This window comes from Paenibacillus sp. FSL H7-0357, assembly GCF_000758525.1.
GTDB lineage: Bacteria > Bacillota > Bacilli > Paenibacillales > Paenibacillaceae > Paenibacillus_AQ.
Map to the genome: position 1 here is coordinate 1,902,355 of NZ_CP009241.1, position 115,343 is coordinate 2,017,697.

A 115,343-nucleotide genomic window follows, 5' to 3' on the forward strand; every position below is an offset into this window, starting at 1 on the left:
CTGAGCCTGCAGCCGATTGTCGAGAATGCTTTTTTTCATGGGCTGGAACAGCAGTCGGGCCCCTGGGTGCTTGAGGTCAAGGTAACTTGTGAAGGGGAGGACACGGTCATTACCATCTGCGACAACGGGATCGGGCTGCAGCCGGATAAGCTGGCGGAGCTGCGGGGAAGACTGGAGCGGCGCAGCGGCGATTTATGGACGCATGGGGAGCGGATTGGCCTAAGCAATGTTGCTTCACGGATTCAGATGCATTTTGGCGGGAAATATGGGATTGGTCTAGATAGCATTCAGGGGCAAGGCACAAAGGTGACTGTAACAATACCACTGGAAAGGGACGGTGCAAACCATGCTTAAAGTGCTGCTGGTGGATGATGAAAGCTGGAACCGTGACATTGTGCGGACGTTTGGCTTATGGGATGAACTGGGCATGGAGATTGCCGGAGAAGCAGAAGACGGGAGCGAGGCGCTGCGCCTGGCCGGTGAGCTGTCCCCGCAGATTGTTATCACCGATATGCGGATGCCTGGTGCGGACGGTGTCAAGCTGATGAATCAGCTTCATGAGTGTTATCCAGAGATTAAAGTGATTGTTGTGAGCGGCTACGACGATTTCAAATATGCCCAGAATGCCATCCGCTACGGTGCGGTGGATTATTTGCTGAAGCCGATTGATCCGGGGGAACTGAATGCCGTGCTGCGCAAATGCCGGAAGGAGCTGGAGGAGAGCTCCCGTGCCCGGGAACCGTATGCCCTCGATATTGAGGTATCCTTCTCGCTGTCCTCCTACAAGCAGCTGATGAGGGTGCATTTCAATGAGCTGAATCCCGAAGGGGTCAATGCTGTTCTTGAAGGCATAGAGAAGGAACTGGTGCAGGGAGACTCTGGCAGACCGGGAATGCTGCGGCAGGCGGCAAGTGAAATGCTGCTGCTGCTGAAGGAGCTTATGCGGAGTAACGCACTGGAGGAGGATGTCCTGAAGGCGGAGATCCCCCGTGAGGTTTTGATGTCCGGGAGCAGCACCGCAGCGTATCTGAAACAGCTCTACGGGACAAGTCTGGAACAGCTGATCGGACAGCGCAAGTTCAAGAATAAGCTGAATCTGGATGAGGTCCGGCAGTATATCAATGCCCACTTTGCCGAAGCGGTAACGCTGGAAGGGCTGGCCAGAGCTTTTTTCGTCAGCAAGGAATATTTGAGCAAGGTGTTCAAGCTGGAGTATGGCTGCAATGTTACGGATTATATCCTGCAGCTGCGGATGGAGAAGGCGAAGGAATGGCTGGCTGAGGAGAGCATTCCGATCAAGACGGTGGCAGAGCTGGCCGGATATGAGGATGTCGGCTATTTCTACAGAGTGTTCAAGAAGCATTACGGCGTTGCCCCCGGTGAAATGCGCAAGCAAGCAGCCGGTTTAAAAATGTCCAATCCGAAAGGGTAATTCCGTCCAATTAACCGCTTTCATAATAAAGATACAATGAAAGCGTAAACAAAACATAGACATTGGGAGGTCTTACAACATGAACAAGATGACCAAAGGTGTACTCTGTACATTCCTCACCGCCACACTGCTGGCCGGCTGCGGCAGCAATAACGGTACAAACAACAGCAATGCTGCGGAAGAAGGAAATACAGGCAGCGGTACAGCCAAAAGCGTTACCCTGAAGATGTTCATCGCGCAGCCGCGCTTTAAGGAACAATATGATAATTATATTGCCGAGTTCGTGAAGAAAGAGAAAGCGGACAAAAATATCGATGTTTCCGTACAGCTCGAAATGCCGACGGCGGACAATGCCTCGCAAATTCTGAAGACGCGCCTGGCCTCCAATGATGCACCGGATATATTCGCTATCCATGCTGTGAACGAAATTCCATCCTATTACAAGGCCGGGTACCTGGAAGACCTGACAGATCAGCCCTTCGTCGGCAAGCTGCTGGACAGCGTGAAGCCCTCTGTAACCACTACGGACGGCAAGGTTGTGGCGCTGCCGCTGGAAACCCTGTCCTGGGGCTACCTGTATAACAAGACCATATTTGCCGAGAATGGCCTGACCCCGCCGACAACGCTGACAGAGATGAAGGCCGTCACTGAGAAGCTGAAGGCGAAGAATGTGACGCCGTTCGTGCTCTCTTATAAAGAATCATGGATTCCGCAGCTGGTGCTTCCGCTGGCTGTAGGGGGGATGATGAAAACTGCGGACCCTGAATTCGTGAACAAGATGAATAAGGATGAGGGCTCCTTTACCGAGATGAAATCCGCGATCTTTGATGTGTTCGATCTCATCAACGCAAACGGCACGGCGAAGGCCACCGAAGTCGGCGGCGATGACGGTGCGGCGGCATTTGCCGCTGGCAAGGGAGCTATGTGGCTGATGGGACCGTGGTATGCGGAAACCATTCTGAAGTCGAACCCGGATCTGGATTTCGGTGTTGCTCCGCTGCCGATCAGCGACAATGCGGATGCGACCCTGATCAATCTCAGCGCCTCGACTTCGCTCGCGGTATCCCCGACCAGCAAGAACAAGGAGGTTGCGCTTGATTTCCTGAATTATGTGCTGGATGATCAAGCCTCCAACGGCCTATTCCAGGCAATGAAATTCAATCCGGTGTCCACGGTGCACACCTATGAGAGCTATCCTTGGATCACCGAAGCGACCACCTATGTCAAAGCTGGCAAGTCGGTGCAGGACCCGGCGATTCCGCAATCCGTCAAGGATGAGGTGGGCAAAGGACTGCAGGCTTATTATGCCGGACAAATGAGCCAGGATGATGTGCTCAAGGCGCTCGACAAAGCCTGGAAATCCTACAACAAGGTAAATAAATAAGCAACAGCTTTACAGTCCGGGATGGAAGAAACCGGGGGCGCTGGCCCTCCTTCCTCCATCCCGTTTGCTTTGCACACCACAGAGGGAGAGGGGCGGATACTATGCCGGTCAAGCGCTATAAAAGTGTTGTTTCGCTGCTTGCTTTCGTTGCACCCGCATTTATCATTTATTCATTGTTTCTGCTGATTCCGACCATCGGCGGCATGTACTACAGCTTCACGGACTGGAACGGGCTGAACCGCAATTATTCTTTTATCGGCCTCGGCAATTTCATTGAAGCGCTGCGCGAGGACCCGGATTTCGTACACGCCTTGCTCTTTACGTTGAAATACGTGCTGTTCATGATCGTATTGCAAAATGTATTCGCACTTGTGCTCGCCGTGTTCATTGAGACAAAAACAAGAACCAAAGGTTTTTTCCGGACGATCTTCTTCATGCCAAATATGATCAGCACCATCATCAGCGCTTTTATGTGGACCTTCGTGTTCTCCCAAGTGCTGCCGCAGCTTGCCGAGAAGACGGCAGCGTCCTTCCTGGACCAGCTGTGGATCGGAGATCCCAGCGTTTCCTTCTATTCGATCATTATCGTATCGCTGTGGAATGGCGTCGGCTATATGATGATTATATATTTGGCCGCCCTGCAGGGGGTGCCGCAAAGCCTGAAGGAAGCTGCCGTCATTGACGGGGCCAGCCCGTTCCAGACCTTCCGCAAGGTGACGATGCCGATGATTACGCATGCGGTTACGATCTGTTTTTTCCTTACGCTGAACGGGGCATTCAAGGTATTTGAGGTGGTATACGGGCTTACCGGCGGCGGTCCGGGACGCAGTACACAGGTCATTACGATGAATATCTACGAAGAGGCGTTCTCCAACAACTTCCGTTACGGGTATGCCAGCGCCAAATCGGTGATTCTGTTCGTAATTATCCTGCTCTTCACCTTTATCCAGATCGGTGTCATGAAGAGAAAAGAGGTGGAAGCATGAGACTGAGAAAGGGAGCCAACCTATTCATCACGCTGTTTCTCTGCATCGGTGCTGTCCTGTCCTTTTTCCCGATTTATCTGGCGATTATCAATTCCGTGAAAACCCAAGGCGAGATGTTCGCTTCCTTCACGGCGCTGCCAACCAAGCTTCACTTTGAGAACTACAGCCAGGCTTTTAGCAAAATCAACCTGCTGAGCAGCACCCTGAACTCGGTTATTGTCTCGGTCATCGGTATTGGAGGCATCATTTTCTGCGCTGCCCTGGCCGGTTACAAGCTGTCCCGGACCTCCGGCAGACTTAGCGCGGCGATCTTCTCGCTATTCATTGCTTCCATGCTGGTACCGTTTCATTCGATTATGATTCCGCTTACACGGATGGCTAAAGCACTGCATGTCAGCGGCAGCACCTACGGCCTTGCTGTGATCTACATTGGTCTTGGAGTGAACATGGCGATCTTCCTGTACCACGGCTTTGTGAAGTCGATCCCCCGCGAGCTGGAGGAAGCGGCACGGATTGACGGCTGCGGTGAGTTCCAGACCTTCTTCCGCATCATCTTTCCACTCTTGCTGCCGATTACGGTAACCATTGCGATTCTGGACTTCCTGTGGATCTGGAATGACTTCCTGCTGCCGCTGCTGATGCTCACCGACTCTACCAAATATACGCTGATTCTATCGACCAACACACTGTTCGGAGAGTACAATAAGGAGTGGTCGCTGATTCTGGCGGCGCTGGTGCTGACTGCACTTCCTGTGATCGTTATCTATGGATTTTTCCAAAAGTTTATTATGCAGGGCATTGCCGAAGGGGCAATAAAAGGCTAAAGCGAGAGGAGCAACAGAGTAATGAATCAACTACGTTACGGCGTCGCCTACTACGATGAATATATGCCTTATGAGAGGCTGAATGAGGATATTGCTATGATGCTGGAGGCCGGGATCAATACCGTCCGCATCGCCGAATCGACCTGGAGCACGCATGAGCCGCAGAACGGGATATTCGACTTCACTTCCGTCGACCGGGTGCTGGATGCGATGCATGCCGCTGGAATCTCCGTGATTGTCGGGACCCCAACCTATGCCGTTCCCACATGGCTGGTCAAAGAGCATCCCGGAGTGCTGGCTGTAACGGCGGACGGTCCCGGCCGGTATGGCGCACGGCAGATCATGGATATAACGAACCCGGTCTACCTGTTCCATGCGGAGCGGATCATCCGCAAGCTGATCGGCAGGGTCAGCAAGCATCCGGCGGTCATTGGCTACCAGACGGACAACGAGACGAAGCACTACGGGACAGCCGGAGAGAATGTGCAGCTGCTGTTTGTTAAGCATATGCGGCAGAAGTATGGAACACTGGATGAGATCAATGACCGGTTCGGGCTGGATTACTGGAGCAACCGGATTAACAGCTGGGAGGACTTTCCGTCCGCTGTCGGTACGATCAACGGCAGCCTGGGTGCGGAATTCGCCCGTTTCCAGCGCGGTCTGGTGACGGCGTTTCTTGCCTGGCAGGTGTCGCTGGTGAACGAATACAAGCAGCCGGGACAATTCGTCACACAGAATTTTGATTTTGAATGGCGTGGCTATTCGTATGGCGTACAGCCATCCGTGGATCATTTTGCTGCGGCTGAAGCCTTCGATATCGCCGGAGTGGATATTTACCATCCTTCGCAGCATGAGCTGACCGGAACGGAAATCTCCTTCGGAGGGGATATCGCCCGTTCCCTGAAGCGCAGCAATTATCTTGTATTGGAGACACAGGCCCAGGCGTTTCCCCACTGGACACCCTATCCGGGCCAGCTGCGGCTCCAGGCCTTCAGCCATCTCGCCTCCGGGGCAAATATGGTGGCTTACTGGCATTGGCATTCCATTCATAATTCGTTTGAGACCTACTGGAAGGGGCTGCTCAGCCACGACTTTAAGCCGAATCCGGTATACAACGAGGCCAAGACTATCGGCCGGGATTTTGCCCGCTTAAGTCAGGCGCTGGTGGACCTGCGCAAGGATAACAAGGTCGCGGTAATGGTCAGCAATGAAGCCCTGACTGCGATGGAATGGTTCAAGCTGCCGGATGGCAGGAACTACAATGATGTGGTTCGCTGGCTTTATGATGAGCTGTACCAGATGAATATCGAATGCGACTTCATTCAGCCCGGCTGTACCGGGCTTTCGGGATATAGTCTCATCATTGTTCCCGCACTTTATGCCGTTCCGGATGAAGCACTGCTGCGCTTAAATGAATATGTGCGCGAGGGAGGCCACGCCGTCTATTCCTTCAAATCCGGCTTTGCGGATGAAGATCTCAAAGTGCGCACGGCAGAGCAGCCGGGGATCATCAGCGAGGCCTGCGGAATCAGCTACAGCATGTTTGTGACTCCGCATGAGGTGACACTGCGCAGCGAAGCTCTGGATACCGGTGCGGCAGATCCTGCGGTGAATACATGGATGGAGCTGATTACACCGGATACGGCAGAAGTGCTGCTCCGCTATGACCATCCCCATTGGGGCGAATATGCGGCCGTCACCCGCAACAGGTTCGGAAACGGTACGGCAACCTATATCGGCTGCATGACAAGCAGCGGGCTGGCGGGCAGCATCCTGAAATCCGCTGCGCAGGAGGCCGGATTATGGGGGCCCGATCAGGAGCTGGCTTTTCCGCTGATTGTGAAGACTGGAGTGAACCGGCAGCAGCAGAGGGTACGCTATTATTTTAATTACAGCGATGAGCCGGTGTCTATGGTGTACCGGCATGGCGCGGCGGCAGAGCTGTTGTCCGGAAGAGAGGTTCAGCCTGAGGAAAAACTTGAGCTTGAGCCTTGGGGTGTGCGCATCCTGCTGGAGCATTCAAGCGGACAATGAGACCGGAAGCAGCGCCGGGAATAATAGAGGGTTGCTTTTATCGGCGGTATTTGCTAACATACAATGTAACTTAATCAGTTGTTCTGTTTTCTAGGGTTCCGCAGCTGCTACAGGCTGGTCTGGTCCGAGGGAAAACGCATGTACTACGATGTACATGTCTACACGGAGGGATAAAAGCCCGGGAGGTATCGTCAATTAGACGATGACCTTCCGGGCTTATTTTGTTTCCGCGGTTAAGAGGTTTGTACCATAACTTATTTAGGGGAAGAGGAGGGAATGGCAGTGAATAACAGTATGGCATGGGTTAAGATCGCAGGTGCTGCCTGCTTCGAAGTCGTGTGGGTCATCGGGCTGAAGCACGCTTCGGCTCCGTGGGAGTGGCTCGTTACGGTAGTGGCCATTATCATCAGTTTTTATACGATCATCTCGGCGAGCAGCAAGCTGCCCGTAGGTACGGTCTATTCTGTATTTGTCGGACTCGGCACAGCCGGGACCGTCCTGGCGGATATCCTCTGGTTCGGTGAGCCGTTCAAGCCGCTGAAGCTGGTGCTGGTCTTGGTTCTGCTGGCGGGTGTTATCGGGCTGAAGCTTGTGACCGGTGATTCTAAAGAAAAGGAGGTGTCCTAAAATGGCTTGGTTAATGCTGATTGCTGCCGGCTGCTGTGAAATGTTCGGGGTGGCGATGATAGGCAAGCTGCACCGGGACCGCAATTGGCAGGCGATTGCCCTGCTGGTCCTAGGATTCGGAGGCAGCTTTCTGCTGCTGTCGCTCGCCATGGAAAGTCTCCCGATGGGCACGGCCTATGCGGTATGGACAGGAATTGGTGCTTCCGGAGGTGCGATTCTGGGCATGCTCCTGTATGGTGAAGCCCGGGATCTGCGGCGGATCATCTGTATTGTGGTGATTCTCGGAGCTGCCGTCGGTTTGAAAATGGTAGGCTGACATCGCCGAGATGTTAAAGAAATAGACACCTGTACGATGTTTCGAATGATGTAACATGGTAAGTATAGTAAGTAGTACTTAATCCATCGTATAAGGAGACTTCCACTATGAATGAAAATATACCCGGGCGGATTAAACTTCCGGACGGAACAGACTTGCCGAGAATCGGACAGGGAACCTGGTGTATGGGTGATGATGCTTCCAGACGTTCTGAGGAGATAGCTGCCCTGAGGCATGGGGTAGAGTTGGGCCTTAGTGTGATAGATACGGCAGAAATGTATGGGGACGGCCGCTCGGAAGAGCTTGTCGGCGAAGCGATCCGGGGAATCCGCGACAGCGTATTCCTGGTTTCCAAGGTGTATCCGCATAATGCAGGCAAGAAACAGCTGGCCCGCAGCTGTGAGGACAGTCTGAAGCGGCTCCGTACGGATCATCTGGATCTATATCTGCTGCACTGGCGGGGGAAGATTCCGCTGGAGGAGACGGTGGAAGGCATGGAGGAACTGGTGGCCGCCGGAAAAATAGCCCGCTGGGGCGTGTCCAATCTGGACACGGACGATATGCGGGAATTGCTGCGCATCCCCGGAGGCAACCGCTGCGCTGTCAATCAGGTCCTCTACCACCTGGGCTCCAGAGGTATTGAGCATGAGCTGCTGTCCTGGCAGCGGAGCCACAAAATACCCGTAATGGCCTACTCTCCGCTGGCACAGGCAGGCACCTTGAGAAAAGGGCTGACGGAGAATGCTGCAGTGCAGGAGGTTGCCCTTAGACACGGAGCGACACCGCTGCAAATTCTGCTGGCCTGGAGCATCCGGGAAGGCGACGTAATCGCTATTCCCAAAGCATCGACCCCGCGGCATGTAGCCGAGAACGCGGCAGCAGGGGAAATCAAGCTCAGTACCGATGAGCTGTGGCAGCTGGATGAGGCTTTTCCGCAGCCCGCCTGGAGAGTTCCGCTGGATATGATCTAAAACTTTTAAAGGTTAAAAATAACGGAGTGGAAATTTAAATAAAGCACACCCTAAACGGGAGTCTTGCAGCCAATGCAGACTTCCGTTTTTTTGTAAATATAAGGATGTTTAGGCTTCACGCCATAAATTATTTTTGTTTTTGCTAAAGAAACGGACCTCATCCCATAGGGATGGCAGGGCCGTTTTTTCTTGTGTCCATAAGCCGGATGCATGTCCAAAAGCCTGTGGCAACAGCTCTTAAATGTTGTCAACAACGTTCATGACGAAACCGTGTTTTCAATTTAATGACAAAGAAAGCGCTTTGATTTACGCTGTGTGCATAAGGGATATCTTTTAAAGAAAGCTTAAATAAAGGCATCCCATTTAATTTATTAAGGGGGCATTTTAAATGGCCACAACTGCAACAACGCAAACTTCATCCGGGGGTACAAGGGTGAGAGTTCAACAATTCGGCCGCATGCTCAGCGGTATGGTTATGCCGAATATCGGCGCTTTTATCGCATGGGGTTTAATCACGGCTTTATTCATTCCAACAGGCTGGTTTCCAAATGAAAGCCTTGCAGCTCTAGTAGATCCAATGATCAAATTTCTGCTTCCGCTGCTCATCGGGTATACGGGCGGACAGATGGTACACGGCAAACGCGGCGGTGTTATCGGGGCAGTAGTCACGATGGGGGTTATCGTCGGTTCTTCTATTCCGATGTTCCTCGGCGCCATGATTGTCGGCCCGCTGGCCGGCTGGGTTCTGAAGCAATTCGACCGTGCGGTTGACGGCAAGATCAAAGCCGGGTTCGAAATGCTTGTCAACAACTTCTCGCTTGGCATCATCGGCGGCGGCTTGTCCATTGCTGCGCTGAAGGGAATCGGACCTCTGGTCGAAGGCTTGACCAACATCCTTTCGGGTGGTGTGGAATTTCTGGTCAATCATAACCTGCTGCCGCTTGTCAACATCATCATTGAGCCGGCAAAAGTATTGTTCCTGAACAATGCAATCAACCACGGCGTACTCGGACCGATTGCGCTGGAAGAATCACAGAGACTGGGACAGTCGGTACTGTTCATGCTGGAATCGAATCCGGGACCAGGGCTGGGTATCCTGCTTGCTTACTGGCTGGTAGGACGCGGTTCGGCGAAGGCCTCCGCACCGGGTGCGGTTATCATTCACTTCCTGGGGGGTATTCATGAAATTTACTTCCCGTACATTCTGATGAATCCACGTCTGATCCTGGCTGTTATCGGCGGCGGCGTGTCTGGAACGTTCACATTGCAATTGCTGGGCGCAGGTCTGGTAGCTTCTCCATCGCCAGGCAGTATCTTTGCTTACTTCGCCATGACACCTAAGGGCGGATATGTGCCAATGCTTGCCGGTGTCATTGTTGCCACAGCCGTATCCTTCGTGCTGGCTACACTGCTCCTTAAGACCGTGAAGAAGAACAACGAAGAAGAGATGGATCTGGAAGAAGCTGCGGCAAAAGTGAAAGACATGAAGTCGGCAGGGACTGCAGCGCAAACCGCTGCTGCTGCCGCAACTGTAACTACAGCGGCAAATGTCCGCGGCAAAGCTGATGTGAACAAAATCGTCTTCGCTTGTGATGCAGGCATGGGGTCCAGCGCGATGGGCGCATCCGTGCTAAGAAAAAAACTGCAGGCTGCCGGAGTCAATATTACGGTTGTCAATTCCGCAGTCAGCGAAATCCCTGCGGATGCTGATATCGTGGTTACCCAAAAAACGCTGACGGACCGGGCGATTGCCAGCAATCCGAAAGCAGAGCATATCTCCATCGACAATTTCCTGAAGAGCCCTAAATATGACGAGCTTGTGGAACGTTTAAAGTAAGTGGAACAAGCATAGAAATGATGCATAACGCTAACTCAGGAGACGCTGGCCCGCAAAGCCGGCGTTTGTCTCCATTTAGGGCGGGGGTACACGGTTATGAGAAAAGTTACCGCGAGGCAGCGTCAAATCATCTGGCTTCTCTTAGGGGTCAGTGAAGAGATTACTGCCGCCGAAATCGCCGAGAGTACCGGTGTGAGTGTAAGAACGGTTCACCGCGAGATGGAGGACATCGAGCTTACGCTGGCAGATTTCGGTCTGGATTTGATCCGTAAATCAGGAAAAGGGATTCAGCTGAGCGGCCCGGCGGCCGGTCTTGCCGAGCTGCGCCTGTTTTTGCGGGAAGAGAAGCCAGCGGAACATTCCAGCGAGGACCGCAAGGTGTATGAGCTCTGCTCCTTGCTGGAGGCAGAAGAGCCGGTGAAGCTGTTCACACTGGCCCACTGGCTCAAAGTTACGGTGGCTACTGTGAGCTATGACTTGGATGAACTGGAGCCCTGGGTCCGCAAGTTCGGCCTGCAGCTGGTCCGCAGGCGGGGCTACGGCGTTGAGATTACCGGCAGCGAGATTGACAAGCGTAGGGCGATTGGCCGGCTGGCCGCCGAGCATCTGGATCTTTCAGATCTGGTGGGGCATAATCCGCAGCCCGCGAGCAGTCCGGTCTTCCGGATTCTTCTGGATGCGGTAGGCAAAACCAATCTGATGGACGTGGAGAACACGCTGTGGGATATGGAATGGAAATGGACGGCGGAACTGCCGGAGATCGTTTATATGGAAATGCTGCTTGGCCTAGCTGTAACCACCAGACGGATTGAGATTGGCCGGAGTATCGACAACGGCGGGGAAGCAGGATATCCCCGAATGTCAGATCACCGCCATATTACTGCCGCCGAGCAATTTGGGCAGCGGCTGGGCCAGGCGCTGGGAGCTGAGATTCCGCGGGCAGAGATTCTATATATAGCCGGTCTGTTCGACAGGGTCCAGGAATCATTCTCCTCAGCCGGATTCGCCTCTGGTGACATTGAGCTGATGGAGATTGTATATAAGCTGACGGAGAGCGTGGTCAAACGGACCGGAGTACCGTTTCAAAGCGACCGCTCCCTGCGGGAAGGGTTGCTGGAGCATATGGATCCGGCCTTCAAGCGGCTCCGGGAGGGAACCCGTATCCGCAATCCGCTGCTGGGTCCCATCCGTAAGGATTATGAATATTTGTTCCAGATTGTGAGGGCCGCGGTGGAGGAGCTGGAGCTGGAACTGGACATCCCCGATGAGGAAATCGGATTTCTGGTCATGCATTTCGGCGCTTCTGTCGAACGTCTGAATCAGCTCAGACGGGGCGTCCGGGCAATTCTGGTTTGCGCCAGCGGTCTCAGTTCTTCCCGGCTGCTGGCTACCCGGCTGGCCAAAGAAATGCCGCAGATTGAAATTCTCGGCAATATTTCCTGGTACGAAGCGGCGCGGCTGCCTGAGGTTGACTACGATCTGATTATTTCAACGATTGATCTGCCGCTCGACAAAGACCGCTATATCAAAATCAGTCCTCTGTTGACAGGGGAAGAAATAGAAAAACTGCTGAGTTATATCCAGAACACCACGCTGAGAGAACGGGAGGGCGTTCCGCAAGGCGAGTACGACAGAACAGCGAATGAAGAGCATTCCCTGGAGCGGTTGAAAAGCTACCAGGGCATGCTGGATGAAACGGTCAGCCTGCTGGAGCGGTTCCGCTTCTATCCGCTTGATAACAGCGGGATAACGCTGCCCGCAACGATTTCGGCGATGCTCGATTTTCTGGATGGCAGCGGGGTGGTCGGCGATGCAGATATCCTGCTGGAGCGGCTGCTGGAACGGGAAAGGATGGCCAGTCAGGTCATTCCGGACACTGGTCTTGCGCTGTTTCATGCAAGAAGCAGCCACATCCTGATGTCTTCCCTGACGCTGTACCGTCTGCGCCAGCCGGTTGTTCTGGATGGGGGTACCGAGGTCAGAGTCATCCTGCTGATGCTTGCACCGCGCAAGCTGTCCAAGGAAAGCCTGGAAGTGCTGAGTGAAATCAGTGCAATGCTGCTTAATTCCGAGCTGGTGAAGCTGCTTGAGGAGCGTACGGAGTCCGAGATCAGGCGATATCTGTCGTCAGAGCTGCTGCGTTTTTTCGAAAATAAAATGTGAAAGCGAGAGAAACCATATGAGTATACTGTCAGAGAATAAAGTGATTATGAACGGTGCTGCCAAAGATAAATACGAGGCGATCACCATGGCCGGAAAGCTGCTTGTGGATGCCGGACATGTAACGGAAGAATATGTGCCGAAGATGCTTGAGCGCGAAGAGGTCGTTTCCACTTATATGGGCGAAGGACTGGCCATTCCCCACGGAACCAAAGAAGCCAGACCCTTCATTAAATCTACCGGATTATCCATTATCCGCTTTCCGGATGGTGTTGATTTTGGCGGAGATGAGCCGGCCTTTGTTGTGATCGGCATTGCAGCGGCAGGTGACGGGCACATGGAGATATTGACGAATGTGGCGATGATCTTCTCGGAAGAGGATGCCATTGAGCGGGTCATGAATGCGCCAACCCCGGCCGATGTGATCGCCATCTTTGAAGGAGGCCTGGAATGATGAAGGCTGTTCATTTCGGTGCCGGCAATATCGGCAGAGGTTTTATCGGTCTGCTTCTGTCGCAGGCAGGCTATGAGGTCACCTTCGTCGATGTGAATGAAACCTTCGTCACACAGCTTCAAGAACGCGGGGAATATCCGGTGACGCTGGCCAGCGAGGGTCAGGAGACGGTGATCGTGAAGAACGTGACTGCACTAAGCAGTGTAACCCATGCCGAAGAAGTTGCCGCGGCCATTACCGGAGCGGATCTTGTTACGACAGCGGTTGGAGTATCCATCCTGAAGCATATTGCAGGGGTGCTGGCTGAGGGGATCGGCAGACGGCTTGCGGGTTCCACCGCTCCGCTGCATGTCATTGCCTGCGAAAATGCGATCGGCGGGAGTGCGCAATTGAAAGAGCTCGTATACGCTAAGCTGGATACTGAGACACGGTCCAAAGCGGATAAATCCGTAGCTTTTCCGAACGCGGCTGTAGACCGGATTGTTCCCTTGCAGCAGCATGAGGATATCCTCAAGGTAGTGGTAGAGCCATTCTATGAGTGGGTGGTAGACGCTTCTCAGATGCTTTCGGGTTATCGTCCGGTGGAAGGTGTTCACTATGTAGATAATCTTGAACCTTATATTGAACGCAAATTGTTCACGGTGAATACCGGGCACTGTTCGGCAGCGTATCTCGGGTACCTGCGCGGTTACGGGACGATACAGCAGGCCATGGCAGATGAGGGTTTGACCGGTCTTGTGCGCGAAGTGCTGGAGGAGACAGGTGCGGTGCTGGTTCAGAAGCACGGGTTCGACGCGGAGCAGCACAGCAAGTATATCGATAAAATATTGGAGCGCTTCCGCAATCCGGCCCTGACGGATGAAGTTACCCGTGTAGGACGTTCACCGATCCGCAAGCTGTCGCCGAATGACCGGCTGGTATCGCCGGCGCTCCAGGCTTTTGACAGAGGGCTTGGATTCACGGCCCTGACCCGCTCCATGGCGGCAGCACTGCTGTTCAACGTGAGCGATGATCCGGAAGCGGTTGAGCTTCAGGCGGCTGTCGCAGAGCTTGGTGCTGCAGCGGCAGTTACGAAATATACCGGCCTGGCCGCAGATCATGCGGTGCACCGGTCGGTGATGGCAGAGTATGACAAACTGAAATAACGATGCAGGGCATCATAAAGAGCCGCAGGGAAGATTCTATCCCCTGCGGCTCTTCGAACAGCGTAGCTTAGCTGTTCTCAATAATGGTCTGCAGCGTCGTGCGGTCCAGTCCTTCTACGAGCTTGATCAGCAGCTCTTTGGCGGCATCATAATCATCGCTGTGAATAATGGAAGAGGATGTGTGGATGTAGCGCGAGCAGATTCCAATCACTGTGGACGGCACGCCAATTCCGCTGACATGCACCTGCCCGGCATCGGTTCCGCCTTGGGAGACAAAATACTGGTATTTGATCCGGTGGGTATCTGCCGTATCCTGAACGTATTCGAGCAGGCCGCGGTGGGTAATCATCGTCGGATCGTAAATGCGCAGCAGCGCTCCTTGGCCCAACTGGCCGAAGGCCTGGCGGTCGCCGGTCATGTCGGCGGCGGCACTGGCATCCAGGCCGAAGAAGATGTCCGGCGACAGCAGGTTAGCTGCTGTGCGGGCACCGCGCAGGCCGACCTCTTCTTGAACTGTAGCGCCGGCAAACACGGTGTTTGGCAGTTTTTTGCCGTGCAGCGCTTTGACCAGCTCAATGGCAAGGCCTAAGCCATAGCGGTTGTCCCACGCTTTGGCCATGATTTTCTTCGGATTGGCCAGCGGGGTGAACGGGCAGATCGGCAGAATCTGCTGTCCCGGAGCTACGCCGTAGCTCTGTGCTTCTTCCCGGCTGTCCGCACCGATATCTATGTACATTCTGCGGATATCACCGGTTTTGTTGCGTTCGTCATCACTCAGCAGATGGATCGGCGTACTGCCGACAACACCCGTCAATGTACCCTTCGGGGTAATGATCTGCAGCCGCTGTGAGGCAACCGCCGAAGCCAGCCAGCCGCCGAGCGGCTGAAAGCGGATCATTCCGTTGTCGGTGATGCCGGTGACCATAAAGCCCACCTCGTCAAAATGACCGGCCACCATAATCTTGGGGCCGTTCTCTTCGCCGCGCAGCACACCGAACAGGCTGCCTAGTCGATCCTGGACGAACTCTTCGGTATACGGTGTCATAGCATCCTTGACATAGGCACGCAACTCGCGCTCAAAGCCCGGAGCTGCGGGGAATTCAGTCAATGTTTTGAACAGATTAGTCGTTTCTTGATTCATATACATATCGCTCCTTTACTATTGTCTAGTATGAACATTGTCGCGCTACTTGTCCATGTCTGCAAAGGGGGAAATGAACACTGGGCGCCGCCTTTGCGAATATTATGCAGTAGTGGCTCTGCAGGCAGGAGCCGGGAAAGGAAGCGAGGAAGATGAGGGTGGCTGGGAGCAGGTCCGCAGACAACCCGCAGGGCTACTACGGTAAAGTGAATGCCCGTGGGGTGCCGAAAAGATACCTCCGCCGGTATGGGCCGGAGCGCGAAGCTGTGCTGATTTTGATTCTGTTTATACTGCTGATTGTAATACTGTTGTATTTTACCTGAGCTGGGGAGACATAACGAAGCCGCTTACGGCGAACAATAAGGAAAAACTTCTAAGCGAAGAAAAGTCCGAGGGGAAATGTCCGCACTCACTGGTCCAGCCCTCCCCTCGCATACATTCCAGGAGGTGTCCTCATTTGCCGGCCAAAACTAGAAAGTCCGGTGTCAAGCTTCGGCTTGACACCATGACCCCACAGGATTATGAGAAATTGTCCAAGCCGTATGTGCCCAGCCGCCCTGTGTTCAAAAACTGCATCCGGGCTTTTTTGTCCGGAGGGTTGATCTGCGTAATCGGACAAGGCATCCAGGAGGCTTTTATGGCGATATTCGATATGACCTCCAGGGAAGCTTCAAGCCCTACCGTTGCGGTTCTTATCCTTATCTCCGTCATCCTGACAAGCTTCGGTGTATATGACAAATTGGCCCAATGGTCAGGAGCAGGCACTGCTGTTCCCGTCACGGGTTTTGCCAACAGTATGTGCTCCGCAGCGCTTGAACACCGTGCCGAAGGTCTTGTGCTCGGAGTTGGCGGCAATATGTTCAAGCTGGCCGGCTCCGTCATTGTATTCGGTGTCGTCGCAGCCTTTATAGTCGGGGTAGTCTATGCCATTATGGGCTGGGGAGGTTCTCACTAAACTATGAAGCAGCTTGGCAGCCAGACCTGGCAATTCACAACCCGTCCTGTCATTCTCGGTTCTTCCGCAGTAGTAGGGCCGGAAGAAGGGGAAGGCCCTTTGGTTTCCGATTTTGATTTTATCTATGACTCGCTCAAAATGGGCGAACAGACATGGGAGAAGGCAGAGCGAGCCCTTTTCGAGAAATCATCCAAGCTGGCGCTGATGCATGCGGGACTCGAGCAGGAGAAGCTGGAGTTTTTCGTCGGCGGGGATTTAATGAATCAGATTATCAGCAGCTCGTTCGCGGCGAGAAAGCTTGGTGTGCCTTATCTTGGCGTCTTTGGCGCATGTTCCACTTCCATGGAGAGTCTCGCCATCGCTTCGATGATTGTGGATTCCGGCGGGGGCAAATACGCGCTTGCGGGAACCTCCAGCCATAACTGTACCGTGGAGAAGCAATTCCGCTATCCAGTCGAATACGGCTCCCAAAAGCCGCCGACCGCCCAGTATACCGTAACCGGTTCGGGCTGTGCCATTGTCGGCCGCAATGACGGCTCGGCTGCAGGCCCCTATGTTGTGTCGGCAACGCTCGGACGCATTATGGATATGGGACTGACGGACCCTTTTAATATGGGCACAGCCATGGCTCCGGCCGCCGCGGATACGATAACTGCACATTTCCGCGATACGGGCTTGTCCCCCGGCCATTACGATTTAATTGTAACCGGTGATCTGGCTTCCGTCGGCCTGCCCATTGCCAAAGATCTCCTGGCCAAAGAAGGCATTCCCATGGAGCAGACGACATTTGATGACTGCGGGATGCTCATTTATAATCTCGACAAGCAGAAATATGTCATCGCCGGAGGGAGCGGCTGCGGCTGCTCGGCTGTGGTCACCTATGGACATATTCTCAAACGGATGAAAAAAGGCGAGCTGAAGCGGGTGCTGATCGTGGCAACCGGAGCGCTGCTTTCACCGCTGTCATACCAGCAGGGAGAAAGCATACCGTGCGTGGCGCATGCTGTAGCTCTGGAGAGCGGAGGTGAAGGAGCATGATTTATGTATGGGCATTTTTGATTGGAGGCGCCATCTGTGTCATCGGGCAGCTCATGTTCGACGTACTGAAGCTGACGCCCGCTCACACGATGAGTACGCTTGTCGTTGCCGGAGCAATCGCTGACGCGTTTGGGCTGTATGACCCGCTGGTGAAATTTGCCGGGGCAGGGGCTAGCGTTCCAATTACCAGCTTTGGCAACTCATTGGTGCACGGAGCGCTTACGGAACTGGAACGGGACGGCTGGGTCGGCGTGGTGACGGGGATTTTCGATGTGACCAGTGCCGGGATTTCGTCAGCCATTGTATTCTCGTTTCTGGCAGCCCTGCTTGTACGGCCTAAGGGAACGCATTGATCAGCTGAAAACTATAGGTTTCATTTCCGGCCGCCACTTTGGCGGTCTTTTTTGTTTTGTCTACATTACCTTCCTTAATTCCTGCGTGCTCTGCTCAAGAAGTTTCTCCGCCGCAGCGGAAATTAGTGAGTACTCCTGATCAAGCCATTGCTTTATGCCGGGCTCGTAATCCTTCTTGAAGATTAGCGCCGATAAATTCCTGATGATGTGATAGGAAGCATACGGATGGGGCAGCTTGGGGGCATTTTTGGCCTGAAGCAAAAATTTGGTGAGCACGGAATGATCGCTGTAATAGATAAGCTCAACTAATTTAGCCCGGTATTCCAAATCCCTGGACTCAAGCCCGGGAAATTGGTTGAAGTCATACAAATGCTGTGCTTCGTGCTTCAGGTAAGAAATTCGAAACTCTGCGCCTTCGATATCTTCATAACGTTTAGCATTGCAATACAGGCTTTCCTTCACAGCCCAGCCCCCGACGGTTCTCTGTTCACACGTAGCGAAACTGATCCAGCTTTCCAGAATAAAGTCCTTCATCATATGTACGGTTACGGGCTGGCTGATGGAGGGGAGTTCCACAGTGAAATTTAACGTCTCCATCTTTCGCCATATATAAGGTCCTCTGTACGGAGGGGTGACTCCGCCCCAAAAATAATAGCCCTTTTGTGCAAATCCTTCCTTCAGATGATCTTCAATGCAATCAAGGGCGGCGGGCTGCTCAATCTCAATCAAATTGCGGAGTGCCTCCATGAGCTTAACCTCAGCATCATCCGCTGCATCAGGACGGGTCAGCACCATGCGGAAGTAAGCGTGGTAGGCTGAAATCACCCGTCTAACCCAAGGGTCTTCTTCCTTAAGTGTTACCTCGTCATGTTTGTTGAAAAATCTGTTGATGTACAATGCCTCAATCTTTTCGATTTGCTCGGTTTTGGGCTGGATTGAACGCAGATACACCATTGCCGGGTTAATGTCTCCTTGAAGACATAGGGCATAAAACTTGTCCATGGATGACCCTCTTTTCGCCTGCCAGAATAGAAAAACGGATTCGGTTTATAATCATTTCTATAGGAACAATAATTTTCCTTCTATATAATAGAGAGATTTCCTTGTCCATTGTTTGGTGTATCTTTAATTTCACGGGCTGCAATAATGTACTTTGGGACCCATAATCATGTAAAATATAAGTATTACGCTTATTCTGACATAGGAGGTTTACTATATATGCCCGTACGTCAAGAATCAATTCACATCATGAAGGCTGTTCGCCATAATTTGGAATCCTGTATACTCGGCAAAACATTTGAAATAGAGCTGCTGCTTACGGCGCTGCTGGCCGGTGGGCATGTCCTGATCGAGGATGTTCCGGGAACGGGCAAAACCCAGCTCATTCGGGCGCTCTCCAGATCAATGTCCGGGGAGTACCGCCGGATTCAGTGCAATCCCGATATTCTCCCAAGTGATATAACGGGGGTATCGGTCTATCATCCGCGCGATGAGATGTTCCATTTCCGTCCCGGTCCCGTGATGACGAATATTCTGCTCGCCGACGAGATCAACCGTGCGACAACCAAGACGCAATCTGCGCTTCTAGAAGTGATGGAAGAACGGAATGTAACCGTCGACGGAGAGACGTATCCGCTGCCGCATCCGTTTATGCTCTGTGCGACGCAGAACCCGATTGATTTCGAAGGCACCTACACGCTGCCTGAAGCACAGCTTGACCGTTTCATGCTGCGTATCAGCCTTGGCTATCCCGATGCGGTTACCGAGAAGAATCTTCTGATGAGCCATCAGGAGGGACAGCCGGTGGACAGGCTTACCCCGGTAACAGGGATGGAACAAATTGCGGCTATCCAGGAAGAAATCCGCGAGATTTATATCAGCGATCCTGTCCTGAACTATTTGCTGGATATTGTCCGCCAGACCAGAGAGCATCCGCTAGTCCTGCTTGGTGCCAGCCCCCGTGCTTCGCTTTCATTCATGATGGCCTGCAAAGCCTATGCTTTCCTGCAGGAGCGCGATTATGTTCTTCCGGATGATGTGAAGATTCTTGCCCCGTATGCGCTGGGACACCGCATTCTGCTGCGTCCGGAGTCGCGGCTGGATAATATCAGTGTAGATTCCTTGCTTCAGAAGCTGCTCCAGAGCATACATGTGCCTGTGACGATGAGGCAATAATGATGAAAAGGTATTTGTCCGGAGCGGCAGCTGTCATTCAGCCGGGGAAATTCGCCGGCATCCTTGCGATCTGGGGCATCACGCTGCTCTACGTACTGTTTCAGGGCGGCAAAACATCATTCATGCTGTTTATAATGGTATCGGTACTAATGATATATCTGATGATTGGAGGCTTAGGCGGAGTACGGCGGGCCAAAGGCACGCGCAGCCTGTATTCCGAATTGGACAAGCCTGATCTGCTCTATGCGGGCGGCTTTCTGCGGGTGAAGCTGGACGTTACGATTCCGGGCTTTTTGCCTCTGCCGTATGTGGTGGTGAGAGAAATTCTGAAGCGCCATAACGGCGAATCCTGGGTATTTGAGGAGAGCATGGTTCCCAGCCTGAGAGGGCAGGGGGAGCTGCTGTTTCAGACGCCGGCACTGGAGCGCGGCCGCTATACGTTCGAAGGAACGGATATCCTGAGTGAGGATATCTTTGGCCTGGTGGAGCATAAGGGCACCTTTATGGCCGAAGGGCAATTCCGCGTATTGCCCCGTGCGGTATTCGTGCCGCGCTGGCAGCTCTATGAGCGGAAGTCACGGCTGGCGGGGCAGCAAGCCTCGCTGCTTCATTCCCGGAGAGAGACAACGCAGATCAACGGGGTCCGCGATTACGTCTATGGCGACCGGTTAACGCGAATCCACTGGAATGCCACCGCCAAGACAGGCAACTGGAAATCCAAGGAATTTGAGCATGAATCTGTACCCAAGACGATGATTGTGCTGGACGGCAGCGCCATGGTATATGCCGGCTCGAACCAGTTTGAGCTGGCGGTGTCCATTGCCGCCTCCCTGCTAGGCTTTGGGATCCGCGACCGGATCGGCATCGGTTTATGCTGTCTGGACAAGAACACCAAGATATTCATGCCTGCCGAGGGCGCTGCGGAGCGGCAGAAGATGATCCAATATTTGATTGACATTAATGCGGAAGGCCGCGGGCCGCTGGTTCCCAGGCTGGAAAAAGGACACCGTATGTTTCCCAAAGGCTCCTATCTGGTGTTGATCAGTCCGCAGAGCGGACAGCCTGTACTGGATGTGATGCGCTGGGCGGAGAGCCGGGGAATGACGCCCTCCCATATTCATGTGCGCAATCCGGCAGCGGTCAACCGCGGCGGAGAATGGATAGATGTGCTGAAATCCCGCGGGGCAACCGGCTATAGCGTAAGTTCGCTTCATGAGCTGCCCTCAGTGCTCGGAGGTGATAAAGTATGATGAGACGCTGGTGGAGCGGGATGAAGTCCTCATGGCATTACTCCTTCAGTCTGCTATGGCTGATGGTTATCGCCCTGCAATGGCTCACGTATACAGAGCCCTTCTGGCTGAAGGCGACCACTGCCGCCGTACTGCTGACCTTGGCTGCGGCGGGGGTTATTGAAATTCTTTTACCTGTTAAACGGGGATACCGGCTGATTCTTGAAGTTTGCGCCATGCTATATTTCGTGTACAGAGTAATTCTGCGCTACGAACTCTATGTTCCTGATCCATTGCTGCCTTCACTGCGCGACCGTCTGCCTGACATCGCCATAAATATGGTTCCATATCTATGGTTTGCTGCGGGTGCGCTGGCCTTGCTGCTCCTGTCATCGTGGTGGGTCTCCTCCAAGGCGAGGATTCTGCTGTTTATCACCACGAATATTGTAGCCTTTGCGGCACTGGATTCCTTCACTTCGGCCATACTCTGGCAGGAGGTCGCCTGGACGGTGTTCGCGGGGATGGGCTGGCTTGTTACCCAGCATTTGAGAAGCTTTCAATTGCATTATCCCCGCGGCTGGACTTATCTGCTGAAATATCCTTTCAAGATCTTCATAAATATCGCCATTATTTTCTCCTTTGTCATTATTACAGGTGTGAACATGCCAGAGGTGCGGCCGACACTGACAGATCCTTATACCGCCTGGCATAAATGGAACGGCACCGGATTATCGGCAAGCTCCGGCACATCGGGAACAACAAATGCCGGAACCAGTGATGCTTCTGCAGGAAGGACTACTTCGGGTTATAGTATGAACGACGATAATCTGGGCGGGGGCTTTAACTATGATTATTCGCCAGTCATGACGGTGACCTCGGATATAAGGTCCTACATGCGTGGGGAAACCCGCAGCGTATATTCCGGAAAAGGATGGAGTGATGACGACCGGCTTACACGCGGTCCGCTGTCCGGGGCAGCGGTAGGCAAAGAGCTGGACAGGGAACCCGGCTCCAAGGTGGAGACGCAGACCCTGAAACAGACGGTAAAGCTGCTTGGGAACATTGATTATCCGGTATTGTTCGGAGCCTATTCCATTGCGAAGGTCGATTCCATAGACGGCAAGGAACAGAGCAGCCGCTTATTATGGAGAAGCGCAGACAGCGAAATGCTGTGGGATACGGATGGGAACAGCGGAAACTATCCCCAGACTTACGTGCTTACTTCGGAGGTCCCTGTCGTATCCGTGCAGGAGCTGAGCAAACAGACCTTCGATCAGCTGTACACCGGCCAGAATAATACGCAATACCTGCAACTGCCCGACAATTTTCCAGAGCGGGTCACAGAGCTGGCAGAGACAATAACCGCAAGCGCGAAGACCCCTTATGACAAAATTGTGCTGCTCCAGCAATATCTGCAGCAAACCTATCCATACTCGAATCAGCCGGATCTGTCACGCGGCAAAAGCAAGGATTTCGTGGAGAGCTTCCTGTTCGAGATTATGGAAGGCTACTGCGACTACTATTCCACCGCACTCGTGACCATGGCACGTTCGCTGGATATTCCGGCACGCTGGGTCAAGGGATATGCACCCGGTGAACAGGCACAGCTTCCTGACAGTCTGGCCCAGCAGGGATTATCCAATAATAATTATACGATTACGAATGCCGATGCCCATTCCTGGGCGGAAATCTATTACGGTGAATACGGCTGGATTCCGGTTGAAGCGACACCGGGGTATAATGTGCCTCTTCTGACACAGAGCGAAGAGCCTGAGAGTAAGGAAGATACACAGCCGGAAGAGGATAAACCTGAGCCTGAACAAGAGGTGGCAGATCCCGGCAAAACCGGTGAAAGCCTTCATGTAGGCGTCTGGGCCGTATCGGCCGCTGCGGCAGTGCTGCTGCTGTGGGGAGGTTATCTGCTCTGGCATTACCGGTTCAGTCTCCGGTTCCTGCTTGGGCGGCTGCGCAACGGCAAACCATTGTCTCCGGTGCAAAAAGTTGTGGCTGAAACCGAGCGGTGGGTAAAGTATGCCCGCAGAAAGGGCATGCTTAAAGAAGAGCACGAAACGCTTCGTGAATCGGTGGCCCGCTGGAGCCGTGAACGTCCGGCGGCTGCAGAAAGTCTGGCGTTGCTGCTGCAAATGTTCGAGAAGGCGAAGTACAGCCCGGATGTTATAGAAGACAAAGATTGGCGCAGCGTGTATACTGAAGCTTTGCGGCTGCACAGTCTTTTGAAATCAGATAAATAAACGCGGCAGTCCTAACATCGTCGCAGATTCATTTGCGAAGCGCAAAGAGTATGATATAGTTTTTCGTATGAAATCGAGGTGAACGTATTGTTTGAAAGGTTGGTTCCAAAACTCCGGGTGAATACGGTATTTGATATTGGGCTGGAAGAGCTGTACAGCCGGGGATACCGTGGTATCATTACGGATCTGGATAACACGCTAGTCGGCGCCAAAGCGCCTCTGGCCACTCCGGAGCTGCTGTTATGGTTCGAGAAGGTGAAAGAGCTGGGCTTCAAGCTGATCATTGTGTCGAACAATAACATGGACCGGGTGTCACGCTTTGCAACGCCGCTTAATATTGAATTTGTACATCAGGCCCGCAAGCCGATCAATACGCCTTTCGTGAAGGCGATGAAGCTGATGGATCTGAAGCCGGAACAGACGATCGTAGTTGGCGATCAGATGCTTACGGATGTATTCGGCGGCAACCGGCTCGGCCTGTATACGGTATTGGTGCTGCCCATCTCCGTGAAGGATGAAGGCATTGGAACAAGAATTAACCGCCGGATCGAGCAGATTGCCCTGACACGGCTTCGCAAGCAAGGATTGTGGCATGAGGAGGATAAACCCCAATGAATCAACAGAATGAAACACAGCGCCCTGTAAAATGCAGCGGCTGCGGTATTAAGCTGCAGACCGAAAAGAAGGATCTCCCGGGTTATATTCCGGAGGTTGCATTTGAACGGGAACCGGTTATCTGCCAGCGCTGTTTCCGCATCAAAAACTATAATGAAGCTTCTTCGGTATCCGTCGACCAGGATGAATTTCTTCACCTGCTCAGCGGAGTGGGCGAGAAGAACGCGCTTGTTGTGCATATTGTCGATCTCTTCGATTTCGAAGGCAGCCTGATTTCCGGCCTGCAGCGTTTTGTCGGCAATAATCCGGTTATACTTGCAGTGAACAAATGTGATTTGCTGCCCAAGGTAACGAACTGGAACAAGCTGCGCAACTGGATGCAGCAGCGCTGCAAGGAGCATGGACTGCGGACTGCGGAGATTATACTCTGCAGCGCGAAGCGCAATCAGGGGTTCGAACGTCTGCTGGAAGCGGTGAATGAGCTTCGCGGACAGCGTGATGTCTATGTCGTAGGGGCAACCAACGTAGGTAAGTCTACGCTGATTAACCGGCTTATTTCCGATTACAGTGATCTCGAGCAGGAACTGACGACCTCGCGATATCCGGGAACGACTCTCGATACGGTCAAAATCCCGCTGGATGACGGTCACTATATCATTGATACTCCGGGAATTGTATATCCTTGGCGGTATAGTGAACTGGTGGAGCGCAAGGACCTCGGTGCCGTTATGCCGGAGAATCCGCTCAAACCTGCGGTATATCAGCTGAATGAAGGCCAGACGCTGTTCTTCGGCGGTCTGGGGCGTTTTGATTTCATTCAGGGTGCCCGGCAATCCTTCACCTGCTTCATCAGCACTACGCTCAAGATTCACCGTACGAAGCTGGAACGTGCGGATTCCCTGTATCAGGATCACCGCGGTGTAATGCTGGCTCCGCCGGTAACTGCCGACATGGACAAGCTGCCGCAGTGGCAGCGTCATGAATTCCGGATCAGCCGGGGCAGCCAGACCGATCTGTTCATCTCCGGCTTGGGCTGGATCAAGGTGAACGGAACCGAAGGTGCCGTTGTGGCAGTTCACGTTCCGCGCGGCGTGAAGGTGGTTACCCGCCCTTCGCTGATCTGACGAAGGGAGGGGCATTGCCTGTGACAAGTGTAAACGGAAATGACAGAAATACGGATCTGCTGCTGGGGGTTATGGGTGATCCGATTGCCCAGTCCAAATCCCCGATCATGCACGGGGCCGCGCTGAAAGCGCTGGGCATACAAGGGGCTTATGTCCCGCTGCATATTACCGGAGATCAGCTTGGCGATGCGGTGCAGGCCATCAAGACCCTCGGCTTTCGCGGAGTCAACGTTACCATACCGCATAAGGTTGCGGTGATGGAGTATCTGGACAAGCTGGATGAAAGTGCGGTTGCTGTCGGTGCAGTGAATACGATTGTCAATGACAACGGGGTACTTACCGGATTCAATACGGACGGCATCGGTTATGTCCGTTCGCTGAAGGCGGAAGCGGTCCCTGATCTGTCCGGAACCCGTATTCTGGTAATCGGTGCCGGGGGCGCGGCGAGAGGAATTGTCAGCGCTTTGCTGGCCGAGAAGCCATATTCGGTTAAGATCGCTAACCGTACTGCCGGGAAGGCCGGGGAACTGGCGGCATTATTCCAGGGCCGGGGCAAGGTTGCCGGAGTGGGCATGGATGAAATCGCGGAAGCGGCTAAGGATGCGGATATTGTAATCAATACCACATCTGTCGGAATGTTTCCCCATCCGGATGACCTGCCGATGGATCCCGGACTGCTGCGTGAAGGAATGGTCGTAAGCGATCTTATCTACAATCCGCTGCGTACCCGGCTGCTGCTCGAGGGCTTGAAGCGGGGCTGCACAATCCATGGGGGTCTGGGAATGTTCGTATATCAGGGCGCCTATGCGCTGGAGTATTGGACAGGGCAGGCTGCACCCGTGGATATTATGCGGCAGACGATTATCGATTGCCTCGGCGGCAGTGCCAGTGAAATGGATCCGCAAGTTTAGGGTAATAATATATGTTAATTAAGGGGTTTGTTCATTTATGTTAACTGGAAAACAAAAACGCTATCTCCGCTCTTTGGCCCATCATCTTGACGCTGTCTTTCAGGTCGGCAAAGGCGGTGTGAACGACCACCTGGTCCGTCACATTGAAGAAGCTATTGAAAAACGCGAGCTGATGAAGATCAGCGTGCTTAACAATAATGCGGATGACCCGAAGGAAATCGGTGCAGCTCTGGCTGAGCAGTCCGGCTCCGAGCTGGTGCAGGTTATCGGCAAAACTATCGTTCTTTACAAAGAGTCACGCGACAACAAAACGATTGAGCTTCCACGCTAGGAAAGCTGCGCCTTGCGGCTGCCTTGCAGTCACATGGAGTCATTTCGCAGGAAGATAAGAGGAGGTAGGCCTCTCTTGAAAATTGGAATAATGGGAGGAACCTTTGATCCTCTTCACATAGGACATATGATGGCGGCGGAAGCTGCGAGGGACACCTATTTGCTGGAAGAGGTCTGGTTTATGCCTTCGCATATCCCGCCCCATAAGCATGAAGCCGGAGCTTCGGGTACAGACCGGCTGGCGATGGTGCAGTGTGCGGTCGAGGACAATGAGTCTTTCCGCACACTGGATTGGGAAGTCCTCAGAGGCGGCGTTTCCTATACATTGGAGACCGTGCGCAGCCTGCAGCAGGAATACCCGTACCATGAGTTTTATTTCATCATCGGTGCGGATATGGTGCAATATTTGCCGAAATGGCAGGGGATTGAAGAACTTGTGCAGCGTCTGACCTTTATCGGTGTGGGCCGTCCGGGCACTCCGCTGGATCTGGCAGCGCTGCCCGGCTATATCGCCGACAAGGTGCTGCTGGCGGACATGCCGCTGGTGGATATTTCGTCCACGATGCTCCGGGCGCGCTCCGCTGAAGGGAAATCAATCCGTTATATGGTACCGGACAAGGTTTTCGATTATGTGCAAAGGAGTGGATTGTATGGCCTACAGCCGGGAAGCGCTGATTGAAGCGGTCTCTTCGCAGATGCCTGATAAGCGCTGGCAGCATACCCTTGGCGTAATGGAGTCCTCAGTGAAGCTGGCTGAGCATTATGGTGCCGATCCTGCCCGTGCGGAGACAGCGGCGATTCTGCATGATGTGGCCAAATATTGGCCTGTGGAGAGAATGAAGGAAATTATTGAGCAGAATGGTCTGCCCTCCGAGCTGTTATCCTACGATAAGCAGCTGTGGCATGCGGAAGTGGGGGCATTTGTAGCGGAACGGGATTATGAAATTACCGATGCAGAAGTGCTGGGAGCCATACGCTATCATACTTCGGGCCGTGAAGGCATGAGTCTGCTGGAGAAGATTGTCTGCCTGGCCGATTATATCGAGCCCGGACGGGATTTTCCCGGTGTGGACGAAATACGCAGGCTTTCCAAAGTAAGTCTGGAGGAAGGGCTGATAGCCGGATTTGATTCGACGATCAGCCTGCTGCTGCAGAAGCGCCGGATTGTGTTTCCGTTAACGGTGCTGGCGCGTAATGATTTAGTAAGAATACTGGAGGATAAATAATGAGTGTACAATCAAGCAAGCTGCTGGAACTGACTTTAAAAGCTGTGGAAGATAAAAAAGCGATGAATGTTGTCGCGCTGGATCTGCGCAATGTTTCCCCAATCAGTGATTATTTCGTGATTTGTCACGGTAATTCCGATACCCAGGTGCAAGCGATTGCCACTGAAGTACGCAAGGTTGTTCATGAAGCAGGCGGTATGATCCGCGGAATCGAAGGCATGGACGCAGCGCGCTGGGTGCTGATGGATCTTGGTGATGTCGTTGTGCATGTGTTCCACCGCGATGAACGCGAATATTACAACATTGAGCGCCTGTGGTCTGACGCCAAGATTGTGGAGAACGTATGAGTCTGATTGCCGGAACTGTAGTTAAACTGGATGTACTCCGGGAAGTATCGCCTTACGGCTACTTCCTGGGTGCCGGTGATCAGGATGTTATGCTGCATTATACGGAGCTGGTTGGCAGCAAGCCCAAGCCGGGCGATAAAGTGGAAGTATTCATCTTCTTCGATACGGAAGACCGGCTCGCGGCAACAATGAAGAAGCCTTTTCTGACACTTGGTGAAATGGCATTGCTGGAAGTCGCAGATATTCATCCCCGTCTCGGCTGCTTTCTGGAAATGGGACTCGGACGCCAGCTCCTGCTGCCGATCCGCGAGCTTCCTGAACTGATCGAGCTGCGCCCGCAGGTTGGTGACAAAGTATTTGTCATGATGGAGCACGATAAGCAGGGGCGTCTCCGTGCCAAGCTGGCCGGTGAACAGGAGCTTGCTCCGCTGGCGCTTCCTGCGCCAACCTCATGGATGGGGCAAATGGTGACCGCAAGAGTGTACAAACCGCTGCAAATGGGCACCTTCGTGCTTGTGGACGGCGGAGTACTGGGCTTCGGCATTATCGGAATGGTTCATTCCTCGGAACGTAGCCGTCTGCTGCGTCTGGGCGAGCAGTTTGAAGCCCGGGTCTCACATATCCGCGAGGATGGCCGGGTCAACCTTTCCATGACCCACCGCAAGGAAGTGGGACGTGATGTGGATTCCGCTGCTTTGCTGGACTTTCTGAATTCCCGACCGGGCGGTGCCATGCCGTATTCGGATGCCACGCCTCCGGATATTATCAAGCAGCGCTTCGGCATCAGCAAGTCGGCCTTCAAACGGGCGATGGGCAAGCTGATGAAGGAAGGCCTCATTACCCAGAAGGAGAATTGGACCTACCTTGCAGGCAAGGAAGACACAGCTCCGGATGAGAATCAGGGCGATGAAGGAACATCGGAGAATTAAGCGGTTATGACAGCATTTGATTACAGGTAATTATAGAAAGCGGTGTGCGCAGTGTCTTCCTATGGGAAATTTGCATATGTATACGACGAGCTTATGGCCGATATGCCATATCCGGATTGGCTGGAGTTTGCGGAAACCGCCTGGAAGCTGCACGGAAAGCCGCTCACCGTGGCCGAACTCGGCTGCGGAACCGGCAGCATTACCATTCCGCTTGCCGCATCAGGGTATCATATGACGGGCATTGACCTCTCTTCCGACATGCTGTCTGTGGCGCAAAAGAAGCTGGAGGAGCATCCGCAGGGCCGCAGGTTCTTGCGGGAGGGCAGTGTGCGCTGGGTAAGGCAGAATATGAAGGAATGGGAGCTGCCGGAACCGGTGGATTCCGTTATTTCTTTCTGTGATTGCCTCAACTATGTGCTGGAAGAGCAGGACGTTCAAGCGGTTTTCGCCAGTACCTTTGCCGGTCTTAAGCCGGGAGGAACCTTCCTGTTTGACGTGCATCATCCCAATACATTGATCCGTTACGAGGAAGAGCAGCCCTTTTTCATGAATGAGCCCTCCATATCGTATATTTGGACCAGTGAGCTGGATGTGCCGCGGCGGGAAATTGAGCATCATCTGTCTATCTTTGTTCGTGAAGAGGAACGGGGTGATCTGTACCGCCGCTTTGAGGAGACTCATGTGCAGCGGGCTTATGATCCGGAGTGGATGACAGCGGAACTGCTGAAAGCCGGATTCAGTGATGTGAAGACCTATGCTGACTTCGAATGGGTAGAGGCGGATGACAGTGCCCAGCGGTTGTTTTATGTAGCAGTGAAATAAACCATATGCTTATGTGGGTCCTTGCCCGGAGGGTGAGGGCCTTTTTGCGCGTAATCCGATTGTTCCAATAAGGAACCGGCCCGTACTTAGGCAAGGGCCGGCATCTTCCAACCTTTTACCGGTGCTCAAACAAATCGATCGCGCCTAAGACAATATGCGCCAGACCAAAGCCAAGCACGCCGGTTGCGGCCAGCTTGTATTTGCTTCCCAGAAAAGCTGCGCCGGAAGCGGAAACTACGGTACCAAGAACGGCAGGGATCAGACCTTCACGCATATGAAACACTCCTTCTCGGTGGTATGGGAGACATCGGTTAGTGTGGGTTAAGCCGATGACAATTATACAGGCAGGAAATGCTTCACATAGACATGAAAAAAAGACCATCTTCTGGGCTAGCCGCCTGGGATGGTCCTTGTGTGATTACTCGGTTGTTGTCATGGAAACACAGCTGCCAACTTCTTCAACCTCATGTACATTATAAAGCACGCGGGCCATCAGATCCTGGCTGTAATTGCCGAAATGCTTGCCGTAAATGGTCAGTCCGCGTTTGTTGACCGGCTTGTCGGTAACGGCAATGCGGAAGGTCAGCTCGCTTTTGTAGTCCAGCTTAATATCATCAAGGGTAATGTCCGAAATGCGGCAGCCGTCGATAAAGCTTCCTTCATTGTTGATCCGGATCAGTTTGAGCATGCCGTATTGATTCAGGTGAGGAGGCCACCAGTCTGGATTAAAGGTACCGCGCTGATCCCCGAAGTCTCCGGGACTGGTCCAGTAACCGATTTCGATGCCGTTTACATAAAAGTAGAGGTCTGAAGGATAGTTATCGCTGAAACCGGGAGCCTCCGAGCCAATTTCCATGGAGAACTGAATTTCACGGAAGGTCTGATTGGCCTTAAGATAGTTCGGAATGCGGTATTCCAGGAATCCTTCAGCCATCCAGATAATCTCCGAATCAATCCGCTGGGGATCTGCGAAATAGCGCGGCTCGTCGAAGTCACCGATAATGCTGTCCTTGGTGGCCAGCCCGCAGGTAGGAACAGCCTGATAGTTGCTGTAATGGCCAACCTGAATCTCAACTTCATAAAGGTTGTCGACATCCTTGCTGCGGAGATCAACCATCAGCTTATCTTTATTAAGGTAACAGACTTTCTGAATGCCATGTTTGCCTACAGAAGTATTAATCTCGATCAGGCCGCTTTCTTCCAGCTTCTTGATATGCATCGTGATGGCGCCATTGCTGAGATTCAGCTTCTTGGCGATTTCATTCAGGTTGAGTGCCTGATTGGTGGCAAGCAGCTCAAGGATCTGGATGCGAATCTCGGAGCTCAGTGCCTTGAAAATATCAATGCCACTCATTAAATCTTTAATATAAATCATTGTACAATACCTTCCTCCGCGGACGTCATGAAAGACTGTTTTATAAAATTATAAACTAATTGAGGTAAAAAGGAAAGACTTCTTCCTTTATTTGTGTAATACAATTAAATTTAAGTCATTTTTTAAGCTAATAAGTCCTTTGATTCATATATTTATAAAGATACTTTAGTGGAATAAGATGAAAAGGACCTATTATTTTCTGAAAACAGCCTTAAATTCATTTTGTTTTGAATACATATAAAAAGGTTTATACTTTTATATTTACATGAAGGCTTATATATGTTATTTTATATCTGTAAGCGAATACATTCAAATGTTTTTTAATTAATTAATAAAAATGTGAAATGGAAGTGATGAGATTGTCGGCAGACACACTAAGAGCGACGCTTATCGCCGATAAGTCCTTTGTTATCGCTGAAGTGGATAAACGGATTTACGGCTCCTTTATTGAACATTTAGGCCGTGCAGTATATGGCGGAATTTATGAGCCTGGTCATCCCAGCTCCAATTCTCTTGGCTTCAGAGGTGATGTGAAATCACTTGTCCAGGAACTGGGTGTGCCGATTATCCGTTATCCCGGAGGGAATTTTGTATCCGGCTACAATTGGGAAGATGGCGTAGGTCCGGTAGAACAGCGTCCGAAGCGGCTTGAGCTGGCCTGGAGAACTATTGAACCTAATGAGGTAGGTACGAATGAATTCATGAGCTGGGCCAAGGAAGTAGGCTCAGAGGTGATGATGGCTGTCAATTTGGGTACGAGAGGTATTGATGCCGCACGTAACTTGCTGGAGTACTGCAATCATCCCGGCGGAACCTACTGGAGTGATTTGCGCCGCACTCATGGTGTGGAGCAGCCGCATAAGATCAGAACCTGGTGCCTCGGCAATGAAATGGATGGACCCTGGCAGATCGGCCAGAAGACAGCTGCCGAATATGGCAGACTGGCTTATGAAACCGGTAAGGCGATGCGCCTGGTAGATCCGGACATAGAGCTGGTTTCCTGTGGAAGCTCAAGCTCAGCGATGCCGACTTTCCCGGAATGGGAAGCGGTAACTCTAGAACATACTTATGATGTCGCCGATTATGTTTCCCTTCATCAATATTATGGAAACAGGGACAACGATTCTGCCAATTTCCTGGCACGCAGCATGGACCTGGAGCATTTCATCCGCACCGTAACGGCCACCTGCGATTACATCAAAGCCAAGAAGCGCAGCAAGAAAACGATGTATCTCAGCTTTGACGAATGGAATGTCTGGTACCACTCCAATGAGTCGGATACGAAGATTGAGCCTTGGACAGTAGGTCCGCCTCAGCTTGAGGATCATTATAATTTTGAAGATGCCCTGCTGATCGGCAGTATGCTCATTACCTTCCTCAGACATGCGGACCGTGTGAAGATGGCTTGTCTGGCACAGCTTGTAAACGTAATTGCACCCATTATGACAGAAGCGGGTGGAGCAGCCTGGAAGCAGACAATCTTCTATCCATACCTGCATACCTCCAAATACGGGCGCGGCGTTTCGCTTCAGCCGATTGTCAATTCGCCGAAATATGACGCTCAGGACTATACCGATGTTCCTTATCTCGACAGTGCCCTTGTGTATAATGAGGAAGCCGATGAGCTTACGATCTTCGCCATTAACCGGCATTTGGAAGAAGCACTGCATTTAAAATGCGATGTGCGCGGATTTGAGGGCTACCGGTTAATCGAGCATATTGAGCTCCATCACGAGGATCTGAAAGCGGTTAATACAGCCAAGGAAGAACATGTGAAACCAAGACAAGCAACCGGAACCGAATGCAAGGATGGTTTTGTAGAGACTCTGCTGTCCAAGGCCTCATGGAATGTGATTCGTTTAGGCAAGGTGAACTGATCTTGGGTTCCCTGGCAGGCAACAAACTGAGTTCATTGTTTGCAAAAACATTTTTGTAGATGATTTACTAATTTAATTATTAGGAGGAGAAAGTGTTGAAGAAAAAGTGGGGTTTTTCGGCATTAGCACTTGTTCTATCATTATCGACGGTATTGGCAGGCTGCGGGAAAGATGATTCAAAGACAATAACCTTCTGGACGCCGCTGACCGGTGATGACGGTGCCTATATGGACCAGCTTGTTAAAGATTACAATGCTACCAATCCAGAGATAAAGGTGAAGCATGTAATTACCGCGGATATGTATACCAAAATTTCGACGGTTCTGAACTCCGGCAAAGGCGTGCCTGACTTGGCCATTATCCACGCTGACCGTGTACCGGGTTATGTGAAGCAAGGAACACTTGAGCCAATGACTGCAGTAACAACTGCTCAGCCTGAAATTAAACAAGACAATTACCTGCCGCAAGCGTGGTCAACAGGTACAATAGATGGAACTCAATATACAGTGCCTCTCGATATTCACAGTAATGTTATGTACTACAATAAAGATTTGCTTAAGAAATATGGTGCGGAATCCTTCCTCGACGACAATGTGGTGACGATAGATGAAATGCTGTCGCTGAAAGGTAAATTGGCTGAAGGCGACTTTGTGGTCAACGATGCCCTGCTGGGCTGGGTTATCCTCGGGCAAATCCAGAACCTTGGCGGAGATATCCAGGAGAATGGAAAACCTGCTGTAAACACACCGGTGATGAAACAAGCTTTTGAAAATGTTAAAAAGATCAACGATGCCGGTCTGATGACACCGTTTGGTGAAGACGGATACCTGATGTTCCAATCGGGCAATGTATTGTTCTCCACAGACGGCACTTGGAGCTCCACAGCGCATGCTGGAGTTGAAGGCCTCAATTTCGGAGTAACCAACGTATATTCCAACACGGCTGACAAGTTCACGAACAGATCCTCTTCGCACTTGTTCTCCATGTTCAAGAATAAAGACAGATCTGAAGAAAAGGTAGCCGGAATCGGCAATTTCCTGGAGTTCATCCGTCAGAATTCCATTGAATGGGCCAAAGCCGGACAGACCGTAGCAAGTAAAAAAGTTATTGAGAGCCCTGAGTATAAGGATTACATGCAGTCCTTCTTTACTTCGAATGAGAAAGAGATTGAATCCCTCTACATCTACACTTATGAATACTACCCATATATTGCAGAAGCAGTGGATACGTATTGCGGAGATATCGTCCGCGGCAACGTAGATATTGATGAAACTCTTCAGACAATGCAGAAGTTTGTAGAAGATAAAATCGCTGAGGGCACAAGCGGAGCAGCGAAGTAATAAAAGGAAGCGGAAATGATTGCATGAAGCAATGTGCCGGATTACGGCACATTGCTTTATGCCAAAGGAGAAAAGAATGCCTATGAAAAAGAAACTTAATTTGGCGCCTGTTTTCTTTGTAGGTCCACATGTCATCTTATTTGCTGTATTTATTTTACTGCCCACGATCTACGGGATTTACGCTTCCTTTACCAAATGGAATCTGATGAATGATCCGGTCTGGGTAGGTTTAGACAACTACAAGACCATTTTGTTTGACAACAGTTCCACCTTTCATACCCAATTTAATAACGGGCTTAAGAACACATTGATTTTTGTGCTGCTCAGTGTTCCGCTGTTGATTGTGATTCCGCTGCTTGTTGCCGTTGCACTGGAACATAAGAAAGTCAAAGGGAAAAGCCTGATCCAGTCCATCATCTACATTCCGGGCCTTATTTCCATATCTGCAGGCGCGCTGATTTGGCTGCTGCTCTTTAATAAGCAGCTCGGAATGGCGGGGAATGTGTTCGGCTCAGACGTATCCTGGCCGGCCAATCAGCCATATGCGTGGATTATCATTATTATCATTACAGTCTGGGGCGGCGTCGGGGGCAATATGATTATTTACCGTGCCTCCATAAGCGGTGTGGCACAGGATCTGTATGAATCGGCGGAAATAGACGGGGCAGGACCCGTCCGCAGATTCACGAGTATTACATTGCCTTCCATTCGTTTTCCGCTCATCTATACCTTTGTCATGACTACTGCCGGAGCCTTTAACGTATTCGGGCAGCCGCTCATGATGACCGACGGCGGACCACGGCAGAGCACGCATGTACTCATGATGTATATTCGTCAACTGGCGTTCGGCAACGGGGAATCCATTGCGGGAATGGCATCGGCGATGGCGGTGTTATTGGGACTTATAATCCTGGTCATCTCGGCTCTGCAATATTATGTGATGAACCGGAATGCAGCTTAACACTCGATAAGACAATGGACCAGCAATGGAAATTGAAAAGGCAGGTGTACCCGTATGTCAAACCAAGCGGCACAACAAATGGATAATAGTCCGCTTCTTAATGGACAAAACGCAGGGAAAAGAAAAGGCTCCGGCATCAGTATCTCTAAATATCTTTCCTATCTCTTCTTAATTATTCTCTGCATTATTTGGATCGTTCCTGTCATCTTCGGAATCACAACCTCCTTCCGGTCGCAAACCGAGGTGGTCAGCTCCGGGTTCAGAATGTTCCCGAAAGAGTGGATTTTTGACAACTATATTGCGATTTTGGAAAACACCTCTACCGCACCAATCTTGCGCTGGCTGATGAACTCACTGCTTATTGCCACAATGCATACTCTTTTGGTGGTTGTGGTAATCTCCATTACCGGTTACGGCTATTCGCGGATGAAATTTAAAGGCAGAGACACGCTCTTTTTCACCCTGCTCGGTATTTCGTTCTTCCCGGGTGTCGTGAATCTGATTCCTTCCTACAAAATTATTGATGCTCTGGGCTGGGTTAATACCTCCTGGGCAATGGTAATCCCCGGACTTGCGGGTATGGGGAATATCTTTTTGGTCAGACAGTTTATGAACGGCATTCCGAAGGAACTCGACGAATCGGCCCATGTCGATGGTGCGAGCCATTACAGAATTTACATGTCGATTATCGTGCCGCTGATCAAGCCGGTATTGATCGTGTGTGCCCTGTTCTCGTTCACCGGATCCTGGAATGACTTCCTGTGGCCGGTAATCGTATTCACGGATGTTGACAAAATGCCGGTTACTGCCGGACTGCTGTTGCTGCAGGATATTTATGGAAATTACCGGATGATCGGACAGCTCATGGGTTCGGCGATTCTCGCTATCATTCCTACGCTGCTGCTGTTCGTGTTCGCGCAGAAATACTTTGTTCAATCGATAAATTTGAATTCAGGGATAAAGGGCTAAATAAAAAAAATATTAGCCAAGGAGAGAGAAACTATGACTGCAAAGCTTGTGATTCACGCTGACCTACCCAAAAGCAAAATCAACAAAAATATATATGGGCATTTCGCAGAACATTTGGGCAGATGCATTTACGAAGGTCTGTGGGTAGGCGAGGATTCGCCGATTCCCAATACGGACGGCATCCGCAATGACGTCATCGAAGCGCTGAAGAAACTGGACATTCCGGTGCTGCGCTGGCCGGGTGGCTGTTTTGCCGATGAATATCACTGGAAAGACGGAATTGGACCGAGGGAAGGCCGCAAGCGGATGGTTAATACGCACTGGGGCGGTGTAGTGGAGAATAATCATTTCGGCACCCATGAATTTTTCCGCCTGTGTGAGCTGCTGGAATGCGAACCGTATATTTGCGGCAACGTAGGCAGCGGTACGGTTCAGGAAATGTCGGAATGGGTCGAGTATATGACCTTTGACGGTGAATCGCCAATGGCGGACTGGCGCAGGGAGAACGGAAGAGAACAGCCCTGGAACCTTAAATACTTCGGTGTCGGCAATGAGAATTGGGGCTGCGGCGGCAATATGCGTCCCGAATACTATGCGGACCTGTACCGGTGCTATCAGACCTATTCCAGAAATTACGGGGATAACCGGCTGTACAAAATTGCCGGTGGAGCGAATGTGGACGATTACAACTGGACGGAAGTATTAATGCGGGAAGCCGGCCGTTTCATGGATGGCCTCAGCCTGCATTCCTATACCATTCCCGGCAGTTGGGAGGAGAAACGCCAGGCGCTCGGGTTCGACGAAGCTGAATGGTTCGAAACGATGCAGAAGTCACTTCATATGGATGAGCTCATTACCCGACATTCGGCCATTATGGATCAGTATGACCCGGAGAAGCGGGTAGGATTAATTATAGATGAGTGGGGGACCTGGTTCCTGAGCGAGCCCGGAACGAACCCAGGGTTCCTGTACCAGCAGAACACTTTGAGAGATGCGCTGGTAGCAGGCATCCATCTCAATATTTTTCAGAATCACAGCAGCCGGGTGCAGATGGCCAATATTGCGCAGATGGTAAATGTCCTGCAGGCGCTGGTCCTGACCGAAGGCGATAAATTACTGCTAACCCCTACGTATCATGTGTTTGAGATGTATAAGGTGCATCAGGATAATGAATTGCTCGATGTTGCCTTTGAGAGTCCGCAATACACCAGCGGGGGGGTTGCTATTTCACAGCTTAGCGTATCTGCTTCACGTGACGGGGAAGGCAAGATCTATGTGTCGATCTGCAACTTGAGCCATGAGGACGGTGCAACTCTCAGTTTTGGTATCGGTGGTGCAGCACCAACCCGGGTAACCGGGCGAATTCTGACGCATACGGAGCTTGGTGCACATAACACGTTCCAGACGCCAGACAAGGTAGCGCCGTCTGTCTATGAAGCTGCAGCTTTGGAGGATGGACTGCTGAACTGTGTCCTTCCGCCTGCGTCTGTAGTTGTGCTTACTTTGGAGTAGAGAAGCAGCGAATTCATTCTTTATATTTACTGATCAGATCAAAGGAGAAACCATTATGAACACAAATAGAGAATACAGCAATCCGCTTGTGGAACAGCGCGCTGATCCATGGGTGTATAAACATGCTGATGGCTATTATTACTTCACCGCTTCCGTGCCGGAATATGACCGGATCGAGGTGCGCCGGTCAGAGACCATTGAAGGACTTACTGAAGCCGTGCCGGTTGTAGCCTGGCGGAAATATGAGACGGGACCGCTAAGCGCAAATATATGGGCACCTGAAATTCATTATATTGACGGGAAATGGTACATTTATTTCGCCGCTGCCCGCACAACCGAAACGAACGAGGGTTTGTTCGATCACCGTATGTTTGCCCTGGAGAACGAATCGGCCAATCCGCTCGAAGGCGCATGGGTAGAGAAAGGCCAGGTGAAAACAGCCTGGGAGTCCTTTGCCCTGGACGCGACTACGTTCCAGCACAAGGGAGTGCTGTATTATGTATGGGCGCAGAAGGACCCTGAAATTCCAGGGAACTCCAACCTTTACATTTCCGAAATGAGCAACCCCTGGACCTTGACCGGTCCCCAGACCATGATTGCGACACCTGAGTATTCCTGGGAGAAGATTGGCTTCAGTGTAAATGAAGGCGCAGCGGTACTGAGACGCAACGGCCGCATATTCATGAGCTTCTCGGCCAGTGCTACCGATTACAATTACTGCATGGGCCTGCTGTATGCCGATGAAGACAGCGATCTGCTGGATGCTGCATCTTGGACTAAACATCCCGAGCCTGTGTTCAAGACCAGTGAAGAGAACGGACAGTACGGTCCGGGACACAACAGCTTCACTGTGAATGAACAAGGTGAAGATGTGCTGATCTACCATGCCCGCAATTATAAAGAAATTACCGGCGATCCGCTTTATGACCCCAACCGTCATACCCGTGCACAGGTGCTGCATTGGAACGAAGACGGCACACCAAACTTCGGCCTGCCCGTGAAGGACAGCAGCAAGTAAGGTTCTGAACTGAGCAGCTGCAAACCAACAAAGAGTCCAGGAATCCCGTATAACCATGGGGACCTGGACTCTTTGCTGTTGGTGTATTCACTCATAAAAAAGCAGCCGTTTGGCGTAGGCGTTCCGGAAATCCGTGGGCGTTAAGCCTACGATCTTCTTGAAGGACTTCATGAAGTTATGGCAGTCCTTGTAGCCAAGCTGCTGTGAGACCTCGCTTACATTCTGGTTGGTGTCCGACAGGAGGAATTTGGCCAGCTCCATCTTTTGCTGCAAAATATACTGCTTCAGGGAGATGCCCGAAATCCGGGTGAAGAGATGGGATAAATACTTTTCGTTATAACCGAAGTAGGTGGCGATCTGCGATACCTTAATATGCTCGCTTCTGCTCCACTTGATATAGTCCACGATGTCATTGTACAGCTGTTCCTGCTTGTTTTTTTTGGCGGGATTATGTTCACTGTGAAAGACCTGGTTGTACAGCTCACACAAAATGACCGTGGACATATAGTTATTGAGTGTCTTTTGATTGTAGCCCCGGACCGAATCCTGAAGCTGCTTCATCATGACAATGATTTTCTCGAGACTTTTCAAGGTTCCGTACTGGGGAAGCAGCAGTTTGTTGTCCTCCCTGTTTCGGGGATGGGTGGAGATGTCGGTAATACTGATCCCGTCCTGTGACTTGAAGTGAAGCCAGTAAAAGCTGCATTCCGAAGCCTTATATCCGTACTGTTTGGTAGAGGGGGGCAGAAGCAGATACTCTCCCTTGGAGACAACAAAATGCTGCTGGTCTCCCGCCAGGTATAATACCCCCTCGGTCATGACAATAAGCTCGTAATCCTGCAAAATTCTGCTTAAGTGAATCCAATCGGAGGAGGGGGCGATAAATTTGCCTGTGATCTCCAAATCGACCGGCGTATCTACGATCAGCTCGAAAGCAATCATCCGCTTGTCCCCTTTAATCTGACTTTTGTACACTCTTGCGTACTCTTATTATTAAGGAAAGCTGCCCCGAAGTAAAGCGCTTACCGCTTAAAAATGTTTAGGTAATTGATAACCTTTTCACACATATTCGAACTTTAAACTATTTATCCAAATTTAAAACAAGCGTAAGCTAGAGATAACAAAACGACGTTCCAAAGGAAGGAGAAGGATGAAAAGGCTCATAAATCCGCTTAGATTCCCGGAGATTATGATCTCTATTTTTTAAACTGCATTTGAAAGCGGATACATTTTGGTGATGTGTGTATTTGGATTTCGGTTTCATTTGGTTAATTTTAGGTATTCATGAAGTATATCATCTTTTTCCTGCTACGATCGAACAGAAAAAGGGAGGATACAAAATGAAAAAATTTCTAGTGGGTCTGCTCGTGCTGGTGTTCAGCGCAGCAACGGTGTCCGGGTGCTCGGGCGGCAACAATACAAATACAAATACAGAGGCTGCCGGCTCAGGCAACACAGGCAAGAAGGTTAAGCTTACCGCCATCATGACCAAACATCCGTTAACTCAGGAATTCACTAAAATGAAATGGCTGCAGGAAGCCCAAGAACGGGCCGGGGTTGAAATTGAGTGGCAGGAGGTCACGGCGGACTGGGATCAGAAAAAAGGCACGCTGCTGGCCAGCGGAGATATTCCCGACCTGATCGTGGGCGTCAACTCCATCACCGATGCCGATTTCTCGCAGTTCCCGGGGTTGTTCGAGGATATGACCGGGCTGATCAAAGAGTACGGCCCTAACGTGCAGGCCATGTTCGACGCCAAGCCGGAGACCAAGGTAATTGCCACACAGCTCGATGGTAAAATCTACGGCCTGCCTAAATATCAAAGATTCTGGCCGGAAACGACCACACGCCAGTTCATCAACCAAAAGTGGCTGGATAACCTGGGCCTGCAAATGCCGACCAACTGGGATGAATTATACGATGTGTTGAAAGCGTTCAAGGATGAAGATGCCAACGGAAACGGCGATCCGGGCGACGAAATTCCGATGGACTTTGCGCCTACAGGAACTGTAGCGTTTGGTGCTTTCATGCCTACGGTGCTGCTGGGCAGCGAAGGTATTACACTGACGGACAACAGCGGGCTCGGCTATTTTGTGGAGGACGGACAGGTGAAGAACTTCTTCACGGATGAACGCTACAAAACGCTGGTAACTTTCCTGAATAAATGCTTCAGCGCAGGACTTATCAATCCTGAGGTGTTCACCCAGGACTATACCAAATTCCAATCCGTCGCCCGGGGCAACGGGGACACGGCGGCTGTCGGCTTCACCTGGGGCTGGGAAGTGACCGACAGAGTCGGCAATGCGCTGGCTCCGCAGTATACTTCGATGTCACCTCTGAAAGTGTCAGCCGGATCAACCAGCAAGATTTCCTGGAGTTATGACTATAATTCGCTGAACTATGGGGTCAACACCGTGCAAATGTCCGCCAAATCCAAACACAAGGAAGCGGCCATGAAGTTTATTAATGAGCTGTATGATCCTACAGTAAGTATGCAGGTACTGTTCGGCTCGCTTGGCACTAACATTGGCGATAACGGGGACGGAACCTATACTATTTTGCCTCCTACAGACACGGCGATGGACCCGGGCACCTGGAAATGGACCTCATCCTGGGCGGATAACGGGGCAATGTACATTGCGGATTCCCTGAAGCTGACGCTGGGGACGGATATGCAGTCCGTCGGTAAACAGACCGAATCGCTTAAGGCGGCTCTAGACGCCATCAACAAGGATACGGATGTGCTGCCAAGCATGTTTATTAAATACAGTGCAGCGGACAACAACGCGATGAGTCTTAACAATACGAGCATGATGTCTCTGGCCCTCTCGAAGTGGTCGCAATGGATCACCAAGGGCGGAATTGATTCGGAATGGGATGCTTATGTGAAAAACATTGAGAAGACCGGCGTCTCCAAAAATATTGAGATCATACAGAAATATTACGATGATTACAAGAGCAATCAATAAGCAGCAAGCGCAGACCCTAAGAGAAACTGAGTCCGGAAGAAGCCGTGCCGGGGGACTTAAGGCATCCGTTCTTCCGGCTCCTTAATGGGAGTGATGGTTCTGATGAAATCGGCTCATAAAAAGCCTACCGTGGTGAATACCTTCAGACGGGATTATCAGCTGTGGATTATGATTTTTCCGGCAATCGTTGTGATCTTTATTTTCAACTACATTCCGATGTACGGCATCCAGCTGGCGTTCCGTGACTATGACTTCTCCAAGGGGCTGACGGGGGGCGCATGGAGAGGGCTGTTTTATTTCCGGCAGTTTTTCGACAGCTATATGTTTGCGGACCTGATGAAGAATACGATAGCCATCAGTCTGGCAACCGTGATTCTGAGTTTTCCCGCACCGATTATACTTGCCCTGCTGATTAACCAGGTGCGCTGGAAGCGGGCGAAAAAAACGCTCCAGACGACCGTTTATCTGCCCCATTTTATCTCCATTGTCGTGATGGTGGGACTGCTGAATGTGCTGCTCTCTCCGAACTCCGGGGTTATCGGCCATATCCTGAGTTCGATCGGTCTGGGTGATATCAATCTGCTGGGCTCAACCAAAACCTTTGTTCCCGTGTATGTGTTATCGGAGATTTGGCAGCATTGCGGCTGGAACAGCATCATTTATTTGGCTGCACTTTCCACGGTGGACCCGCAGCTCTACGACTCTTCCAAAATTGATGGAGCCAGCCGCTGGCAGACGATCAAGCATGTCGATATTCCGGCGCTGATCCCTACGATTATCATTTTGTTCGTGCTTAGTATGGGGAACGTGCTCAGTACCGGCTTCGAGAAAGTTTTCCTGATGCAGAATGCCCTCAACCTTCCGGTATCTGAGGTCATTGCCACCTATGTCTACAAAATCGGGATTATCAGCAATCAGTTCAGCTATTCCGCGGCCATTGGCCTGTTCAATACCGTGATCAACTTTATTTTCTTGTATGCGATGAATCTGGTTGCCCGGAAATCCTCTGACATCAGCCTGTGGTAGCAGCACTTAGGGAAGGAGTGGAGTGTTCATGCAGCTTATTAACCAAAAGGGTAAAAAGTTGACGGATGTCCTCTTTGATGCCGTCGTATATGCAGTGTGCCTGCTTATCTTTCTGAGCATCGTGTACCCGCTGTATTTTGTAATTATCGCCTCCGTCAGTGACTCCACGCTGGTGTCGACGGGGCAGGTAACGATTTTCCCGAAAAATATCAGCTTCTTTGGCTATAGTGAAATCTTCAAGGACTCGCGGATTTGGACGGGGTACGGAAATACCCTGCTGTATACGGTTCTCGGAACGGCGGTGAACCTGCTGTTCACGCTGCCTGCGGCTTATGTGCTGTCCAGACAGGAATTCCGGGCCAGACGATTCCTGATGCTGACATTTGTAATCACCCTCTTTTTTAACGGCGGACTGATTCCGACTTATCTGTTGATGAAGGATCTGCATATGACTAATACGATGTGGGTCTTTATTTTTCCGTTTTGCGTGAACGTCTACAATTTGATCATTGCCCGTTCATTCTTTGAGAATTCCATCCCCAAGGAGCTGTTCGAGGCTGCTTCCATGGACGGTTGTACGCATTTCAAATTTTTTCTTAAGGTAGCCCTGCCTTTGTCGAAGGCGGTAGTATCGGTCATCGGTCTGTATTATCTGGTTGCACACTGGAATGATTTCTTCACCGGCCTGATTTATATCCGCAGTAACAACCTGCAGCCGCTGCAGATTGTGTTAAGAGATATCCTGCTGTCCAATCAGGTGTTCTCGCAAGGCGCAGGCGCGGGTGGTTCCGCCGGAGGTTATGCCCAGCAGTATGCGGATCAGGTCAAGTATGGGGTCATCATCGTTTCCACGCTGCCGATTCTGATTGTGTATCCGTTTATCCAGAAATATTTCGATAAAGGGGTCATGATCGGTTCGGTCAAAGGGTAATGATGTGGTCCAATTACATGCTTGATTCATTTGGTCTTCCGCCCCTTATTACAAGGTAGACTATACGTACAAGCAAAAATCCAGCCGCTACTGCGGCTGGATTTTTGCTTGGGATGGGGTTGAGCATTATTATTTCAACAGTACAGTAACCTTGTATTCTTGAACCGTGGAATGATCTTCCGCTTTGACAGTGAGGGTCAGTTCTGTACGGCTGCCGTCCAGTGCAATTTCCCTTGGTGACGTATCCTCGACCAGAATATCGCCCACATAGACCAGCGCGTTCTTGTGCTTCGGCACCGCCTTCATCTCAAGAAGCTCTGTCCCCTGCGGAACTGTCAGCGTGTAGGAAGTGGTATCGCTGCTGAACGGATCGGATAAGACCCCTCTGCTAAAGCTCAGCTCCTGCAGCCGGGCATCGGCGTCAAAGCCTGTCATCATGCGCAGCAGGTCGAAGATGCCGTTCTCCTGACCCGGGATCACGAACTTGATTTCCGCTTCTGTCTTGTCCTGTACACTTGCAGCCGGGATGAGATACCGCTTGTTATAGAAGCTGCGCGGCTTATCCGTGTGCAGCGTCTCGCTGGCCAGCAGCTCGCCGTCCACATAAATGGCGATCTCCTTGCCGTTGCTGCCGGAGAAATACGTAACCGACAAGTAGTTGTCGGTCTGCGGAATAACCTTCAGTCTATAGCTGAACCAGCCGTTATTCTCCGATTTGCGGATGTTATATCCGTCCCAGGTGGCTACAGAGGTATTCTCGCCTTGTATCCCATGCTCCAGCTCGTACTGGTCATTGCCGACCGGCAGGCTGTCGATGGTGGCATCCTGCACTCTCTGATGCAGCTTGGCCTGCAGAATATGGGCCTGCAGCTCCGCAGAGTCTGCTTCAACAAGGCGCCAATAGATTCCGTAACGTTCACTGTGTTGCTTATAGTGAGGAGTGAATACCAGGCGGTTGTCTTCGTCAGTACCACGCAGGGCAAAGGCCAGGCCATCCTCCACAGTCTCAAAATGGTCAGCAAAACCGTTTAGCCATTCCTCAGGGCTGGCGTTAACCGTGGTAATGAAATCCTTGACCAGCATATTTCGGGTCGGCACACTGACGGCTACTCCTGTCGCCGACTGTGACATATCGTCCTGTCCCAAGGCGGCGCTCAGCACCACCGGGCCATATTTGAAGGCAACCACATGCTGTGCATCCGGCAGGTTGAAATAGGCAAGCTTCATGGGCACTTTAAGCTCAAGGCTATCCCCGTCCGCCCAAACCCTGTCCAGTACGGCATACCCCTCTTCAGTCACAAAGCTGACGGACTGTCCGTTCAGGCTTAGCCCGGGTTCAGCGGCAATCCAGTCCGGCAGCCGCAGCTTGAGCGATAGAGCGGTATCTTTATTCTGCAGGGTCTGCACCGTGAACTGCACGGTATCGCTGTACGGAAGGGCGGCGGTTTGCGTCAGCTTAAGGCCATGTTCTTCAGAAAGCAGCGTCGAGCTTAAATATTGGTTCACATAAATGCTGCCGGAATTGTGGAAGTAAATGCTGTCATTCAGCTTGGTAAAGCTCTCCATGCCCGTTCCGGTGCAGCACCAGAAATGCTCGAAGGGCGAGCTATATACCTTGAAGTAGCCTGTTGCCATCGGCTGAAAATACATCGTCATCCCGGTATGCGGGTGCTGTGAAGAGACAATCGCGTTTAAAAAGGTGTTTTCGTAAAAATCGGCATATTTGACGTCACCGGTAATCTTAAACAACTCGCGCGAGAGCTTCAGCATATTGTAGCTGTTGCAGGTCTCCGCGGTGAAATTGGAGCGTTCCCGGTCCAGCATATCCGGATCGCCGAAATGCTCCCATTCGCTGTTGCCTCCGGTAATATAGCTATGGTGATGCACAACCATTTCCCAGAACTGCGCGGCAGCCTCCAGGTAGAACTGTTCGCTCTTGCCGAGCGCCAGATAGCGGTTCAAGGCCCCGAGGAATTTCGGAATGGTAGTATTGGCATGTTTGCCTTTGAGAATATCCTTGCCTTCACGGACCGGTGTGAACAAGGTCAGCTCATCGAACTGATGGGCTGCGCTCAAATGATGCTCATCTCCGGTGATTTTGTACAGCTCATACAGGCAATCGTTCATTCCCCCGTATTCCACGGATAAGACAATCTGCTGGATTTCGGGAGACCAGGAGGAGGTGCGGCGGTACACCCATTCGCCCAATTTTGTTACAACGGCATAAGCTGTTTCGTTTCCGGTGGCGGAGTAAACGGCTGTCAAACCGGAGATAATCTTGTGCATGGTGTACCAGGGTACCCAGGCGGGTTGTTTATTCTCCACATTGTCAAACAGCTGCTCGGAAAAAGCCGAAAGATATCCGCTCTCCAGCTGGCAGAGTGCAAGCTCCGAGACAATATACTTCAGTCTAAGGCCGATTTCATCATCTTTGATGCTCTGATAGGCCTGGGCCAAGGCGGCTAGGTAATGCCCCAGCGTGTGGCCGCGAATCTCTGTATTTTCCCAGCCGGGATATTTATCGGCTTTGGGAGCCAGTCCCTTGTTCTCCCGGAAGCCTGCAAGCAGCCGGTCGGATTCGTAGCTTTTGAGATATTGGATTTCTTTAGCGAACGCATTCATGAAATAGGGATCGGTAATGCTGACCTGATCCATCCGGAAATCGTGTAGTACAGGTTTATTTGCCGCAGTGTGCGGTGTTGTTCCAATAGTCATATTTATCACCAATCCTATAATCTATAAAGTATGATACACGAAGCTTGATTCATAAATAAGCTTATAGGTATAGTGTTTTCGGGTAAATAGTGCAACGTTCGAATATGTGTGAAAAGGTTGGATTTATTGGATGTCTAAGGGGAATAAAGCATTGGACTGTCGTTGCTTCATGAAGCTAACGGGCAGTTTAGCGCAATATTCATTTATTTCAACGTCCTAATTAATGGTATGATTTTCATGTCTTAAAAGGCTTTAGAGTAATGTTTATTAAGCATACTAAAAGGGGTGGTTTATGACGTATTCAATTTCAAATATACAATCCACGAGTTTATCAATTTCATTATTAGTGATACTTTTAGCCTTAATAGATCTAACTATAAAGAAGTATTTCATTGTAGAAGAATTAAATAAAATTTCAGATACTATTGGAAAGAATATCAATAGGTGGGTAAAAGGACTACTTGCTGTCATTAGTTTTTGTATTTTCTTCTTCATTTTGGATACAACAAATATCAACTCACTTAAGTGGTTCTTGTTAATATTTTTTATAGTTGCCATGGGACAACATGCCTTTATCGAATGGAGGTATTTGAAAGGCTCAAAAGAATACGTTATTTCACTTATTAAATTAGCAGTCGGAATAATATACATTTTAATTTTTATTTTCTAAAATTATTGGTTTTTTAGCGTTTATTAAGATGGCTTACTTTAGTGAAAATTGATTCAACTAACGGGTAACGTTAGTGTAGAAAACACATCATAAGGCCGCCGCGGACCAATAGGCGACCTCATTAAGCTCCCTCGAAATGATTCAGTTTCCTCACCCAGACTCATGAATTCGCAGGATTTCATCCTGTAGTTAAAGTGATGAAGAGGATGATGAAGGAGCCGGTGGCAGGGAGGTGGAGAATTGGGCATGCGTAAATAAAGGGTGAATAAGGATCACCCATATTGTTCCATTATGTGCACGTCTCCACTTCGCCCTAGCGATTCTCACTCCCATGTCTCAACGGGTCATAGCCCTTTCATTCCTTCGTCACATCTAACTAAGGGGTGGAGGTCGGTCTTTCTAACGGAACGGGTCCGAGCCCATTTGTTTAACGTCTCCCGATACTCCGTGCTTCTTGTCATCCTGCGAATGCATGAGTCGATGAGGATTGATTGGTTTTATGCTGCTTGTGGGAATACCTTGATCGGTTCGTAAGCGGTACTGCTTTTAGCCAATGCGACTAGCATTCGCGCTACTTTACCGATTAATTTCATAATGGATTTCATCTTCTTCAGTTTCTTTTCCTCTACATTGTAACGATGTGCCGCTCGTATTTCCGGATTTGTCATAACCATACTCATTGTCATGAGATAAAGAAAATGACGTAAACGTGGCCGACCTCGTTTGCTGAGCACCATCTTTCCCCGCCATTTCCCGGAGCTAGCTTCAGCTAGATTTAACCCAGCATGCCGCAGTAAAGCATTTCCGTGCGTATATCCGCTTAGATCACCAGCCTCACCGAGTACACCAGCTAGATTGGTAACATAGATGCCTCGTATTTCAAGGAGCTTCTGTGCATAAGGAATACGCTCAAGAATGAGGCGGAGCTCATGCTCAATTTGTTCAAGCTGGCGCTGGGCCAGGTCATATTCTTCGAGTAATTGCCCAAGATGGAGCTTGTATGCGTGGAGTGCCTGAGTGGCACCCACACTGGATTTCGCAAGTGAAATGAGTAGTTCAGCACGTTTAACTCCAGCATGACGCTTTACATATTGCTTCCAACCGCTAAGGACCTGTTCCGTATTTAACAGGCGGATCTCTTTAGGCAAGGGGAAGAGTCTGAGTGTTGCGATTGCACTGGTGCAAGTAAGGATTTTAAAGACCTGACGAAGTTCAGGGAAAACAATGTCTACCCAGCGATGAATCTGATTAACCGCAGCGTTGAGGCGCTTGGTAACCGTCTCTCGGTTTGCCATTAAAATACGTAGTTCCTCGTATTCTTCGGGATGAAAACGAACGGGGGAGTAGTACCCGTTTTTAACCATGTCTGCTATGACAAGCGCATCTTTATGGTCACTTTTAGACGGTGTATTATCCCGGTTTTCCTTGTTCTTTTTGACGAGATGAGGATTAACCAGTACGGGCTCCATGCCTTGATCGAGTAGCCAATGTGCCAGGCTAAACCAGTAGTGGCCAGTGGGTTCCATACCAACTATGACGCTGCTAAGTTTGTAGGATTTGAGTAGATCTTGGATCCAGCGTTCGAACAGATCGAACCCTTCACGATGGTTACCGAATTCGAGCGGAGTGCCCAAAGCAATCCCACGAAAGCTGACTGCGCGGGCCACATGGACTTCTTGGGCGATGTCTACGCCTATGACCAAATGATGAACGGTAATGTTTTCTATGAGTTGATTTTGCTTATCTTGTGCCTTAAACTTCATGATAGAGCGACCTCCTGATGTGGATTTTAAGGGCTTTTGACCCGTTGCATAATCCCATCGTACAGAGGCGCTCGTTTTTGTTCAAACTCCAAATTATTCGTATTACAGGAATTCTAACGAGGCAGGATAATGGAAATGTCTGGAGAGGAGATTATGGGATATAAAAGTGAAAAATAAACGTATTTAGATACGTCCATATTCCAATGATGTTTATAATTGGAGGCTAGAATTTATGCAAAGTAGATTAGAACAAGACATTATTTCAACGGCAGAAAGCTTCACAAATAATTTTTCTGATAAAGGGAATTTTGATTTTAGTGTACAAAGCCTACGTAAAGTAGACGATATTCTTGAAGAATTATGTGAGTATGAAATAGATAACGATTCTTTGGATTCTGTTTCTTCTATGGTTGGAAGTTACATTTTCGAAGTAGCAAGAAGGAATTTTGGTGGGAATTATTATTGGATACAAGATAGAAAACAACCTGTTTTAGTCACTGGTGAGCCAGATTTTTCAATTTCAATTTTTGCTTTCGATAAAGTTAGAGGTAGAATTCAGAATGGGAAAGAAGATGACATACCGTATTATTTTGATGGTTATATCAATGCAGTTGAAAAAGGTAAGGAAAGAGGTTACAGTGCAACAATTGTTTAAGGTCTATGAGATTAAGCTAATGGGAAACGATAGCTCCATGACAATAGGTAGCCGAGATCATCGGCTGCCTATTCAGCTAATGGGCAGGATAGTATGGTGCCTACCTTGAATATATAAGGGCAAAGTTAATTATTCGCCGTAATCGCGAATGGGTCGCATCTTTAAGGAAAGCAGGCACCACATGAAACTCAAAGGAACTATGACAGAACAGTCATATCGAGAAGAATTAATAGCATCAAAATCTCATTTATTCAATGATATATCCATGCGTAGGTTTTTAAACATAATTAGAGAGACATTTCCCGTGATGAAGACAGCCTACGTTTTATCTTGGACACCCGACCAAGGTGAGGATATTATTAGCTTTCTAGTTGATACTCACTCAGTTATTAAGATTGAACTGGACCGTTATGATAAAACAGTTGCTCCGATTGTCGATGTGTATTCAATTGAGAATTGGATAAAGGGACTTAGTAAAACGTTTCAGATTAAAATCGCAGTAGCCTTCGACTTAGCTAAGAACGATTTAGTATAAGGAAACTAAGATAATTGCAGTAACAAGTTGTTCAACTAACGGGCAGAATAGTTTAATAATGTGAGTTTTTGTTTGAGCTATTTACAGAATATTCCGCATATCTTATATTAAACTTAAATAATAATTAGCAAATGCGATGAAGAGGCCAAGTAGATCTGGTAACGCCGTTCAGAGAACTGCCGGTTGGTGCGAGGCAGCGGATATCCGAATCAAAAAATCACCTCAGAGCTGTCCCCCGAATAATAGTAGATGGGACCGGGATTCTACCGTTACAAAGAAGCATCGTTGTTGGACGATGGCTAAGAGGGCGTTTATTATAAACGTCAATCAGGGTGGTAACGCGGAGCAACTTCGTCCCTAATGGGATGGGGTTTTTTTGCGTCTTCATAAATTAATTATTAAATTGGAGGTTATCGAATGAGTAAATTGATGGTTACAGAACGTTTGACATTGCGGCAACTGTAAGAAAGAAGGATTAGTTCGAAAAATCCGGATAAAAGTTGAGCAGATGAAAGGGTGATGTTGCAATGCAATTCAAGTTGTATACGGATGTGCATGAGTTTTACAATGATACCTATGATGTGCTGATGCGTCATGAAGCACAAAATTTGATTCCTCTTGGCAATATCATAATTGGGCATGAAGGAAAAGACAAAACAGACTGGCGTAACCCTGTAAATTGGCTTATGGCAACTATTTCGGATGCTAAGGGCATACAACTTACCGCCATAATGACACCGCCACACAATATTACGCTTTATGCAACAGACAACATAATTAACCCAGAAGCTATAAACTGTCTGATAGATGGGCTGAAAGACCGTGAAATTCCAGGTGTGATCACCGAAAAAACCTTGGCAGAGTATTTTGCCAAAGAATATACCTTCCGCAAGGGAATAACCTTTAAAACAACCATGAGCCAACGTATATATGAACTTACGGCAGCAAACCCAGACATTCAAAAGGTTGGTATCGTTCGATTGCTAGATGAAAAGGATATTCACTTTTTCCCATACTGGGCTGAAGCATTTTATGCAGCGGGGAGTTATGGCAAAACAGAAATGTCCATCCCGCAAGATGCAGACCCTTACCTCTACCGAATAGCATCGAAAAAACTCTATATTTTAGAGGACAACGGGATACCCGTTTCTATGGCAGGATATACAAGGGAAATGCAGACGGCTATTGGCGTGGCATTTGTATATACCCCTCCATATGAGCGCGGGAAGGGTTACGCTACTTCAATTGTGGCGCAAATAAGCCAACTTGCATTGGATAAAGGGTTTACTAAGTGCGTCTTATATACGGACTTAGCAAATCCCACATCTAATAGCATCTATCAAAAGATAGGCTATATGCCAATTTGTGATTCGCTCCAGTTAAAATTTGAATAGTAGAATGATGCGGACAGAACTTCTACTACCTAAAAATAAGAGCATAATATCGCAACTACTCCTTCTGTCGTTAAGTTATTGAGCATGACGGTGTAGGAACTCGACCCTTAGTATATGACTGTTTTAAGAACTCTTTATAAGGGGATATTTCCATGAAGCAGATGAAAATTGGGGATTGGAATCTTGAAGTAGATGTTGAGAAAACTAAAGATTTTTACCAAGCCTATCATCAAATCACTGAAAGATGTGATTGTATCTTCTGTAAGAATTTTGTAAGTGCTATTGAACTAATACCTAAGCCAGTTTTAGATTTTTTTCGAAGTTTAGGAATAGACCCAACCAAAGAAGGTGAGGTCTCGGAATATTGTGAAATAAAAGATGGTATGCATTTATACGGCGGTTTTTTTCATATAGTAGGAGAGTTAATAAGCGGTCCTGATTGTTGGATTGAAACGAGTGAAGAAGTCAGTCATTTAGCCACGAATAATATGATTGAGATCAATGGTTTTAAATTTGGATTCACCAATGGAGTCAGTTCACTCCCTGATGGGTTCCCTAACCCTACTCTGCAATTAGAGTTTGAGGGCATTATTCCTTGGACGCTTAAAGAAAGCTTTAAATAAGTCTTTCAATTCAGCTAAAGGAAAACGATAGCTCAATAAACAGCGGCAGACTAGGACTTTATTTTAAGGCTTACCGCTGTTTTTATTGTTGGGCCAGTCTAGTACTTATTTCATGGACACTGCAGGTATTATTTTTGAAAGCCACTTGGCAGCAGCATTTCTAGTCTAATGCTTTAGTTTTTCCACCCTTGGCAACTCTCAACTTAAAACTATGGGGCGCGCGCTAAGAAGGCGTACCAAAAAGACGGTGTTTGCCCGGATGGGCAGACACCGTCTTAATTTGTACGACTATAACAATGGTTATGGAATGTATTGCTGCACAATTGAAGTTACTTGACCATCTTCGATCGTGAGATGGTATGGAAATTGGCTTAAGTCGATAATATCGGTCTTGGCGAATTCCTTCTGGAACTGTGGTAGAGAAATTCCCTCGTTCCAGTTGATATCCAGATCCTCGATCGTTCCAGTATGATCATAGATTTGCATGGTTACACCGGCATTATCGGCAACCGGATAAGAGGTTAGCAAATCGCTGTCGTTAACGATATAATATCCGTCTGGTGCGCCTCCCAGCTCTGCCGCGTCATCTGGCTCCCGCTCGGCAAACACCCGGTTGGCGTCCGCGCCTTCAAACCATTCGATATCGTCCGCATTAAGCATCAGCTTGCCGTCTACGATTTGTAGATCGTGAATATATGCTGTGAGATGCTGAATCTGCCCGCCGCTTTGCGCTTCCGCACGTGTTCCCGCTGTGCTTGCCGTTGTTGCGAGGGAAAGAAACAGCAGGACCAGCAAAGGCAGTACATACTTGGAGTTTTTCAATAACATCTTTTCATTTCCCCCTTGGCTTAAATATGGCTTGTGAATAGCCTATATACCTCTTTACCCTTCGCTATAGTTCTCAAACGGGGTATGTACCTCTATTAACGTAAATTAGCAAGAAATGTTGCAAAAATTTTGCTGAGGTCTATCAGAACTGCCGAAGATGTGATAAACGGCAGCAGATTTGTAAAAAGCTTCATGCCGGGGCATATTAAAATATCCAAATAACGGCTTGGGGGTGACTGGCGGATGGCGGAAATATGGCGGATCTATCTGAACGATTGGCGCAACCTGTTCAGGATTCCGGTGGCGGTGCTGCTGATTGCAGCGCTTATTGTGCTGCCCTCTGTGTATGATTGGGTAAATGTGGCCGCAGTATGGGATCCATACAGCAACACCTCCGGCATCAAAATCGCCGTGGCCAGTCTGGACAAAGGGGCGGAGCTGCAGGGAAAAAGCTTCAATATCGGTGACCAGGTGCTGGACAGCCTGCATAACAATAAGACACTGGGCTGGACCTTTACGGATGCCCGGGCCGCTGAAATTGGGGTTCGGCGCGGAGACTATTATGCGAGCATCGTCATTCCCGCAGAGTTCTCGCAGCGGATGGCCGGAATCGTTGAGGGCAACCTGGTGAAGCCCGAGGTAGAATATACCGTTAACGAAAAAATCAATGCCATCGCGCCCAAAATCACTGCGAAGGGTGCTTCGACGATCACGACGCAAATCAGTGAGCATTTTATCGAAACACTCAGCAGCACGGTGCTTAACGCCCTCCGCCACATTGATGAGGAATTTCAATCCGAGCTGCCGGTAATCCGCAAGGTGGAGCAGGGGCTGTTCAAGCTGGAGGCCAGCTTGCCGGAAATAGACAAGGCGGGCAAGCTGGTGCTCAAGCTGCAGCAGAACTGGCCGGAGATATCCTCTTCCGCCGGGAGGATCGCTTCCCTTACCAGCAAGCTGCCGGAGGTGGAACAGGCTGGAGCGGCGGCGGAGACGATCGACGAGCACTGGTCCCAGATCAGTGAAGCCGCCGGGCAGCTGCAGACGCTGAGCAGCAAGCTTCCTGAGCTGGAGCGGGCTGCTCTTCTGGTCAGCGGGCTGGATGCCAATTTCGGCAAGGTGGACGAGATGCTGGACCGGGCTTCCGAGCGGTTGTCGGAAGCTGCTGCAGTGGTAAATGCCGCGGCCAAGGCATTGCCGCAGGCGGATCGGCTGGCTGCGGCCGGAAGCAGCTTTGGGCAGGAGCTGCAGCAGTTTCTGGAACAGAACGGCGCGGCCTTCGAGAGCATTCCCCTGATTATGCAGCAGAATTTCTATCTGCTGCAGCAGACCGGGGATGCCGCCGTGCAGCTTGCCGAAGAGCTGCAGAACAGCAAGGAACAGCAGCCGGCGGCAGCCCGGCAGCTGCAGCTCGCTTCAGCCCGGCTGTCGGCCGGAAGCGGGACACTGGGCCACACCGCGGCTTTGCTTGGCGCGGTGAACAGCCTGTCGCCCGGGGCGGTGCGGACCGGCGACATCAATGCTCTAAGTGAAGTGCAGGAGCAGTTCACATCCGCTGCTTCCCGGGCGGACAAGCTTGCGGCGGCGCTGCAGGCCGGAGGCGGCCCGGACGCCGGCGCGCTTGAGCAGTTTAGTCTGGCCGCCGGGCAGAGCCAAACGGCGCTGAATAGAATTGTTGCGCGCTACAATGCAGAAGGCATGCCGGCGGTAACGGACTCCATGAAGCAGCTAACCAGCACCGCAGGGACTGCCGCCAAGGCACTGCAAAATGTTCCACAGCGCCTTGACGCACTGAATACAGTTCTGGATGAGGCAGCGGCGGCAATCGGATACGGAGAGTCGGGCCTTGCTTCGCTGCGGCAGAACCTGCCTGCAATCCGCGAAGATGTGCATGCGGCAGCCAGCGGCCTTGAGGACAAGATGGCTACGTTCAATCATTTCGTCACGGATGTTCTTCCGCAGATCGAGAGCGGACTCCCCGCTGCCGGAGTAGCGATCCATGGAGCCGCTGAATTTGCCCGCAATGATCTGCCTGCCGCAGAGGAGAAATTCCGCAGGGCAGCGGCGCTGATCACCACCGGACTTCCGCGTGCTGATCAGGGCGTGGAGCGCGCTGCACAGCTGGTGCGTGAGGATCTTCCCACGCTTGAAGCCGCAGTCCGCAAAGCGGCAGCGACCATCCGGCAAATCAAAAGTGAAGTGAATTTGGAAGATATCGCGCAGCTCTTGGGCGGAGATATCAAGAGCAAAAGCGATTTTCTCGCCAGTCCGGTCGTCCTGAAGGAGAAGACGCTCTACCCGATTCCGAATTACGGCTCGGCGATGACTCCTTTTTATGTCGTGCTCTCCTTATGGGTGGGGGGAACCCTGATGATTTCCCTGCTGCGAACGGGAGTCGATACAGGAGGAATCACATATACCGGCCACCAGCTGTATTTCGGGCGGCTGCTGACCTTTCTGACCATCGGAATCCTTCAGGCACTGGTAGCGGTGTTTGGCAATATTTATATCCTGAACTGTTATGTCGCGGATAAAGGCTGGTTTGTGCTGTTTGCTGTGTTAATCAGCATCGTATTTGTGACGATTGTGTTCACCCTCGTTTCGGTCTTCGGCAATCTGGGAAAAGGAATTGCGATTGTATTTATGGTGCTGCAGTTCTCCAGCTCCGGAGGCACATTTCCCATCAGTACCACCGGGCATTTCTTTCAGATCCTGAATCCTTTTATGCCGTTTACCTATGCGATCAGTCTGCTGCGGGAAGCGGTAGGGGGGATTCTGCCGGAGGTGGTCTTCCGCGATGTGTTGGCTCTGCTGCTTTTCGGCGTGCTGGCGCTGCTGCTGGGGCTTACGCTGCAGAAACCGCTTGAACGCTTCATCCGCAAAGCCGCAGAACAGGCTGAGAAGTCCAAGCTGATCTCTTGATGTAAGGAATTAGAAGATAAGAGCTTTTATTTCCATCTGTCAACCACTTTTGAACGTGCCAATGGATGTTGACCTGTGTAATATTTACACCTATTATGTAGGAATATCTGGATTATTGTTCAAATATTTGGATTTGAGAGGTGGAGTTTGTTTGGAGCCTAAGACTACGATCCAAGGGGAACTGGACGCTTTTCTCAAAAGGGAAGGCAAAACCATTAATCAATTTGCTGGAATATCCGCTGTCAACTCCGGAACGCTCAGCAGCATTATCAATGGCAACCGCCCGATTGCAATGCAGCAGCTGGACCGGATAACCGCCGGAATGGGTCTGCCTGAAGGTGCGTTTTATGAAATGTATATAGATGAATGCATTATTCATTCCACGCCGGACTGGCGGCGGCTGGGCCCGTTTCTGCACCGCTGCGCCGAGCTGGACAAGCTGGAATGCATCCGGCAAGTGGTACATAATCTGATGGATAATATCTCCTATGCTCAAGCGCTGTTTGACACGGCAGAGGAATTTTACAGGAATAACAAAAAAGAAGCTGCGGCGCTGCTGTATGAAGGCGTAGCGGAGAGCGAGAAGTATCAGCATTCCGAACGGCTGGCGCTCTGCCAATACCGCTTGTTCACGATCGCTTTGGGTGATAATCAGGATAATAACCTGCAGGCTGCTACGCAATTTGAATATTTTGTCGAACGGCTGGATGAGGCCGATCAGCTTGATGCGCTGCACGCGCTGGCGAATATTTATATTTCCCTGCACCGCTGGAGCAAAGTGAATATTCTGGCTGAAGAAATGGAGCGCAAAGCCTCCATCCAATATCAGAATCAGTACCTGGTGACCAAACAGCGTGAGACGCGTAAGGAGCCGGCAAGACCAATCTGCTTCTACATCCTTTACGCTTATCTGCTCCATTCGGCGGTATGCCATGAACGTGGCGAATACGAACGGGCTTTGCATTATGCTTCACTCTACGCGGACTCCGGCTGGGTGCGTGAGGACACGGAGAAGGTCCGGGAGGTGAAGGCGCAGTTTCAGGAATGGGCGATTGCCAATTCCTATCTCCATCGGTTAATGGCCGGTCAAATGGATGTGCTTACAGAGTATGCCGAGTTCATTGCGGCCCGGGAAAATGAAATTCTTCCGGCTTTAATGAAAATTATGCAGGCCGCCAACCGCTATCAGTTCAATGTGGATGGAATTATCGAACGTTTTCAGGATCAGCTGGATTTCAAAGAGCAGCGGAGCCGAATCGGCATCATTAATTCCCGGGTTACCTGGGATGAATATACAGACCTTCTCTGTGAGGTGGCCGCCTATTACTTTAATGCACAACGTTATGAGGCGGCTATTCATTATACGTTAAAGGCATTGGAGTATTCCGCCAAAATAAATGGTGATGCATGTGTACTCCGGTGCGTGAGATTATTTGAAGAATGCAGGCATCTGGCCACTATAGAGGATCAAAAGAAGTATAAAACACTAATCGGCGGGGCCGGGCGGATGAATGAAAAGAAAGACAGCCTGATGCCTGGCCATTATTAGTATGGAAAGGACCGTCTCACCCGTAGATAACCTCTGCGGGTAAGACAGTCCTTTTTGTAAAGATAAGTATTTATATGCTTCACGCTATAAATGATCCTTCTCTTTCTCGCTCAGCTTCTCTATCTCGCCGGTGCGAAATCGGCCACCTGGCGGAGCAGGCCGTCGATGGTCTCCAGCGTTTCCTGCTGGAGGAGAATGCCGGAGGCCTGTGCATTCTCTTCAACCTGGCCGGGCTTGCTGGCTCCGATCAGTGCAGAGCTGACACCTGGCTGGCGGAGTACCCAGGCCAGCGCCAGCTGTGAGAGCTTCAGGCCGAGGCTGGCCGCCAGGTCATCCAACTGGGCAACGACGCCAAGGACATCGTCGCGCAGATAGCTGCGGATGACGCCGTTCACTGAATCGTCTGCGCCGCGTGTCCCGGCCGGAGGCTGTTGTCCCGGCTTGTATTTGCCGGTCAGAATGCCCTGGGCGAGCGGCGAGAAGACGACTTGTCCCAGTCCTTCCTGCCCCGATACCTCAAGTACCTCTTCTTCGATATAACGCTCGAACATATTGTAGATCGGCTGATTGGAGGCCAACGGGCGGAGATTCAGCCTGCGGCTGATGCCTCCGGCACGGGCGATTTGCGCCGCGCTCCATTCGCTGACTGCGGAATAGAGGATTTTACCTTGGGCTGTAAGGTCATCCAGCGCGCGCAAGGTTTCTTCCACCGGCGTATCCTTGTCAAAGCGGTGGCAGAAATACACATCAATGTAATCGGTTCCGAGACGCTTCAGGCTGGCCTCGCATTGCTCCATAATATGCTTGCGGGAAAGCCCCCGGTCGTTCACCCCGTCTCCCATCGGGAAAAACACCTTGGTGCTGAGCACATAATCCGACCGCTGGTAGGAGCGGAGAGCTGCGCCAATCGCCTTCTCGCCTTCCCCGCGGTTGTAGGCATTGGCGGTATCGAAGAAATTGATACCGCATTCAAAAGCTTTGGCCACGCAGGCGTCCGCTGCTTTCTGCTCTGCGGCTGTTCCGTAAGTAAGCCAGCTGCCCAGGCCGATCTCACTGACCTTAAGGCCTGTATTGCCTAATCTTCTATACTTCATTCTTGTTCCATTCCCTTCCATGTCATTTGCTAAATCCTATCACATTGCATAGCAGCATCACAAATCATTGAAGGATCGGCCGCAATTACGGTAAAATTATAGATAGTGCCAAATCTATCTAATTATAATAGTTGAAGGGTGAGCTGGATGTCTATTTCATTTGCTAAGCCAAACAAAGTTATTCTGTTTCAGGGAGATTCCATCACCGACGGCAACCGTGGCCGCGATAACGATCCCAATCATATTCTGGGGCATGGCTATGCCTACATCATTGGCGGCAAGCTGGGCAATGAGCTGGCTGAGCAGCAGCCTATGTTCTACAACCGCGGAGTGAGCGGTGACCGGATCTCCGATCTGTATGCCCGTTGGAATGAGGATGCGATCTATCTGCAGCCGGATATTCTCAGCATCCTGATCGGGGTCAACGATATTTGGAGAATGATGAAGGGCGAGCCGGGCGGCTGCACCGACCGTTACGAACGTGCTTACCGCCATGTGCTGGAAGAGACGCGCGAAGTGCTGCCGGATACGAAGCTGGTGCTGGTCGAGCCGTTTATCCTGAATACCGGAGCACCCGCGGAAGACTGGAGTGGATGGTCCAAATGGATCAGCCATTATCAGGGGGTTGTCCGCGAGCTTTCGCAGCAATTCGGCACCGTGCATGTTCCGCTGCAGGATGCTTTCAACGCAGCTGTGGAGAGAGCAGAGGCAGCCTACTGGCTGTGGGATGGCGTTCACCCGACGACTGCCGGGCATGATCTGATCGCCAAGGAATGGCTGAGTGTTGTGGAGAAGAGCGGGATATGCTAAGGCTGCTCAGAAGAAGTTTTGCCCATGAAATAGAGCTGCTGTCCGCATAGGACGGTATGCTCTATTTTTTTGGGAAGCTGGACATTTATTTGGCTCAACGTTCAATAGGCGCAGCAATTTCCACTTGTATGAAATAAAGAGAAAACAACAATGGTATTCTTTTTATGTTGACTTCAAAAGAATGTGGAGTAAGATGGGAAATGCGAGAAATCACTGATTTTCCAGGTTGTTATTACTGAAGGAGGAACAGATGTGGAGAGTAACACTACTAGCCCGGACAACTATTTAAAGGAATTGAAGAAGGAACTGAAACGGCAATGGCCGGAGAACCGGACTTTAAATATTGTATGCCATGGACAAGCCTCACTTGAACAAGGAACCAAGTCATCCTGTTGACACCTACCTGGGATCGGTCGTATGGTACAGGAAACGAAGCTTGGCATTCCTTGCTGGAGCACGCCGGGCAGATCCGGCAGCTCGCTGAAGAATACAAGGTCGGATTATGTGACAGCTTCGCCGCCTTCCAGACCTACATCGACGGTGGAGGCGAACTCGAAGATCTGCTGTCCTATGTGAATCATCCCAATGAACAGGGGCACCGGCTGGTAGCCGGCGAACTGGCGAAATTTCTGCTGTAGGAAGGGGCGGGTGCCTCCATGAAATCCCCGAGAAGGTGGGGCGGGCTGATCCGGGAGAAGCTTAGCGACAGATTTTATCAGATATCCATCAAACAGAGAGTGCTGTTCTCTTTCATTCTGTTGATAACGCTATCAATCAGTGCGATGGGATTGTTAACCTACCGGATTGCCGGGAAGGAAATTCAGAACAACGCCTTTGAGACCAGCAGGGAAACGGTGGACAAGACCATGCAGCTGCTCGATTACAGACTGAATGATGTGGCCATGTCGGTACAATCGCTGATGCTGAGTGATGCCTACAGGCAGATGATGATCGATGTTCAGGCTCATGATGTGAAAAATTACTATGTCCATTTGTCGGAAATGCAGTATGTTCTCTCCCAGGCCACCTTCAATGAACCGATTATTGAGAACGTTCTTATTGCAACGCCAATCGGCGATTTCTACTCGACAACGCAGGTGCGGGCGCAAGATCATTCATTTTACGGCTCGGAGCTGTACGACAACAGTAAAAAAAATCCCGGCGGTTATTGGGCCAAAGCCCATTACGACCGGCTGTTTACAGGCAATCAGCGTGTCGTTTCTTTTGTGGTGCGGGGAATATATGAGCATACGCCGATTACGAATGTGTTCATCGTCGTCAACCTCCGGGAGAACCGGATTACCTCGCTGCTGAATCAGAACAGCTCCGGCAATGACCGGGAATACCTGCTGCTGAACAAGGAAGGCGAAGCGGTGGTGCAGAGCGGCGGGTTCACCCGCGAGGAGCCGCCGAAGGACCCGGCATTTCTGCGTGACAGCACCACTGGTAGCGAGGGGAATTTCTTTTACCCTTTTGACGGAGAAGATTATCTGGTCAATTATAAGCAATCGACAATTGCGCCGAACTGGATCCTGGCCGGGATACAGTCCAAGGATCAGCTTCTCGGACAGCTGAAGGGTGTGCAGCGGACAATTCTATATGTCATTCTGGTGTTTCTGCTGACCACATGGTTTTTCTCGAACAAACTGACAGCCGCCCTCCTTAAGCCGCTCTTCAAGCTGAGCAGACTGATGCGCAGGGTGGAGGAGAACCAGCTAAGTGTGTCTTATGAGAGCAAATATAATGACGAGATTGCCCAGGTTGGCTTCCAGTTTAACCGGATGATGACCGAAATCAAAAGCCTGATCGAGGATGTGCGACAGAACGAGGAGGGCAAACGCCATGCCGAAATCCGGGCGCTGACAGCCCAGATGGAACCGCATTTTCTCTACAATACGCTGAATACGATCTACTGCAAATCGGTGATGGGTGAAAATGACGATGTAAACGAGATGATTCTGGCCTTGTCGCAAATGTTCCAGCTGGGCCTCAGCGGCGGCAAGGATCTGATTCCGCTGGAGGACGAGCTTTCCCATGTGCAGCAGTATTGCGCCATCCAGCAAAAGTGCTATGAAGATCTGTTCCAGTACAATGTTGATATCGGAGAAGAAGAGCTGTTGTCCTTCCCGGTCCCCAAGATCCTGCTGCAGCCGATTGTGGAGAACAGCATCCAGCACGGCTTTGCGGACCGCCGAAGGGGCGGTGTCATTCAAGTGCGGATTTCCACGGAGCATTCCATGCTGCATATTGTGGTGGAGGACAACGGCAAGGGAATGGATGTTGTGAAGGTGGAGCAAGGAATGCACAAACGTGAAGTTTCCAAAAAAGGCTATGCACTGGTCAATATCAGGCATAGGCTGATGTTATATTACGGCGGTGAGGCGCGGATGGAGCTGTCCGGTGAACCGGGCGCTGGCTCCCGCACTGATTTATGGATACCGCTCAGCCCGCTGAGGGGGGAGGGAGGAAGCTATGGAATATAGAGTGCCTAGGCTGCTCAAAATTTGTGTTATCGATGATATCCGAAGTGTGGTGGATATGATTGCCCGCAAGCCGGACTGGCAAAAGCACGGCATTGAAGTGGCAGGGACAGCGCTCGATGGCGAAGAAGGACTGCAGATGATCCGCGGGTGCAAGCCTGATATCGTGCTTACGGACATCCGGATGCCGCGCATGGACGGGCTTGAGATGACCCGGGCAATTCTGGAATTTGCGCCCCAGTGCAAAATCATTATCCTCAGCGCATATTCAGAGTTTTCTTATGCGCAGCAGGCGATCCGCCTCGGGGCGATGGATTTTGTCAAAAAGCCGTTTTCACTCGAAGAGATTGTGAATGTGGTGCTGAAGGCCAAGGCGATATGCTTGCAGGAGCGTGAGGAGCAGGAGAAAGTCAGGGAAATGGAAGCCAAAATCAAAGAAAGTCTGCCGATTCTCCGCCAGGAGTATCTGACCTTTCTGATGCAGCATCAGACCACGGAACATAGCGCGAAATCCCGCTGGGAGTATTTAGGGATTCCGCTGAATCAGGAGAATTTCATCGTATTTATCGCGGAGATTGATCATTTTTCTGAGAAGTTCGGCAGCCAGCCGGTGCAGGAGATCGAGCTTGTCCGCTTCAGCCTGCAAAATATACTGGAGGAGACGATACGCTCCCGGACGCGGGGGATTATCTTCCGGGAGGCAACGAACCGTTACGTTTGTGTGATGAACGGGGAGGATCCCGGTACTGCCGAGCAGATTGCGGAGGCTTGCTGTGCGAATATCAGCCGATATTCCCGGTGTACGATCTCGGTAGGAACGGGACTTTGCGTATCAACGGTACATGAGCTTGCGGATTCCTACGCACAGGCGCTCAGCGCGCTGGCTTATCATTTCTATACAGACGGAAATGCTGTGTACAGTTATTCCAGTATCGTCCATAAACCCCGGTCCGTGAACAATTATTCCGTTGCTGCTGAACAGGAATTTCTGTTCGCGCTCCGTTCGGGCAACCGCGACAAAAGCCAGCAGGTGCTGCGGCATATTTTTGACGAGCTGCTGCAGTTGGACCCGCTGCCCGAGCCGCAGTACGTAGAGAACATCGGTTATGAGCTGGCGTTCAAAATCTGCCGGGTTATGCTGGAATTGTTCCCCTACGAGAAGGTTCAGCCACTAGAGCAGCAGGTGAACCGGCTGAGGAACCAGCATTCCCCTTCTCTGCAGGAGATACGCACGCTGCTGGAAGGGTTGTGTGCGGAAGGCTGCCGCTGGATTGAAGAGGAGCGTTCCATGGAGTCCACTCTGATTATTCATCGGGCAAAAGCGTATATCTGTGCAAATCTCCATACCAGCCTGACACTGGAGCAGGTGGCGAAGCAGATCAATTTGAGCCAGGGATATTTCTCTAACCTGTTCAAGAAGGTAGCGGGCATTTCCTTTCAGCAGTTTGTCACGCATGAAAAGATGGAGAAGGCTAAAAGTATGCTGATTGAAGGCATGCAGGTGCAGGAAATCGCCATAGAGCTGGGCTACGAGCACCGCCGCTATTTCAGTGAGGTGTTCAAGAAGTCCACCGATATGACACCTTCGGAGTTTAAAATATCTTATCTGGGCAAAGGTTGATGCCGGGTGAATCGCGTCTGCTTGCGTAACCTGGCCTCAACATATTTGTCAACACCACGGGGATGAACGATCTGCTTATACAGCGGAGATTCATCCCCGTTTGGCATTATTTCAGCAGAAAGCTGCCCTTAATGTGGGATTACCCGCATTATGCAGATTATGGAGCTGCCCTATAATCAAGGTGTAGGGAATCAGTATTGAAATATAAGGGGGCTAACAGCAATGAGGAAACAACTGCTTCTGACTGCATCAAGCGTAGTATTGGCATTCGGCCTGACCGCATGCGGCAATTCCGATACTACGGATAAATCCGGAGAGCCAGGCGGATCAGCACCGGGAGAAAAGACCAAAATCAGCTATTGGACGGGAGATCGCCATGACGCCGAATTTGTGAAAGAAAAGGTGGCCGAGTTCAATGAAACGAACACCGACGGCATCGAGGTGGAACTGGTCGTCAAGGGTGATGATTTCGATACCGCACTAGATCTTTCATTCCAGACCTCCGACGCCCCGGACATCATCCGGGTGAAGGAGAATACGATTGGCACCTTTTATAAAAAGGAGTATCTGGCTCCGATTGACGAGTACCTGAGTGAGGAGCTGAAAGCGAAATTTCCGGAAATGGTCGATCTGAACACATTTGACGGCAAGCGCTACAGCCTTCCCAACTATGGAACGACGATGCGTCTCATCTATAACAAAGACCTGTTCGCCAAAGCGGGCATCCAGAACCCGCCAACGACCCTGAAGGAATTGGTGGACACCGCCAAAAAGCTGACCGAAGCGGGGAAAGCGGATGGTGCGTATGGCTTCGCCCAGAACTTTAAGAATCCGCCCAGTGCGCTTGGACGCTCTTCACGGGTCATTGCTGAAATGAGCGGTTATGGCGGTTTCGGGTATGACTTCAAGACGGCCAGGTTTGACTTCAGCGGCTTCAAGCCGATCATTGAATCTTTCAAGCAGATCAAGGATAACGGGAGCATGCTGCCGGGTGTTGAGTCGCTGGATATTGACCCGCTGCGGGCACAGTTTGCCGAAGGTAAGATCGGAATGTATCTGAGCTTCTCCTCGGAGCCTGGCGTATACAGCACACAGTTTCCGGCCAAAATCGACTGGGCTGCGGCTCCCGCTCCAACGATTGACGGCAATGTGAAGGGGGCTTCCGGTTTCCTCGGTGGACAATGGCTTGCGCTGAGCTCCAAATCGGAGCATAAGGATGCCGCATGGAAGTTCATGGAATTCATGTACAGCGATCAGATGCTTACAGCGTATCAGGAAAAAGGCTACGGCATCTCGATGGTGCCTTCCATCAGCGCCGCAGCAAAGACGCCGGAGGTCAACGGAATCGAAGGCTTCCTGCCAAACAAATATGACGGCGTATGGCCGGTCTATCCTACTGTTGCGCCGGAGGGTATGAAATCGGATGACGCGTTCTTCAAGTACATGCTAAACGGCGGCGATCTGGATGCTATCATCACAGATCTGAACAAACGGTACAATGCGGCGCTTGACGATGCGATGAAGAACGACGGTCTGAAAGCCGAACCGGACGCTGGTTTTGACCCGGCTAAGCTTGGCGGGAAATTCGCCAAGTAAGTTCACTGCCACGATGATGTAGAGATCGGATAAGGAGGGGGAGGCTCTCCCCATCCTTATCTATATACAGCAAGACAGGAAAGGAGTCTGGAGAGATCCTATGCGCAAAACCAAAAACGCTGTTTTTGCTTACAGCTATCTGCTGCCCAGCGCACTGCTCACACTGGTGCTGGGCATCTATCCGATTGCCTGGGCATTCCGCTACATGTTCTACAATTACAAAGGCTATGGAACGGCCCGCTTCATCGGTTTAGATAATTTTACCCGGATTCTGCAGGATACCCAGTTTTGGGACTCGGTTGTCAACACTTTTGTATATGCGGGAGGCAAGCTACTGCTCTCCATCCCGCTTTCATTGCTGCTGGCTGCGATTCTGAACCGTAAACTCAGAGGCAGACAGGTGCTGCGGGCTATCTTTTTCATGCCTACGGTGATCAGTACAGCTGTCATGGCCGTGGTCTTTTTTACCATATTTAATTCTTACAACGGGATTCTTAACCAGTTCCTGATCAAATTTAACATTACATCCTCCGGCATTGACTGGCTCGGACCGAAACATGCCATGCTTACGGTCATTCTTGTCGCTGTGTGGGGCGCGGTGGGCAATTACATGCTGCTGTTTCTAGCCGGACTGCAGAATATACCCGAGGATGTTTATGAGAGCTCCGCTTTGGATGGAGCCAATAAAATACAGCAGTTCCGGTTCATTACTCTGCCGATGCTCGGTCCGGTCCTGCAGATGGTCATTATGCTGGCAATCATCAACGCACTGAAGGGCTATGAGAGCATTATGGTGCTGACGGAAGGCGGACCTGCGGGCAAGACGGAAGTGATGTTCCTGTACTTGTATAAGCTGTTCTTTCCTGTCGGCGGCGGCGCAGCCTCAACCCAGGTGCAGGAGTTTGGATACGGCAGTGCGGTCGCGTTCGTTTCTGCGCTTATCGTAGGGATGATTTCCATCATTTATTTCTATGCGTCCCGGCGAATGAATCGGATCGATTGAGGAGAGATGTGACATGAGAACCAAAACGGTATTGGGAAAGACGTCATTATGGTGCTTTTTGCTGGTGTTCGCCTTTATTACTTTAATTCCTGTCGTAATCACTATTCTCGGCTCGTTCAAAACGAACAGTGAGCTGACTACGGGTGCGACCTTCCTGCCAAGCAAATGGCAGTTTTCTAACTACCTGGAGGCCTGGAAGCAAGCTAATTTCTCCACATATACGATGAACAGTCTAATTGTGTCCCTCTCGGTGGTAGTGGGCACTCTGGTGGTCTCCTCCATGGCAGCTTATGTGGTGGACCGTCTGGAGTTTTTCGGCAAGAGGATCTATATCGGTATGCAGTCCTTCACGATGTTTGTTGCCGTCGGCGCGGTAGTGCTGCGCCCGCAGTTCGATCTGATGGTGAAGCTGCATCTGCACAGCTCCTTATGGGGAGTCATACTGATCCTGATTTCCGCGCATGCCTCAATCTTCTTTATCCTGCTCAGCTTTATGAAGGGCATTCCCCGGGAGCTGGATGAGGCCGCGCGGATCGACGGCAGCTCGCTTGGCCGCACCTTCTGGACCATCATCCTGCCGCTGCTTGGCCCCGGCCTCGGCGTCGGCGCGTTGTTCACCTTCCGCGGTGCCTGGAATGAATATCTGCTGCCGCTTGTATTCACGATGACGAAGCCGGAGCTGCAAACGTTGACTGTCGGCCTGGCTAATCTGAAATACGGCATTTCCGCCGCTTCGCAGACCCACTATATGATGGCGGGGGCCTGCTTGTCCATTCTACCAATTCTGGTGGCTTATGTGTTCGCCAACAAGTCCTTTATGCAGATGACGGCAGGGTCCCTGAAAGGATAGGAGCATTCCTTCCGGACAGCGTGGAACTATCTCGAAAATACGTCTAACAATGAGTTTGATACTACTTTTAATACTTCAAGCAACAACCAGGAGGTTTATATTATGACAGTTCAGGTACCAACAATCCTTACATCCAGTCCGCTGATTCAGCGCTACCCCGGCAATCCGGTGCTCGATGCTGCGCGCGTACCTTATCCTACCGCACTTGTATTCAACGCTGGAGTGACCAAATTCAAAGGCAAGTATGTGATGGTCTTCCGAAATGACTATGGTTCCCTGAGCAATCAGACCATTGAGCCGCATCATACGACAGACCTCGGGATTGCTTTCAGCGAGGACGGCATCCACTGGGAGGCCAGTCCGAAGAAATGCTTCAGGCTGCATGATGAGGAAATCATCCGGGCCTATGATCCCCGGTTAACCGTCATTGACGGACGCTGCTATATGTGTTTTGCAGTGGATACGAAGCATGGCATCCGCGGCGGTATTGCGGTGACGGATGACTTTGAGGAATTTGAGATCCTCAGCCTGTCGTCGCCGGATTTGCGCAATATGGTGCTGTTCCCCGAGAAGATCGGCGGAAACTATGTCCGTCTGGAACGCCCCTTCACCGTGTACAGCCGGGGCGGCAAGGATCGTTTTGACACCTGGATTGCTGAATCCCCCGATTTGAAATACTGGGGGAATGCCGATCTGCTCTTTGGGGTAGAGCATGTGCCATTCGCCAATGACAAGGTGGGACCGGCTGCGCCTCCGGTGAAGACGGACAAAGGCTGGCTGACGACCTTCCATGCGGTGGATGTAGATCCTTCCCGCGGAAAGCATGGCTGGGAGCCTACCTGGAAGAAACGGTATACGGCAGGCATCATGCTGCTTGATCTGGAGAACCCGAAGCGGATTATCGGCATGAGCAAGGAACCTTTGCTGGCGCCGGAGGCCAGTTATGAAACCGACGGAGGTTTCCGCAATAATGTTATTTTTCCGGGCGGGATGATTCTGGAAGAGAGCGGCGAGGTCAAAATCTACTACGGCTCAGCGGACACGATTGAATGTTTGGCAACCGCGCATGTGGATGATCTGATCGCGCTCTGCTTGAAAGGCTGATTGTCCGATGACGAAGATATGGAATCATCTGGAGAATCCGCCGGCGGAGTACCGCCCGCTCCCCCTCTGGTCCTGGAATGACAGGCTGGAGAAGAAGGAGTTGGAGCGGCAGATTGAAGAGATGCATAAAGTCGGCATTGGCGGTTTTTTCATGCATGCCCGCGGCGGGCTGCAGACGCCTTACATGAGTGAGGAATGGATGGACGCCATCCGTATCTCCATTGAGAAGAGCCTTGAGCTGGGGATGCACGCCTGGTTCTATGATGAGAACGGCTGGCCCAGCGGCTTCGCGGGAGGAGAGGTTCCAGCCAAGGGACTGCCTTACCAGCAGAAGAGGCTGGTTTATGAGCAGGCTCCCTTCCAGAGTGCGGCGGAGCGGATGATTGCATGCTATGCCCGTGGAGCAGAAGGGCAGGGGTACATTCTTCTGGCTGCGGATGAGGAGGCGAATGCCGATCTGCGCATCTGCTATGAGGTGAATCCGTATTATACAGATACGCTTAGTGAAATGGCTGTACAGGAATTTATCACGACGACCTACGAACGGTATTGGGAGCAATTTGGCGCAGATTACGGGGCGGAGCTACACGGTGTGTTCACCGACGAACCGCAGTTTGGACGCGGCGGACTTCCCTGGTCCTTCGAGCTGGAGGAGCGCTTCGCCTCCCGCTGGGGTTATGATGTGAAGGAGATTCTTCCCGCCTTGTTCCTGGAAACGGAAGGCTGCCGCAAAGCCCGCTATGACTATTGGGAAACTGTGACCTTTATGTTCACCCAGGCGTATGCTAAACAAATCGGCGATTGGTGTGCGGATAAAGGCTGGTCAGCAACGGGACATGTTGTCGATGAGCAGGAACTGATGCATCAGGTGACCTCTGTCGGCGATCCCATGGCCTTCTATGAGCATTTGCAAATTCCCGGATGCGACTGGCTGGGCCGGTTCGTCGGCAGTGATGCCCTGGTGCCGAAGCAGGTGAGCTCGGCGGCCCGCCAGCTGGGCAAGAAACGCGCGATCACCGAGAGCTACGGGTGCTCGGGCTGGAACATCAGCTTCGCCGATCTGCGGAAGATCGGGGAGTGGCAGTTCGTGCACGGCATCAATCTGATGTGCCAGCATTTGCAGGGCTATACGCTGCGGGGCCTGCGGAAGCGGGACTACCCGCCTTCCTTGTACTACCAGCAGCCCTGGTGGGAGGACTACAAAGGCTTTAATGACTACTTCGCCCGGCTGTCCCTGCTGCTGGCGGAGGGCAAAGGCCGGGCGGAGGTGCTGCTGCTGCATCCGGTGCGCACAGCCTGGACCCTGCAGCGCGGTGCTGACTCTTCGGCGGTGGTTCCCTTTCATGAGGCGTTCGCGCAGCTGTCCCGGTGGCTGTGCCAGAGCCTGATCGAGCATGATTACGGCAGCGAAAGCATCCTTGCCGGCCATGGCCGGGTCAGCGGCGGCTGTTTGTGGGTTGGTGAGGCAGCATACCGCGTGGTTATTGTTCCGCCAAGCCTCACGCTGGATACGGCAACTGCTCAGCTGCTGGAGCAGTTCGTCTCCCAAGGCGGCCACTTGATAGCCTTCGACCCCTATCCTGTGCTGGTGAACGGGGAGCATGATGGCGGACTTGCAGACCTCATGCAGGCTGCGGTCCATCCCGAATGGAGCCGTGATGAGATAGGCCACGCCGTATCCGCTGCTTCCCGGCCGTTCCTGCACATTACGGAGGAAGACGGAACGGCAATTGCGGTGGATACGCTTAATGTGCGGACACTGGAACTGGAGGGCGCGGTGCTCTGTTATATCGTGAATTCCGGTGAGAAGTCCTATCCGATGTTGCATATGGAAGTGTCCAGGCCCGGCACCGTTTCACTGATTGATCTGGAGACGGGGAGCCTTCACGTGCTCAGACAGGAGATCCGGGAGGATGGTGTCCGGCTGCGGCTACCGCTGTATGCCGGAGGTTCCTACATGCTGAAGCTCGATCCGTTGCCGGAAGCAACTGTTGCAGCTGGGAAGTTAGGTTCAACGGTGGAAGAGGAAATAACAGAAGAAACAGAGCTGCCGTATCCGCCTAGCAGAGTGGAAGCATGCACACGGCTGGAACTCGCCCCGGAGTGGGACATTGCCTATGCGGATCTTAACAGCTTAACGCTGGACTCCGCCCGGCTGCGGGTGGAAGGCGGAGCATGGTCGAAAACGCAGCCGGTGATTTTCATTCAGGAGCAGTTGTTGGCTTATGGCCGGTCTGTTGCGTTTGAATTGGAATTTGTTTTTCAGGTGGCCTTTGATCCTAAGCGTCCGCGGGAGCTGTATCTGGTGCTTGAACAGCCTGAGGAACTGGAAATCCTGTTGAACGGAAGTGCAGTCTCCAGTGCAAGCTGCGGCTGGTGGAGGGATTCTTCCCTGCAGAAGATTGATATAGTAGGGTTGGCCATCCGGGGCAGCAATGTCATTACCCTGAAGGGGATGTTCAGGCATTCTGCCGAGCTCAACGACAAGCTGGAGCGGGCCAAGCAATTTGAAGCCGAAGGGAACAATCTGACGCTGGACCAGGAAATAGAAAGCATCTATCTGCTGGGCTCCTTCGGTGTGGAAGCTGCGGAGCTTTTTGAAGAGACCGAACGCAGGGCGCTATGGACCGGAGGACCCTTTACACTGACTGAAGCTCCAGAGCGGGCATGCACCGGCGATCTCGCACAGCAGGGATTTCCGTTCTTCGCGGGAAGCATTCATTTATTTCAGACGTTTGAACTGGGGGGAGAAGAAACAACCGGAGCTCAATGGACCTTTCAGTTTCACTCTGCACCGGATGCGGTTGTAACCAAGCTGTTCATTAACAGGGCCGAGGTACGAACCTTCCTGTGGGAACCGTATGAAGCTGATATTACCACTTATTTGCAGCCCGGAGTAAATGAAATTGTACTGGTGCTGACCGGCAGCTGCCGCAATCTGCTGGGACCCCACCATCATATTAAAGGCGAAGTATACAAGGTAGGGCCGGACAGCTACAGGGATAAGCCGGGCTGGACAGACAAGGATTTGAAACCGGACATCCATGTGTATCAGGACAGATATTGTTTTGTGCGTTTTGGATTGGCGGCAGCTCCCGCTATTCTTGGGGATGCAAATGACATCAGCGGTTCTGCTTGCGGTATTGCAGGGGCGAACGCCGGGCGATTGCCTTAAACACACGTCCAAAATGAGCGATGCTGTCAAAGCCGGTCTCCTCGGCAATCTTTGTGACCCTGTCATTCGTATCCCGCAAACGGCGCTGCGCCTCCTGGACACGGACCGTATTGAGGTACTCGACAATGGTGAAGCCGGTGGTTTGCTTAAATAGGCGGCAGAGATAGGTGCTGCTGATAAAAAAGGTATCCGACAGCTCCGTTATCGTCAGCTTCTCGGCGTAATGGGTCTGTAAATATTCGATAATCTCATAGGTTTTGCGCTGTTTGTCATTGTTCACCGGAACGATGCTGTCCGGAGCCCTTTCCCGTATCCGGTTCATCCCGATGAGCAACTGCACCAGCAGGGTCTGCATAAAGGGGATGTGCTGCGCCCGCTCCGCCTTCTGTTCCTCCAGCATGGCGAAGAGAAGGTTCTCGATCATCCCCTGTTCATGCGCATCCGGGCGCAGCAGCAGGCATTGTCCACTGAGAAAGGGAAGCTCCAGCGGGAGTTGCTCCATCAGCCTGTTAAGAAAGTCATGCCGGAAATTGATCAGGATCCGCTCATGGCGGCTTGTTCCTTTGGCTACAGTCCGGTGAAGCTCGTTGCGGTTAATAAAGATCAGATCGCCGCTGCGCAGCGCATATACCAGATTGTTGATGTAATAATTGCGCTCTCCTGCAAGCAGATAATAAATTTCATAGCTGTCGTGATAATGGTCGGAATCCATACTGAAGGTTCCGGCCCTTTTAATTTGTTCAATCATGAACGGGGGTTCCATTTTTCACGCGCCTCCTCTATAAGAAGCTAAAATATGCATAGTATCACTAAAAAACGCTAAATAATGCTTAGAAATAGATGTATTTTATACTATACACTATAGGAAGAAAACGCTTTTAAATCAATAAGTGATGGAGTGATCCTTATGTCCAAAAAGAAATATGCTTTCGTAGGAACCGGCGGCCGGGCGGAGTTTTTTTATGGTGAGATCACCACGAATTATCGTGAAACCTCTGAAATTGTAGGCTTTTGTGATGTGAATGGAGCAAGAATGGCGTATGCCAACACCCTGCTGGTGGAGAAATACGGATACCATGAGGTTCCTGTCTACAAAGCGAATGAATTTGACCGGATGATTGCGGAAACGCAGCCCGATGCCGTGATTGTAACCAGCATTGACCGCACACATCACCGCTATATCATCCGGGCGATGGAGCTTGGCTGTGATGTGATCTCCGAGAAGCCGATGACGACGGACGTAGAGAAATGCCAGGAGATTCTTGAGGCGATCGAACGCACCGGGCAGAAGCTGCGGGTGACCTTCAACTACCGCTATGCACCGCATAATACCAAAATCCGCGAGCTCTTGATGGAAGGGACTATTGGTGAAGTGCTGTCCGTCAACTTCGAGTGGCTGCTGAATACACAGCATGGTGCGGACTATTTCCGCAGATGGCACCGCGATAAGCGCAACAGCGGCGGCCTGCTGGTTCACAAGTCTACCCACCATTTCGATCTCATGAACTTTTGGCTGGACTCTAAGCCGGATACAGTCTTTGCAATGGGCGATTTGCGCTTTTATGGCCGGGAAAATGCCGAGAACCGGGGAGTAACCGAATTTTACCAGCGGGTGCACGGCAGCGCAGCAGCGCAGAATGATCCGTTTGCCCTCCATCTCAAAGATAACGAGCAGCTGAAACGGATGTATTTGGATACCGAGCAGGAAGACGGGTATTTGCGTGACCAGAGCGTGTTCGGCGATAACATCAGCATTGAGGATACGATGGGTGTAATGGTCAAATACAAGAATAAGACGATTATGAACTATTCGCTTAATGCTTATCTGCCGTGGGAGGGCTTCAATGTAGTATTCAACGGCACCAAGGGGCGGCTGGAGGTCAAGGTCGTAGAACAATCCTATGTCAATGCCGGAGGCGGCAAGGAACTGGAGGGGGCGGTAAAAGATAAGCAGATTACTGTCTATCCGCAATTTGCCGCACCGTATGAAGTGGAGATTGAGGAAGGCATCGGCGGTCACGGGGGAGGCGACCCGGTGATGCTGCGGGATATTTTTGAACGGCCTGCCGAAGACCGGTTTCGGCGTGCAGCCTCCCATATGGATGGAGCCTGGTCGATCATGACAGGAATCGCCGCCAACCGCTCCATGGCCACCGGGCTGCCGGTGAAGGTGGATCAATTGATTCAGCTGTAGGTTCATGGCAGGTTCACCTTAAACCTCTAGTGATTTCTAATGCGACTACTTTGGTAATCTGATGAGGCTTGCGGGATCGCACCGAATTGGCTCCTGGCTTCTGACTTCTGACTTCTGGCCTCTGACGCCTGGCGGCTGGCTCCTGGATCCTGGCGCATATAATAGGTATTAAGAGCCATAACGGGAAATACGCCCGCTGATTTTACGCCCATCACATAACGGGAGACATTATAGGGAAATGCGCCCGCTAAATCTGGCGTTAGAAGAAGTAAAGCTAATTCGCCAAAAATTAGAGGGATAATTTCCTTTTAATGGTATATTAACATCGAATTAGAGTGATTTACCGGGTGTAATTCCCGCTACTGAAATGTTGCTTTACCGCCAGACTTTCGCAGGTGCATCACAGATGATCCTATAACCGCCTATAACAACAACACAGCCAGCAGGAACGCGTGAAACGCGGTTTCCTGCTGGCTTTTTGTGCGCCTTTCTGCGAGGGGCGGTCAACCAATTGTCGACAGGCGGTAAAGTCACTATTCTAACGGCCGGTCATTGTCGAATTAGGGCCCCGGGTGACATAATCAAAGCATACAGAAACAACTCTGGCAACGAATCTACAGGAAGGCGTGAAGACAATTGGGAGTTTTCCGCAAGCAATCATTCCGCAGCAAGCTCAAAACCGCATTTCTGGCTGTAATCCTGCTGTCGGTGCTGATGACCGGAGGACTGTCCTACTCCATATCGGCGGCGATTCTGGAGAAAAATGCGCTCGATGGCGGGTCGGCTGATCGCCAGCCTTCCCGCCGATCTGATCACGCTCTGTGTCGGCGTGAACGTCTACGGCGCCGCCACGCTGAGCCCGCGTGTCTTCGCTCCGGCGCTCATCGGCATGCTGCTGTCGATTCGCGAGCGGCATCCGCTCACTCAGCTGTTCGTGATCTCGCCGATCTACGGCTCGGAGCGTGAGACCGAGCCGAACAAGCTGGGCTTCACGCTCCCGATGATGCGTGAAGAAATAGCCCGGACCGTCGAAGTGTTCCGGGCCCGGGGGGACAGCCGTATGCACTACCGCGACGGCCTGTCCTGGTTCGGCGTGTCCGACAGCGTACGCCTGCCGGACGGCCTGCATCCGAACGCCGAGGGCTATGAGCTGCTCGGCGCCCGGTTTGCGGAGCGGATTCTGCGGTAATCCGCATAGCAGCAAAGGGCATCCTTGCGGGCAGGATAATCTGCCGCGGGGATGCCCTTTTTGCCGTCCTTTGCTAAGGACGGCAAAGTCGGTTCTTCTTATTGTATAGAGCTGCTGCAATTTGAAAAATTGCAGCGCTCTCGCAAACTTGATGACACGCAGGTGCGGACTCGCACTGAGCGTGTACAAGTGTTAGGAATCCGCACGTAAAAGTACCTTTGAATTCACCACCCGCGGTCTATTTGGTGGAATGAAGTGTAAAGGTACCTTTGATTCCCCCGGCTTACAACGGCAGGTCGCGCTGCCGGAAAATCTGGATGCCTGCAGCGAAGGCCAGCAGCCCGGTCAGGAGCAGCCAGAAGGAAATCCAGGCGACATCCGCCGTGCCTTGCACGATATCGCCGGGGCGGTAGAAGCTGAACAACGTGAAGTAGCGCAGCGCATCCAGTTTATCTGTGATTTTCGCGAGAATATCGATTGTGAAGAAACCGAAGGTGATGCCTCCGGAAGTCCCGAGTGCTTTCTTCTCGTCATTGCATACACAGGAGACCAGAAAGACAAGGCCGCCAATGGCAAAAAACAACAGGAACGCAACGGTGTTAAGCTGGGTAAACCGGCCCATGCCGAATTCATATTCCGTACCAAGAAACCAGAGCTTGCCGGCGAATCCGGCCAGTGTGGTTACAGTCATAATAATGAACAGTGAGGTGACCAGCACGAGTGCCTGCGTAAAGGCAACCTTGCGGCGTGTGGTCGGCGTGGCCAGCAGATAGGCCATGGAGCCGCGGTCCACTAACCTTGCTACCAGCTGGGTAGACATCTGCACACAAACGATGGACAGGATCAGCACCAGGATGAGCCCGTAATATTCTCCCGAAATGAAGGCTTCGGCATTGGCGAAGCCATTGCTCAGTCCAAAGGCGTTGCTGACCCCCTCGGGCATGGCTTTTACAAGATCATCAATGGCTTTCGTATTGTCCGCAAGTCCCGGATACAGCCAGATCATAAACACAATATAGAAGGCGGAACCAAAGGCGTAATTCATAATGCCTTTCAAATTGACCCGCATCATTTCTTTATAGAGTGGAAGATTCATTGGACACCCGCCTCACGATCATAATAATTCATGAAAATATCTTCCAGATTCTGCGTCGATACATCGAGACTTCGAATCCGGAAATTGGCGATCTCCCGGGTGAATTCATTGTAATTTCCCTGTACGGCAATCCGCACCAGGTTTCCTTCACAGGTAAGCACCTGCAGGCCGGAGGAGGCAAAACGCTCCGCTTCTTCGGCCGTTTCAAAAATGATCTCGAACAGCTTGCGCTGCATCGACTGCAGTTCATGAATGTTTTTGACGGCGATGATCTTCCCGTCCTTGATAATTGCTGCCCGGTCGCAGGTGCGTTCGATCTCCTGGAAGCTGTGGGAAGACATCAGGAAGGTGGTTCCCGCTGCTTTTTCCTCCAGCACGAGTTCAATAAATACCTTCTGCATCAGCGGGTCCAGGCCTGAGGTCGGTTCATCGAGAATAATAACGTCGGGGCTGTGCATGAAGGCGGCAACAATTCCAACCTTCTGCTTCATGCCCTTTGACATCTTGCGGATCGGGGTGGCGGCATCAAATTGCAGCCGGTCGATCAGCTGTTCACGTTTGGCAGAGTTTTTCACACCCTGCATCGAAGTCATGAAATCAAGAAAACCTTTGCCGGTCATGCCGTCAATAAAGTTAATCTCTCCCGGCAAATACCCGGTATGCCTCTGTACTGTTCCCTGTCCCTTCCAGACATCCAGCCCGTTAATCGTGACAGAACCCCGGTCCGGCTTCATGAATCCCATAATATGCCGGATCGTTGTCGATTTCCCTGCTCCGTTAGGCCCCAGGAAACCGAAGACCTCGCCTCTCGCTACCGTGAACGATACTTCTTCAATCCCTCTGCCGTTTGAAAACCGTTTGGTTAAGCCCTCTACCTTCAGCATGCTGCACCCCCGCCGTAATAATGAAATATTAGTGGCTGTATATTTCATATGTTATAATAGTCCCGGGAATTACCTAAGTCAATATAATTATGAACTCATATGAATAATATATTTCATTATTTTTCGGACAGTACACAAAATGGTCAAGTTAGGGTGAAGACATGAACGGCTTCGAGAAGAGAAAGGCAATGATCAAGGGGAATATTATGAAGACAACCATGGTCATGCTGAGGACCTGGGAGCCGAAGCGGCTGCGGATTGCTGATATTGCCAAGGAGGCGGAAGTCTCGCAGGTCACGATTTATAATTATTTTGGCAGCAAGGAAGAGCTGCTTAAGGAGTCTTTCAAGGATTTTATTCAGCGGGCCATCCGGGAATTCGAGGAAGAAATGCTGAAGAAACAGTCGCTGAGGGAACTGATCAGTTACACTATTTTTAAGGAGAAAGAAACGTATTACAACCTGTCACCGGCGCTGATCAAGGAGGTTATGTTTGATGACCCGGAGATGTACGCGTACATTCAGGAGCAGCATGATACCAAGATAATTCCACTGATGGTCAAAATGCTGGAGGACGGAAAAGCGAGCGGTGAAATTTCGGATAAGGTCTCTGTAGAGGCGTTCCTGATGCTTATTCAAATCTACATGAAGAGTTCCGAGGAAATGCTTGGGGTGATGGAAAAACACGAGGATAAAGCTGCTTTTCTGGATGAGCTGCTGCATCTTTTCTTTTATGGGCTTTGCGGGCAGGAGCTTCCCGGGGTATAACCGGCTGTCTTGTCACCTGTCCGCAACTGGGGAGGACAGCCGGAAGATGTCTATCTTTTCGAAGCGATGTGCGGCTAGAGCAGTGATTTGAAGGAATGGCGGATGACGTCGCCGCGGCTGATAATGCCTACGAGCACACGTCCGCGTTCAACCGGAACCTTTTTGATCTGTTTTTTGCCCAGAATGGCGGCGATCCGTTCGATGTCTTCGTCCCAGGATACCGTGATGACTTTCTTTTTGGCAATTGCCATCACATTTAGATTCAGCAGCTTCCGGGTCCGTTCTTCGTACTCATCCTCATCGCCTTTAATCACATTCAATTGGAAAAAGGAATCAACGATGACATCATCATGTTTGCCGATATAGCGCATTATGTCTCCATCGCTTAAATAAGCGACAATTTCGTTTCTGTCGTTGATGACTGGCATGCCGCTGATCCGGTGCTGAATGCATTTCTCAATAAAGGTCCGTACGGTATCATATTCTTTGACCTTGTAGACCTGCGTGATCATAAATTCATGAGCTTTCATAAAGTTCCCCCAGTAACAATTCACTAGCTTTTATAAGAATAACTTGTATAATGAAACTATATACTTGTATTATACAAGTTGCCATGATGATGTCAATAATCATCCGTGTATTCCTATGAAAATTACTTGTATCACTATAATATGCTTCAGCTGAGAGAGAGGTCACAACCTGCCATGGAGAAACGTCCGATAGAAACCATAGAACTGGAAATGTCAATTCTCAGCCGCCGTTTGACTTCAATGAGCACATATAAAAAACTCGGTATGCTGGACTTCTCCGCGTATCTGCTGCTGCGTCAAATCGCCTCGCATGGCTCGGCCGGTGTTAAGGCGCTGTCTGAGGAATTCCGGCTGGATATCTCTACGATCAGCAGACAGGCGTCAACGCTGGAGCAGAAGGGTTATCTGTTCCGTGAACCGGACCCGCAGGACGGAAGGGCTTATACGCTGCAGATTTCTGAACTTGGACTTAACATGCTGAAACAGAACATGGATATCCGCCAGGATAAGGTCGGCAAAATGCTGGAGGACTGGACCGAAGAGGAACGGGAGAATTTCGGGCAGCTGCTGCAGAAGCTGAACGACGCTATTTTTCGAGAAATGTAAGGTAAGGGTATGACCTACTATAACCGGAGGTGTCTTATGAATCCCCAGGATAGTCAAGAAGAAAAGCTGCTAATGGTATTCGAGAACATCAAACGCTTGACCACCCGCACCAAATGGAATGATTCGATTCCCCACGGGGAATTTCTTATGATGTTCGCCATCAATGTCATGATGAAGAAAGAAAGTAGAGAACCGGAGGCGCCGGAGTGTCCGGGAGTCATGATCTCCAAATTAAGCGAGCTGCTGCAAATCAGCAGACCCACCGCCTCGCAGGTTGTCAGCTCTCTGGAAGAGAAGGGGTATATTGAACGCGCTATGTCTGTAACAGACCGCAGAGTGATCTATATCAGCCTTACGGAACAGGGGCAGACGGAATTCAACAAGAAGATGGAGCGGTATTCCTGCGTCATGAACGAGATTATTGAGAAGGTGGGCCGGGAAGAGGTCAACCAGTTGATTGACACTTGTGAACGCCTGAGGAATGTGGTGGATGAGGTGAGAGAGCAGCTGGTGTCCAGTCAGGGCATGATTGAGGAAATAATAGTTTAGAAAAAAGAAAAAAACGGGCCTTGGAGTATCTTCCAAGGCTTGTTCTACATTCATGGATAATTGGGAGCTCCCCTATTGTAATTTTAGTGAAAATGGTATATTCTACATATAGAAATATTTCGAAATGATTTTGATCTAATTGTTAACGGGAGGTGCGCATGGGAATTAAGGATACTTTCAAAGCTCTGTCGGATGAATACCGCAGAGAGATGCTCGAAATGCTGAAGGGCGGAAGGATGACCGCAGGAAGCATCGGCGAACGCTTTGAGATGACGCAGGCGACCGTGTCGCATCATCTGTCCGTACTCCGGGAGGCCGATCTGGTCCGCACCGAGCGGGACGGAAAGTATATTTATTATGAACTGAACACCAGTGTATTTGACGATGTAATGAAGTGGATTCTAGCGTTCAAAGAGGAGGAATGAAGATGCTCAAATTCAAGATGACCAGCAGCATTGCCCTGCTTGTTGCCTTAATTCCGATGGGTTTATATCTCTATCTGTACCCGCAAATGCCGGACATGGTGCCGATGCATTTCGACATCAAAGGGAATGCCGACCGCTTTGTGCCCAAATCCAGCTCGGAGGTACCCTTTCTGGCCGCTTTAGGTCTGATGGGGTTCATATTCTTTAAGCTGATATTCTTTTTCATCATTCGAAGCGCCGCACGTAAAGGCGAAGATAACGCAAGATCCATCACCAAAACATTGGATATTACCACCCTCTGCTGCACCGTGCTGTTTGCGGGAATATCGGTTCAGGCATTATTAGTGCAAGCGGGAAGTTTTGATTTTTCGAGAATGGATCTTGTGCGGATTGCTGCCGGGATGCTCGGACTGATTATGCTGCTAACCGGCAACCGGATGCCCAAGCTGAGACGGAATTCCCTGGCGGGTCTGCGGACCAAAGAGACAATGAGAGATGAACAGGCATGGTTCAGGGCTCAGCGCTTCGCTGGAAAATGGTATGTCGCCGGGGGTGCGGCAATGGTATTGGGCTGCCTGCTGCCGGGCTGGTGGGCGCTATATGCGGCAATTGCGATTTTCGCAGTGGTGAATATAGTGCCAATCGTTTTTGTGAAAGCAAAGCTGAAACCAGAGTAGGGGTAACTGTGAAGAATGGTAGAATATTGGGCATAGCCTGCAACATGTCTTATAGATGAAACAAAAGTGAGACGCAGATTGGGGTTACACACAGCCGCTGCATTGACAACAAATTTGGAATTGGCTATACTTTCTGTAATCTTATAGTTGGTATACGTTGAACGAGACAGTAGCAGCCTTTGTCCCTGTCACAGAAAGCCGGGGGGTGATGGAACCCGGCACACACATGGACTGCGAATTACACTCCGGAGTATCTTGGGTAATGCCAAGCGGAAGGAAGCGAACGATAACTCGCTGAAAGTGGTACGGACACAGCTGTTAAGTGTTCGTGCAATTTGGGTGGTAACACGGTTAATTATAGTCGTCCCTGTGTCTTCATAGACAAGGGGGCGATTTTTTTGTTGGCCAAATCCTCCGAAACCCAGCCGCTGTGCTTGCTTCAACGTAAATCCAAAGAACACGAATAATTACACAAAAGGGGCTGTATCATGTTGAACATTATTGATGAACTGGAATGGCGCGATGCGATTAATCAGCAGACGGATGCGGAAGGACTGCGGGAACTAACGAATACGAAGGCGATTTCGCTCTATTGCGGCGTAGACCCTACAGGCGACAGCATGCATATTGGCCATTTGATTCCCTTTATGATGCTGAAGCGTTTCCAGCTCGCCGGACATCGTCCGGTAATTCTCATCGGCGGGGCAACCGGCACAATCGGCGATCCAAGCGGCCGCCAGAGTGAACGTTCGCTGCAGACGATGGAGCAGGTGCAGGAGAATGTTGCAGCGCTGACTGCTCAAATGAAGAGATTGTTTGTTACCGACGGTGACAACCAGGTGCGCATGGTCAACAACTACGACTGGACGAAGAACATTAACGTGATCGAATTTCTGCGGGACTACGGCAAAAACTTCAGCATCAACACGATGCTGGCCAAAGATGTTGTTTCCAGCCGGCTCGACAGCGGGATTTCGTTCACCGAATTCGCCTACCAGATTCTGCAGTCGATCGATTACCTGCATCTGTACCAGCATGAGGATGTGCAGCTGCAGATCGGCGGCTCTGACCAATGGGGCAATATCACGAGCGGACTGGATCTTATCCGTAAAAAAGAAGGCAGCGAAGCCAAGGTATTCGGCCTTACCATCCCGCTGATGCTCAAATCGGACGGCACCAAATTCGGAAAAACCGCCGGGGGTGCCGTATGGCTTGATCCTAAGAAAACGACGCCGTATGAGTTCTACCAGTTCTGGGCCAACACCGATGACCGCGATGTGGTGAAATACCTCAAATACTTCACGTTCCTGAGTAAGACGGAAATCGAAGCACTTGCCGAAAAAGTACAAACTGAACCGCATAAACGGGAAGCTCAGAAAGCACTGGCCGAAGAGATGACCCGGTTTGTTCATGGCGAAGAGCTGCTGGAGCAGGCAAAACGTATCACCGCTGCCCTGTTCAGCGGGGATATCCGCTCTCTGACCGCAGACGAAATCGAGGAAGGCTTCAAGGAAATGCCGACCTATACCGCAGCCGCTGAATCGAAAAATATCGTGGAATGGCTGGTGGACTTAGGGATTGAGCCGTCCAAACGCCAGGCGCGTGAGGATATCACCAAAGGGGCAATCTCCATTAACGGTGAGCGTGTGAGTGAGCTTGAAGTGGAGATTACGGCTGATCATGCTATCGGCGGACGATTCATCATCATCCGCAAGGGCAAGAAAAATTACAGTCTGGTAAAACTGACCCAAAACTGACCTAATATCGCACTACGCGATGCTCAACACAAAAGCCGCCGAACCCTGAGAGGTTCGGCGGCTTTTTGTAAATATAATTATTTATATGCTTCACGCTATAAAATATCCGTTTCCGCTTGGTTGATCAGATATTATTCATCCTCAAGCTTTGCAAGCTCATCCTCAAGTCCGGCGAGACTTGTGCGGATAGCTTCGGCTAAGGCATGTTGTCTGGCTGCCTGCTCCAGCAGTTTCTCCTCCTCGGAGGCATCAGTCACCGGGTCATACGCCGGAGAGGTTCTTAACCGGTTCAAATCTGCCTCACAAGCTTTTCCGGCATGTTCAGCTTGCTTCAATTCTTCCCCGGCAATGCCAATCTGGTACTCCAGATACGTGAAGTCAGATGAGGCTGCGCTGTGGGTTGAACGCTGTGAATAAGTCATGATGCACCTTCTTTCCTGTCCTTTCGGGTAACTGTATGTTCATCATACAAGCTTTCGGGCATGACCTCAACTGACCTATAGGCGTATGCCCTTTCAGCCATGGAATTGCGGTCTCTTCAAGCTGCCTGCGACATTGCTCACAGACAACAATCCCCATTCTCGTTTTACCATTAGAGAATTGAAAATAAAAGCTAAATTTTTCAATAACAGTTTACAAGGGAAGCTTCCCGCGAAAGAAGGTTGTTATACATAATGAAAGCTTTATCTTTTGACACATTGTACGAAGTCAAACGTTACCTGGGGGAAAAGCCAAGCAGCCGTGGTCTCGTGCTGTTCGCCTCCGCTGGTGCTGTCAGGGAACTGTCCCCGCATGCGCCTGCAAATGCCGTGTTATGTTCGACCAAAGGTGAATATACCCCGAAGGGTTACCGGAACGGCGTGGTTTCGGGATTTGAATACGATGCGGATATCGCCGATATTGTGGAAATTCTGCACCCGCCCGTGCTCAGCGGCGATAACCTCAAGGCCTCGTACCATAAAGTAAAAGACAACGTGAATGCGTTTCTGCTGCTGCTGTGCGACGGAAGGGCTGCAATGGAGGAGACGATTCTCTCCTCGCTTTATTTCATCGATCAAGAGTTCAAGGTGCTTGGCGGAAGCGCAGCGGATGATGAGAGCGGAGAGACCTATCTTTATATCGGAAGCCGCCGGGTGCGCAACCTGGGAATCTTTTTCAACTTGACCGCCCGTACCGCATTGATCAAAGAGAACATATACGTTCCGACCGGAACGAAACTGCTGGTAACAGAAGCGGATGTGTTTGGACGAACGGTATATTCGTTTAACGGCCGCCCGGCGGCAGAGGAATATGCGCGTGTACTGGATGTGAAGGAAGACCTGTTAGCCGGGCATTTCCTGAGCAACCCGCTGGGCAAAAGATACGAAGACGATCTGATTATCGCATCTCCGATGGTCATCAATCCGGACAAGTCTATTACCTTCTACAGCCAATTGATGCCGAGCACTTATCTGGAGGTGCTTAGCGCGGCTGACCCGCTTGTGGTGCTGGAGCAGACACTGCGTGAGATTCCGTTTAAGCCTGCTTTTGTACTGAACATCAATTGTACGCTGCGCGACAGGCTGTTCCTCCGGGATGGCTTGTGGGCAGGATTTGACGACAAGATGATCGGGTTCTGCGGGAACACCGCCGGCTTCATCAGCTACGGGGAGCAATATTACAAAAAGCATGCCAACCAGACAATGGTATTACTGCTGGTCGGATAAGGGGGACTCATTATGCAATGGATCAACAAGCTGCGTGCTTCATGGGGGAAAAGCAGCCGTGACGCGGAAATAGTAACTAATGGCAGCGTCATCCAGACAGAAAAGGACAGTATGCCCGGCCAATCAAGCACCTGGAATGATTCGAATCCCGTCTCCAAGCCATTATCCTATGGCATTCATGCCTATTCCTTGGCGGAGCAGATCAGCCGCGAAACCGGGTTCATCCTCCAGGAAGAGGGACGGATGGTAGAGGATTTCGCAGCTCTGCGCGCAGGAAGCGGAGAGATGATCAGCCAGATCGGCGGAACGCAGCGGCTGCTGGAGCATTTGAAGGCCAACAGCGAGCAAACAGAAAGGCTTATCAATGAAATGTATGGCAGTCTCGCGTCTTCCTCAAACAAAATTGAATATGCGAAGGAAGCCAACGTACAGATATCTGCTGAAATGCAGAAAGCCTCGGCGATATTCACCCAGTTTGTGTCTTTAAATCAAGAGCTAAGCCAGCATTTTCAGAGTATTGGGCAGCTGGCGGGCATTATTACGGAAATCGCCGAGCAGACCAATCTGCTGTCCCTGAACGCAGCCATCGAGGCGGCAAGGGCTGGTGAGCATGGGCGGGGGTTCGCGGTCGTTTCTTCAGAAATCCGCAATCTTGCCGACCGTACCCGCAGTCACGTGGAAGAAATTATGGGTTCGCTGTCGGGGATGACTGACGTGATAGAACAGCTACACGACAAGTCCAGTGATGGAACACGGGCCATGGCAGAGACGAACGAGCGGATCGGCCAATCGACCGTTTATATGAACGAGATCGTCGAAGCGGAGGAAGAAGTATTCCAGCATCTGGAGAAAATTCAGGTTTCCCAGGACAGCAGCCTTGAAGATGTGGAACGCATCAATGCCGATCTGCTGCATGTCATAGAGAAATCAGGGCAGGATTCCGAACAGTTTGAGATGCTTGTCCTTACGATTCAGAAAAAAGCCGATCATTTTCAGCAGATGCTGAATCACTTGCATCAGATAGCGGAGCTAAGGCAGCTTGATGAAGAGGGAGATGCAGCCGCCCGGCGTGAATAAGGCGGGTTTGTAAAGAGCGGTTTTAATGGTAAGTAAAAAGGTCTGCCGCTTAAAAGAGAGCAATAAAAAAACCGCAGTAAGGATGATTCCCTTGCTGCGGTTTGCTTGCGTTCTTGTCTATGTCAGTGTGTATGTAATATAGATAGACAGACGTTTAGTTTTTATCGATGAGTTCAAGTTTTTCAAGGATCTTTATTGTTGTTAAGGCGGATAACTGAACGGCTAATTCAACGCTTTCTTTCTGAATTCCGTCCTTCTCAATAGCATCCTTGTTCTCTGAGAAGACTTCTTCAGTTACTTGGCTGATCAGACTTTTGACGATTTCAATATGCATAATAAACTCCCCCTCTCCGGAAAAATAGCCACATTCTTATATTTCGGCAGATCATCAGGTTTTTCTTTGAAATAAACCTTCCTCAATTAGCAGAAATCGGGTGGAGAAAAGTATAAACCATCTCATTATTATGATATAGTTAATATTGATTTTTAATCCATACCCTTTCGTTAGACAGAAGAGGTTGATTGAATACATATCAATTGTTACAGAAGACCTGAGAGGGAGTACTCCATGACACAATTTGTCTACAAGCAAATAATTGATGACCTTAAAATGAAAATCTTTGCTGGACAGTTTGCGGATATGCGATTACCTGATGAACGCAGTCTTAGCGAAACGTATCAGGTTAGCCGCAGCTCCATCAAGCGCGCATTAACCAAAATGGAAAGTGTCGGAATCATTTTCAAAAAACGAGGTTCAGGCACGTTTATTAACCCCTTATACATAAAAAACGAATCCATCTTCAATTACGAAGGTTCCAATCTGGGTGTCACCGACAATTTCCAGATGCATGGCAAGAAACCTAAAGTCAAAGTGTTGAATTTCGAGGTTATTCCGCCAACAAAAGAATTGCAGCGGGATTTGTTCCTGGGGCCCCATGATTTTGTATACAAAATCGTCCGCTTGCGCCTGTTCGATGATGATCCCTTTATGATAGAGACGGGTTATATCCCGATAAAAATCGTTCAGGATTTAAATCAGACAATTATCGAGGGCTCCATTTTTAATTATCTGGAAGACTCGCGCAACCTGGCCGTAACCAAATCATTTTTATCTATTTTTGCCGAGCCGTCCTTGTCCACGGATCAGGAGCTGCTGCACTTGAAAGAAAATGAACCTGTTGGCATTATGGAGGGGATTTTCTTTTTGGACAATGGTACTCCCTTTGAATTTTCCCATATGCGGTTTCATTATCAATATTTGAAATTTAATACGTTTGTATCTGTTCATTAAGGAGCAGAATAAGACCGGGAACTTTCCCGGTCTTATTTTTTTGTATACTTTACTTTTTTGTGGATGTAACGTATTTACATAAATTTCAATATAACCGTGTTTTGACAGCGTTTTTCCTGAGTTTTTCATACTATGTTCAAATTTTCACAAAATTGGACCGTATCACTTGTCAAAAAGGTTGTATTTATTTTGAGCAGAGGTATGATGTATTTGTAGAGAAAAAGGATGGCAATAAGCAACAATATATATATAGGAGTGGATGAAATGGGATTATCAACCATGAAAGTCGATTATTCGTCTAAAACGTATCTGGAAAAGCTTGACGCTTATTGGCGTGCAACCAACTACATTTCGGTAGGTCAGCTGTATTTGAAAGACAATCCGTTGTTAAGAGAACCTTTGAAAGATGCTGACATTAAGATTAAACCTATCGGACACTGGGGTACTATTCCGGGCCAGAACTTTATTTATGCCCATTTGAATCGTGTAATTACTAAATATGATTTGAACATGTTCTATGTTGAAGGTCCGGGTCATGGCGGTCAGGTTATGGTTTCGAATTCCTATCTGGACGGAAGCTATACTGAGATTTATCCGGAAATTACGCAGGATATCCCGGGTCTCAAAAAACTGTTCAAACAATTCTCGTTCCCGGGCGGCGTTGCTTCCCATGCTGCACCTGAAACTCCGGGATCCATTCATGAAGGCGGCGAGCTGGGTTATTCTTTATCCCACGGCGCTGGCGCTATTCTGGATAACCCTGATTTGATTTCGGCTGTTGTCGTTGGAGATGGTGAGGCTGAAACCGGACCACTGGCCGCATCATGGTTCTCCAACCGCTTCATCAACCCTGTTACAGATGGCGCTGTTTTGCCGATTCTGCACTTGAACGGATTTAAAATCAGCAACCCGACGATTCTGTCCCGTCAATCGAAAGAAGAAATCACCGCTTACTTTACAGGCATGGGCTGGGAGCCGTTCTTTGTTGAAGGCGAAGACCCTGAACATATGCATCCGGAAATGGCGAAGGTACTCGATACCATCGTCGAAAGAATTGCAGCCATTCAAAAAAATGCGCGTGAAAATAACGACCTTACCCGCCCGGTATGGCCGATGCTCGTCTTCCGTTCCCCTAAAGGCTGGACTGGACCGGCAGCATGGGACGGTGTGCCGAATACCGGTTCGTTCCGTGCCCATCAGGTTCCAATTCCGGTTGACCAGAAAAATATGAAGCATGCTCCAGCTTTGCTTGAATGGATGAACAGCTACAGACCGGAAGAATTATTTGATGAGAACGGCCGCTTGAACGAAGAGCTTGCCGAAATCCTGCCTACAGGCGACAGACGTATGGGGATGAATCCTGTTACTAACGCTGGCAACCTTATCAAAGATTTGCGCCTGCCGGATTTCCGCGACTATGTGCTTGATAACTCCGTTCCAGGTAAAGTAGTAGCGCAGGATATGGCCGTTCTCGGAAAATACCTGAAAGAGGTTGTCCTGCTCAATGAAGATAACCGCAATTTCCGGATTTTCGGACCGGATGAAACGATGTCCAACCGTCTGGGACCTGTGTTTGAAGTGACCAAACGCCAATGGCTGGATCAAATTAATGAACCTAATGACGAATTCCTCGCTTCGTATGGCCGTGTAATTGATTCCCAATTATCGGAGCATCAGGCGGAAGGACTGCTGGAAGGTTATGTATTAACCGGACGTCATGGCTTTTTTGCAAGTTATGAAGCTTTCCTGCGCGTTGTGGATTCGATGATTACCCAGCACTTCAAATGGCTGCGTAAAGCAACCGATCAAGGCTGGCGCGCTGATATCCCTTCACTCAATGTTGTCGCAACTTCAACCGTGTTCCAGCAGGACCATAACGGTTATACGCACCAGGATCCGGGTTTGCTGGGTCACCTGGCAGACAAAAAACCGGAATTCATCCGGGAATATTTGCCGGCTGATGCCAACTCCCTGCTGGCTGTATTTGACACCATCCTGAACGACCGTCAAAAGATCAACCTGATTGTGTCGTCCAAACATCCGCGTCCACAGTGGTTCTCGGCTCAAGAGGCGCAGGAATTGGTTGATAAAGGACTCAAGATCATTGACTGGGCCAGCACGGACAAAGGCGGAGAGCCTGATGTTGTATTTGCTTCTGCAGGTACCGAACCTACGATTGAAGCTTTGGCTGCCATCTCTATCCTGCATGAGAAATTGCCTGAGCTGAAAATCCGTTATATCAACGTGGTCGATCTGCTTAAGCTGAGAAGCCAGAAACTTGATCCGCGTGGTTTATCCGACGATGAGTTTGATCAATTTTTCACAAAGGATAAACCGGTCATCTTCGCTTTCCATGGTTATGAAGGCCTGATTAAAGACTTGTTCTTCGACCGCCACAATCATAACCTGCATGTGCATGGCTACCGTGAGAACGGCGACATCACGACTCCGTTCGATATGCGTGTACTGAATCAGATGGACCGTTTCGATCTGACGAAGGAAGCTGTTCTGAGCTTGCCTGCAGCTGACAAACACACTGCCATCGCGGATGAGATGGATGCTATGGTTAAGAAGCATTATGAGTATATCCGTGAAGAGGGCATTGACCTGCCGGAAGTGGAGAATTGGGTCTGGAAGAGTTTGAAATAAGTTTGAGAAATCTGCTTGTAAATGTATGATGAAGTTGAAGGTGCCTGTCCCAGTGTGCATTAGGGGCAGGCAATTTTTTTGAATGGGACTTAGGCTGGGATTTGTTCTATTAAGCTGACTGGTATCCATGTGGTAAAATAGAGGGATACGAAAGAAAAATTCAGCTAGGAGCCCTGAGAATGAAAACTATCATTGATATCGCCCGGGCGGCGGGTGTGGCTAAAAGTACGGTCTCAAGATATTTGAACGGTGGTTCTGTCAGCGATGCGACGAGAGAGAAAATCGAACGCATCATCAAACAGAACCAGTATGTGCCCAACACATTCGCCCAAAGCCTGAAGGCAAAGCGGACCAGCATTATCGGCACAATCGTTCCGCGCTTGGACTCCTATGCAGTCTCGCAGACCTTGATGGGCATAGACGATGAGTTGCGGGGACGCCAGTATCAGCTGCTCATTGCCAACACCAATCAGGACTTGGAGCGGGAAATTGAATTCATTTATGAGATGGCGAGGCAAAAAGTTTCTGGTCTGCTGCTGCTGGCGGCGCAAGTAACGGAGCGGCACCTGAAGGCGGTCCGGGACTGCAAAATTCCGGTTATACTGATCGGGCAGCAGCATGCAGACCTGCATAGCGTGATTCATGATGATGTAATGGCCGGTTATCTGATGGGCAAGCATATTCTTGAAAAAGGACATCGCCAGATCGCTTATCTTGGTGTTACGGAGCAGGATATCGCGGTAGGTGTAAGGCGGAAGCAAGGCTTCCAAAGGGCTCTTCGCGAATACGGAAATTGCGATGCAAGGTTCTATACCTCCGGATTCAGAATGAACGAGGCTGTGACGGCGGCCGATTTGCTGTTTGAGGACAGGGTGCCTACAGTCATCGTGTGCGCGACCGACAATATTGCACTCGGTGTGATGAAAGCAGCCTCGCTCAGACATATACTAATTCCTTCCGGAGTGTCGGTGACGGGATTCGGCGATTACGAGGTTACTGAGATTGTTCATCCGGCGTTGACGACTATGAGATTTTATTACAGAGAAGCCGGGCAATTGGCTGCGGAGAACATCATAGCCTTGGTGAATGGAGAAGAGGTCGCCAAAGTCTCCGTCTCCGGCTGCGAAATTATTCAGCGAGAAAGCGTTGACAATTTGACTGGACTCAGCATACAATAATATTGGAACCGGTTCCGGACCTTTTTTCACAGCGATGTTGAAAAGAGGTTTTCTTTTTAAGATACTTGGAACCGGTTCCGTTAAAGAGAACTAGACCAAATAGATAGTGGAGAGTCCGATGATAAAAATGGATAGAAAACAGCTGTACCGTCTTATCGAAGAAGCAGAGCCGGGTGAACGGGAAGCGCTTGAGCGGCTGGTCGCACACAGCCCATGGAGACAACAATTTCATATCCAGCCGGAAGCAGGATTACTGAATGACCCTAACGGCTTCTCCTACTACGGAGGCGAATACCACTTGTTTTACCAGTGGTTTCCTTTGGGGACGCAGCATGGCATGAAATATTGGTATCATACTTCTTCTTCCGATCTGGTGCACTGGAAGAACCTTGGCATCGGCATTGCTCCGGGCGGGCAATACGATTCACACGGGGTGTTCTCGGGCAGTGCGATTGAGAAGGATGGCAAGCTGTTCCTGATGTATACGGGGAATACCCGCACCGAGGACTGGATCAGACTGCCCTATCAGTGCCTGGCTGTAATGGAACGGGACGGAACGGTTATAAAGCTCGAGCGTCCGGTGATATTCGATGTGGCGCCTGGCTATACAGATCATTATCGTGATCCGAAAGTGTGGAAGGCAGCGGAGGGCTTCTACTGTGTCATCGGTGCACAGCGTACTGATCATACAGGCTGCGTGGTGCTGTACAGCTCGCCGGATTTGCACAATTGGCGTTTTGAAGGGGAGCTTGGCACCCGGCTGATGAAGTTTGGATATATGTGGGAATGTCCCGATTACTTTGAACTGGACGGAGCAGGGGTGCTGCTGTTTTCCCCGCAAGGTCTTTCGCCGGAGGGCGACAAATTCCCGAATATCTATCAGTCAGGATATCTCACTGGCGATCCGTTGCGCTTGCCGGACAGGGATTTCCGCCATGGTGAATTTCGGGAGCTTGATTATGGCTTTGATTTTTATGCGCCTCAGACAACCCAGGCACCCGACGGCAGACGTTTGCTGGTCGGATGGATGGGGCTGCCGGAGATTGATTACCCTACGGATCAGCATGGCTGGGCGCATTGTCTGACTTTGCCCCGCGAGCTGACCTTGGAGAACGGCCGTCTGATCCAGCGTCCGGCCAGAGAACTGGTCAAACGCCGGGGGCGGATGACAGAGGCCCACACAGTAATACACAGTGGGACAGCTGAGATGAAGGAGCTTGGGGGTACCGTCTATGAGCTGCTGGCCCAGATCCGGGAGGATGGAGCAGAACGCTTCGGCATTGAGTTCCGTGTCGGCCCCAATGAGAGAACGGTCATCTATTACGATACCGCTGCGGGGAAAGTGGTACTGGACCGTTCCGAGTCAGGTCAAGCTCTGGCCCTGGAGTTCGGGAGGGAGCGGAGCTGCACGGCCGATCTTCGGGATCGCATGCTAACCCTGCAACTGTTTGTGGATACATCATCGGTTGAAGTGTTTGTGAATGACGGAGAAACGGTATTTTCGGCGAGAATTTTTCCTGAACAGGTAAGCACAGGCATCCGCCTTTATACCGAAGGCGGCAGCGCGGAGTTCCGGGTTGTCCAATGGGAGATTGAATACAACGGGGAGGAATAGCGTTATGAATGAAAATCAAATGATCGCCAAGCAGGTTGTGCAGGCTATAGGAGGAGAAGAAAACATCATCTCCTTCGCGCACTGCGCTACCCGGCTGCGTATTATGGTGCGGGACAAGGATAGCATTAACCAAGAGCAGGTCGAGGGTATCGACAAAGTCAAAGGGGCATTTTTTAACTCCGGACAGTATCAGATTATTTTCGGCACCGGCACCGTCAACCGTATTTTTGAAGAAGTAGAGAAGCTGGGCCTTCAGAGCACCTCCAAGGAAGATCTGAAAGATCAGGGCAAAAAGGCGGGGAATGTGTTCCAGCGGTCAATTCGCACTTTTGGGGACGTATTCGTTCCCATCATTCCGGTTCTGGTAGCCACCGGGTTGTTTATGGGACTGCGCGGTTTGCTGACCCAGCCGCAGATTCTTTCTTTGTTCGGGCTCGTGCCTGAGGATATCTCAGCCAATTTTCTGCTGTTCACCCAAGTGCTCACGGATACCGCTTTTGCTTTCCTGCCTGCACTTGTGGCCTGGTCGGCCTTCCGGGTATTCGGCGGCAGTCCCATTCTTGGGATTGTGCTTGGGCTGATGCTTGTCAATCCGGCTTTGCCCAATGCCTATGCAGTTGCCGGAGGGACAGCGGAGCCGCTGATTATGTTCGGATTCATCCCGATTGTAGGTTATCAGGGGTCGGTACTGCCGGCATTTATTATGGGACTGATCGGGGCGAAGCTGGAAAAGGCATTACGTAAGCGCATTCCAGAAGCGCTTGATTTGATTTTGACGCCATTCCTGACTCTGCTGCTCATGATCACGCTTGGCTTGTTCGCCATCGGTCCTCTGTTCCATTCCTTGGAGACGGGCGTACTGAATGCAACCACTTATGTGCTTGATTTGCCCTTGGGCATTGCAGGGCTATTGATCGGGGCGCTGCACCAGATTGTGGTCGTGACCGGCGTGCATCACATCTTTAATTTTCTGGAGATTCAGCTGGTGGAGCGTACGGGCGCCAACCCGTTTAATGCGATTATTACCTGCGCAATGGCTGCTCAAGGCGCAGCTTGTCTCGCTGTGGGACTGAAGACGAAGAACACCAAGCTGAAGGCGCTGGCATTGCCGTCCTCACTGTCCGCTCTGCTCGGTATTACCGAACCGGCGATATTCGGGGTCAACCTCCGGTATATGAAACCTTTTGTAATGGGGCTCATCGGCGGCGCGGCCGGCGGTTTCCTGGCTTCGCTGTTTCAACTGGCCGGCAACGGCATGGCCATTACGGTGATTCCCGGAACCCTGCTGTATCTGAACGGCCAACTTCCGCTGTACATTTTGGTCAATCTGGTTGCGATGGCTGTAGCCTTCGTGCTTACCTGGCTGTTCGGCTATCGTGATGAGATGTCCGCAGTTCCGGCAGAGCAGACGGCAGGCTCAGGGGGAACAGCGTCAGCGCTTCCTCAGTCTGAAGAGATACGGCCGGAGAATACCGCAGATGTGAGTGTACGCACGGCCTCCCCGGTTTTCGCTCCGAATCTGGTTGAGGCGTCAGATGAGCCGGGAACCCTTACATTCCTGGTACCCCTTACAGGAACACTGGTGGCTCTGGATCAGGTGCCGGACCCCGGGTTTGCCGGCAAACAATTGGGAGATGGCATCGCCATTGAACCCAGCGAAGGCAAGGTCTACGCGCCGTTCGGCGGTACCGTGGCCCATGTGATCAAGAAAAGCAAACATGCCGTCATTCTGGAGCATGCCAGTGGAGCGCAGGTGCTTATTCATGTAGGTATTGACACAGTCTCCCTGAAGGGAGAAGGCTTCGTGCTTCATGTGGAGACCGGTGAGCAGGTGAAGGCCGGGCAATTGCTGATTGAATTCGATCTTGACGTGATCCGCGCTGCCGGGCTGTCTACGGTCACTCCGGTTATCGTTCCGGGGGGGATTGACAACGTGCTTGAGGTGAACCCCGCTTCGCCAGGAACAGTAACCGCCGGCATCGACAAGGCGATGCAAGTGAAAGTTGCGCTCCAGGAAATTTTATGATCCCGGAATGTTTGACTTAGGCACGTTATCGCAATATAGTAAACGGGACGAAGCAGCGGATTTCCGGCTTCGTCCCGTTTTGTTTTAATCGGGTTTGACCTTCCGTAACCATGATATTTTGTTTGACAGAGAAGACGGTTTACGCCATAATACAATCCATACTAAACATATATGATTTATAAGAGGGGAGAGTCAGACATGTCACAGCTTAAAGCATTTAGAAAGTCATTTTGGATAGGAACCGTAGCACTTCTATTATTAGTGGTGGTTGCAGGATGCTCTGATTCCAAGAATAATTCTGAGTCAAATAAGAACGCCCAGCAGAGCACGAATCAAGGGGCAAAGCAGAGCGCAACTCCGGAGGAGCCTGCGGCGGGAGGAACCTTCGTCTATGGACGGCCTGCTTCCGTAACCTCACTTGATTTGCATAATCAGATTACATCGAATAACGCCTTTGCCATTGATAAAGTATTTGAATCTTTGGTTGCTTTTGACAGCAAGGGTGAAATTGTGGACTGGCTCGCCAAGTCCCATAGCATCAGTGAAGACGGCTTGACGTATACGTTTGTATTGCGTGACGGCTTGAAGTTTTCGAACGGTACTGAAGTTACTGCAGAGGATGCAGTATTCTCCTTACAGCGGCATTTGAAGGTTGGCGGACCGCTGGCGATAGCGGCAAAGGTCGTTACCACTGTAGCGAAGGATAAACAAACGTTTGTTATTACGCTTAAAGAGCCTTACACACCGTTCATCTCCGAGCTGTCCAACTTCTCGAACGGAATTATTCCGAACAATTTCGGCGGGGTATCCGAAGAAGAGTTTTTCAAGAAACCGGTAGGTACAGGACCTTTCGTTGTTGAACAGTGGGATGCTGCTGGCGATCTGACGTTCACCAAGAACCCGAACTATTGGCAAGAAGGGAAACCTTATATTGATAAGCTTGTTTACAAGCTGATTGAAGATGACAGCCAGGCCATTAACCAGCTGAAGGCCGGAGAAGTGAATGCTATTGAATCTTTGGCGTTGCAAAATGCCGATGAAATAAAAAAAGGCCCTGACACTACAGTAGTAACCAATGGCAGCTGGGTGACAGAGCAATTGTTCTTCAATACGCTGGACAAGAATTTCTCTGATGTGCATGTCCGTCGTGCGCTCGCTCTGGCACTGGATCGTGAAGGCTTGTCTAAGGCGCTTACCTTTGGATATGCACAGACTGCAAATTCATTGCTGCCGACAACCATTCCATATAATGCGAATGAGACAATCAAGGCACTGAACTTCGATCTCGATGCGGCCAAGGCGGAGCTTGCCAAATCTGCCTTCCCTAATGGATTCAATACAAAATTGCTTGTAGCCTCCGGCAACAGCACAAGAGCACAAGAGGCGCAAATTATCCAGGCAGCAGGTAAATCGATCGGGATTAACATTGAGATTGAATCCATTGAACTGGCCACTTTCCGTGAGCGTTTCTTCGCCTATGATTTTGCGGCAATGCTCAACAGCGGTCAAGCCGATTCTCCCGAAGCGAACTCGATTATCGCTTTCCAGACCGACCCGGAAGGCTTCAGTAAATCGTACTGGACCCATTACACGAATGATGAAGTGACCAAACTTCTATATGAAGGCCAAAAAACGCCGGATGGCAAGGAACGTGAGGCAACCTACACCAAGCTGCTGCAAACTCTTGCTGATGAAGTTCCGTACATTCCTCTATATTATCCGGATATCCTGAAAGGCGTAGGATCTTCAGTGGATGGTCTCGTAGTTTTACCTAACGGCAGCGTTCGCTTTGAAGAAGTCCGTATCGGTAAATGATGAAAAGTAGCACGCCGTTAAGCCAATCGTCAGGTAGGAATACATCTTACAGCTGGCTTGTGACCGCTCTATTAAGAGCTTTGGCAGTGATCCTCTTTGTAGTGACCGCAGTTTTTTTCATCATCAGAATCGTGCCGGGAGATCCCGCAAAAATGATTCTGGGAGAATACAGCACACCTGAGGCCCTCGAGAGTATGCATCATACTCTCGGGCTGGATCTCCCTTTATGGGAACAATTCGTCCGGTTTGTGAAGACGCTGTTCACACATGGTGATACCGGCAATTCTATTATTACCGGAACCTCTACAAGAGTGCTGATTGCCGAGCGGGCTCCCGTTACTTTGCTGCTCATTGTGATGGCCTGTATCTTGGCAGTCATTATTGCCCTTCTGCTTGCTACGGTTGCAGCCACACATAAGGATAAGCTGCCGGATCATTTGATCCGTATTTTTCCTACAATAACTCTGGGTATGCCAATCTTTTGGGTTGGCATGCTTTTGATTCTGCTGTTTAGTGTCCGGCTTCATTGGTTTCCCGTTGGGGGTGTAGGCGAAGGGTGGTTAGGAACCTTGTACAGTCTTACACTTCCGGCGATTACCGTCGCCTTTTCGCAGATTCCTACGCTGGTACGTTCGTTAAGGGCACAGATGCTTGAGATATTGGAATCCGATTTTGTAGTCACCCTGAAGGCGGCGGGATTGCCAAGCAGGGTGATCCTGTTTAAGCATGTGCTGCGCAACTCTGCGCTTCCGACGCTAATGCTGCTTGGCGTTAATATTTCTTATCTGATCGGTGGTACGCTGGTCGTTGAACAGGTGTTTGGCATCAAGGGAATTGGCAGCTTGCTGTTCACTTCAATTTCGAATCGGGATTTCCCGGTCATTCAAGGAATAGCGCTTTACTGTGCGATATCTGTTGTGATCATCAGCCTCCTGATTGAAATCATTTCGTGGTGGCTCGATCCCAGAACGAAAGGAAAACAATGAAACGTATAATAACAGAACCTATGTTGCTTGAGGACGCCAGGAAGACAAACGTTCTCCATCGAATAAGGAATACGCCTTCCCTTCTGGTGGGGAGCATTATGTTTGCAGTGCTTATTATCTTGGCTGTATTCATACCGTTTCTGAGTCCTTATGACCCTTCTGCGCAAGATTTGAGCGCTTTTTTGCAGCCTCCGTCTGCCGAACATTGGCTGGGGACGGATCAATTGGGACGCGATTTGTTTACGAGACTGATCTATGCGGCGCGAACCGATTTGAGCATCATGGTTCTGGCGGAAATTGTTCCATTCTGCACCGGTGTATTTTTGGGAATGGTTGCAGGGTATTACGGAAAATGGGCCGATAAGGTCATTACGCTGCTCACGGATACGTTTATCGCTTTTCCTTTTTATCTGATCGTGATTATCGTGGCTTTTGCCAGCGGAGCAGGTGAGCGGGGCATTTATATCACCTTTATGCTTGTAGGCTGGATTGTGTTTGCCCGTGTAGTCAGAGGTATTAGCGCATCGTTTCGCGAGCAGGAATGGGTGGCGTCCGCTCAGACGTTAGGGCTGCCTGGAGTGAAAATTATCCTTCGTCATCTCCTGCCCAATGTACTGCCTCAAGCGGTTGTAGTCCTTATGACGGATATGGTCGGACTTCTGGTGGCCATTGTTACACTCGGTTATCTTGGCATTGGCATTGCACCGCCAACCCCGGATTGGGGAACCATGATTTCGGATGGACAATCCTTCATAACTACAGCCTGGTGGCTCTCGGCGGTTCCGGGATTCGCAGTGGTGTATACGGGAATTGCGTTGTCTCTTGTGGGAGATGGGTTGGCAGACTTATGGAGGAAAAAATGATTTCTACAAGTCCGGTTTTGGAAATAGAAGCATTATCGCTGGGAACCAAGTCCAATACTAAATTAGTAAGCAATGTAAGCTTCTCACTGGGCAAAGGGGAGAGTCTGGGATTAGTAGGCGAATCGGGTTCCGGAAAATCACTGACCCTGCGTTCGATTCTGGGATTGCTTCCACGAGGTGTTGAACAGACAGGCGGAGTCATTAAGAGTGACGTAAGCAGCGCTATGGTATTTCAAGACCCGAGAGGGGCGCTGGACCCGCTATGTCCGGTGGTTAAGCAGCTTGCGGAAGTCGTATATTATAGGCAAAAATTAAGCCGGAAGGCTTCCCGCAGCGTGGCGCTGGAACTGCTCGAAATGCTTGGCCTGCCCGATTCTTTAAAGAGGGCGGACCGTTATCCGAGCCAGCTTTCGGGTGGTCAGTGCCAACGGGTAGTCATCGCCATTGCACTGGCATGCAAGCCGGGCATTCTTCTCTGCGATGAGCCGACAACGGCGCTGGATGTTACCGTTCAGCGGCAAATCATTGAAACGATCACCCGCCTGCAGAATGAACTGGGCTTTGCTATGGTATTTGTTACGCATAATCTTGCGATTGCAGCTGCCCTGTGCTCCAAGCTGTGTGTGATGAAAGAGGGGCGGATTGTTGAGCAGGGTGATACCCTCAGCGTTTTACAGAACCCGCAAAATCCTTATACCCAAATGCTGATTAACTCGGTGCTTCCTCTGCCGGAGCTTGAAGGGAGCGGACAACCATGGAGCTAGCCTTGCAAGTGAAAAATCTGGCGGTTCATTACGGCGGATTTACTGCGCTCGATCATATCCATCTGAATCTGCAGCAGCATACTACCCTTGGCCTTGTAGGAGAGTCCGGCTCGGGCAAATCCACGCTGGCACGGGTCATTGCCGGGCTGATCACCCCGGGTGAGGGGCAGATCCTGCTGGGTGCACAAGAATTAACCAGGAAGAGAAGCCGTGAGCAGCGCAAGCGAATCCAGATGATCTTCCAAAATCCGGACGCTTCGCTGAATCCCAAGCATTCCATCAGGCAGATTCTGTCCGAAGCACTTCTGTTTCATAAAATTGTCGGCCGCACGGAGGTCGAGCAGCGGTGTAAAGAGCTGTTGAGCCGTGTTCAGCTGGAAGCCAAGGCATTGGACCGGTATCCTCACGAATTCTCCGGCGGCCAGCGCCAGCGGATCGCGATTGCCCGCGCATTAAGCGTTGAGCCGAGTCTTCTGATTGCGGATGAACCGACCAGCGCCTTGGATGTATCTGTACAGCGGAGTGTGCTCGAACTGTTTAACACGCTCAAAGATGAGCTTAATCTTACCATGCTGTTCATCTCCCATGATTTAGGGGTTATCCATGCAATCAGCGATACGGTAGCAGTCATGCGGCAGGGAAAGCTGGTTGAGATCAGTCCGAAGGATCAATTCTTCGCCCGCCCTGAAACGGAATACAGCCGTGAGCTCTTATCCGCCGTTCCGAAAATGCCGAAGTCGATCACATCAGGAGGTTTATATGAGCCGAGAACATAAAGGATTTATACCGCTGTCATTGTCTGAATTTGACACACTTACAAGCTTGCTCTCCCGGCTTTTGTCTACCGGTCATCCCCCGGTCATCATTCCCGGAGAGGCAATTCTGGGAATCGAGGCGGTAGCGGCGGGGATATCTGCGCCTGGCCGTACGATTCTAAATATAGTGACAGGTCCCTATGGAAGTTTGTTTGGACAATGGCTTGAACGCGGCGGGGCAACGGTTGTTGAAGTAAAGGTCCCCTTTGATGAAGTAGTTACTGTTCAGGAAGTCGCTGCGGCGATTGAACGGTTTAAACCATGTGCGCTTTCCTTTGTTCAGGCAGAAGTGGTGACAGGCGGATCGAATCCGGCCAAAGAAATAATTAAGCTCGCACGCGCCGCTAACCTCGTTACGGTGACAGACTCCGTTTCGGCGGTCGGGGGAGAAGCCCTGCCGGTGGATGAATGGGGCGTTGATTTTGCAGCTATAGGCGCGCAGAAAGCTTTGGCCGGGCCTAACGGCGTCAGCGCCGTAAGCATCTCACCGCGCGGCTGGGAATTCCTCGAATCTAATAGCAATGCTCCGCGCAATTCCATTCTGTCCTTACTGGATCTTAAACCCTCACAGAAGGGGACAACGCCGTTACGTGTTCCTCCCAACATTCCAACGCTGGAGGCAAGAGCTTTGATCTCGGCATTGACAGCCATTGAGGAAGAAGGCTTGGAACAGGTCATCAAGCGCCATGAATCCGCTGCGGCCTCGGCCATTGCCGGTATCAAGGCCTTGGGTCTGGAGCCTTGGCAGAAGGATAGCCAACACTATTCTACGCTGACTACGACGGTGCGGATTTCCGGGGAACCGGGCTTGCGTATTAATCAGCCTATCGGTATCGTAGCTCCCGGTGACGGAGAACTATTCGGCCAGCTTCTGCGGATTAATCATTTCGGAACAAATGCTTCCCGTCAAAGCGTGGAAGAAGCCATTACGACGCTCGCCGGGCTGCTGAATCAGGACCCTGATCCTGCGCTCAAGGCAATCCGCCTGCTTTGGGGGAATGAACATGATCAATAAACATCCTGAGGCGTTAGCCTTCAATCATATTTTTATAGCAGGCATCGAAGGAAAACGTTTTGATATTAACATTAAGGACGGCCGGTTCTCCTCTATAGCTGAAACGGAGCCGCCTAAGGATCAGTCCGCTCATCCAGGCCAAGATTTATGGATCAGTCCGGGGGTTATTGATCTTCATACGCATCTGGCTTGGACGGACTTTGACCATGAGGATCAATTGAAACGCGGCAGCCATGAGCTCGAAGTCATGCAGGCTGCGGCCTTCGAAGCCACTTTGCGGACCGGTGTAACAACGGCGCGTGATGCGGGCGGGATTCTGCCGAGCACCGTACGGCATCTCGTTCAGCACTATAAGCAGCCGCTAAGGGTGCAAACCAGCAGCGCTATGCTTGGAGCGGCGGATGCCCGCGGACTTAAGGTTCTGGAGGGGCGGCTGGCCGAGATTTTTGATACAGGAGCAGGCTGGATTAAGATTATGGCAACAGGCGGCCTTGGTGCACCTACGGAAAAAGTGCTGGAGCCGATTTTTTCAGAGGAAGAATTCTCTTTCATTGTCCGCCATGCGCATGCTCATCATAAAAAAGTCCTGGTGCATACCTGGGGCGGGGTAACGGTAGACTGGTCTATCGCTGCAGGAGTGGAATCCATAGAGCACGGGATGTTCCTGACCGGGGATCAGGCCGGCAGACTTGCACAATCCGGAACAGCCTTTGTGCCTACGACCTCAATTTATAGCATTGCTGCAGATCCGAAAGGCGTTCTGGCTCTGAACCCGGTTATTTGTGACCGGGCCGCCCGCGCTGCCGAAGCCCACTCTAAAGCCATTGGTTATGCCAAGAGGGCGGGGGTCCGCATAGGATTCGGTACGGATTATGCTACTCCAGCGCTTCACGGGTACAACCTTCAAGAGCTGGATACGCTGATGGATTACGGCATGACCCGGGCGGAAGTGTGGCAGGCTGCCACAATAACTGCTGCTGAGATTCTGGGAAGCGGCAATGAGCTGGGGCGGATTTCCAGCGGATATCTTGCAGATGCTATTATTTTTAATGCTGATCCGTACCAGGCATCTAATGCAGAAGAACTGCGGAAGAGCATCGTTTCCGTCATTACCGGGGCAGAGGAATCGGAGCTGATTCAGGCTCAGTAACATTTGTGCAAGATCATAAATAATCAACCCGTTGGCATAGGCCTACGGGTTGTTTTTGTGCGTGCTGGGGAAAACATTGAAGACTTAAGATGGCATTTATAGTAAACTGAATGTAAAGTGCCCATAATTCAATGGGGATATTTTGTTGAAAAGCTCTTCGAATGAAGAGTTTTTTCCATTATATAGAAAATGATGTGATATGTTTATGCAGCTTCGCGCTAGACTTCCGAAGAAAAAATTGCTGGAGAAATATCTTTCCGGCGAAGGTATGGATTATAGGCAAATTATAGCTTTATTTATTCCCATCCTGATTGACCAGGCCTTCATCATCGGGCTTAATCTGGTAAATACCGCAATGATCAGCTCGTCCGGGATGGCGGCGGTCAGTGCGGTGAATATGGTGGATTCGCTGAATATTTTTCTGATCAATGTATTTGTTGCGGTTGCAACCGGGGGGACGGTGGTAGTCGCACAGTATAAAGGCAGCGGAAATGACAAGATGGTGTCTCAGGCTACGGCCGGTTCGGTCACCTCGGTGTCGCTGATCGCCTTGGGAATCGGGCTTCTGATGATGGGCTTACATACTCCCATATTGAACCTTCTGTTCGGAACCGCCTCGCCCGACGTGCTGGATAATGCCCGGATCTATCTGATCGGCAGCAGTATCTCTTATCTGGGCATCGCGGTGGTGCAGGCGGTATGCGGAGCTCTGCGGGGAGTGGGCAGGACACGGGCTTCTCTGATGCTGTCGCTCATCATGAACCTGCTGTATGTTATCCTGAACGTAGTCTTCATTAATCTGCTGCACATGGGCGTGCTGGGGATGACGCTTGCGGTAAATATCGCACGGTACACGGGGATGGTCTGTGCCATGGTGTATCTGTTCAAGGTGGATACGGCCCTGCGTGTGCGTTTTCGCGACCTGTTCCATATTCCGCTGACCATGCTGCGGAAAATCATGTTCATCGGCGTGCCGTTCGCAGCGGAGCAGATGTTCTTCAACGGGGGCAAACTGCTGACCCAGGTGTTTATTGTCAGCCTTGGCACTTATGCCATTGCGACCAATGCGATCGCCGGCTCGCTGGCCATGGTGTTTCAAATCCCAGCCAGTGCGCTGTCGCTAACCATTGTAACGGTAGTCGGCCAATGTATCGGGCGGGGGAATGTCGCCGATGCCAGAAAGTTCATCAAGGCCTTCCTTTGGATCGGGTCCGCTTCATTGGCATTGATCGCCTTGATCCTGATGCCGCTGTTCCACCCGCTGGTGTCGATCTTTTCTCCGCCTCCCGAGATCATTGACGATCTGTTTGTGGTGCTGCTGGTGAATTCCATTGCCCAGGTTCCGCTGTGGGCCGTCAGCTTTATTTTGCCGTCTGCGCTGCGGGCAGCGGGAGATTCGCGCTTCACCTCAATCACCTCGATGCTGACAATGTGGCTGTTTCGGGTGGTATTTGGCTATATCCTCGGGATCGTGCTGGGCTATGGCGTCATGGGAGTCTGGCTGGCGATGAACTGCGAGTGGGCTGTTCGCGGGGGTGTTTTTCTATGGCGCTTCCGGGGCAAGAAGTGGTTTGCGCATAAGCTGATTTAGATGTACCTGTTAAGGCTGTCGAGAACGTCCCGACAGCCTTTTTAAAATCTGTAAAACTGTATTATTTCGGAAGCCTCGCCATAAAGGTATTTTCTGCGTTTTCAACGCTTTGACCTCGATTTTAACTCAATTGTTGTTCTTTGGGGTTTAGATCAATTATCGCATGATAATCCTTCACGCTGTTGCGGCCATTCGCTTTGGAATAGTAGAGTGCTTGATCTGCCTCTGCAATTAGCTGCTCCGGAAGAATGGCGGCATTGGGGACGTAAGTGGACACGCCTATGCTGATGGTGACGACATCACTAATCTTCGAGCCAACATGGGGAATCCGTTCATTCTCAACAGCAAAGCGAAGTTTTTCCGCCAGCCTCAACGCTCCCGTGGAGTTTGTATCCGGCAGGATAATGGCGAATTCTTCGCCGCCGTAACGGGCCAACGTATCTGATGGACGACCGGCGGTTCCTTTGGCAATGGCCGTTACTTTGCGCAAGCAATCATCTCCAGCCTGATGCCCATAAGAATCGTTGTAGGCTTTGAAATAATCGATGTCAAACATAATAAGAGACAATCCATTCTGACTGCCGTTCCGTTTAGCCCTCTTCCATTCTCTTATCAGCGTTTCATCAAAATTGCGCCGGTTGGCAATTTCCGTAAGCCCATCCATTAAAGACAACTGCTGCAGTGTATTCTCCACCTTTTTTCTCTCTGTAATGTCTGTGGCCGTGCCAATAAATCCGCTTATTTCTCCGTCCAGCCAAAGCGGGGACACGATAAGTGATATGGTTAGGCGGGAGCCGTCTTTTCGAATATACGACCATTCGCGGCCCTCCGGGGGTTCTTCCATCGCGCAATAAAAGAACACGTCCAATTCCTTGAACGGCTTGCTCTTCATGATGGACAGTTCCTCGGCATAGGCAGCCACTTCCTCAGGGTCATGAAAAATAAGGGGCGTTTCCCGGCCGATTAAATCTTTGGGTTGATAGCCAAGCATTGTTTCCGCGGCCTTGTTAATATGAGTAATTCTCCCTTTAGGATCAAAAACAGTGATTACCGTACCTACAGAGGACTGGAAAATGGCTTCTTGAAGCATATGCAGGGAGCGATATCTTCGCTCACTGTTCTCCAGCTCTTGCACAAGCTGATTAGAGTAAGAAAAAAACGCAATCAGCTTAGCCGAAAACAGCCCTCCGGAACAAATGAGAGCCAAATAAATAAGTGTATCCATGGTGGGGCCCATCAGTAGCGACATAAAGGAAATGAGCGTTACGCTAAGCAGCAGGGAAAGGAGCCAACGCCGCCAATATTGGTCAATATACTGCATAATTAATCCGCTGCCGATGCCCAATAATAGCATGTTGACACTTGCAGCCACAGCTGTAGGGGAAAGCGATCCAAAAAAGGTCAGTCTGCCAATGATAACAAACAGAGCGGTCAGCAAAGAAGCCGGCAAGCCACCATAGAAAGCGGAGCAGATCACAATAATATGCCGGAAGTCGATGAAGGTAGTGGGGTTAACCTTGAAACTAAACTGCAGCAGAAGAAGGGCGCACACTCCGTGCAGCACTCCAATCAGCAGTTTGAACAGCAGGGGATGGGATACTTTGTTTAAGGAATGGCGGAACAGCAGGTTGATGAGAAAGAGAAACGCGGTCAATAACGCGAAGTTTGCAATCATATATCGAAACATTAGGTTAGGCACCACTTCCGTAAATGATAAAAACATAATGCCCATTATACTATGTCTATAGGGCTTAAGAAATATCAGTTCGGAATTTGAAAAAAACACAAAACGGTGAAACCTTTGTTTGATCAAAGGTTTCACCGTTTGGACTCCGAAGGATAACGCTAACTATGTCCCGCCAACCCAGCCTCTCGGCCGGTAATTCTACTTACGCCAGCTCTAACACTACCATCTGGTGATTCTCCAGATAAGGAACCGTGTAACCGATTTCGCCCTCTTGGCCCGCCGTAAACGGCAGCTCTGTCATCGACGGGGCCAGATAGACCCGCTGGACGGGAGCGGGAGACGGGAGGCGCAGGTTGACGGAAACGTCCCGCAGCGGCACGATATCCTCAATGACTTCTATGCGTCCCTTCAGCACAGGGGCGGCATAGAGCAGATGGTTGACATAGCGCCGTTCCGCCGGCTGGTATTGCAGGGTCGTTATCCCGCGGGCCGGCAACCGGGTGCGCAGAGCAGGCTCCGGCAGCAGCCGGGATAGAGCATGGAGTACCATCTCCTTCAGGATGAGATGCCCGCCATCCGCGTAATCGCTGAACACATCCCAGGCGATATAGATGCCGTTTTCACTTTCGACCATGCCCGGCCCATTATCTTCCTTGGCGCTGGGCGTATGCTGATGTGAACAAAAAGTGAAGACATCACGGTTGAAATACGGATTCTCCAGACAGCCCAGCGGTTGCCCGCCGTTTAATTCCACAAGCTGGCCTTCGCCGTACATCACATAGGAGGCGGGCAGCAAGGCGCCGGGAGTGAAGTCCGGGCGGAAATAAGCCGGCTTGTACGGATTAGTTCCTTTCCAGTTCAGACCCAAATTCAGGACAAAAGCATCACCTGCTGCGTTCAGGCCCGAACGCCCGGTGGCGAGCACTTTGCCGCCTCCTGCTGTAAATTCCGCTATAGCGCTGGCTAGTTCCGGCCATACCGGAACTTCGTCCGGCAGAATCAGCACTTTGTAAGCGCCAAAATCGCTTAACGTATCCACGATGTCGAACAGATAATGGCCTTCGGTCAGCATGCGCACCACACCGGCATCGGCCATATTGCGCCGCCCCTTCAGCTCCTGCCCGTCCGGACAGGCCTCACGCGCCGCTTCGAGGGACAGGACAGCAATATCCGCGATGGACTCTGTCCCGGCGCACCACAGCTCCTTTGACTCCACCTCCGCATAGGCGGTGCCGATCAGGGCATAGGTCGCCTCATCCATTAGGCCCGTGGGATGAAGCTGATCACCGATCGAACATCTGGCGCCATGGGCAAGACTGAGCGCTGCCTCAAACCGCAGGGCGTTCGGATGCTTGTATCCGCCAAATTCGCCCCAGGAGGTATGGAATTTGCCGGTCATGCCGAGAAATTCCATGCCCAGCGTCTGGGCGTAGCGTGCCGACAGCGGGAAGTGATCATAGCCCCAGCCTCCGGTCGGGAGCGACTCCAGCTCCAGATGGCTGTTGACACGGGCGAGGTCACGGCGGCCCCGCCGCTGATGGCCGCTGTTGTGAAAGACCGGAAGACCGGGCTTCACGGCGTCGATGGTCTCCCGTACGCGGCGCGCATAGTTCAGATAAGTCTGTTCGCCCAAGGCGGCGACGGCAGATTCGTCGCGCGGGTCTTGGCCGTCCGCGCGCAGCGCAGCTACGCAGTACTGGCAGCGGCATTTGCGGATGCCCACGATATCGAGGAAGATGCCGTCCGCGTCATAACGGGAGACCACTTCATGGATTTGCGCCAGTAAGATGTCCAGAAAAGGTGTGTTGAAGCAAAACTCGTGATACCCCGGTGTCATGAAGTCCTTCACCCAGCGTGTCCGGTCCTCCGCGTCGCGGATCAGCCATTCGGGATGGCGCCGTGCCAGCTTTTCGTCGAGACCGGCTGATAAATAAACCGGTGTGAGGACCCCGATTTCATGGGCCGCCGCGATCATTTCGCCGAGCAGGTCGAAGCTGAGATGCGGATGCATTTCATTGGCTTCACTGGGATGATAGGCCCAGCCATGATGGCATTTGGAGAAAACGGTGATGGAATCGACATGCCCGGCACGCAGCATGGACTGAAACTGGGATTTGGAGAACTCGCTTCCGATACCGGCAATGGCTTCGGAAGTATGAAAGTCGAGGTGTACCTGACGAAAACGCATAGATAAACAGCCCCTTATATGGTTGGATGAAAAGCGGATTCCCAGTCAATGTACCTCTTTTCTGCCGGAGTAACCAGTGATAATATAGACTTTGAATAGCACAAAATCGACTTATGACAGGAGAGGAATACTGTGCTGTGTCTGGAATTCGCCATCCCGCCGCTGCCGCAATTTGTGACAGTAGGACATGCCGTCTGGTCGCCGGGTGACCGGCATTTCGCCCGCACCTTCGGTGTGTACGATCTGCTGCTGGTGAAGCGGGGAACGCTGTATATGACAGAACAAGATAAGGAATATGCCGTGGGTCCGGGGAAGCTGCTGGTGCTGGAGGCGGGGCTGCCGCATGCCGGGCATCGGCCCTGCGGGGAGGATACGGAAATTTATTGGGTGCATTTCATTCATGGATGTCCGACAGCGCATATCCGGCGGGAGGATATTCCCTGGTCGTCGCTGCTCGCCAAAGGGACGGTGGAGGATGTTGAGCCTTCTGCGCAGCAGCGTTTGTATATGCCCAAATTTGCTGCAGTCGATGTAGAAGCGCTGGAGCCGATTTTGCGTGGGATGAACGAGATCCACAACCGGCTGAGTGCAGAGAACGCTGTCCGGCTCCATTTGCTGCTGGCAGAGCTGTTGGCCGCGCTGCAGGCGGAATGCGCCCGGACTTCTGCGCCGGAGCCTGCGGTCCGGCTGGCCCGGGCAGCCGCAGCCTATCTGGACGGTCATTGGAGACAGCCGTTTGATCTTGCCGGACTCGAGGAGGAGCTGCATTTTCAGGCGGATTATATTACAAGGTGCATGAAACAGCATATCGGCACAACACCGCTGCAGTATGTGCTGCGTCTGCGCCTGGAAGAAGCCAAACAATTGCTGGGTGGTACAGTGCTCGGCATACCCGAAGTTGCCGAACGGGTAGGCATTCGCGATCCTAACTACATGACGCGGCTGTTTAGTGCGAGATTTGGCGTGACGCCCGGGGCGTACCGGCGGCGGCTGCGTCAGAGGGATGAGGGAATGGCCGCCGGCAGGGATGAAGATAAGGAGTGACTGCAGATGCCGTTAGGAATCCCGCATTTTCTCGCGGTATTCACTTGGCGTGCAGTTGAATGCTTTGCGGAACTGGCGGGAGTAATAGTTCTGGTCATGGAATCCGCTGTCCATAGCCACCTGTGAAATGGTGAGGCCGGGGCTGCGCAGCAGCGTGCAGGAATAGTCCAGCCGCTTGCGGATGACGTAATCCATGGGGGTGGTCTGGTAGTTGCGGGTAAAGACTCTCAGAAACTGGCGGGTGGACAAATAGGCCATATCCGCCATGGATTGCAGGGAAATGGGCTGCAGAAAATGCTCCTCGATATAGGTCACGGTTTCGCCGATCCGCAGCGCCTTGTTGTCCTCGCTTCCGAGGCTGTTCTGATAATAGCGCGAAAGCATGCCTACCAGAGCGGTAAAATAAGTGCGGATCATCAGCCGGTATCCTTCCGGCTGCCGGTCATGCTCTTCGAGGATCACATCAAGCAGCCGCGTCGCTTCCCGCAGCTGCCCGGCGTCAAGGGTGAGCATGCCCTTGAAATACATTTCCTTGCGGTAGAAAGGCTCAATGTAGAACAGCGCCTGAAAGCCCGGCAGCAGCCTGAGCTCGGGCAGCTGCAGCAGTTGTTCGGGCTGGAACATGACGTTAACGTATTCGATGCCATCGACATTCTTATAACCATGGGAAACGTTGCTGTGGATCAGAAAAACCTGTCCGGCAGTAACCGGATACTCTCTCCCTTCGATAATATGCACGGCGCTTCCCGACAGAATGACGACCAGCTCGGAGAAATCATGGCTATGGACGTAGTAATCATGGGTCAGCGGGCATTTCTGGATCCTGAAGGTAAAGCCGGGTTCAAGTCCGATGTCCCGCGCAAAAAGTTTAGTTGTCATGGCCATATTATGCTAAAGAAGGTCGGGATCGTCAAGGCAAAACTGGGCAGGCAGCGTTACCATTAAGGTTGCGGGCCTATCGCCGGACTTCGGCTAAGCCAAGACCTGCGTTATTGTCAGGAGGGAAAACAATGTTGCATTTATTTGCCGATCCAATCACAAATGATCCGGTGAAGCCGGTGATTCTATTTCTCGGGGACAGCATTACGGCGGATGGCCGATATATCCGTTATGCAGAGGAATGGCTGCGGAAGCACCGCCCGGATCAGGCGGTGGAACTGATAGCATGCGGTATCCCCAGCGAGACGGCATCAGGCCTGAGCGAAGCGAGACATCCATTTCCAAGGCCCTGTATCCATGACCGGCTGGCGGAAGAACTCGCCGCTGCCGCTCCCGGTGTAGTTGTAGCCTGCTACGGCATGAACGACGGAATTTACCATCCCTACTCGGACGAACGGTTCGCGGCCTATCAGGCGGGAATGCGTCAGCTGAGCGCACAGATCCGTGAAGCCGGGGCCAAAGCGGTGCTCATGACCCCGCCGCCGTTCGACGCCGCTTCAATGAATGGCCAGCTCTTGCCTGAAGAGGCGCCTGATTTCAATTATCTGGCGCCCTACAGGGATTATGACCGCGTGCTGGAGCGTTATGCGGACTGGCTGCTCTCCGGCGGTTGTCCCGCCGATGGTGTGATCAACCTGCGCACTCCGCTGCTGGAGCATATCCGGAATGAGCGGAGGCTTGACGCCAGTTATAGCTATGGTGACGGTATCCATCCGGACGCATCAGGTCACCGCGTGATAGCGCGGACGCTGCTGTCGGAGCTGTTCGGAGTTGTTTCCACATCTATTCATTTCAATTTATGATTTAACCGGGCCCGCAAAAGGGAGTGTTCCTTTTTGGCGGGCCTTTTCCATGCCGAGCTGGATTTCGAAGAACCTTCTTACGCCTATTTCCTCACCGCAGTTGCGGTTTCAGGCGGTCTTGAGATCTCATGTCGCTATCATGCTAAATAAGGTCCCGATCGTCAAGGCGAAGAAGAATTGTATGCGGTAACATGATAGGGAAAACAAGCGAAAGGGAGGTTCGGCATGAAGCGCTGTTTATACAGGGCCGAGGGGCTCAGGGGCAAGGAACTTGCTTCTTTTTTTCGGAGCCAAGAGGTCTCATCTTCGCTCGCCGAAGCGATGGAACATCTCAATGTGGTCAATCTGAGCCTGTTTGCCTGCAGCCACCAGCTGTTTCTTTATTATGAATGCCTGGAAGAGGCGGTTCCGCCGGAAAGTTTGCTGCCCGAAGCCTCAGAACGGCTGGCAGTTTGGCCGGGAGGGGAACAGGGTCGCCGCTGGGCGCCGCTGGCTGATATTTTTCATTATCAGCAACCTGTTTCAGCGCAGCATTGGGAGCGCTCAAACGCTGCTGGCGAGCCTTACGGACGGCTTGCACTGCTGAAGCCGGGAGAAGCCGCCAGCTATGTTTATTACCACTATCAATATCAGGAAGAACGGCCGGGTGACGGAGATAAATACGGAATTATCGGGCTTCATGAGAATGTGCTGTTTTTTTATGCGGAGCAGCCGGCCACGCGGGAGCCTGCCCCTTATGAAGGAAGGCTGAAAACGACACTTACTCCGGACAACTGGGCCGAAATTATGGAGCCGCATTTTATCAAATGGGAAGGGACCCCTGCCGGCCAGGATATTTGGCGGAAGCTCGATCTAGTGCTTGAGGTGCGCTCCTTCACCGGAAAGTTGGGAATAAGAGATGCGTAATTTGCTATGTCTAAACGGGGAATGGGATTTCATGCCCCTGTATGATCAGCCGCAATGCCGCAGGCTGCCGGAAAAAATTGTTTATGAAGCCCGCAAGATCCAGGTTCCTTCCAGCTGGAGGCGGACTTATCCGCTCCCGGAAGGCAAACGATTCGGCAAATTCCAGGAGTATGACTACGCCCCGTTCGAGCTGTACGGTTATCCGGAGGAATGGGATGCCGCGGAAGCGGGAGTGCTGCATCGAAGCTTTCGGGTTCCAGAGAGCATGGCCGGTCAACGGATCGTGCTGCGGCTGGACGGCATTATGCAGAAGGCCGTCATTTATTTGGACCGGCAGGAGATTGGTGTTTGGGAAGACGGCTACTTGCCGCTGAGGCTCGACATTACTTCCCTGGTGGTGCAGGGGCGGGAGCATCATCTGCATGTCGTTTGCGGCGGATTCGACAGAGTGGCGCTTCCAAACGGCATGCAAAAAATAACCGGACTTTTGGGTTCCTGGTACGGAAGGATTTGCCGTGGACTTTGGCAGGATGTATATCTGGAAGGTTATCCGGCACTGTCGCTGGAGGATGTAACTATTCGTACTTTCGTTCGGGAAGGGCGGATAGAGGTGAATGCTGTTGCCTCTGCAGCGGGAGATGCGGCCCGCAGCCCGCTGCGCGTAAAGCTGAGCATTCGGGAGAAAGGCGTGCTGCGGCAGTCTGAGGAGGGCCGGAAAGCGCTGGGATTTTCAGATAGGGCTAGCGCAGGATCTGAAGGGGCAGGAGCGGAGCAAGCCGATACCGGCATGCGGCCAGACAGACCGGAATGTTACGGAGTTGATCTGGAATCTGCACCGGTCCTGTCTGCTGAATGCATGGCCCATTCAGTCGATGGCGCCGCTGTGGAGACGCTCAGGCTATGTGAAAACGAAGTGGCCGGGGCAGTGTACTGTGCCTCATTCAATATGGACTGGAGCGGTGCCAGACTGTGGAGCCCGGATGAGCCGTTTCTATACAGTGCGGTGCTGGAACTGCTGCATGGAGAGGAGATCATCGACCGGCGTGTGGAAGATTTCGGCTTCCGCGAAATCTGGTGCGAAGGCCCGCAGTTTATACTGAATGGCATTCCGGTCAATCTGCGCGGCGATTCCTGGCATTTTCAGGGCGGGGCGCAGCAGACGGAAGCGTACATCCGCAACTGGTACCGCATATGCCGCTCCGTGGGTGTCAACAGCATCCGGCTGCATGCCGAGCCGTATCCGGCCGATTATGTGCGGATCGCCGATGAAGAAGGCATGCTGATCGTCGATGAGACGGCGATTTATGGCTCGAGCAAATCCATGCTGGCAGACCATCCCGCTTTTGTGGAGAACTGCCGGCAGCATGTGCGGCGGCTTGTGCAGCGCGACAAAAACCATCCGTCTGTCATTCTCTGGAGTCTGCAGAACGAAATGCGCTGGGTGGACGGACGGGACGGCTTCAAACTGCATATGCCCGGCTTTATGGCTGCAATCCGCGAGCTTGATCCTACTCGTCCGATCATCGCCGAAGGAGACAACAGGCTGCTGCCCAAAGTGCATACGGAGGTGGAAAGCCGCCATTACAACATCGACGGCACGATCGGCCAGTGGGACAGGACAGTTCCGCTGACCTTCGGGGAACATGGCGGCTGGTGGTATATATGTCCGCAAAACAGCAGCATGTATGTTGGACTGCAGGCCTACCGCGGTACGGACGAAAGCACAGCGGGGCTGGCGCAGAAGGAGCGGCTGTTTGTGGAGTATGCAAGACGGCAGGGCGTGTCCGGTATTTCCACCTTCAATTTCGCCCATTATTTCATGCAGGCGATGCCGGAGCAGAACATTGTCCTGCCATCCTCTGAGCCGGGGATGTCCGGCGTGAAGCCAAAGTTTATTCCGGCCTATTCGCTTTCAATCAACAACGGTCTGCTGCCGGAGGATTATCCGCTGTACACGCCTAATCCAGCCTTTGGCATTATGGCTGAGGCCTTTAAGCCGGCTACGATTATCGCCGCTGAGTACAACCGATGCTTCTATGACGATGCGCCGGTCAGCCGCAGCTTCGACGTATACAACGACACGTTCTCTACACAGGATGTCCGGGTGGAATTCGTTGTCTTGCAGGGGAAAAACATCGTCCATGAGCAAAGCTTCGGCTTCCGCCAAAGTCCCGCCGAGCATAAGGTCGTCGGGGTGGAGTGGGTGCCGTTCCGCGCCGCAGCCGGAGAGCAGGCGGTGTTGACGGCGGTGCTGTTTCACGGTGATCGGCGGGTGCATGAGCTGCGCTTAGAATACAGGATCATGTCCGCAAGCCTGCTGAACCAACCCGTGAACGTACAGCGTCAGACCGTGTATTGGGGAGCGGATGAGGATTACGAACACATCCGCCGGCTTGTTCCGGGCTGCGGAAAGGTAGACCGTTCTGGACTGGCCGGGCTTGCTGCCGATCATTTGCTCGTTATCGGCAGCAAGGCCGAGGGTCTGGATGGCGGACTGGAGGCGCTGCTGAAGGCGTTTGTCGCGCGGGGCGGCAAGCTGCTGCTGCTGGAGCAGACCCAGCTTTCGCTGGGTAGGCTGCCGCTCTCACGCCGGCCCTTCCTCCGCGCCCATGCGGGCAATTACCAGCATCCCGTGCTTGAGGGGCTTGGCGACGAGGATCTGATGTTCTGGCATGAGGAACTGCGCGAAGAGGGTCCGCTGCCGATTGTCCATGCCGCCTTCGAGAAGCCGGCCGCAGGCGATTTCACCCTGCTGCTGGAATGCAGCGCGGGCGATTTTGGCGACGGTGGCGATCTGTGGTCGCCGCTGCTGGAATACCGCAGCGGGGAGGGCCTGTTCCTGGCCAATCAGCTGGAGCTGATGGCGAACATTGGCCGCGTGCCGCAGGCCTGCCTGCTGCTGCGCAACCTGCTGGCCTACGCCGGGCGCGCCGGGGACAACGCCGGGGCTGAGGCCCGGCCGGTGGCCGCGCTGCTGCGCCCCGGCGGGAAAGCCGCAGCGTTCCTCGATAAGCTGCGGCTGCGGTATACGGCGCTGGATATGACAGCGCCGGCAGTGGCCAACGCGCCGGGCGAAGCGGCGCCCGGGGACGGGCAGGACTACGGCCTGATCGTGGCCGAAGCCTGCATGCTTGAGGCGCCGGGGGCAGCCGAGGCGCTCCGGCGTCATGCCGAAGCCGGCGGACAGGTGCTTCTCCTGCCGGCGGAGGACCGCCAGCAGGCTGAGCTTGCCCGCCTGCTGGATTGTCCCGTGCGTGTGGTGCCGCACGAGACGTATCACTTGGCGGCGGACTACGCCCGCGCCGCCGTGCGCGGCTTCAGTCCGGTCGACCTCTTCGGCTTCGACAAGGTGTTTCTGTCGCCGCGCGAGGTCATGAACCGTGCGCTGGCCCTCAACAGCCTGGAGCTGCCGGACGCTTATGCTCTTTGTACCAGTGTCGAAGGCACGCCATGGAAGGACTATTTCGTGCATGGCTACACGGCAGAATACAGCCGTCTGGCACTGGTGGAGCTAAACCGCAGAAACACACGTTCTGCTGGAACATTCCTTGCCGAAGTGAAGACAGGGGCGGGTTCCGTGCTCTGCTCGCAGCTGCTGACGGACCCCGGGAGTGACAAGGCGCTGCGCCTGTATACCCGCCTGCTCGCCAATCTGGGCGCGTCCTTTGACGACGGTTTACTGGATAGCGTGAAGGGTGACGGCGAGTGGGCCATGGAAGTGGCGATGGCGCTGCCTTGTCCGCCCCATGTCGATTACGGGGCGATGAAGGCTTACTACACCGATCCGGAGTTTTCTTTGAATAATCTGGGCGAAGGCCTTTATGGCTGGATGCAGAAGAAAGAGCGGCGTTCCGGCGACGGGACACTGCGGATTGCGGATGCGGGGCTTGATCCGTGGTTTCTGAGCTGCTTTGTGCAGGTGCCCGGACAACTTCGCCGCGGACGCCTGCACGTCAATACAGCCGTGCCTTATGAGATTTATTTGAACGGCGTGCTGGTGGCGGAGCCTGAGCAGGAGCTTATCCTGCGGGGCGGCCTCAACCGGCTGATCGCGATACTGCATGGAACCGGTGGTGACCTGACCTTCGGTTTGACCTTTCTGAACGCCGACGGCACCTATATGAAGGACCTGGAATACCGTCTGACCCTGGACGAGGTCGAACCGAAATAAACAAACTAATTTCATCTTAAAGGAGCTGAAGCCCAGTGAAAGCGGAACACTTCAAGCATGCTGAACCATCCGGGCAGCAGGAACATGAGGAGGCCAGAGGCGGCTTGCCGTCAAGCGGATTACGCACAAACCGCGCTGAGCCGAAGGATTACTATACCTTCAGCGACGAGGAGAAGGAAGTTGAATTTAAACGGCATGATATGCCTACGCCGTGGATGAACTACCTGTCGAACGGTACCTTCCACACAATGCTGTCGCATGCGGGGGGCGGTGTGGCCTTTTACAAGTCGCCACAGATCTGGCGTATTACCCGTTACCGTTTCTTTCACCTGCCGATGGACCGTTCGGGTCCCTATATCTATGTGCAGGATGCAAAAACAGGCGGGTACTGGTGCCCGACCAGCGAGCCCGCCTCGGACAAACCTGATGAGTGGAAAAGCGCCCATGGCATGGGTTATACCCGCTTCGAGGCGAAGCGTGCGGATATCGCCGCCAGGACGGTGTATTTTGTCGGGCCATACGAGAACTCGCTGATCTGGAATCTGACCTTGTCCAACCAGGGCAGTGCAGCGAAAGAACTGAAGGTTTATGCCTACGCCGAGTTCGGCATGATGGAATTTATGCGCGAGCTGCAGTGGCAATGCTACAACAAACATCAGGTTTCGGTGCAATATCATCCAGCGGAAACGCTGGTGTACCGGTACGGGGTCGAAAACCAGCCCAAACCGGAAGAGACGCCGCTGGTCTATCTGGCTTCGGATACACCGCTAGCTGGCTATGACGGCGACCGCGAGGAATTTATCGGCTGTTACCGCAGCGAATCCAACCCGGAGGCGATTGAGAACGGCGGCTGCACCGGATCGACGCTGATGGGCGGGGACCCCTGTGGTGCGCTGCAGTTCAATCTTACGCTGCAGCCGGGCGAGAGCCGCACCATCAATGTATTTCTCGGCACCGCAGCGGATGAGCAGGAAGTTGAACGGGCCGTAGCCCACTCCCGGGAAGCCGGATTTGTAGAATCCTCCTTCCTGGCGCTGAAAGAGAATTGGGCGAGCTATCTGGGAGCGTGGGAGAGCCGGCTGCCGGACAAGGACGCCGAACGGATGATCAACATCTGGAATCCGTACCAGGCGCACCGTAACTTTCTGTTTTCACGCAACATTTCCTTTTACGCCACCGGTACGTTCCGCGGAGTGGGCTACCGGGACACCTCGCAGGATATTTTGGCGGTTGTGCCCTTCGACACGGAGCTTGCCTTTGACAAGCTGCGGCTTTTGCTCGGCCAACAGTACAAGGACGGCCATGTTAACCATTATTTCTTTCCGAACGAAGGCTGGGAGCCGGTAACGAGTATCCATTCCGACGACCATTTGTGGACCGCACTTGCCGCATGGGATCTGCTTGCAGAAAC

General features: G+C 51.4%; 100 protein-coding genes, 1 pseudogene, 1 riboswitch and 1 other annotated feature (2 of these 103 only partly in view). Of the genes and pseudogenes, 83 read left to right on the top strand and 18 right to left on the bottom strand.

Annotation, left to right across the window (positions count from 1 at the left end):
- From H70357_RS08405 to H70357_RS08465, 13 genes are all read left to right on the top strand, one after another.
- Positions 1–354, top strand: partial view of a sensor histidine kinase gene (locus H70357_RS08405; RefSeq protein WP_052091915.1) — the 3' end only. The gene continues 1,431 nt to the left of window position 1, outside the view; 354 of the gene's 1,785 nt are visible here — the last part of the coding sequence; its start codon lies beyond the left edge, outside the window; the stop codon is at positions 352–354.
- Positions 347–1,432 carry a response regulator transcription factor gene (locus H70357_RS08410; protein ID WP_038587835.1) on the top strand — a complete coding sequence of 362 codons (1,086 nt, stop codon included), beginning with the start codon at positions 347–349 and terminating at the stop codon, positions 1,430–1,432. The genes H70357_RS08405 and H70357_RS08410 overlap by 8 nt, the downstream gene beginning before the upstream one ends.
- A 79-nt stretch (positions 1,433–1,511) precedes the next feature.
- On the top strand, positions 1,512–2,816 hold the full coding sequence (locus H70357_RS08415; RefSeq protein ID WP_038587839.1) for an ABC transporter substrate-binding protein: 1,305 nt from the start codon (positions 1,512–1,514) through the stop codon (positions 2,814–2,816).
- 101 nt (positions 2,817–2,917) lie between these two features.
- Positions 2,918–3,802 (top strand): carbohydrate ABC transporter permease, encoded by an 885-nt coding sequence (locus H70357_RS08420; protein WP_038587842.1) that lies wholly within the window; start codon positions 2,918–2,920, stop codon positions 3,800–3,802.
- Positions 3,799–4,626 carry a carbohydrate ABC transporter permease gene (locus H70357_RS08425; protein WP_038587845.1) on the top strand — a complete coding sequence of 276 codons (828 nt, stop codon included), beginning with the start codon at positions 3,799–3,801 and terminating at the stop codon, positions 4,624–4,626. Before H70357_RS08420 ends, H70357_RS08425 begins: the two co-directional genes overlap by 4 nt.
- A gap of 21 nt (positions 4,627–4,647) precedes the next feature.
- On the top strand, positions 4,648–6,660 hold the full coding sequence (locus H70357_RS08430) for a beta-galactosidase (RefSeq protein ID WP_038587848.1): 2,013 nt from the start codon (positions 4,648–4,650) through the stop codon (positions 6,658–6,660).
- Positions 6,661–6,739: 79 nt separating this feature from the next.
- Positions 6,740–6,847: riboswitch (guanidine-I (ykkC/yxkD leader) on the top strand.
- Positions 6,848–6,954: 107 nt separating this feature from the next.
- The gene (locus tag H70357_RS08435) at positions 6,955–7,287 is read left to right on the top strand and encodes a DMT family transporter (RefSeq protein WP_038599007.1); all 333 of its coding nucleotides are present in this window, start codon (positions 6,955–6,957) and stop codon (positions 7,285–7,287) included.
- A 1-nt stretch (position 7,288) separates the two neighbouring features.
- Entirely contained in the window at positions 7,289–7,603 is a 315-nt protein-coding gene (locus tag H70357_RS08440) for a DMT family transporter (RefSeq protein ID WP_038587851.1), read from the top strand.
- A gap of 107 nt (positions 7,604–7,710) precedes the next feature.
- Complete coding sequence (locus H70357_RS08445) at positions 7,711–8,574, top strand: aldo/keto reductase (RefSeq protein WP_038587854.1); 864 nt, start codon at positions 7,711–7,713, stop codon at positions 8,572–8,574.
- A 388-nt stretch (positions 8,575–8,962) separates the two neighbouring features.
- Positions 8,963–10,411: a PTS mannitol transporter subunit IIBC gene (locus tag H70357_RS08450; protein WP_038587857.1), complete on the top strand. Its 1,449-nt coding sequence runs from the start codon at positions 8,963–8,965 to the stop codon at positions 10,409–10,411.
- Between the two features lie 96 nt (positions 10,412–10,507).
- Complete coding sequence (locus H70357_RS08455; protein WP_038587861.1) at positions 10,508–12,574, top strand: BglG family transcription antiterminator; 2,067 nt, start codon at positions 10,508–10,510, stop codon at positions 12,572–12,574.
- A gap of 16 nt (positions 12,575–12,590) precedes the next feature.
- Positions 12,591–13,025 carry a PTS mannitol transporter subunit IIA gene (locus H70357_RS08460; RefSeq protein WP_038587865.1) on the top strand — a complete coding sequence of 145 codons (435 nt, stop codon included), beginning with the start codon at positions 12,591–12,593 and terminating at the stop codon, positions 13,023–13,025.
- On the top strand, positions 13,025–14,170 hold the full coding sequence (locus H70357_RS08465; protein WP_038599010.1) for a mannitol-1-phosphate 5-dehydrogenase: 1,146 nt from the start codon (positions 13,025–13,027) through the stop codon (positions 14,168–14,170). The genes H70357_RS08460 and H70357_RS08465 overlap by 1 nt, the downstream gene beginning before the upstream one ends.
- Before the next feature lie 67 nt (positions 14,171–14,237).
- Here H70357_RS08465 and H70357_RS08470 read toward each other — a convergent pair whose 3' ends face one another.
- Entirely contained in the window at positions 14,238–15,311 is a 1,074-nt protein-coding gene (locus tag H70357_RS08470; protein WP_038587868.1) for a M42 family metallopeptidase, read from the bottom strand.
- A 152-nt stretch (positions 15,312–15,463) separates the two neighbouring features.
- Between H70357_RS08470 and H70357_RS35780 the strand changes: the two genes are divergently transcribed.
- The 4 genes from H70357_RS35780 (at position 15,464) to spoVAE (ending at position 17,657) form a co-directional block, all read left to right on the top strand.
- A complete protein-coding gene (locus H70357_RS35780; protein WP_156130835.1) occupies positions 15,464–15,634 on the top strand; it encodes a hypothetical protein in 171 nt (56 codons plus the stop codon).
- A gap of 134 nt (positions 15,635–15,768) precedes the next feature.
- Complete coding sequence (gene spoVAC, locus H70357_RS08475; protein ID WP_038587871.1) at positions 15,769–16,266, top strand: stage V sporulation protein AC; 498 nt, start codon at positions 15,769–15,771, stop codon at positions 16,264–16,266.
- A gap of 3 nt (positions 16,267–16,269) precedes the next feature.
- Positions 16,270–17,304: a stage V sporulation protein AD gene (gene spoVAD / locus H70357_RS08480; RefSeq protein WP_038587873.1), complete on the top strand. Its 1,035-nt coding sequence runs from the start codon at positions 16,270–16,272 to the stop codon at positions 17,302–17,304.
- Complete coding sequence (gene spoVAE / locus H70357_RS08485; RefSeq protein ID WP_038587876.1) at positions 17,301–17,657, top strand: stage V sporulation protein AE; 357 nt, start codon at positions 17,301–17,303, stop codon at positions 17,655–17,657. Before spoVAD ends, spoVAE begins: the two co-directional genes overlap by 4 nt.
- 60 nt (positions 17,658–17,717) lie before the next feature.
- Here the strand turns inward: spoVAE and H70357_RS08490 are convergent, their stop codons facing one another.
- Entirely contained in the window at positions 17,718–18,659 is a 942-nt protein-coding gene (locus H70357_RS08490; RefSeq protein WP_038587878.1) for a hypothetical protein, read from the bottom strand.
- 216 nt (positions 18,660–18,875) lie between these two features.
- Here H70357_RS08490 and H70357_RS08495 point away from each other — a divergent pair, with 216 nt between their 5' ends.
- From H70357_RS08495 to H70357_RS08550, 12 genes are all read left to right on the top strand, one after another.
- Entirely contained in the window at positions 18,876–19,832 is a 957-nt protein-coding gene (locus H70357_RS08495) for an AAA family ATPase (protein ID WP_038587881.1), read from the top strand.
- Positions 19,833–19,834: 2 nt separating this feature from the next.
- Entirely contained in the window at positions 19,835–21,082 is a 1,248-nt protein-coding gene (locus H70357_RS08500) for a DUF58 domain-containing protein (RefSeq protein WP_052091916.1), read from the top strand.
- Positions 21,079–23,313: a transglutaminase-like domain-containing protein gene (locus H70357_RS08505; RefSeq protein ID WP_038587884.1), complete on the top strand. Its 2,235-nt coding sequence runs from the start codon at positions 21,079–21,081 to the stop codon at positions 23,311–23,313. The genes H70357_RS08500 and H70357_RS08505 overlap by 4 nt, the downstream gene beginning before the upstream one ends.
- An 87-nt stretch (positions 23,314–23,400) precedes the next feature.
- The gene (locus tag H70357_RS08510) at positions 23,401–23,928 is read left to right on the top strand and encodes a YqeG family HAD IIIA-type phosphatase (protein WP_038587886.1); all 528 of its coding nucleotides are present in this window, start codon (positions 23,401–23,403) and stop codon (positions 23,926–23,928) included.
- Complete coding sequence (gene yqeH, locus H70357_RS08515) at positions 23,925–25,052, top strand: ribosome biogenesis GTPase YqeH (protein ID WP_038587889.1); 1,128 nt, start codon at positions 23,925–23,927, stop codon at positions 25,050–25,052. Before H70357_RS08510 ends, yqeH begins: the two co-directional genes overlap by 4 nt.
- A 20-nt stretch (positions 25,053–25,072) precedes the next feature.
- Positions 25,073–25,963, top strand: coding sequence for a shikimate dehydrogenase (aroE, locus tag H70357_RS08520; RefSeq protein ID WP_038587892.1), 891 nt, complete (start codon positions 25,073–25,075; stop codon positions 25,961–25,963).
- 37 nt (positions 25,964–26,000) lie between these two features.
- Entirely contained in the window at positions 26,001–26,294 is a 294-nt protein-coding gene (gene yhbY, locus H70357_RS08525) for a ribosome assembly RNA-binding protein YhbY (protein ID WP_038587894.1), read from the top strand.
- Between the two features lie 75 nt (positions 26,295–26,369).
- Positions 26,370–26,972, top strand: a complete 603-nt coding sequence (locus tag H70357_RS08530) for a nicotinate-nucleotide adenylyltransferase (RefSeq protein WP_038587896.1) — start codon at positions 26,370–26,372, stop codon at positions 26,970–26,972.
- Entirely contained in the window at positions 26,944–27,519 is a 576-nt protein-coding gene (gene yqeK, locus H70357_RS08535) for a bis(5'-nucleosyl)-tetraphosphatase (symmetrical) YqeK (RefSeq protein WP_038587899.1), read from the top strand. The genes H70357_RS08530 and yqeK overlap by 29 nt, the downstream gene beginning before the upstream one ends.
- Positions 27,519–27,866, top strand: a complete 348-nt coding sequence (gene rsfS, locus H70357_RS08540) for a ribosome silencing factor (RefSeq protein WP_038587902.1) — start codon at positions 27,519–27,521, stop codon at positions 27,864–27,866. Before yqeK ends, rsfS begins: the two co-directional genes overlap by 1 nt.
- Positions 27,863–28,795 (top strand): CvfB family protein, encoded by a 933-nt coding sequence (locus tag H70357_RS08545; protein WP_038587905.1) that lies wholly within the window; start codon positions 27,863–27,865, stop codon positions 28,793–28,795. The genes rsfS and H70357_RS08545 overlap by 4 nt, the downstream gene beginning before the upstream one ends.
- A 51-nt stretch (positions 28,796–28,846) precedes the next feature.
- A complete protein-coding gene (locus H70357_RS08550) occupies positions 28,847–29,617 on the top strand; it encodes a class I SAM-dependent DNA methyltransferase (RefSeq protein WP_038587906.1) in 771 nt (256 codons plus the stop codon).
- A 115-nt stretch (positions 29,618–29,732) separates the two neighbouring features.
- Here H70357_RS08550 and H70357_RS08555 read toward each other — a convergent pair whose 3' ends face one another.
- Together H70357_RS08555 and H70357_RS08560 are read right to left on the bottom strand one after the other, a co-directional pair.
- A complete protein-coding gene (locus tag H70357_RS08555) occupies positions 29,733–29,891 on the bottom strand; it encodes a hypothetical protein (RefSeq protein ID WP_038587909.1) in 159 nt (52 codons plus the stop codon).
- Positions 29,892–30,035: 144 nt separating this feature from the next.
- Positions 30,036–30,992, bottom strand: coding sequence for an ArsR/SmtB family transcription factor (locus tag H70357_RS08560; protein WP_038587912.1), 957 nt, complete (start codon positions 30,990–30,992; stop codon positions 30,036–30,038).
- 359 nt (positions 30,993–31,351) lie between these two features.
- On the opposite strand from H70357_RS08560, the gene arfA reads away from it, so the two are divergent.
- The 6 genes from arfA to H70357_RS08590 all read left to right on the top strand — a co-directional run bounded on the left by arfA (position 31,352) and on the right by H70357_RS08590 (position 38,669).
- Positions 31,352–32,869, top strand: coding sequence for an arabinosylfuranosidase ArfA (arfA, locus tag H70357_RS08565; protein WP_379145325.1), 1,518 nt, complete (start codon positions 31,352–31,354; stop codon positions 32,867–32,869).
- Between the two features lie 92 nt (positions 32,870–32,961).
- Positions 32,962–34,209, top strand: a complete 1,248-nt coding sequence (locus tag H70357_RS08570; RefSeq protein WP_038587917.1) for an extracellular solute-binding protein — start codon at positions 32,962–32,964, stop codon at positions 34,207–34,209.
- 82 nt (positions 34,210–34,291) lie between these two features.
- On the top strand, positions 34,292–35,170 hold the full coding sequence (locus tag H70357_RS08575; protein ID WP_038587920.1) for a carbohydrate ABC transporter permease: 879 nt from the start codon (positions 34,292–34,294) through the stop codon (positions 35,168–35,170).
- 78 nt (positions 35,171–35,248) lie between these two features.
- On the top strand, positions 35,249–36,139 hold the full coding sequence (locus H70357_RS08580) for a carbohydrate ABC transporter permease (RefSeq protein WP_144024305.1): 891 nt from the start codon (positions 35,249–35,251) through the stop codon (positions 36,137–36,139).
- A gap of 33 nt (positions 36,140–36,172) precedes the next feature.
- The gene (locus H70357_RS08585; RefSeq protein ID WP_038587926.1) at positions 36,173–37,651 is read left to right on the top strand and encodes an alpha-N-arabinofuranosidase; all 1,479 of its coding nucleotides are present in this window, start codon (positions 36,173–36,175) and stop codon (positions 37,649–37,651) included.
- 55 nt (positions 37,652–37,706) lie between these two features.
- Positions 37,707–38,669 (top strand): glycoside hydrolase family 43 protein, encoded by a 963-nt coding sequence (locus H70357_RS08590; RefSeq protein WP_038587929.1) that lies wholly within the window; start codon positions 37,707–37,709, stop codon positions 38,667–38,669.
- An 87-nt stretch (positions 38,670–38,756) separates the two neighbouring features.
- Here the strand turns inward: H70357_RS08590 and H70357_RS08595 are convergent, their stop codons facing one another.
- A complete protein-coding gene (locus tag H70357_RS08595) occupies positions 38,757–39,644 on the bottom strand; it encodes an AraC family transcriptional regulator (protein WP_331281754.1) in 888 nt (295 codons plus the stop codon).
- Positions 39,645–40,009: 365 nt separating this feature from the next.
- Between H70357_RS08595 and H70357_RS08600 the strand changes: the two genes are divergently transcribed.
- The 3 genes from H70357_RS08600 (at position 40,010) to H70357_RS08610 (ending at position 43,595) form a co-directional block, all read left to right on the top strand.
- Positions 40,010–41,638 carry an extracellular solute-binding protein gene (locus H70357_RS08600; RefSeq protein ID WP_038587932.1) on the top strand — a complete coding sequence of 543 codons (1,629 nt, stop codon included), beginning with the start codon at positions 40,010–40,012 and terminating at the stop codon, positions 41,636–41,638.
- Between the two features lie 102 nt (positions 41,639–41,740).
- Complete coding sequence (locus H70357_RS08605) at positions 41,741–42,664, top strand: ABC transporter permease (RefSeq protein ID WP_038599019.1); 924 nt, start codon at positions 41,741–41,743, stop codon at positions 42,662–42,664.
- A gap of 28 nt (positions 42,665–42,692) precedes the next feature.
- Positions 42,693–43,595 carry a carbohydrate ABC transporter permease gene (locus tag H70357_RS08610; RefSeq protein WP_038587935.1) on the top strand — a complete coding sequence of 301 codons (903 nt, stop codon included), beginning with the start codon at positions 42,693–42,695 and terminating at the stop codon, positions 43,593–43,595.
- Positions 43,596–43,724: 129 nt separating this feature from the next.
- On the opposite strand, the gene H70357_RS08615 is transcribed toward H70357_RS08610, so the two are convergent.
- The gene (locus tag H70357_RS08615) at positions 43,725–46,310 is read right to left on the bottom strand and encodes a beta-L-arabinofuranosidase domain-containing protein (RefSeq protein ID WP_038587938.1); all 2,586 of its coding nucleotides are present in this window, start codon (positions 46,308–46,310) and stop codon (positions 43,725–43,727) included.
- A gap of 292 nt (positions 46,311–46,602) precedes the next feature.
- Here H70357_RS08615 and H70357_RS08620 point away from each other — a divergent pair, with 292 nt between their 5' ends.
- Positions 46,603–46,980: a DUF4181 domain-containing protein gene (locus tag H70357_RS08620; RefSeq protein WP_038587941.1), complete on the top strand. Its 378-nt coding sequence runs from the start codon at positions 46,603–46,605 to the stop codon at positions 46,978–46,980.
- 497 nt (positions 46,981–47,477) lie between these two features.
- Here the strand turns inward: H70357_RS08620 and H70357_RS08625 are convergent, their stop codons facing one another.
- Positions 47,478–48,743, bottom strand: coding sequence for an IS110 family RNA-guided transposase (locus tag H70357_RS08625; protein ID WP_038587943.1), 1,266 nt, complete (start codon positions 48,741–48,743; stop codon positions 47,478–47,480).
- 232 nt (positions 48,744–48,975) lie between these two features.
- Here H70357_RS08625 and H70357_RS08630 point away from each other — a divergent pair, with 232 nt between their 5' ends.
- The 4 genes from H70357_RS08630 to H70357_RS08645 all read left to right on the top strand — a co-directional run bounded on the left by H70357_RS08630 (position 48,976) and on the right by H70357_RS08645 (position 51,950).
- Positions 48,976–49,398 (top strand): hypothetical protein, encoded by a 423-nt coding sequence (locus H70357_RS08630; RefSeq protein ID WP_038587946.1) that lies wholly within the window; start codon positions 48,976–48,978, stop codon positions 49,396–49,398.
- A gap of 181 nt (positions 49,399–49,579) precedes the next feature.
- Entirely contained in the window at positions 49,580–49,933 is a 354-nt protein-coding gene (locus H70357_RS08635; RefSeq protein ID WP_038587949.1) for a hypothetical protein, read from the top strand.
- Between the two features lie 127 nt (positions 49,934–50,060).
- Positions 50,061–50,295 (top strand) — a binding site (T-box leader).
- A gap of 165 nt (positions 50,296–50,460) precedes the next feature.
- Positions 50,461–51,327: a GNAT family N-acetyltransferase gene (locus H70357_RS08640; protein WP_038587951.1), complete on the top strand. Its 867-nt coding sequence runs from the start codon at positions 50,461–50,463 to the stop codon at positions 51,325–51,327.
- Between the two features lie 152 nt (positions 51,328–51,479).
- Positions 51,480–51,950, top strand: coding sequence for a hypothetical protein (locus H70357_RS08645; protein WP_038587954.1), 471 nt, complete (start codon positions 51,480–51,482; stop codon positions 51,948–51,950).
- Between the two features lie 300 nt (positions 51,951–52,250).
- Here H70357_RS08645 and H70357_RS08650 read toward each other — a convergent pair whose 3' ends face one another.
- A complete protein-coding gene (locus tag H70357_RS08650; RefSeq protein ID WP_038587957.1) occupies positions 52,251–52,778 on the bottom strand; it encodes a hypothetical protein in 528 nt (175 codons plus the stop codon).
- A gap of 243 nt (positions 52,779–53,021) precedes the next feature.
- Between H70357_RS08650 and H70357_RS08655 the strand changes: the two genes are divergently transcribed.
- Positions 53,022–55,697 carry a YhgE/Pip domain-containing protein gene (locus H70357_RS08655; protein ID WP_038587959.1) on the top strand — a complete coding sequence of 892 codons (2,676 nt, stop codon included), beginning with the start codon at positions 53,022–53,024 and terminating at the stop codon, positions 55,695–55,697.
- A 151-nt stretch (positions 55,698–55,848) separates the two neighbouring features.
- Positions 55,849–57,246, top strand: a complete 1,398-nt coding sequence (locus tag H70357_RS08660; protein WP_038587961.1) for a hypothetical protein — start codon at positions 55,849–55,851, stop codon at positions 57,244–57,246.
- A gap of 119 nt (positions 57,247–57,365) precedes the next feature.
- Here the strand turns inward: H70357_RS08660 and H70357_RS08665 are convergent, their stop codons facing one another.
- Complete coding sequence (locus H70357_RS08665) at positions 57,366–58,340, bottom strand: aldo/keto reductase family protein (RefSeq protein WP_038599023.1); 975 nt, start codon at positions 58,338–58,340, stop codon at positions 57,366–57,368.
- A gap of 147 nt (positions 58,341–58,487) precedes the next feature.
- Here H70357_RS08665 and H70357_RS08670 point away from each other — a divergent pair, with 147 nt between their 5' ends.
- The 10 genes from H70357_RS08670 to H70357_RS08710 all read left to right on the top strand — a co-directional run bounded on the left by H70357_RS08670 (position 58,488) and on the right by H70357_RS08710 (position 70,979).
- The gene (locus tag H70357_RS08670) at positions 58,488–59,150 is read left to right on the top strand and encodes an SGNH/GDSL hydrolase family protein (RefSeq protein WP_038587964.1); all 663 of its coding nucleotides are present in this window, start codon (positions 58,488–58,490) and stop codon (positions 59,148–59,150) included.
- 252 nt (positions 59,151–59,402) lie between these two features.
- Entirely contained in the window at positions 59,403–59,546 is a 144-nt protein-coding gene (locus H70357_RS35785) for a hypothetical protein (protein WP_156130836.1), read from the top strand.
- Positions 59,543–59,788 carry an SGNH/GDSL hydrolase family protein gene (locus tag H70357_RS08675; protein ID WP_052091917.1) on the top strand — a complete coding sequence of 82 codons (246 nt, stop codon included), beginning with the start codon at positions 59,543–59,545 and terminating at the stop codon, positions 59,786–59,788. The genes H70357_RS35785 and H70357_RS08675 overlap by 4 nt, the downstream gene beginning before the upstream one ends.
- A gap of 18 nt (positions 59,789–59,806) precedes the next feature.
- On the top strand, positions 59,807–61,633 hold the full coding sequence (locus H70357_RS08680; protein ID WP_052091918.1) for a sensor histidine kinase: 1,827 nt from the start codon (positions 59,807–59,809) through the stop codon (positions 61,631–61,633).
- Positions 61,623–63,251: a response regulator gene (locus H70357_RS08685; RefSeq protein WP_038587967.1), complete on the top strand. Its 1,629-nt coding sequence runs from the start codon at positions 61,623–61,625 to the stop codon at positions 63,249–63,251. The genes H70357_RS08680 and H70357_RS08685 overlap by 11 nt, the downstream gene beginning before the upstream one ends.
- A gap of 222 nt (positions 63,252–63,473) precedes the next feature.
- Positions 63,474–64,847 (top strand): ABC transporter substrate-binding protein, encoded by a 1,374-nt coding sequence (locus tag H70357_RS08690; RefSeq protein WP_038587970.1) that lies wholly within the window; start codon positions 63,474–63,476, stop codon positions 64,845–64,847.
- Between the two features lie 100 nt (positions 64,848–64,947).
- Complete coding sequence (locus H70357_RS08695) at positions 64,948–65,850, top strand: carbohydrate ABC transporter permease (protein ID WP_038587974.1); 903 nt, start codon at positions 64,948–64,950, stop codon at positions 65,848–65,850.
- A 13-nt stretch (positions 65,851–65,863) separates the two neighbouring features.
- Positions 65,864–66,700 (top strand): carbohydrate ABC transporter permease, encoded by an 837-nt coding sequence (locus tag H70357_RS08700; protein ID WP_038587977.1) that lies wholly within the window; start codon positions 65,864–65,866, stop codon positions 66,698–66,700.
- 102 nt (positions 66,701–66,802) lie between these two features.
- A complete protein-coding gene (locus H70357_RS08705; protein ID WP_038587980.1) occupies positions 66,803–67,804 on the top strand; it encodes a glycoside hydrolase family 130 protein in 1,002 nt (333 codons plus the stop codon).
- Between the two features lie 7 nt (positions 67,805–67,811).
- Entirely contained in the window at positions 67,812–70,979 is a 3,168-nt protein-coding gene (locus H70357_RS08710) for a glycosyl hydrolase (protein ID WP_038587983.1), read from the top strand.
- Here the strand turns inward: H70357_RS08710 and H70357_RS08715 are convergent.
- Positions 70,927–71,742, bottom strand: a complete 816-nt coding sequence (locus H70357_RS08715; RefSeq protein WP_038587985.1) for an AraC family transcriptional regulator — start codon at positions 71,740–71,742, stop codon at positions 70,927–70,929. The two genes, H70357_RS08710 and H70357_RS08715, sit on opposite strands and share 53 nt — an antisense overlap.
- Positions 71,743–71,886: 144 nt before the next feature.
- Here H70357_RS08715 and H70357_RS08720 point away from each other — a divergent pair, with 144 nt between their 5' ends.
- Both H70357_RS08720 and H70357_RS35790 read left to right on the top strand, forming a co-directional pair.
- A complete protein-coding gene (locus H70357_RS08720) occupies positions 71,887–73,173 on the top strand; it encodes a Gfo/Idh/MocA family protein (protein WP_038587988.1) in 1,287 nt (428 codons plus the stop codon).
- A gap of 772 nt (positions 73,174–73,945) precedes the next feature.
- On the top strand, positions 73,946–74,362 hold the full coding sequence (locus tag H70357_RS35790; protein WP_038587991.1) for a GDSL-type esterase/lipase family protein: 417 nt from the start codon (positions 73,946–73,948) through the stop codon (positions 74,360–74,362).
- Between the two features lie 283 nt (positions 74,363–74,645).
- Here the strand turns inward: H70357_RS35790 and H70357_RS08730 are convergent, their stop codons facing one another.
- Both H70357_RS08730 and H70357_RS08735 read right to left on the bottom strand, forming a co-directional pair.
- Positions 74,646–75,458 carry an ABC transporter permease subunit gene (locus tag H70357_RS08730; protein ID WP_038587994.1) on the bottom strand — a complete coding sequence of 271 codons (813 nt, stop codon included), beginning with the start codon at positions 75,456–75,458 and terminating at the stop codon, positions 74,646–74,648.
- A complete protein-coding gene (locus tag H70357_RS08735; protein WP_038587997.1) occupies positions 75,455–76,342 on the bottom strand; it encodes an ABC transporter ATP-binding protein in 888 nt (295 codons plus the stop codon). The genes H70357_RS08730 and H70357_RS08735 overlap by 4 nt, the downstream gene beginning before the upstream one ends.
- A 206-nt stretch (positions 76,343–76,548) precedes the next feature.
- Between H70357_RS08735 and H70357_RS08740 the strand changes: the two genes are divergently transcribed.
- The gene (locus tag H70357_RS08740; RefSeq protein ID WP_231578397.1) at positions 76,549–77,109 is read left to right on the top strand and encodes a TetR/AcrR family transcriptional regulator; all 561 of its coding nucleotides are present in this window, start codon (positions 76,549–76,551) and stop codon (positions 77,107–77,109) included.
- 74 nt (positions 77,110–77,183) lie between these two features.
- On the opposite strand, the gene H70357_RS08745 is transcribed toward H70357_RS08740, so the two are convergent.
- Complete coding sequence (locus H70357_RS08745) at positions 77,184–77,639, bottom strand: CBS domain-containing protein (RefSeq protein WP_038588003.1); 456 nt, start codon at positions 77,637–77,639, stop codon at positions 77,184–77,186.
- Between the two features lie 174 nt (positions 77,640–77,813).
- Between H70357_RS08745 and H70357_RS08750 the strand changes: the two genes are divergently transcribed.
- The 5 genes from H70357_RS08750 (at position 77,814) to tyrS (ending at position 81,653) form a co-directional block, all read left to right on the top strand.
- Complete coding sequence (locus tag H70357_RS08750) at positions 77,814–78,245, top strand: MarR family winged helix-turn-helix transcriptional regulator (protein ID WP_038588007.1); 432 nt, start codon at positions 77,814–77,816, stop codon at positions 78,243–78,245.
- Positions 78,246–78,281: 36 nt separating this feature from the next.
- On the top strand, positions 78,282–78,794 hold the full coding sequence (locus H70357_RS08755; RefSeq protein ID WP_038588010.1) for a MarR family winged helix-turn-helix transcriptional regulator: 513 nt from the start codon (positions 78,282–78,284) through the stop codon (positions 78,792–78,794).
- A gap of 158 nt (positions 78,795–78,952) precedes the next feature.
- Positions 78,953–79,219 (top strand): autorepressor SdpR family transcription factor, encoded by a 267-nt coding sequence (locus H70357_RS08760; RefSeq protein WP_038588013.1) that lies wholly within the window; start codon positions 78,953–78,955, stop codon positions 79,217–79,219.
- A gap of 2 nt (positions 79,220–79,221) precedes the next feature.
- The gene (locus H70357_RS34235; RefSeq protein ID WP_052091919.1) at positions 79,222–79,896 is read left to right on the top strand and encodes an SdpI family protein; all 675 of its coding nucleotides are present in this window, start codon (positions 79,222–79,224) and stop codon (positions 79,894–79,896) included.
- Between the two features lie 491 nt (positions 79,897–80,387).
- Positions 80,388–81,653: a tyrosine--tRNA ligase gene (gene tyrS, locus H70357_RS08770; protein ID WP_038599033.1), complete on the top strand. Its 1,266-nt coding sequence runs from the start codon at positions 80,388–80,390 to the stop codon at positions 81,651–81,653.
- 131 nt (positions 81,654–81,784) lie between these two features.
- Here the strand turns inward: tyrS and H70357_RS08775 are convergent, their stop codons facing one another.
- A complete protein-coding gene (locus H70357_RS08775) occupies positions 81,785–82,075 on the bottom strand; it encodes a hypothetical protein (RefSeq protein ID WP_038588016.1) in 291 nt (96 codons plus the stop codon).
- Between the two features lie 252 nt (positions 82,076–82,327).
- Here H70357_RS08775 and H70357_RS08780 point away from each other — a divergent pair, with 252 nt between their 5' ends.
- Positions 82,328–83,359 carry an FIST signal transduction protein gene (locus H70357_RS08780; RefSeq protein WP_038588019.1) on the top strand — a complete coding sequence of 344 codons (1,032 nt, stop codon included), beginning with the start codon at positions 82,328–82,330 and terminating at the stop codon, positions 83,357–83,359.
- Positions 83,360–83,371: 12 nt separating this feature from the next.
- A complete protein-coding gene (locus H70357_RS08785) occupies positions 83,372–84,436 on the top strand; it encodes a methyl-accepting chemotaxis protein (RefSeq protein WP_052091920.1) in 1,065 nt (354 codons plus the stop codon).
- A gap of 154 nt (positions 84,437–84,590) precedes the next feature.
- Here H70357_RS08785 and H70357_RS08790 read toward each other — a convergent pair whose 3' ends face one another.
- Complete coding sequence (locus H70357_RS08790) at positions 84,591–84,770, bottom strand: hypothetical protein (protein ID WP_038588023.1); 180 nt, start codon at positions 84,768–84,770, stop codon at positions 84,591–84,593.
- A gap of 234 nt (positions 84,771–85,004) precedes the next feature.
- Here H70357_RS08790 and H70357_RS08795 point away from each other — a divergent pair, with 234 nt between their 5' ends.
- From H70357_RS08795 to H70357_RS08855, 13 genes and pseudogenes are all read left to right on the top strand, one after another.
- On the top strand, positions 85,005–85,727 hold the full coding sequence (locus H70357_RS08795) for a GntR family transcriptional regulator (RefSeq protein WP_038588026.1): 723 nt from the start codon (positions 85,005–85,007) through the stop codon (positions 85,725–85,727).
- A 264-nt stretch (positions 85,728–85,991) separates the two neighbouring features.
- Positions 85,992–88,376, top strand: a complete 2,385-nt coding sequence (locus tag H70357_RS08800) for a phosphoketolase family protein (RefSeq protein WP_197073670.1) — start codon at positions 85,992–85,994, stop codon at positions 88,374–88,376.
- Positions 88,377–88,555: 179 nt separating this feature from the next.
- On the top strand, positions 88,556–89,554 hold the full coding sequence (locus H70357_RS08805) for a LacI family DNA-binding transcriptional regulator (protein ID WP_038588029.1): 999 nt from the start codon (positions 88,556–88,558) through the stop codon (positions 89,552–89,554).
- A 121-nt stretch (positions 89,555–89,675) separates the two neighbouring features.
- A complete protein-coding gene (locus tag H70357_RS08810; protein ID WP_038599039.1) occupies positions 89,676–91,169 on the top strand; it encodes a glycoside hydrolase family 32 protein in 1,494 nt (497 codons plus the stop codon).
- Positions 91,170–91,173: 4 nt separating this feature from the next.
- Complete coding sequence (locus H70357_RS08815) at positions 91,174–93,195, top strand: sucrose-specific PTS transporter subunit IIBC (RefSeq protein ID WP_038588032.1); 2,022 nt, start codon at positions 91,174–91,176, stop codon at positions 93,193–93,195.
- Positions 93,196–93,393: 198 nt separating this feature from the next.
- Complete coding sequence (locus H70357_RS08820) at positions 93,394–95,010, top strand: ABC transporter substrate-binding protein (RefSeq protein WP_038588036.1); 1,617 nt, start codon at positions 93,394–93,396, stop codon at positions 95,008–95,010.
- Positions 95,010–95,996 (top strand): ABC transporter permease, encoded by a 987-nt coding sequence (locus tag H70357_RS08825; protein WP_231578465.1) that lies wholly within the window; start codon positions 95,010–95,012, stop codon positions 95,994–95,996. Before H70357_RS08820 ends, H70357_RS08825 begins: the two co-directional genes overlap by 1 nt.
- 20 nt (positions 95,997–96,016) lie before the next feature.
- Entirely contained in the window at positions 96,017–96,859 is an 843-nt protein-coding gene (locus H70357_RS08830) for an ABC transporter permease (protein ID WP_269322565.1), read from the top strand.
- Positions 96,856–97,623 carry an ABC transporter ATP-binding protein gene (locus H70357_RS08835; RefSeq protein WP_038588045.1) on the top strand — a complete coding sequence of 256 codons (768 nt, stop codon included), beginning with the start codon at positions 96,856–96,858 and terminating at the stop codon, positions 97,621–97,623. The genes H70357_RS08830 and H70357_RS08835 overlap by 4 nt, the downstream gene beginning before the upstream one ends.
- 80 nt (positions 97,624–97,703) lie before the next feature.
- Positions 97,704–98,399, top strand: a pseudogene (locus tag H70357_RS08840) (ATP-binding cassette domain-containing protein); the annotation flags it as partial.
- The gene (locus tag H70357_RS08845; protein ID WP_038588051.1) at positions 98,383–99,453 is read left to right on the top strand and encodes an aminotransferase class V-fold PLP-dependent enzyme; all 1,071 of its coding nucleotides are present in this window, start codon (positions 98,383–98,385) and stop codon (positions 99,451–99,453) included. The pseudogene H70357_RS08840 and the gene H70357_RS08845, both read left to right, overlap by 17 nt.
- Positions 99,443–100,603 carry an amidohydrolase family protein gene (locus H70357_RS08850; protein ID WP_038588054.1) on the top strand — a complete coding sequence of 387 codons (1,161 nt, stop codon included), beginning with the start codon at positions 99,443–99,445 and terminating at the stop codon, positions 100,601–100,603. Before H70357_RS08845 ends, H70357_RS08850 begins: the two co-directional genes overlap by 11 nt.
- Before the next feature lie 205 nt (positions 100,604–100,808).
- The gene (locus tag H70357_RS08855; protein WP_442950460.1) at positions 100,809–102,194 is read left to right on the top strand and encodes an MATE family efflux transporter; all 1,386 of its coding nucleotides are present in this window, start codon (positions 100,809–100,811) and stop codon (positions 102,192–102,194) included.
- Positions 102,195–102,315: 121 nt separating this feature from the next.
- Here the strand turns inward: H70357_RS08855 and H70357_RS08860 are convergent, their stop codons facing one another.
- Together H70357_RS08860 and H70357_RS08865 are read right to left on the bottom strand one after the other, a co-directional pair.
- The gene (locus H70357_RS08860; protein ID WP_038588059.1) at positions 102,316–103,881 is read right to left on the bottom strand and encodes a diguanylate cyclase; all 1,566 of its coding nucleotides are present in this window, start codon (positions 103,879–103,881) and stop codon (positions 102,316–102,318) included.
- Between the two features lie 202 nt (positions 103,882–104,083).
- Positions 104,084–106,069, bottom strand: a complete 1,986-nt coding sequence (locus tag H70357_RS08865; RefSeq protein WP_038588062.1) for an alpha-amylase family protein — start codon at positions 106,067–106,069, stop codon at positions 104,084–104,086.
- Positions 106,070–106,201: 132 nt separating this feature from the next.
- On the opposite strand from H70357_RS08865, the gene H70357_RS08870 reads away from it, so the two are divergent.
- On the top strand, positions 106,202–107,113 hold the full coding sequence (locus H70357_RS08870) for an AraC family transcriptional regulator (protein ID WP_038588065.1): 912 nt from the start codon (positions 106,202–106,204) through the stop codon (positions 107,111–107,113).
- 12 nt (positions 107,114–107,125) lie between these two features.
- On the opposite strand, the gene H70357_RS08875 is transcribed toward H70357_RS08870, so the two are convergent.
- Entirely contained in the window at positions 107,126–107,992 is an 867-nt protein-coding gene (locus tag H70357_RS08875) for a helix-turn-helix domain-containing protein (RefSeq protein ID WP_052091922.1), read from the bottom strand.
- Positions 107,993–108,123: 131 nt separating this feature from the next.
- On the opposite strand from H70357_RS08875, the gene H70357_RS08880 reads away from it, so the two are divergent.
- From H70357_RS08880 to H70357_RS08895, 4 genes are all read left to right on the top strand, one after another.
- On the top strand, positions 108,124–108,855 hold the full coding sequence (locus tag H70357_RS08880) for a GDSL-type esterase/lipase family protein (protein WP_052091923.1): 732 nt from the start codon (positions 108,124–108,126) through the stop codon (positions 108,853–108,855).
- Between the two features lie 225 nt (positions 108,856–109,080).
- Positions 109,081–109,761 (top strand): hypothetical protein, encoded by a 681-nt coding sequence (locus H70357_RS08885; protein WP_052091924.1) that lies wholly within the window; start codon positions 109,081–109,083, stop codon positions 109,759–109,761.
- Entirely contained in the window at positions 109,754–113,932 is a 4,179-nt protein-coding gene (locus H70357_RS08890) for a glycoside hydrolase family 2 protein (RefSeq protein ID WP_038588068.1), read from the top strand. The genes H70357_RS08885 and H70357_RS08890 overlap by 8 nt, the downstream gene beginning before the upstream one ends.
- A gap of 35 nt (positions 113,933–113,967) precedes the next feature.
- A protein-coding gene (locus tag H70357_RS08895; RefSeq protein WP_038588071.1) for a GH36-type glycosyl hydrolase domain-containing protein crosses the window boundary here: on the top strand, positions 113,968–115,343 show its 5' portion. 1,093 nt of this gene lie beyond the right edge of the window; only the first 1,376 of its 2,469 coding nucleotides appear in the window; its start codon is at positions 113,968–113,970; the stop codon falls past the right edge of the window.

What these genes read in the sequence shown, in the direction of transcription:
- H70357_RS08410 (WP_038587835.1), top strand. Translation starts at nt 347, where the DNA reads ATGCTTAAAGTGCTGCTGGTGGATGATGAAAGCTGGAACCGTGACATT.
- H70357_RS08415 (WP_038587839.1), top strand. Translation starts at nt 1,512, where the DNA reads ATGAACAAGATGACCAAAGGTGTACTCTGTACATTCCTCACCGCCACA.
- H70357_RS08420 (WP_038587842.1), top strand. Translation starts at nt 2,918, where the DNA reads ATGCCGGTCAAGCGCTATAAAAGTGTTGTTTCGCTGCTTGCTTTCGTT.
- H70357_RS08425 (WP_038587845.1), top strand. Translation starts at nt 3,799, where the DNA reads ATGAGACTGAGAAAGGGAGCCAACCTATTCATCACGCTGTTTCTCTGC.
- H70357_RS08430 (WP_038587848.1), top strand. Translation starts at nt 4,648, where the DNA reads ATGAATCAACTACGTTACGGCGTCGCCTACTACGATGAATATATGCCT.
- H70357_RS08435 (WP_038599007.1), top strand. Translation starts at nt 6,955, where the DNA reads ATGGCATGGGTTAAGATCGCAGGTGCTGCCTGCTTCGAAGTCGTGTGG.
- H70357_RS08440 (WP_038587851.1), top strand. Translation starts at nt 7,289, where the DNA reads ATGGCTTGGTTAATGCTGATTGCTGCCGGCTGCTGTGAAATGTTCGGG.
- H70357_RS08445 (WP_038587854.1), top strand. Translation starts at nt 7,711, where the DNA reads ATGAATGAAAATATACCCGGGCGGATTAAACTTCCGGACGGAACAGAC.
- H70357_RS08450 (WP_038587857.1), top strand. Translation starts at nt 8,963, where the DNA reads ATGGCCACAACTGCAACAACGCAAACTTCATCCGGGGGTACAAGGGTG.
- H70357_RS08455 (WP_038587861.1), top strand. Translation starts at nt 10,508, where the DNA reads ATGAGAAAAGTTACCGCGAGGCAGCGTCAAATCATCTGGCTTCTCTTA.
- H70357_RS08460 (WP_038587865.1), top strand. Translation starts at nt 12,591, where the DNA reads ATGAGTATACTGTCAGAGAATAAAGTGATTATGAACGGTGCTGCCAAA.
- H70357_RS08465 (WP_038599010.1), top strand. Translation starts at nt 13,025, where the DNA reads ATGAAGGCTGTTCATTTCGGTGCCGGCAATATCGGCAGAGGTTTTATC.
- H70357_RS08470 (WP_038587868.1), bottom strand. Translation starts at nt 15,311, where the DNA reads ATGAATCAAGAAACGACTAATCTGTTCAAAACATTGACTGAATTCCCC.
- H70357_RS35780 (WP_156130835.1), top strand. Translation starts at nt 15,464, where the DNA reads ATGAGGGTGGCTGGGAGCAGGTCCGCAGACAACCCGCAGGGCTACTAC.
- spoVAD (WP_038587873.1), top strand. Translation starts at nt 16,270, where the DNA reads ATGAAGCAGCTTGGCAGCCAGACCTGGCAATTCACAACCCGTCCTGTC.
- spoVAE (WP_038587876.1), top strand. Translation starts at nt 17,301, where the DNA reads ATGATTTATGTATGGGCATTTTTGATTGGAGGCGCCATCTGTGTCATC.
- H70357_RS08490 (WP_038587878.1), bottom strand. Translation starts at nt 18,659, where the DNA reads ATGGACAAGTTTTATGCCCTATGTCTTCAAGGAGACATTAACCCGGCA.
- H70357_RS08495 (WP_038587881.1), top strand. Translation starts at nt 18,876, where the DNA reads ATGCCCGTACGTCAAGAATCAATTCACATCATGAAGGCTGTTCGCCAT.
- H70357_RS08500 (WP_052091916.1), top strand. Translation starts at nt 19,835, where the DNA reads ATGAAAAGGTATTTGTCCGGAGCGGCAGCTGTCATTCAGCCGGGGAAA.
- H70357_RS08505 (WP_038587884.1), top strand. Translation starts at nt 21,079, where the DNA reads ATGATGAGACGCTGGTGGAGCGGGATGAAGTCCTCATGGCATTACTCC.
- yqeH (WP_038587889.1), top strand. Translation starts at nt 23,925, where the DNA reads ATGAATCAACAGAATGAAACACAGCGCCCTGTAAAATGCAGCGGCTGC.
- yhbY (WP_038587894.1), top strand. Translation starts at nt 26,001, where the DNA reads ATGTTAACTGGAAAACAAAAACGCTATCTCCGCTCTTTGGCCCATCAT.
- yqeK (WP_038587899.1), top strand. Translation starts at nt 26,944, where the DNA reads ATGGCCTACAGCCGGGAAGCGCTGATTGAAGCGGTCTCTTCGCAGATG.
- rsfS (WP_038587902.1), top strand. Translation starts at nt 27,519, where the DNA reads ATGAGTGTACAATCAAGCAAGCTGCTGGAACTGACTTTAAAAGCTGTG.
- H70357_RS08545 (WP_038587905.1), top strand. Translation starts at nt 27,863, where the DNA reads ATGAGTCTGATTGCCGGAACTGTAGTTAAACTGGATGTACTCCGGGAA.
- H70357_RS08555 (WP_038587909.1), bottom strand. Translation starts at nt 29,891, where the DNA reads ATGCGTGAAGGTCTGATCCCTGCCGTTCTTGGTACCGTAGTTTCCGCT.
- H70357_RS08560 (WP_038587912.1), bottom strand. Translation starts at nt 30,992, where the DNA reads ATGATTTATATTAAAGATTTAATGAGTGGCATTGATATTTTCAAGGCA.
- H70357_RS08575 (WP_038587920.1), top strand. Translation starts at nt 34,292, where the DNA reads ATGAAAAAGAAACTTAATTTGGCGCCTGTTTTCTTTGTAGGTCCACAT.
- H70357_RS08580 (WP_144024305.1), top strand. Translation starts at nt 35,249, where the DNA reads ATGGATAATAGTCCGCTTCTTAATGGACAAAACGCAGGGAAAAGAAAA.
- H70357_RS08585 (WP_038587926.1), top strand. Translation starts at nt 36,173, where the DNA reads ATGACTGCAAAGCTTGTGATTCACGCTGACCTACCCAAAAGCAAAATC.
- H70357_RS08590 (WP_038587929.1), top strand. Translation starts at nt 37,707, where the DNA reads ATGAACACAAATAGAGAATACAGCAATCCGCTTGTGGAACAGCGCGCT.
- H70357_RS08600 (WP_038587932.1), top strand. Translation starts at nt 40,010, where the DNA reads ATGAAAAAATTTCTAGTGGGTCTGCTCGTGCTGGTGTTCAGCGCAGCA.
- H70357_RS08605 (WP_038599019.1), top strand. Translation starts at nt 41,741, where the DNA reads ATGAAATCGGCTCATAAAAAGCCTACCGTGGTGAATACCTTCAGACGG.
- H70357_RS08610 (WP_038587935.1), top strand. Translation starts at nt 42,693, where the DNA reads ATGCAGCTTATTAACCAAAAGGGTAAAAAGTTGACGGATGTCCTCTTT.
- H70357_RS08615 (WP_038587938.1), bottom strand. Translation starts at nt 46,310, where the DNA reads ATGACTATTGGAACAACACCGCACACTGCGGCAAATAAACCTGTACTA.
- H70357_RS08620 (WP_038587941.1), top strand. Translation starts at nt 46,603, where the DNA reads ATGACGTATTCAATTTCAAATATACAATCCACGAGTTTATCAATTTCA.
- H70357_RS08625 (WP_038587943.1), bottom strand. Translation starts at nt 48,743, where the DNA reads ATGAAGTTTAAGGCACAAGATAAGCAAAATCAACTCATAGAAAACATT.
- H70357_RS08630 (WP_038587946.1), top strand. Translation starts at nt 48,976, where the DNA reads ATGCAAAGTAGATTAGAACAAGACATTATTTCAACGGCAGAAAGCTTC.
- H70357_RS08635 (WP_038587949.1), top strand. Translation starts at nt 49,580, where the DNA reads ATGAAACTCAAAGGAACTATGACAGAACAGTCATATCGAGAAGAATTA.
- H70357_RS08640 (WP_038587951.1), top strand. Translation starts at nt 50,461, where the DNA reads ATGCAATTCAAGTTGTATACGGATGTGCATGAGTTTTACAATGATACC.
- H70357_RS08645 (WP_038587954.1), top strand. Translation starts at nt 51,480, where the DNA reads ATGAAGCAGATGAAAATTGGGGATTGGAATCTTGAAGTAGATGTTGAG.
- H70357_RS08650 (WP_038587957.1), bottom strand. Translation starts at nt 52,778, where the DNA reads ATGTTATTGAAAAACTCCAAGTATGTACTGCCTTTGCTGGTCCTGCTG.
- H70357_RS08655 (WP_038587959.1), top strand. Translation starts at nt 53,022, where the DNA reads ATGGCGGAAATATGGCGGATCTATCTGAACGATTGGCGCAACCTGTTC.
- H70357_RS08665 (WP_038599023.1), bottom strand. Translation starts at nt 58,340, where the DNA reads ATGAAGTATAGAAGATTAGGCAATACAGGCCTTAAGGTCAGTGAGATC.
- H70357_RS08670 (WP_038587964.1), top strand. Translation starts at nt 58,488, where the DNA reads ATGTCTATTTCATTTGCTAAGCCAAACAAAGTTATTCTGTTTCAGGGA.
- H70357_RS08680 (WP_052091918.1), top strand. Translation starts at nt 59,807, where the DNA reads ATGAAATCCCCGAGAAGGTGGGGCGGGCTGATCCGGGAGAAGCTTAGC.
- H70357_RS08685 (WP_038587967.1), top strand. Translation starts at nt 61,623, where the DNA reads ATGGAATATAGAGTGCCTAGGCTGCTCAAAATTTGTGTTATCGATGAT.
- H70357_RS08690 (WP_038587970.1), top strand. Translation starts at nt 63,474, where the DNA reads ATGAGGAAACAACTGCTTCTGACTGCATCAAGCGTAGTATTGGCATTC.
- H70357_RS08695 (WP_038587974.1), top strand. Translation starts at nt 64,948, where the DNA reads ATGCGCAAAACCAAAAACGCTGTTTTTGCTTACAGCTATCTGCTGCCC.
- H70357_RS08700 (WP_038587977.1), top strand. Translation starts at nt 65,864, where the DNA reads ATGAGAACCAAAACGGTATTGGGAAAGACGTCATTATGGTGCTTTTTG.
- H70357_RS08705 (WP_038587980.1), top strand. Translation starts at nt 66,803, where the DNA reads ATGACAGTTCAGGTACCAACAATCCTTACATCCAGTCCGCTGATTCAG.
- H70357_RS08710 (WP_038587983.1), top strand. Translation starts at nt 67,812, where the DNA reads ATGACGAAGATATGGAATCATCTGGAGAATCCGCCGGCGGAGTACCGC.
- H70357_RS08715 (WP_038587985.1), bottom strand. Translation starts at nt 71,742, where the DNA reads ATGGAACCCCCGTTCATGATTGAACAAATTAAAAGGGCCGGAACCTTC.
- H70357_RS08720 (WP_038587988.1), top strand. Translation starts at nt 71,887, where the DNA reads ATGTCCAAAAAGAAATATGCTTTCGTAGGAACCGGCGGCCGGGCGGAG.
- H70357_RS35790 (WP_038587991.1), top strand. Translation starts at nt 73,946, where the DNA reads ATGGCGGGTCGGCTGATCGCCAGCCTTCCCGCCGATCTGATCACGCTC.
- H70357_RS08730 (WP_038587994.1), bottom strand. Translation starts at nt 75,458, where the DNA reads ATGAATCTTCCACTCTATAAAGAAATGATGCGGGTCAATTTGAAAGGC.
- H70357_RS08735 (WP_038587997.1), bottom strand. Translation starts at nt 76,342, where the DNA reads ATGCTGAAGGTAGAGGGCTTAACCAAACGGTTTTCAAACGGCAGAGGG.
- H70357_RS08740 (WP_231578397.1), top strand. Translation starts at nt 76,549, where the DNA reads ATGAAGACAACCATGGTCATGCTGAGGACCTGGGAGCCGAAGCGGCTG.
- H70357_RS08745 (WP_038588003.1), bottom strand. Translation starts at nt 77,639, where the DNA reads ATGAAAGCTCATGAATTTATGATCACGCAGGTCTACAAGGTCAAAGAA.
- H70357_RS08750 (WP_038588007.1), top strand. Translation starts at nt 77,814, where the DNA reads ATGGAGAAACGTCCGATAGAAACCATAGAACTGGAAATGTCAATTCTC.
- H70357_RS08755 (WP_038588010.1), top strand. Translation starts at nt 78,282, where the DNA reads ATGAATCCCCAGGATAGTCAAGAAGAAAAGCTGCTAATGGTATTCGAG.
- H70357_RS08760 (WP_038588013.1), top strand. Translation starts at nt 78,953, where the DNA reads ATGGGAATTAAGGATACTTTCAAAGCTCTGTCGGATGAATACCGCAGA.
- H70357_RS34235 (WP_052091919.1), top strand. Translation starts at nt 79,222, where the DNA reads ATGCTCAAATTCAAGATGACCAGCAGCATTGCCCTGCTTGTTGCCTTA.
- H70357_RS08775 (WP_038588016.1), bottom strand. Translation starts at nt 82,075, where the DNA reads ATGACTTATTCACAGCGTTCAACCCACAGCGCAGCCTCATCTGACTTC.
- H70357_RS08780 (WP_038588019.1), top strand. Translation starts at nt 82,328, where the DNA reads ATGAAAGCTTTATCTTTTGACACATTGTACGAAGTCAAACGTTACCTG.
- H70357_RS08785 (WP_052091920.1), top strand. Translation starts at nt 83,372, where the DNA reads ATGCAATGGATCAACAAGCTGCGTGCTTCATGGGGGAAAAGCAGCCGT.
- H70357_RS08790 (WP_038588023.1), bottom strand. Translation starts at nt 84,770, where the DNA reads ATGCATATTGAAATCGTCAAAAGTCTGATCAGCCAAGTAACTGAAGAA.
- H70357_RS08795 (WP_038588026.1), top strand. Translation starts at nt 85,005, where the DNA reads ATGACACAATTTGTCTACAAGCAAATAATTGATGACCTTAAAATGAAA.
- H70357_RS08800 (WP_197073670.1), top strand. Translation starts at nt 85,992, where the DNA reads ATGGGATTATCAACCATGAAAGTCGATTATTCGTCTAAAACGTATCTG.
- H70357_RS08805 (WP_038588029.1), top strand. Translation starts at nt 88,556, where the DNA reads ATGAAAACTATCATTGATATCGCCCGGGCGGCGGGTGTGGCTAAAAGT.
- H70357_RS08815 (WP_038588032.1), top strand. Translation starts at nt 91,174, where the DNA reads ATGAATGAAAATCAAATGATCGCCAAGCAGGTTGTGCAGGCTATAGGA.
- H70357_RS08820 (WP_038588036.1), top strand. Translation starts at nt 93,394, where the DNA reads ATGTCACAGCTTAAAGCATTTAGAAAGTCATTTTGGATAGGAACCGTA.
- H70357_RS08825 (WP_231578465.1), top strand. Translation starts at nt 95,010, where the DNA reads ATGAAAAGTAGCACGCCGTTAAGCCAATCGTCAGGTAGGAATACATCT.
- H70357_RS08830 (WP_269322565.1), top strand. Translation starts at nt 96,017, where the DNA reads ATGTTGCTTGAGGACGCCAGGAAGACAAACGTTCTCCATCGAATAAGG.
- H70357_RS08835 (WP_038588045.1), top strand. Translation starts at nt 96,856, where the DNA reads ATGATTTCTACAAGTCCGGTTTTGGAAATAGAAGCATTATCGCTGGGA.
- H70357_RS08845 (WP_038588051.1), top strand. Translation starts at nt 98,383, where the DNA reads ATGAGCCGAGAACATAAAGGATTTATACCGCTGTCATTGTCTGAATTT.
- H70357_RS08850 (WP_038588054.1), top strand. Translation starts at nt 99,443, where the DNA reads ATGATCAATAAACATCCTGAGGCGTTAGCCTTCAATCATATTTTTATA.
- H70357_RS08855 (WP_442950460.1), top strand. Translation starts at nt 100,809, where the DNA reads ATGCAGCTTCGCGCTAGACTTCCGAAGAAAAAATTGCTGGAGAAATAT.
- H70357_RS08860 (WP_038588059.1), bottom strand. Translation starts at nt 103,881, where the DNA reads ATGTTTCGATATATGATTGCAAACTTCGCGTTATTGACCGCGTTTCTC.
- H70357_RS08865 (WP_038588062.1), bottom strand. Translation starts at nt 106,069, where the DNA reads ATGCGTTTTCGTCAGGTACACCTCGACTTTCATACTTCCGAAGCCATT.
- H70357_RS08875 (WP_052091922.1), bottom strand. Translation starts at nt 107,992, where the DNA reads ATGACAACTAAACTTTTTGCGCGGGACATCGGACTTGAACCCGGCTTT.
- H70357_RS08880 (WP_052091923.1), top strand. Translation starts at nt 108,124, where the DNA reads ATGTTGCATTTATTTGCCGATCCAATCACAAATGATCCGGTGAAGCCG.
- H70357_RS08885 (WP_052091924.1), top strand. Translation starts at nt 109,081, where the DNA reads ATGAAGCGCTGTTTATACAGGGCCGAGGGGCTCAGGGGCAAGGAACTT.
- H70357_RS08890 (WP_038588068.1), top strand. Translation starts at nt 109,754, where the DNA reads ATGCGTAATTTGCTATGTCTAAACGGGGAATGGGATTTCATGCCCCTG.